Annotated in this window: 108 protein-coding genes, 1 tRNA gene and 4 pseudogenes; 57 read left to right on the top strand and 56 right to left on the bottom strand. The window is 57.5% G+C overall.

Annotated features, from left to right (window positions below):
• Positions 1–229: pseudogene (locus GBC55_RS12460) on the top strand (collagen-like protein); the annotation flags it as partial.
• A 60-nt stretch (positions 230–289) separates the two neighbouring features.
• Here the strand turns inward: GBC55_RS12460 and GBC55_RS12455 are convergent.
• A complete protein-coding gene (locus GBC55_RS12455; protein ID WP_162438572.1) occupies positions 290–754 on the bottom strand; it encodes a DUF2269 family protein in 465 nt (154 codons plus the stop codon).
• A 99-nt stretch (positions 755–853) separates the two neighbouring features.
• On the opposite strand from GBC55_RS12455, the gene dinG reads away from it, so the two are divergent.
• From dinG to pdxH, 5 genes are all read left to right on the top strand, one after another.
• Positions 854–2998: an ATP-dependent DNA helicase DinG gene (gene dinG / locus GBC55_RS12450; protein ID WP_162438573.1), complete on the top strand. Its 2145-nt coding sequence runs from the start codon at positions 854–856 to the stop codon at positions 2996–2998.
• A 96-nt stretch (positions 2999–3094) separates the two neighbouring features.
• Entirely contained in the window at positions 3095–5617 is a 2523-nt protein-coding gene (locus tag GBC55_RS12445) for a beta-galactosidase (protein WP_162438574.1), read from the top strand.
• 115 nt (positions 5618–5732) lie between these two features.
• Positions 5733–6878 (top strand): serine hydrolase domain-containing protein, encoded by a 1146-nt coding sequence (locus GBC55_RS12440; RefSeq protein ID WP_162438575.1) that lies wholly within the window; start codon positions 5733–5735, stop codon positions 6876–6878.
• 114 nt (positions 6879–6992) lie between these two features.
• A complete protein-coding gene (locus GBC55_RS12435) occupies positions 6993–8120 on the top strand; it encodes an OmpA family protein (protein ID WP_162438576.1) in 1128 nt (375 codons plus the stop codon).
• A 25-nt stretch (positions 8121–8145) separates the two neighbouring features.
• A complete protein-coding gene (gene pdxH / locus GBC55_RS12430) occupies positions 8146–8793 on the top strand; it encodes a pyridoxamine 5'-phosphate oxidase (protein WP_162438577.1) in 648 nt (215 codons plus the stop codon).
• A gap of 5 nt (positions 8794–8798) precedes the next feature.
• Here pdxH and GBC55_RS12425 read toward each other — a convergent pair whose 3' ends face one another.
• Positions 8799–9035: a hypothetical protein gene (locus GBC55_RS12425; RefSeq protein ID WP_162438578.1), complete on the bottom strand. Its 237-nt coding sequence runs from the start codon at positions 9033–9035 to the stop codon at positions 8799–8801.
• Positions 9036–9202: 167 nt separating this feature from the next.
• Between GBC55_RS12425 and GBC55_RS12420 the strand changes: the two genes are divergently transcribed.
• The gene (locus GBC55_RS12420; RefSeq protein ID WP_020798113.1) at positions 9203–9667 is read left to right on the top strand and encodes a glycine zipper 2TM domain-containing protein; all 465 of its coding nucleotides are present in this window, start codon (positions 9203–9205) and stop codon (positions 9665–9667) included.
• Positions 9668–9809: 142 nt separating this feature from the next.
• Here the strand turns inward: GBC55_RS12420 and nhaA are convergent, their stop codons facing one another.
• Positions 9810–10997, bottom strand: coding sequence for a Na+/H+ antiporter NhaA (gene nhaA / locus GBC55_RS12415; RefSeq protein ID WP_162438579.1), 1188 nt, complete (start codon positions 10995–10997; stop codon positions 9810–9812).
• Between the two features lie 250 nt (positions 10998–11247).
• Here nhaA and GBC55_RS12410 point away from each other — a divergent pair, with 250 nt between their 5' ends.
• Positions 11248–12342 (top strand): PLP-dependent cysteine synthase family protein, encoded by a 1095-nt coding sequence (locus GBC55_RS12410; RefSeq protein ID WP_162438580.1) that lies wholly within the window; start codon positions 11248–11250, stop codon positions 12340–12342.
• A 198-nt stretch (positions 12343–12540) separates the two neighbouring features.
• Here GBC55_RS12410 and GBC55_RS12405 read toward each other — a convergent pair whose 3' ends face one another.
• The 3 genes from GBC55_RS12405 to GBC55_RS12395 all read right to left on the bottom strand — a co-directional run bounded on the left by GBC55_RS12405 (position 12541) and on the right by GBC55_RS12395 (position 15576).
• The gene (locus GBC55_RS12405) at positions 12541–14154 is read right to left on the bottom strand and encodes an NAD(P)/FAD-dependent oxidoreductase (protein WP_162438581.1); all 1614 of its coding nucleotides are present in this window, start codon (positions 14152–14154) and stop codon (positions 12541–12543) included.
• 94 nt (positions 14155–14248) lie between these two features.
• Entirely contained in the window at positions 14249–14902 is a 654-nt protein-coding gene (locus tag GBC55_RS12400) for a hypothetical protein (RefSeq protein WP_162438582.1), read from the bottom strand.
• A gap of 74 nt (positions 14903–14976) precedes the next feature.
• Positions 14977–15576, bottom strand: coding sequence for a short chain dehydrogenase (locus tag GBC55_RS12395; protein ID WP_162438583.1), 600 nt, complete (start codon positions 15574–15576; stop codon positions 14977–14979).
• Positions 15577–15681: 105 nt separating this feature from the next.
• On the opposite strand from GBC55_RS12395, the gene GBC55_RS12390 reads away from it, so the two are divergent.
• On the top strand, positions 15682–16590 hold the full coding sequence (locus GBC55_RS12390; RefSeq protein ID WP_162438584.1) for a LysR family transcriptional regulator: 909 nt from the start codon (positions 15682–15684) through the stop codon (positions 16588–16590).
• A 56-nt stretch (positions 16591–16646) separates the two neighbouring features.
• Here the strand turns inward: GBC55_RS12390 and GBC55_RS12385 are convergent, their stop codons facing one another.
• The 5 genes from GBC55_RS12385 to GBC55_RS12365 form a co-directional block, all read right to left on the bottom strand.
• A complete protein-coding gene (locus tag GBC55_RS12385) occupies positions 16647–17348 on the bottom strand; it encodes an ABC transporter ATP-binding protein (protein ID WP_162438585.1) in 702 nt (233 codons plus the stop codon).
• Positions 17349–18116 (bottom strand): high-affinity branched-chain amino acid ABC transporter ATP-binding protein LivG, encoded by a 768-nt coding sequence (gene livG, locus GBC55_RS12380; RefSeq protein WP_162438586.1) that lies wholly within the window; start codon positions 18114–18116, stop codon positions 17349–17351.
• The gene (locus GBC55_RS12375) at positions 18113–19369 is read right to left on the bottom strand and encodes a high-affinity branched-chain amino acid ABC transporter permease LivM (protein ID WP_162438587.1); all 1257 of its coding nucleotides are present in this window, start codon (positions 19367–19369) and stop codon (positions 18113–18115) included. Before GBC55_RS12375 ends, livG begins: the two co-directional genes overlap by 4 nt.
• The gene (gene livH, locus GBC55_RS12370) at positions 19366–20289 is read right to left on the bottom strand and encodes a high-affinity branched-chain amino acid ABC transporter permease LivH (RefSeq protein ID WP_162438588.1); all 924 of its coding nucleotides are present in this window, start codon (positions 20287–20289) and stop codon (positions 19366–19368) included. Before livH ends, GBC55_RS12375 begins: the two co-directional genes overlap by 4 nt.
• A 229-nt stretch (positions 20290–20518) precedes the next feature.
• Complete coding sequence (locus GBC55_RS12365; protein ID WP_162438589.1) at positions 20519–21646, bottom strand: branched-chain amino acid ABC transporter substrate-binding protein; 1128 nt, start codon at positions 21644–21646, stop codon at positions 20519–20521.
• Positions 21647–21997: 351 nt separating this feature from the next.
• Here GBC55_RS12365 and GBC55_RS12360 point away from each other — a divergent pair, with 351 nt between their 5' ends.
• Both GBC55_RS12360 and GBC55_RS12355 read left to right on the top strand, forming a co-directional pair.
• Complete coding sequence (locus GBC55_RS12360; RefSeq protein ID WP_162438642.1) at positions 21998–22303, top strand: DUF2288 domain-containing protein; 306 nt, start codon at positions 21998–22000, stop codon at positions 22301–22303.
• 297 nt (positions 22304–22600) lie between these two features.
• Positions 22601–23494 (top strand): NAD(P)-dependent oxidoreductase, encoded by an 894-nt coding sequence (locus tag GBC55_RS12355; protein ID WP_162438590.1) that lies wholly within the window; start codon positions 22601–22603, stop codon positions 23492–23494.
• On the opposite strand, the gene GBC55_RS12350 is transcribed toward GBC55_RS12355, so the two are convergent.
• Positions 23385–25667 (bottom strand): bifunctional diguanylate cyclase/phosphodiesterase, encoded by a 2283-nt coding sequence (locus GBC55_RS12350; protein ID WP_162438591.1) that lies wholly within the window; start codon positions 25665–25667, stop codon positions 23385–23387. The two genes, GBC55_RS12355 and GBC55_RS12350, sit on opposite strands and share 110 nt — an antisense overlap.
• A gap of 280 nt (positions 25668–25947) precedes the next feature.
• Here GBC55_RS12350 and GBC55_RS12345 point away from each other — a divergent pair, with 280 nt between their 5' ends.
• Entirely contained in the window at positions 25948–27297 is a 1350-nt protein-coding gene (locus tag GBC55_RS12345) for an MFS transporter (protein ID WP_162438592.1), read from the top strand.
• Positions 27298–27502: 205 nt separating this feature from the next.
• Here GBC55_RS12345 and rapA read toward each other — a convergent pair whose 3' ends face one another.
• Positions 27503–30349: an RNA polymerase-associated protein RapA gene (rapA, locus tag GBC55_RS12340; RefSeq protein WP_162438593.1), complete on the bottom strand. Its 2847-nt coding sequence runs from the start codon at positions 30347–30349 to the stop codon at positions 27503–27505.
• A gap of 218 nt (positions 30350–30567) precedes the next feature.
• Here rapA and GBC55_RS12335 point away from each other — a divergent pair, with 218 nt between their 5' ends.
• From GBC55_RS12335 to ccoM, 3 genes are all read left to right on the top strand, one after another.
• Entirely contained in the window at positions 30568–30909 is a 342-nt protein-coding gene (locus GBC55_RS12335) for an aspartate-semialdehyde dehydrogenase (protein ID WP_162438594.1), read from the top strand.
• Between the two features lie 100 nt (positions 30910–31009).
• Entirely contained in the window at positions 31010–31171 is a 162-nt protein-coding gene (locus GBC55_RS12330; RefSeq protein ID WP_007959203.1) for a hypothetical protein, read from the top strand.
• 144 nt (positions 31172–31315) lie between these two features.
• On the top strand, positions 31316–31432 hold the full coding sequence (gene ccoM / locus GBC55_RS29815; protein WP_281508184.1) for a cytochrome c oxidase subunit CcoM: 117 nt from the start codon (positions 31316–31318) through the stop codon (positions 31430–31432).
• Positions 31433–31634: 202 nt separating this feature from the next.
• Here the strand turns inward: ccoM and GBC55_RS12325 are convergent, their stop codons facing one another.
• Both GBC55_RS12325 and GBC55_RS12320 read right to left on the bottom strand, forming a co-directional pair.
• A complete protein-coding gene (locus GBC55_RS12325) occupies positions 31635–33110 on the bottom strand; it encodes an inorganic phosphate transporter (RefSeq protein ID WP_162438595.1) in 1476 nt (491 codons plus the stop codon).
• Between the two features lie 377 nt (positions 33111–33487).
• A complete protein-coding gene (locus GBC55_RS12320; RefSeq protein ID WP_007935837.1) occupies positions 33488–33688 on the bottom strand; it encodes a hypothetical protein in 201 nt (66 codons plus the stop codon).
• A gap of 658 nt (positions 33689–34346) precedes the next feature.
• Between GBC55_RS12320 and pcaR the strand changes: the two genes are divergently transcribed.
• The 11 genes from pcaR to pcaC all read left to right on the top strand — a co-directional run bounded on the left by pcaR (position 34347) and on the right by pcaC (position 45211).
• Entirely contained in the window at positions 34347–35189 is an 843-nt protein-coding gene (gene pcaR, locus GBC55_RS12315) for a pca regulon transcriptional regulator PcaR (RefSeq protein WP_008074568.1), read from the top strand.
• A gap of 137 nt (positions 35190–35326) precedes the next feature.
• Complete coding sequence (locus GBC55_RS12310; protein ID WP_162438596.1) at positions 35327–36673, top strand: MFS transporter; 1347 nt, start codon at positions 35327–35329, stop codon at positions 36671–36673.
• Between the two features lie 276 nt (positions 36674–36949).
• On the top strand, positions 36950–37807 hold the full coding sequence (locus tag GBC55_RS12305; RefSeq protein ID WP_074874180.1) for a CoA transferase subunit A: 858 nt from the start codon (positions 36950–36952) through the stop codon (positions 37805–37807).
• Positions 37807–38586: a CoA-transferase subunit beta gene (locus GBC55_RS12300; protein ID WP_162438597.1), complete on the top strand. Its 780-nt coding sequence runs from the start codon at positions 37807–37809 to the stop codon at positions 38584–38586. The genes GBC55_RS12305 and GBC55_RS12300 overlap by 1 nt, the downstream gene beginning before the upstream one ends.
• Entirely contained in the window at positions 38583–39788 is a 1206-nt protein-coding gene (gene pcaF, locus GBC55_RS12295) for a 3-oxoadipyl-CoA thiolase (protein WP_178114312.1), read from the top strand. Before GBC55_RS12300 ends, pcaF begins: the two co-directional genes overlap by 4 nt.
• Positions 39789–39825: 37 nt before the next feature.
• Positions 39826–40530 (top strand): protocatechuate 3,4-dioxygenase subunit beta, encoded by a 705-nt coding sequence (pcaH, locus tag GBC55_RS12290; RefSeq protein ID WP_162438599.1) that lies wholly within the window; start codon positions 39826–39828, stop codon positions 40528–40530.
• A gap of 1 nt (position 40531) precedes the next feature.
• Positions 40532–41098, top strand: a complete 567-nt coding sequence (gene pcaG / locus GBC55_RS12285; RefSeq protein WP_162438600.1) for a protocatechuate 3,4-dioxygenase subunit alpha — start codon at positions 40532–40534, stop codon at positions 41096–41098.
• A gap of 192 nt (positions 41099–41290) precedes the next feature.
• Positions 41291–42595 (top strand): MFS family transporter, encoded by a 1305-nt coding sequence (locus GBC55_RS12280; protein WP_162438601.1) that lies wholly within the window; start codon positions 41291–41293, stop codon positions 42593–42595.
• Positions 42596–42640: 45 nt separating this feature from the next.
• The gene (locus GBC55_RS12275) at positions 42641–44005 is read left to right on the top strand and encodes a 3-carboxy-cis,cis-muconate cycloisomerase (RefSeq protein WP_162438602.1); all 1365 of its coding nucleotides are present in this window, start codon (positions 42641–42643) and stop codon (positions 44003–44005) included.
• Between the two features lie 11 nt (positions 44006–44016).
• Complete coding sequence (gene pcaD, locus GBC55_RS12270; protein WP_162438603.1) at positions 44017–44808, top strand: 3-oxoadipate enol-lactonase; 792 nt, start codon at positions 44017–44019, stop codon at positions 44806–44808.
• 10 nt (positions 44809–44818) lie between these two features.
• Positions 44819–45211 carry a 4-carboxymuconolactone decarboxylase gene (gene pcaC, locus GBC55_RS12265; protein WP_008147336.1) on the top strand — a complete coding sequence of 131 codons (393 nt, stop codon included), beginning with the start codon at positions 44819–44821 and terminating at the stop codon, positions 45209–45211.
• Positions 45212–45366: 155 nt separating this feature from the next.
• Here the strand turns inward: pcaC and GBC55_RS12260 are convergent, their stop codons facing one another.
• From GBC55_RS12260 to emhA, 4 genes are all read right to left on the bottom strand, one after another.
• Positions 45367–46626 carry an OprD family porin gene (locus tag GBC55_RS12260; RefSeq protein ID WP_162438604.1) on the bottom strand — a complete coding sequence of 420 codons (1260 nt, stop codon included), beginning with the start codon at positions 46624–46626 and terminating at the stop codon, positions 45367–45369.
• Positions 46627–47057: 431 nt separating this feature from the next.
• Positions 47058–48518, bottom strand: coding sequence for an efflux RND transporter outer membrane subunit EmhC (gene emhC / locus GBC55_RS12255; RefSeq protein WP_162438605.1), 1461 nt, complete (start codon positions 48516–48518; stop codon positions 47058–47060).
• Positions 48515–51664 (bottom strand): efflux RND transporter permease subunit EmhB, encoded by a 3150-nt coding sequence (gene emhB / locus GBC55_RS12250; RefSeq protein WP_162438606.1) that lies wholly within the window; start codon positions 51662–51664, stop codon positions 48515–48517. The genes emhC and emhB overlap by 4 nt, the downstream gene beginning before the upstream one ends.
• Before the next feature lie 3 nt (positions 51665–51667).
• A complete protein-coding gene (gene emhA, locus GBC55_RS12245; protein WP_162438607.1) occupies positions 51668–52825 on the bottom strand; it encodes an efflux RND transporter periplasmic adaptor subunit EmhA in 1158 nt (385 codons plus the stop codon).
• A gap of 265 nt (positions 52826–53090) precedes the next feature.
• Here emhA and emhR point away from each other — a divergent pair, with 265 nt between their 5' ends.
• Complete coding sequence (emhR, locus tag GBC55_RS12240) at positions 53091–53723, top strand: efflux system transcriptional repressor EmhR (protein ID WP_162438608.1); 633 nt, start codon at positions 53091–53093, stop codon at positions 53721–53723.
• Positions 53724–54020: 297 nt separating this feature from the next.
• Here the strand turns inward: emhR and GBC55_RS12235 are convergent, their stop codons facing one another.
• Genes GBC55_RS12235 through GBC55_RS12225 form a run of 3 tightly spaced genes read right to left on the bottom strand, consistent with a single transcriptional unit; the run spans position 54021 to position 56596 of the window.
• Positions 54021–55070 (bottom strand): alkene reductase, encoded by a 1050-nt coding sequence (locus GBC55_RS12235; protein WP_162438609.1) that lies wholly within the window; start codon positions 55068–55070, stop codon positions 54021–54023.
• A 22-nt stretch (positions 55071–55092) separates the two neighbouring features.
• Positions 55093–56259: an MFS transporter gene (locus GBC55_RS12230; RefSeq protein WP_162438610.1), complete on the bottom strand. Its 1167-nt coding sequence runs from the start codon at positions 56257–56259 to the stop codon at positions 55093–55095.
• A gap of 34 nt (positions 56260–56293) precedes the next feature.
• Positions 56294–56596: a metalloregulator ArsR/SmtB family transcription factor gene (locus tag GBC55_RS12225; RefSeq protein ID WP_162438611.1), complete on the bottom strand. Its 303-nt coding sequence runs from the start codon at positions 56594–56596 to the stop codon at positions 56294–56296.
• Positions 56597–56767: 171 nt separating this feature from the next.
• Between GBC55_RS12225 and GBC55_RS12220 the strand changes: the two genes are divergently transcribed.
• Positions 56768–57352, top strand: coding sequence for an ACP phosphodiesterase (locus tag GBC55_RS12220; protein ID WP_162438612.1), 585 nt, complete (start codon positions 56768–56770; stop codon positions 57350–57352).
• A 31-nt stretch (positions 57353–57383) separates the two neighbouring features.
• Here GBC55_RS12220 and GBC55_RS12215 read toward each other — a convergent pair whose 3' ends face one another.
• On the bottom strand, positions 57384–58178 hold the full coding sequence (locus GBC55_RS12215; protein ID WP_162438613.1) for a lysophospholipid acyltransferase family protein: 795 nt from the start codon (positions 58176–58178) through the stop codon (positions 57384–57386).
• The gene (olsB, locus tag GBC55_RS12210) at positions 58178–58933 is read right to left on the bottom strand and encodes an L-ornithine N(alpha)-acyltransferase (protein WP_162438614.1); all 756 of its coding nucleotides are present in this window, start codon (positions 58931–58933) and stop codon (positions 58178–58180) included. The genes GBC55_RS12215 and olsB overlap by 1 nt, the downstream gene beginning before the upstream one ends.
• Positions 58934–59087: 154 nt before the next feature.
• Between olsB and GBC55_RS12205 the strand changes: the two genes are divergently transcribed.
• The 5 genes from GBC55_RS12205 (at position 59088) to GBC55_RS12185 (ending at position 63407) form a co-directional block, all read left to right on the top strand.
• Positions 59088–59969: an acyl-CoA dehydrogenase family protein gene (locus GBC55_RS12205; RefSeq protein WP_162438615.1), complete on the top strand. Its 882-nt coding sequence runs from the start codon at positions 59088–59090 to the stop codon at positions 59967–59969.
• A 70-nt stretch (positions 59970–60039) separates the two neighbouring features.
• Positions 60040–61134: a serine hydrolase gene (locus tag GBC55_RS12200; protein WP_162438616.1), complete on the top strand. Its 1095-nt coding sequence runs from the start codon at positions 60040–60042 to the stop codon at positions 61132–61134.
• Entirely contained in the window at positions 61131–61451 is a 321-nt protein-coding gene (locus tag GBC55_RS12195; RefSeq protein ID WP_162438617.1) for an amidase, read from the top strand. Before GBC55_RS12200 ends, GBC55_RS12195 begins: the two co-directional genes overlap by 4 nt.
• A 206-nt stretch (positions 61452–61657) precedes the next feature.
• Positions 61658–62248 carry a YceI family protein gene (locus GBC55_RS12190; RefSeq protein WP_162438618.1) on the top strand — a complete coding sequence of 197 codons (591 nt, stop codon included), beginning with the start codon at positions 61658–61660 and terminating at the stop codon, positions 62246–62248.
• 1 nt (position 62249) lies between these two features.
• Positions 62250–63407, top strand: a complete 1158-nt coding sequence (locus GBC55_RS12185) for a phosphatidylserine/phosphatidylglycerophosphate/cardiolipin synthase family protein (RefSeq protein WP_162438619.1) — start codon at positions 62250–62252, stop codon at positions 63405–63407.
• A gap of 132 nt (positions 63408–63539) precedes the next feature.
• Here the strand turns inward: GBC55_RS12185 and bglX are convergent, their stop codons facing one another.
• A complete protein-coding gene (gene bglX / locus GBC55_RS12180) occupies positions 63540–65831 on the bottom strand; it encodes a beta-glucosidase BglX (RefSeq protein WP_162438620.1) in 2292 nt (763 codons plus the stop codon).
• 237 nt (positions 65832–66068) lie between these two features.
• Between bglX and GBC55_RS12175 the strand changes: the two genes are divergently transcribed.
• From GBC55_RS12175 to GBC55_RS12150, 5 genes are all read left to right on the top strand, one after another.
• Positions 66069–66677: a LemA family protein gene (locus GBC55_RS12175; protein WP_162438621.1), complete on the top strand. Its 609-nt coding sequence runs from the start codon at positions 66069–66071 to the stop codon at positions 66675–66677.
• A gap of 76 nt (positions 66678–66753) precedes the next feature.
• Positions 66754–67503 (top strand): TPM domain-containing protein, encoded by a 750-nt coding sequence (locus tag GBC55_RS29810; protein ID WP_162438622.1) that lies wholly within the window; start codon positions 66754–66756, stop codon positions 67501–67503.
• A gap of 27 nt (positions 67504–67530) precedes the next feature.
• Complete coding sequence (locus GBC55_RS12160; RefSeq protein ID WP_162438623.1) at positions 67531–68148, top strand: TPM domain-containing protein; 618 nt, start codon at positions 67531–67533, stop codon at positions 68146–68148.
• Positions 68149–68280: 132 nt separating this feature from the next.
• On the top strand, positions 68281–68580 hold the full coding sequence (locus GBC55_RS12155; RefSeq protein WP_162438624.1) for a helix-turn-helix domain-containing protein: 300 nt from the start codon (positions 68281–68283) through the stop codon (positions 68578–68580).
• A complete protein-coding gene (locus tag GBC55_RS12150; RefSeq protein ID WP_162438625.1) occupies positions 68567–68923 on the top strand; it encodes a putative holin in 357 nt (118 codons plus the stop codon). The genes GBC55_RS12155 and GBC55_RS12150 overlap by 14 nt, the downstream gene beginning before the upstream one ends.
• 302 nt (positions 68924–69225) lie before the next feature.
• Here GBC55_RS12150 and GBC55_RS12145 read toward each other — a convergent pair whose 3' ends face one another.
• Positions 69226–69651 carry a helix-turn-helix domain-containing protein gene (locus tag GBC55_RS12145; protein ID WP_162438626.1) on the bottom strand — a complete coding sequence of 142 codons (426 nt, stop codon included), beginning with the start codon at positions 69649–69651 and terminating at the stop codon, positions 69226–69228.
• Between the two features lie 300 nt (positions 69652–69951).
• Between GBC55_RS12145 and GBC55_RS12140 the strand changes: the two genes are divergently transcribed.
• From GBC55_RS12140 to GBC55_RS12130, 3 genes are all read left to right on the top strand, one after another.
• Positions 69952–70230, top strand: a complete 279-nt coding sequence (locus GBC55_RS12140; RefSeq protein ID WP_162438627.1) for an ogr/Delta-like zinc finger family protein — start codon at positions 69952–69954, stop codon at positions 70228–70230.
• A 2-nt stretch (positions 70231–70232) separates the two neighbouring features.
• Positions 70233–70595, top strand: a complete 363-nt coding sequence (locus GBC55_RS12135; RefSeq protein WP_162438628.1) for a hypothetical protein — start codon at positions 70233–70235, stop codon at positions 70593–70595.
• Between the two features lie 132 nt (positions 70596–70727).
• Complete coding sequence (locus tag GBC55_RS12130; RefSeq protein WP_162438629.1) at positions 70728–71942, top strand: SAM-dependent methyltransferase; 1215 nt, start codon at positions 70728–70730, stop codon at positions 71940–71942.
• Between the two features lie 45 nt (positions 71943–71987).
• Here GBC55_RS12130 and GBC55_RS12125 read toward each other — a convergent pair whose 3' ends face one another.
• Positions 71988–72905 (bottom strand): DMT family transporter, encoded by a 918-nt coding sequence (locus GBC55_RS12125; RefSeq protein ID WP_162438630.1) that lies wholly within the window; start codon positions 72903–72905, stop codon positions 71988–71990.
• Positions 72906–73191: 286 nt separating this feature from the next.
• On the opposite strand from GBC55_RS12125, the gene GBC55_RS12120 reads away from it, so the two are divergent.
• From GBC55_RS12120 to GBC55_RS12110, 3 genes are all read left to right on the top strand, one after another.
• Positions 73192–73773: a DJ-1/PfpI family protein gene (locus tag GBC55_RS12120; protein ID WP_162438631.1), complete on the top strand. Its 582-nt coding sequence runs from the start codon at positions 73192–73194 to the stop codon at positions 73771–73773.
• A gap of 13 nt (positions 73774–73786) precedes the next feature.
• Positions 73787–74092: a ribbon-helix-helix domain-containing protein gene (locus tag GBC55_RS12115; protein WP_162438632.1), complete on the top strand. Its 306-nt coding sequence runs from the start codon at positions 73787–73789 to the stop codon at positions 74090–74092.
• 179 nt (positions 74093–74271) lie between these two features.
• Positions 74272–74616, top strand: a complete 345-nt coding sequence (locus tag GBC55_RS12110; protein WP_162438633.1) for a YegP family protein — start codon at positions 74272–74274, stop codon at positions 74614–74616.
• 130 nt (positions 74617–74746) lie between these two features.
• On the opposite strand, the gene GBC55_RS12105 is transcribed toward GBC55_RS12110, so the two are convergent.
• Together GBC55_RS12105 and GBC55_RS12100 are read right to left on the bottom strand one after the other, a co-directional pair.
• The gene (locus GBC55_RS12105; protein ID WP_162438634.1) at positions 74747–75634 is read right to left on the bottom strand and encodes a dihydrodipicolinate synthase family protein; all 888 of its coding nucleotides are present in this window, start codon (positions 75632–75634) and stop codon (positions 74747–74749) included.
• A 29-nt stretch (positions 75635–75663) separates the two neighbouring features.
• On the bottom strand, positions 75664–76446 hold the full coding sequence (locus GBC55_RS12100; protein ID WP_162438635.1) for an aldolase: 783 nt from the start codon (positions 76444–76446) through the stop codon (positions 75664–75666).
• Positions 76447–76555: 109 nt separating this feature from the next.
• On the opposite strand from GBC55_RS12100, the gene GBC55_RS12095 reads away from it, so the two are divergent.
• A complete protein-coding gene (locus tag GBC55_RS12095) occupies positions 76556–77098 on the top strand; it encodes an XRE family transcriptional regulator (protein WP_162438636.1) in 543 nt (180 codons plus the stop codon).
• A gap of 88 nt (positions 77099–77186) precedes the next feature.
• On the opposite strand, the gene GBC55_RS12090 is transcribed toward GBC55_RS12095, so the two are convergent.
• Positions 77187–78206, bottom strand: coding sequence for a DUF4917 family protein (locus GBC55_RS12090; RefSeq protein ID WP_162438637.1), 1020 nt, complete (start codon positions 78204–78206; stop codon positions 77187–77189).
• Positions 78207–78363: 157 nt separating this feature from the next.
• Here GBC55_RS12090 and yiaY point away from each other — a divergent pair, with 157 nt between their 5' ends.
• The gene (gene yiaY / locus GBC55_RS12085; protein WP_162438638.1) at positions 78364–79512 is read left to right on the top strand and encodes an L-threonine dehydrogenase; all 1149 of its coding nucleotides are present in this window, start codon (positions 78364–78366) and stop codon (positions 79510–79512) included.
• 16 nt (positions 79513–79528) lie between these two features.
• Here yiaY and GBC55_RS12080 read toward each other — a convergent pair whose 3' ends face one another.
• Positions 79529–80725 carry a multidrug effflux MFS transporter gene (locus GBC55_RS12080; protein WP_162438639.1) on the bottom strand — a complete coding sequence of 399 codons (1197 nt, stop codon included), beginning with the start codon at positions 80723–80725 and terminating at the stop codon, positions 79529–79531.
• Positions 80726–80816: 91 nt separating this feature from the next.
• Positions 80817–81305: a DMT family transporter gene (locus tag GBC55_RS12075; protein ID WP_162438640.1), complete on the bottom strand. Its 489-nt coding sequence runs from the start codon at positions 81303–81305 to the stop codon at positions 80817–80819.
• 77 nt (positions 81306–81382) lie between these two features.
• On the opposite strand from GBC55_RS12075, the gene GBC55_RS12070 reads away from it, so the two are divergent.
• The 5 genes from GBC55_RS12070 to GBC55_RS12050 all read left to right on the top strand — a co-directional run bounded on the left by GBC55_RS12070 (position 81383) and on the right by GBC55_RS12050 (position 85229).
• Entirely contained in the window at positions 81383–82312 is a 930-nt protein-coding gene (locus tag GBC55_RS12070; protein WP_247266901.1) for a LysR family transcriptional regulator, read from the top strand.
• 55 nt (positions 82313–82367) lie between these two features.
• Positions 82368–83006 (top strand): LysE family translocator, encoded by a 639-nt coding sequence (locus GBC55_RS12065; protein WP_162440503.1) that lies wholly within the window; start codon positions 82368–82370, stop codon positions 83004–83006.
• Between the two features lie 18 nt (positions 83007–83024).
• Positions 83025–84374: a GGDEF domain-containing protein gene (locus GBC55_RS12060; RefSeq protein WP_162440504.1), complete on the top strand. Its 1350-nt coding sequence runs from the start codon at positions 83025–83027 to the stop codon at positions 84372–84374.
• Positions 84375–84490: 116 nt separating this feature from the next.
• Entirely contained in the window at positions 84491–84649 is a 159-nt protein-coding gene (locus GBC55_RS12055) for a KGG domain-containing protein (protein ID WP_010462447.1), read from the top strand.
• 76 nt (positions 84650–84725) lie between these two features.
• Positions 84726–85229, top strand: a complete 504-nt coding sequence (locus GBC55_RS12050) for a DUF4142 domain-containing protein (protein WP_162440505.1) — start codon at positions 84726–84728, stop codon at positions 85227–85229.
• 50 nt (positions 85230–85279) lie between these two features.
• Here the strand turns inward: GBC55_RS12050 and GBC55_RS12045 are convergent, their stop codons facing one another.
• Positions 85280–85690, bottom strand: coding sequence for a low affinity iron permease family protein (locus GBC55_RS12045; RefSeq protein WP_162440506.1), 411 nt, complete (start codon positions 85688–85690; stop codon positions 85280–85282).
• A gap of 148 nt (positions 85691–85838) precedes the next feature.
• Here GBC55_RS12045 and GBC55_RS12040 point away from each other — a divergent pair, with 148 nt between their 5' ends.
• Positions 85839–85985, top strand: coding sequence for a hypothetical protein (locus GBC55_RS12040; protein WP_178114344.1), 147 nt, complete (start codon positions 85839–85841; stop codon positions 85983–85985).
• 100 nt (positions 85986–86085) lie between these two features.
• Complete coding sequence (tam, locus tag GBC55_RS12035) at positions 86086–86856, top strand: trans-aconitate 2-methyltransferase (protein WP_162440507.1); 771 nt, start codon at positions 86086–86088, stop codon at positions 86854–86856.
• Positions 86857–87135: 279 nt separating this feature from the next.
• Here the strand turns inward: tam and GBC55_RS12030 are convergent.
• Positions 87136–87201, bottom strand: a pseudogene (locus tag GBC55_RS12030) (type II toxin-antitoxin system HicB family antitoxin); the annotation flags it as partial.
• Between the two features lie 628 nt (positions 87202–87829).
• Between GBC55_RS12030 and GBC55_RS12025 the strand changes: the two are divergent.
• Positions 87830–89047, top strand: a complete 1218-nt coding sequence (locus tag GBC55_RS12025) for an integrase family protein (RefSeq protein ID WP_162440529.1) — start codon at positions 87830–87832, stop codon at positions 89045–89047.
• Between the two features lie 822 nt (positions 89048–89869).
• On the opposite strand, the gene GBC55_RS12020 is transcribed toward GBC55_RS12025, so the two are convergent.
• The 5 genes and pseudogenes from GBC55_RS12020 to GBC55_RS12000 all read right to left on the bottom strand — a co-directional run.
• Positions 89870–91039 carry an AAA family ATPase gene (locus tag GBC55_RS12020; RefSeq protein ID WP_162440508.1) on the bottom strand — a complete coding sequence of 390 codons (1170 nt, stop codon included), beginning with the start codon at positions 91037–91039 and terminating at the stop codon, positions 89870–89872.
• A 184-nt stretch (positions 91040–91223) separates the two neighbouring features.
• Entirely contained in the window at positions 91224–91406 is a 183-nt protein-coding gene (locus tag GBC55_RS12015) for an AlpA family phage regulatory protein (protein ID WP_247266902.1), read from the bottom strand.
• A gap of 206 nt (positions 91407–91612) precedes the next feature.
• On the bottom strand, positions 91613–91750 hold the full coding sequence (locus GBC55_RS12010) for a hypothetical protein (RefSeq protein ID WP_162440510.1): 138 nt from the start codon (positions 91748–91750) through the stop codon (positions 91613–91615).
• Positions 91751–91802: 52 nt separating this feature from the next.
• Entirely contained in the window at positions 91803–92111 is a 309-nt protein-coding gene (locus tag GBC55_RS12005) for a hypothetical protein (protein WP_162440511.1), read from the bottom strand.
• A 40-nt stretch (positions 92112–92151) separates the two neighbouring features.
• A pseudogene (locus tag GBC55_RS12000) lies at positions 92152–92673 on the bottom strand (bifunctional DNA primase/helicase); the annotation flags it as partial.
• A gap of 6 nt (positions 92674–92679) precedes the next feature.
• Here GBC55_RS12000 and GBC55_RS11995 point away from each other — a divergent pair.
• Positions 92680–93180 (top strand): annotated as a pseudogene (locus GBC55_RS11995) (Presumed portal vertex protein); the annotation flags it as partial.
• A 62-nt stretch (positions 93181–93242) separates the two neighbouring features.
• On the top strand, positions 93243–94004 hold the full coding sequence (locus GBC55_RS11990) for a DNA adenine methylase (RefSeq protein ID WP_162440512.1): 762 nt from the start codon (positions 93243–93245) through the stop codon (positions 94002–94004).
• 68 nt (positions 94005–94072) lie between these two features.
• On the opposite strand, the gene GBC55_RS11985 is transcribed toward GBC55_RS11990, so the two are convergent.
• The 4 genes from GBC55_RS11985 to GBC55_RS11970 form a co-directional block, all read right to left on the bottom strand.
• On the bottom strand, positions 94073–94720 hold the full coding sequence (locus GBC55_RS11985) for a DUF4145 domain-containing protein (RefSeq protein ID WP_162440513.1): 648 nt from the start codon (positions 94718–94720) through the stop codon (positions 94073–94075).
• Between the two features lie 248 nt (positions 94721–94968).
• Positions 94969–95226 (bottom strand): hypothetical protein, encoded by a 258-nt coding sequence (locus tag GBC55_RS11980; protein WP_162440514.1) that lies wholly within the window; start codon positions 95224–95226, stop codon positions 94969–94971.
• On the bottom strand, positions 95223–95540 hold the full coding sequence (locus tag GBC55_RS11975; RefSeq protein WP_162440515.1) for a hypothetical protein: 318 nt from the start codon (positions 95538–95540) through the stop codon (positions 95223–95225). The genes GBC55_RS11980 and GBC55_RS11975 overlap by 4 nt, the downstream gene beginning before the upstream one ends.
• Before the next feature lie 168 nt (positions 95541–95708).
• A complete protein-coding gene (locus tag GBC55_RS11970; protein WP_162440516.1) occupies positions 95709–95921 on the bottom strand; it encodes a hypothetical protein in 213 nt (70 codons plus the stop codon).
• A gap of 341 nt (positions 95922–96262) precedes the next feature.
• Between GBC55_RS11970 and GBC55_RS11965 the strand changes: the two genes are divergently transcribed.
• Positions 96263–97099, top strand: coding sequence for a DUF5677 domain-containing protein (locus tag GBC55_RS11965; protein WP_162440517.1), 837 nt, complete (start codon positions 96263–96265; stop codon positions 97097–97099).
• 49 nt (positions 97100–97148) lie between these two features.
• On the opposite strand, the gene GBC55_RS11960 is transcribed toward GBC55_RS11965, so the two are convergent.
• From GBC55_RS11960 to GBC55_RS11895, 13 genes are all read right to left on the bottom strand, one after another.
• A complete protein-coding gene (locus GBC55_RS11960) occupies positions 97149–97916 on the bottom strand; it encodes a hypothetical protein (protein ID WP_162440518.1) in 768 nt (255 codons plus the stop codon).
• 156 nt (positions 97917–98072) lie between these two features.
• Positions 98073–99506: a P-loop NTPase fold protein gene (locus tag GBC55_RS11955; protein WP_162440519.1), complete on the bottom strand. Its 1434-nt coding sequence runs from the start codon at positions 99504–99506 to the stop codon at positions 98073–98075.
• 58 nt (positions 99507–99564) lie between these two features.
• Positions 99565–100221: a GNAT family N-acetyltransferase gene (locus GBC55_RS11950; RefSeq protein WP_162440520.1), complete on the bottom strand. Its 657-nt coding sequence runs from the start codon at positions 100219–100221 to the stop codon at positions 99565–99567.
• Between the two features lie 351 nt (positions 100222–100572).
• Positions 100573–100908, bottom strand: a complete 336-nt coding sequence (locus tag GBC55_RS11945) for a GrlR family regulatory protein (RefSeq protein ID WP_162440521.1) — start codon at positions 100906–100908, stop codon at positions 100573–100575.
• Positions 100909–101197: 289 nt separating this feature from the next.
• A complete protein-coding gene (locus GBC55_RS11940; RefSeq protein ID WP_162440522.1) occupies positions 101198–101479 on the bottom strand; it encodes an STAS-like domain-containing protein in 282 nt (93 codons plus the stop codon).
• Between the two features lie 3 nt (positions 101480–101482).
• Positions 101483–102475 (bottom strand): hypothetical protein, encoded by a 993-nt coding sequence (locus GBC55_RS11935; protein WP_162440523.1) that lies wholly within the window; start codon positions 102473–102475, stop codon positions 101483–101485.
• A 273-nt stretch (positions 102476–102748) separates the two neighbouring features.
• Positions 102749–102822 (bottom strand) — tRNA-Gly (locus tag GBC55_RS11930).
• A gap of 179 nt (positions 102823–103001) precedes the next feature.
• On the bottom strand, positions 103002–103886 hold the full coding sequence (locus tag GBC55_RS11925; RefSeq protein WP_162440524.1) for an alpha/beta hydrolase: 885 nt from the start codon (positions 103884–103886) through the stop codon (positions 103002–103004).
• A gap of 314 nt (positions 103887–104200) precedes the next feature.
• On the bottom strand, positions 104201–104893 hold the full coding sequence (locus tag GBC55_RS11920) for a pseudouridine synthase (protein WP_162440525.1): 693 nt from the start codon (positions 104891–104893) through the stop codon (positions 104201–104203).
• Between the two features lie 33 nt (positions 104894–104926).
• The gene (locus GBC55_RS11915) at positions 104927–105145 is read right to left on the bottom strand and encodes a cysteine-rich CWC family protein (RefSeq protein WP_162440526.1); all 219 of its coding nucleotides are present in this window, start codon (positions 105143–105145) and stop codon (positions 104927–104929) included.
• Complete coding sequence (locus GBC55_RS11910; RefSeq protein ID WP_162440527.1) at positions 105138–106625, bottom strand: diguanylate cyclase; 1488 nt, start codon at positions 106623–106625, stop codon at positions 105138–105140. The genes GBC55_RS11915 and GBC55_RS11910 overlap by 8 nt, the downstream gene beginning before the upstream one ends.
• Before the next feature lie 149 nt (positions 106626–106774).
• On the bottom strand, positions 106775–107104 hold the full coding sequence (locus GBC55_RS11905) for a hypothetical protein (protein WP_162440528.1): 330 nt from the start codon (positions 107102–107104) through the stop codon (positions 106775–106777).
• A 767-nt stretch (positions 107105–107871) separates the two neighbouring features.
• Positions 107872–108842: RHS repeat-associated core domain-containing protein (locus tag GBC55_RS11895; protein WP_178114345.1), on the bottom strand; the 971-nt coding region annotated here is incomplete at its 5' end.

The raw sequence follows: 108842 nt of genomic DNA, 5'->3' as shown, positions 1-108842 counted from the left end.
AATGGTCCGGTTGGAAGTGCCGCGTGATTACCCGGTTGAGCAGATCAAGGTCCAGGTAGCCGGCGGTGCAGGTGGCTTGGCAGGGCCTGGCGGAAAACCGGGTGCGGGAGGCAAGTCAAAAGGTTGCATCGTCTATCGCGCCGATGGCGGCAAGAGCGGTCGTCCAGGCGCCGACGGCCAGCCCGGGCCTGAGGGCGCCGCAGGTACAGTGACTGTTCAGCGTCTGTAAGAAAGACAAATCCCCTGTGGTGAGGGAGCGAGCTGCCTCGCCACAGTGACCGGATCTGCTTTAGAACATCGGGCGAGCCGAAGCGATCGCCACCAGCACCAACCCGACGATCAGGTTGATCCCCACCAATCGACGAATTCTCCCCAGCACTGCAGCCCCTGCCGGCCAATCCTGAGCCGTCACGGCGGTGCGCAGTTCAGGCAACATCAGCGCCTGAATCCTGATAAACAGCGCCGTCATGACCACGTAGAGTCCCATCATCACCTGAACATAACGCGGCGCGGCTTCAAATCCGGCGTACTGCAGATGAATCATGCCCACGCCGCTGATCGGCAACAGAATCACCGCGATCCAGACCCAGCGAAAAAACCCCTGGAACACTTCTACCCACAGCTTCAACCGGGCAGGGCCTTCCAGCGCTTTCACGGCGGCGGGGCGCAAGACCATCCAGGCGAAAAACATGCCGCCGACCCACACCAGGGCGGACAGGACATGCAGGGTGTAAACGATGCCAAAAGGTGTCATTGAGGTACTCCGTTCTGCGCGGGATTAATTAGCGGGGTATGATAGCCGCCGAACCAAACCACTGAAAATTTATCCAGCGTTTATTGCGCCCGACAATCCATGATCAGCACCGAACTCAAAACCACGATTCAGGGCGCCTACTCGCGTTTTCTCGAGGCCAAGAGCCTCAAGCCGCGCTACGGCCAACGCCTGATGATCGCCGAAATTGCCAAAGTCCTCGGTGACATCGACACCGACGACGAAGGCCGGCGCAGTGGCGACCCCGCGATTGTCGCGGTGGAAGCCGGCACCGGTACCGGTAAAACCGTGGCCTACAGCCTGGCGGCGATCCCGACTGCGAAAGCGGCTGGCAAGCGTCTGGTCATTGCCACGGCCACGGTGGCCCTGCAGGAACAGATCGTCTACAAGGACTTGCCCGACCTCATGCGTAACAGCGGGCTGAATTTCAGCTTCGCTCTGGCCAAGGGGCGCGGACGCTACATGTGCCTGTCCAAGCTCGACATGCTGCTGCAGGAAGGTCATGCGCAAACCGCCACGGCGCAGTTATTCGAGGAAGAAGGCTTCAAGATCGAGGTCGACGAGGCCAGTCAGAAGCTGTTCACCAGCATGATCGAAAAGCTCGCCGGCAATAAATGGGACGGTGACCGTGACAGTTGGTCCACCGCCCTGGAAGACGCCGACTGGGCGCGTCTGACGACCGATCACAGCCAGTGCACCAACCGCCATTGCCCTAACTTCGGCCAGTGCGCCTTCTACAAGGCCCGCGAAGGCATGGGCAAGGTCGACGTGATCGTCACCAACCACGATATGGTCCTGGCAGACCTCGCCTTGGGCGGCGGTGCGGTACTACCGGACCCGCGCGACACCATCTATGTATTCGACGAAGGTCATCACCTGCCAGACAAGGCCATCGGTCACTTCGCCCATTACACACGCCTGCGTTCCACCGCCGACTGGCTGGAAACCACAGCCAAGAACCTCACCAAGCTGCTCGCCCAACACCCGCTGCCGGGTGACCTGGGCAAGCTGATCGAGCAGGTGCCGGAGCTGGCGCGGGAGATCAAGACTCAACAGCAGTTCATGTTCACCGCCTGCGAACAGGTTGCCGATTTCAAACCCGGTGAAGACGTTGAAGGCCGCGAGCGGCCGCGTCATCGCTTCGTGGGCGGGGTGATTCCCGAGCACATGCGTGAAATGGGTGTCGAGCTGAAAAAGGGGTTCGCCCGGCTGACCGACGTGTTCACCCGGCTCACTGAACTGTTGAAAGAAGGCATGGATGGCGAGGTCAACATCGGCATCGCCAGCAACCAGGCTGAAGAGTGGTATCCGCTGTTCGGCAGCTTGTTGTCCCGTTGTTCCGGCAATTGGGAGTTGTGGACGGCCTTCACTGCCGAAGACCCGGAAGACAACCCGCCCATGGCCCGTTGGCTGACCCTGGCTGAAAGCGGTTCGCTGTTCGACATCGAGGTCAACGCCAGTCCGATCCTCGCCGCGGAGATGCTGCGTCGTAACCTGTGGAACGTGGCTTATGGCGCGCTGGTTACTTCGGCGACCCTGACCGCGCTCGGCACATTCGACCGATTCCGCATGCGCGCCGGCCTGCCGAAAAAAGCCGTCACTGCCGTCGTCCCGAGCCCGTTTCATCATGCCGACGCTGGCGTGCTGCGGGTGCCGGACCTGAAAGCCGATCCACGGGACGCGCCCGCGCATACCGCCGCGATCATCCGTGATTTGCCACAACTGGTCGAAGGTTCGCGCGGCACCTTGGTGCTGTTCTCGTCGCGCAAACAGATGCAGGACGTTTTCGATGGTCTCGACCGCGACTGGCGCAAACAAGTGTTCATTCAAGGCAACCTGTCAAAACAGGAAACCCTGAACAAGCACAAGGCGCGGGTCGATGGTGGGGATTCGAGCGTGCTGTTCGGCCTGGCAAGTTTCGCCGAGGGCGTGGATTTGCCTGGGGCTTATTGCGAACACGTGGTCATCGCCAAGATTCCTTTTTCGGTGCCTGATGACCCGGTCGAAGCAGCCCTGGCCGAATGGATCGAAGCCCGTGGCGGTAATCCCTTCATGGAAATCTCGGTTCCGGATGCCTCGCTCAAACTGGTCCAGGCCTGTGGTCGGTTGCTGCGTACCGAAGAAGATCGCGGCACCATTACCCTGCTGGATCGACGCCTGGTCACTCAGCGTTACGGCAAGGCGATCCTCAATGCGTTGCCTCCTTTCCGTCGTGAAATTTCCTGATACACCGGTGGGCATTTATGCCCGCCGCGTTGTCTATCTCTCTGCCATCGCTTTTCCACTGGCCTATTGAAGGTCGCTAGGGAGAACTACGTTCCTATGATTCGCCGTTCGCTGCGCCATTCTTTACCAGCGGTTTTTACCCTGATGTTCGCAGCCCCTTTGCTGGCGGCTACTGCCGGCCAGCAGACGCTGTTTAACTTTGTGCGTCCCGCTGACGTGGTGCAGGTGGCGACTCAGGACGCCAGCCTGCCGCAATCCAATGCTGAGCAAACGGCCGAAGGCGAAGTGTTGCGCCGGGTAACGTTCAATCCCGTCGCGCAACCGACGTTGCGACTGACGCCGCAAAGTGGCGCTTGGGACTGGTCGCAGTCGGGCGTCATGAGTTTGCGGATTCAGAGCGCGATGAATTGGGCCCTGACCCTCTACGTCAAAATCCAGAGTAACGATGGCAAGACCCTGATCAGCCGCGTCGATTTGCCGGCCGGTCCTGCCCAAACGCTGCTGGTGCCGTTGCAACCGGGTTCTTCGCTGAGTCTTGGCATGAAGGCCGGACCTCCGATGCCGATAACGGTCGACGGTCAGCGGGTGTTGCTGGCCAGCAGTGCCGGTGAGCTGGATCGCAGCCAGGTGGTGTCGGTGACGTTGTCGATGGATCAGCCGAAAGTCGCCCAGAGCATCCTGCTGGAACGCTTCGGTGTTCAGGACGTTGAGCCGGTCATTCAAGCGGCTTATGGCAATCTCGTGGACGCTTACGGCCAATCGACCCGAACCAAATGGCCGGAAAAAGTCAGCAGCGATGAGCAATTGAAAAGCGCTGCCGGCAAGGAACAGCAACAGCTCAAAACCTGGCTGGCGGAACGCGAAAAGACGTCACTGGACACTTATGGCGGCTCGACCAAAGGGCCGGCGTTCAAGGCCAGCGGTTTCTTCCGTACCGAAAAGCGCGACGGCCGTTGGTATCTGGTAACGCCTGAAGGGCATCCGTTTTATTCGCTGGGGGTCAACACCGTCACCCCGGACGTCAATCAGACGTACATCGCCGGTCGTGAGTGGATGTTCGAGGCCCTGCCAAAACCCGATGAGCCGCTGGCCAGCCATTACGGCGAAGGCGACAACCGCGGTGGTAATGGCGCGGATCAGGGACGCAGCTACAACTCGGGTCGCTGGTACGATTTCTATGGCGCTAACCTGCAGCGTTTATACGGCGACCCTTGCGCGCTCGGCAGCACCACCAAGGCCGGTATCGCCGAAGCGGCCAAAGCCGACGCTGTCGAGGCGACGGTCGAGAAGGCCGCAGAGCAACCGGCAGCACCTTCAGTGGGTGAATCAGGTATCGCCGAAGCCGCCAAATCCGATGCGGTGGAGGCGACTGCCGCCAAAGTGGTTGAACAATCCCCGGCGGCGCCTTGCAAAGCCGACCTTGATGAAAACCGCTGGATCAGCCACACCCTGGACCGGCTGCAAGCCTGGGGCTTCAACACGGTTGGCAACTGGAGCGCTCCGGCCCTGGCTAATTCTGAGCGTGTGCCCTACACCTTGCCGCTGTCGATCGTTGGTGATTACACCAGCATCAGTACGGGAAGCGACTGGTGGGGCGGTATGCCCGATCCGTTTGATCCTCGTTTTGCCATGGCCACGGAACGAGCGGTTGCCATTGCCGCCCGGGATCACCGTGATGATCCGTGGCTGATCGGTTACTTCGCCGACAATGAACTGGCCTGGGCCGGTCCGGGTGACGATCCGAAGGCCCGCTACGCGCTGGCGTATGGCACCTTGAAAATGACCACCGACGTGCCCGCCAAGCGTGCGTTCCTCAAGCAACTGCGGGACAAATATCGCAACCAGGCAGGCTTGTCCAAGGCTTGGGGTATTGATCTGCCGGCTTGGGAATTGATGGAAGATCCGGGCTTTGTTCCGCCGATACCAAGCGCCGAACATCCGGAAATCGAAGCCGACTTCAAATATTTCCAGAAAGTCTTCGCTGATACCTACTTCAAGACGATCTCCGATTCGCTGAAATGGCACGCGCCCAATCAGCTTCTACTCGGTGGCCGATTTGCCATCAGCACCCCGGAAGCGGTGGAGTCCTGCGCCCAGTATTGCGACGTGGTGAGCTTCAACATGTACACCCTGCAACCGCAGGACGGTTATGACTTCGAGAAGTTGCGCAGTCTGGACAAGCCGGTATTGATCACCGAATTCAATTTTGGCTCGGCCGATCGTGGCCCGTTCTGGGGCGGTGTGACGCAATTGGCAAAAGAAGAGGACCGTGGCCCGGCTTATGCGAACTTCCTTAAACAGGCGATGAGCGAGCCGTCAATTGTCGGGGTCCACTGGTTCCAGTACCTGGATCAGCCGGTTACCGGTCGTCTGCTGGACGGCGAAAACGGTCACTTCGGGCTGGTAGGCATTACCGATGTGCCTTTCCAGGGCTTTGTCGACAGTGTGCGCAAAAGCAACCTGGCGACCGTCGATCAACTGGGTAAGGAAGCACAGAAGGCCAAGGTCGCAGCCGATAAAGCCAGTAACGATACAGACGGCGGCCGCAAAGGCGATGCTGGCAAAGGTGCCGGGCAGGGCGCTGGTCATGCGGGTGGGCATTCCGGGAATGGCCATTGAGGCGTTCACAACAGTAGACGACAGTCGACCGCCTGGCCCGCACCTGTTCCCAAAACCATCAATGGCTGGAACAATGCGGGCCACTTTGTAGAGCGTTGATGCGGGGGAGTTGCGGGTGCAGATTCAGGGTCATTACGAGCTTAAGTTCGAAGCTGTGCGCGAGGCATTCGCTGCACTGTTCGACGATCCCCAGGAACGCGGCGCGGCGCTATGCATCCAGATCGGCGGAGAAACCGTCATCGACCTGTGGGCCGGTAGCGCCGACAAGGATGGCACCGAAGCCTGGCACAGCGACACCATCGCCAATCTGTTCTCCTGCACCAAGACGTTCACCGCGGTGACTGCCCTGCAGCTGGTCGCCGAAGGCAAGTTGCAACTGGATGCTCCCGTCGCTCGCTATTGGCCCGAGTTCGCTGCGGCCGGCAAAGAATCAGTCACCCTGCGCCAGTTGCTCTGCCATCAGGCCGGCTTGCCAGCGTTGCGTGAACTGCTCGCACCGGAGGCTCTCTACGACTGGCAAACCATGGTAGATGCCCTGGCCGCCGAAAGTCCGTGGTGGACGCCGGGCACCGGTCACGGCTACGCCGCCATCACCTATGGCTGGCTGGTGGGCGAGTTACTGCGTCGCGCCGACGGTCGGGGTCCTGGTGAATCCATCGTTGCGCGGATCGCAAAGCCATTAGGGCTGGATTTTCACGTCGGTCTGGCCGACGAGGAATTCCACCGCGTGGCGCACATCGCTCGCGGTAAGGGCAACGTTGGCGATGCGGCGGCCCAGCGCTTGCTGCAAGTGACGATGCGCGAACCGACGGCGATGACCACGCGAGCCTTCACCAATCCACCGTCCGTGCTGACCAGCACCAATAAACCCGAGTGGCGCAGAATGCAGCAGCCGGCCGCCAATGGTCACGGTAATGCTCGCAGTCTGGCCGGGTTCTACGCCGGTTTGCTCGACGGCAGCCTGCTGGAAAGCGAGATGCTCGATGAGCTGACCCGCGAGCACAGCCTGGGCGAAGACAAGACTTTGTTGACCCGTACCCGTTTCGGTCTGGGTTGCATGCTCGATCAACCGGATGTTCCCAACGCGACCTACGGCCTCGGCCCGCGCGCGTTCGGGCATCCAGGCGCCGGCGGTTCCATCGGTTTTGCTGACCCGGAACATGATGTGGCCTTCGGTTTTGTGACAAATACACTGGGGCCGTACGTCTTGATGGATCCACGCGCACAAAAGCTTGTGCGAGTACTGGCCACTTGTCTGTAAAACCCGCTCAAGGGGTCCGATATCGGAACCTGACAGCCTTTTCGGTTTCAAAGCGTCTGTTTATGCGGGCCAGCTTGGCCTGATTTTTTTATTACTTCATTTTGTGGATATCCAATGTCATCCAATAAAACCTTCGCCCTGGCCCTGTGCTTCGCTATCACCGGTTGCGCACAGACTCCACAAAATGATGCAGATGGCGGCAGTTGGTGGCCGTTTGGTTCGTCCGATAAAGTCGCGGCAAAAGAACCCGCTGCGGCACCAGCCCCTCTGAAGCCTGCCGCAACGGCTCCGGTCGCCAAGGCAGATAGCGCTAATCCGGTCGCCAAAACTGAAAGCGCTAACCCTTGGTACTGGCCATTCGGCTCCGAAGAAGTCCTCGACAAGAAGCCTGAAGCAAAACCTGAAGCCAAACCTGTTGAAGTGGCCAAGGCGGAAGCCGAGGCAGGTGGCAAATGGTGGTGGCCGTTTGGAGGCAAGGAGCAGAACACCGCCAAGGTCGTACCGATGCCTGATCCTAAAGTCACTCAGGCCTGGCTTGACGACTATGAACCGCGCCTGCGCACGGCCATCAAGGACAGCAACCTGCAACTCGAGCGTCGGGAAAACGTTTTGGTAGTCACTGCGCCGGTAGAGGGTTCGTTCAATCCGGATCGTCCCGCCATGCTGCTGCCCGTCACGCTCGGTCCGTTCACCCGGGTGGCAAAAATTCTCGAAGTCGACCCTAAGACAGCCGTCCTTGTGCTCGGGCACAGTGATACCTCCGGTGCCGCACCAGCCAACGTGAAACTGAGCCAGGAACGTGCTCAGGCCGTCGCGGCGATCTTCCGCCTCAGTGGTCTGCAGCGTGATCGCCTGATGCTTCGCGGGATGGGCAGCGAAGCGCCGCGTGCTGCCAACGACAGCACTGAAGGTCGTGCCTTGAACCGTCGCGTCGAATTGTTGGTAACGCCGCAGAACACCATGGTGGCGTTATTGAGCAAGTACAACATGCCTGCTCCGGCCCCCGTTCGCATGGTTGCCGCTCAAGACGTCAAGCCAGCGGTCGCGCTAGTGACTCCGGCCCCTGCGGCGAAGAAAGCCGATGTGCCGGCCGCGAAAAAAGCCCCGGCCAAGAAAGCCGCTGCCAAAGCGCCTGCAAAGAAAGCCCCGGCTAAAACCAAGACCCCGGCGAAAAAGACCGCTCCCGCCAAAGCCGCAGCCACTGACAAGAAAGTCGCCGCCGCTGATGCTACAAAGAAGTAATTCGTTAATTTAAAAGGAATGCACCATGACCCAGGGCCTGGCTGATATGCGTCGCGATTACACCCGGGACGGCCTGACCGAGGCGCAAGCCCCGGCCGAGCCGTTCGGGCTGTTCCATCAGTGGTTTGCCGACGCGGTGAAAACCGAACAGGCGCCAGTGGAGGCTAACGCCATGACCCTGGCGACCGTCGATGCTGATGGTCGACCGCATTGCCGAATCCTGCTGCTCAAGGGGTTGGACGAACAGGGCTTCACGTTCTTCACCAACTACGAGAGTGCCAAGGGTCAGCACCTGGCAGCGAACCCGTTCGCTGCCATGACCTTTTTCTGGCCAGCCCTGGAGCGTCAGGTGCGCATCGAAGGGCGAGTGGTGAAGGTCACGCCCGAAGACTCCGATGCCTACTATCAGGTCCGGCCGCTCGGCAGTCGCCTGGGTGCCTGGGCGTCGCCGCAAAGCCGGGTGATCGCCGACCGTGCCGAGCTGGAAGCACTTCTCAAGAACACCGAGCAGCGCTTCAGCGATACTCAGCCTCATTGCCCTGAACACTGGGGTGGTTATCGTCTGTTACCGGAGCGCATCGAATTCTGGCAGGGCCGTCCGAGCCGTCTGCACGATCGCCTCAACTACCGTCAGCAGGGCGCCGACTGGATTCTTGAACGTCTGGCACCCTAAGCAGTCTACCGAGCGGGATACCCTGCCGCAGCGGCCTCCAGCCATTGCGGCAAGTCCCGGCGCTTGATCTTCTTGGCTTGAGCGTTCGCCAGTTGCTGGAGCATGTAGGCTTTCTTGTCTTCATCCCCACCGGCCAGGGCTAACGCCAGATCACGGTCCATCCAGCGTTTGATCCGCACGTACAACCACCAGTGGAAGTACAAACCGGCGACAGTGGTGACGACAATGATGAAGTAATCCATGAAAATCCTTGGGTCAGTGGCGCAGATCTCGTAATTTGTCGCTACTGTGTGGTGAATTCGAGGGGTGCCTGTACATGCCCTGAATCAAACCACTTTTATCCGGGCGATGCCGTGACAGGCGTCATGCTGCGGAGTTTAATGAATACCTGTCCTTTGGAGTTGATGCTATGCGTAAGTCTGTTCTGTTGGTTGCTTCCTTTTCCACGATGGCGATGTTGCTCACCGGCTGCCAATCGAGCCTGACCGGTGACTCCTACTCCCGTGACGAAGCGCGTCGCGTGCAGACGATTCGCATGGGCACCATCGAAGCACTGCGCCCGGTGAAAATCGAAGGGACCAAAACCCCAATCGGTGGCGCCGCAGGTGCCGTGGTCGGTGGTGTAGGCGGTAGTGCAATCGGTGGCGGTCGCGGCAGCATCGTCGCAGCGGTCATCGGCGCAGTGGCCGGCGGCCTGCTGGGTTCGGCCACTGAAGAAGGCCTGACCCGCACCCAGGGCGTGGAAATCACCGTTCGCGAAGACGACGGCAGCATGCGCGCCTACGTGCAACAGGTTCAGGAAAACGAAGTGTTCCGTGTTGGCGAGCGTGTGCGCATCGCCACGGTTGATGGCACGAGCCGCGTTTCGCACTAAGCGGAAGACGGCAAAAGAAAACCCCGATCAGGCGACTGGTCGGGGTTTTTCTTTTTCAGGGATTGGCGACGGCTAACTTGCAGTAACGCATACCAATTGGACGATATGATTTGCGTTCGTCAGTGTTGTCCGTTCATTCCTTTCAAGGCTGCAACACAGCGCTTTTACGGCTTGCCGCCGCAGTCACCGCATAGCCAATCAATGCCGCCAGTATCGATCCGGTCAGAATCCCCATCCGGTCCATCCCCGCGTATTCACTCACGCCCGGTTCAAATGCCAGGGAGCCAACGAACAGACTCATGGTGAAGCCGATGCCGCAGAGAATCGCCACGCCGAGCACCTGGCCCCAGTTTGCCCCTTGGGGCAGGGCGGCAATACCGGTTTTGACCGCCAGCCAAGTCAGGCCGTAGACGCCGAGGGTCTTGCCCAGCAGCAGGCCGATTGCGATGCCCATGGGGACATGGTGGGTGAAGCTTTCGGCGGTCACGCCACTCAGGGACAAGCCCGCGTTGGCGAAGGCGAACAATGGCAGGATGCCGTAGGCCACCCACGGGTGCAGGGCGTGTTCCAGGCTCAGCAGTGGTGACGGTTCGGCATTTTTTGTGCGCAACGGAATGCAGAACGCGAGGGTTACGCCGGCCAGGGTGGCGTGAACGCCACTCTTGAGTACACACACCCAGAGGATCAGACCAATGATCATGTATGGCCCAAGCTTGACCACGCCAAGCCGGTTCATTGCGATGAGCGCCGCGATGCACGCGCCCGCCAGGGCCAGCGACAAGGTCGACAACGTCCCTGAGTAGAAAATCGCGATGACGATGATTGCCCCCAGGTCGTCGATGATCGCCAAGGTCATCAGGAACAGTTTCAGCGACACAGGCACGCGCTTGCCGAGCAAGGCGAGTACGCCGAGGGCGAAGGCGATGTCGGTGGCCATGGGGATGGCCCAACCATCGAGGGCTGCGGCGTTGTCACGGTTGAAGAACCAGTAGACCAACGCCGGGACAACCATGCCGCCAATCGCTGCGGCGCCTGGCAGGACGATCTGCGACGGTTTTGACAACTGGCCGTCGAGGACTTCGCGCTTCACTTCCAGGCCAATCAGCAGGAAGAACAGCGCCATGAGGCCGTCGTTGATCCACAGCAGAGCCGGTTTGGCGATTTGCAGCGCACCAATCTGTGCAACGACAGGGGTCTCCAGAAAGCTGGTGTAAAGCCACGACAGCGGGGAATTATTGATGATCAGCGCCAGCGCTGCGGCGGCGATCAACAACAGGCCGCTGGCAGCTTCCAACTGAAAGAAGCGTGTGAATGTGCTACGCAGAGGCAAAGTCACTCTCCAAGGTAAGGTTCGAAAGGTGGCACACCGTAACCCGTGCCGTTAGTTGTTAAAACAAAAGTTATATTCTTTTTTGTTATATACCGTTACAGCTAGGATGCTTGGCGAAAAAACTGAGCCTAGCAGTTGCCGGGTGTATTGAACCTCAGCTGTACCTGTGCGCGATGTAGGTTTTTTTCCTAAGCTTGTCGCTGAACCTTGCAAAAGGACCGACTCTTGCCGATCCAACGAGACAATCACCATGAGCGACAACCGACAGTGGGCTCGTGAAGCCATTCGGATCATTGAAGCGGACTTCCAGCGCAGCGCCGACACCCACCTGATCCCTCTGCCGCTGCCGGGGTTTTCGGGCATCGAGTTGTATTTCAAGGATGAGTCCAGCCATCCCACGGGCAGCCTGAAACATCGGTTGGCGCGTTCGTTGTTCCTCTATGCGCTGTGTAACGGCTGGCTGAAACCGGGTGCTCCGGTGATCGAGGCGTCCAGCGGCTCGACGGCGATTTCCGAAGCGTACTTCGCCCGCATGCTGGGCCTGCCATTTATTGCCGTGATGCCGGCGACGACGTCTAAAGAGAAAATTGCGCAAATTGCGTTCTACGGTGGCAAGAGCCACCTGGTCGACGACCCAACGCAGATTTATGCCGAATCCGAGCGCTTGGCGCGTGAACACGATGGGCATTTCATTGACCAGTTCACCTATGCCGAGCGAGCCACCGACTGGCGCGCGAACAACAATATCGCCGAGTCGATCTTCCATCAGATGCGTTTCGAATCTCACCCGGAACCGAGCTGGCTGATCTCCAGTCCTGGCACCGGTGGCACCACCGCGACCCTTGGCCGTTATGTGCGTTATCGCCAGCATTGCACCCGGGTGCTTTGCGCCGACGCTGAGCGCTCGGTGTTCTTCGACTACTACCAGACTGGGGACGCGAGTCTGCGTCTGGACCACGGATCGCGGATTGAGGGTATTGGACGTCCCCGTGTCGAAGCGTCGTTTCTGCCCAAGGTGATCGATGCGATGGTCAAGGTGCCTGACGCCCTTTCACTGGCGGCCATGCATTACCTGGCGCAGCGTTTGGGGCGACATGTGGGTGGCTCAAGCGGGACCAACCTGATTGGCGCCTTGATGGCGGCTCAACAGATGGCGGCGGCGGGGGAGACGGGGTCGATCGTGGCGATTTTGTGTGATGGCGGCGAGCGCTACGCAGACACCTATTACGATCAGGATTGGCTCAAGGCGCAAGGGTACGCGTTGAGTAGTTTGATCGATGCCGTGGCCGCGAGTGCCGAGCGTGGTGAGGCGTTACCCACGACCGTGTTGCGCGCCAATATCTGAGAGTGTTCAGGCAATGAAACCAATGTGGGAGCGAGCTTTTGTGGCGAGGGGACTTGTCCCCGTTGGGTCGCGAAGCGGCCCCAAACTGTGAGTTCGGAATGTATCTGACACACCGAGAACTCAGGTTTTGGGCCTGCTGCGCAGTCCAACGGGGACAGGTCCCCTCGCCACAAAAGCTCGCTCCCACAAGGATACAGATCAGGCTTCGAGGCCGAGGATATCCCGCGCTACTGCTTCGGCAATCCGGATACCATCAACGCCGGCTGACAAAATCCCGCCCGCGTAACCTGCGCCTTCACCCGCTGGAAACAGACCCTTCACGTTCAGGCTCTGCATCGACTCATTCCGGGTAATGCGCAGTGGCGACGAGGTGCGGGTCTCGATCCCGGTCAACACCGCGTCGTGCAGCGAATAACCGCGAATCTGCTTCTCGAACGCCGGCAGTGCTTCGCGAATGGCTTCGATGGCGAACGCCGGTAAAGCCAATGCCAGATCACCCAGCGCAACGCCTGGTTTGTAGGACGGTTCCACACTGCCCAGCTCGGTGGACGGCTTACCGGCAATGAAGTCGCCCACCAGTTGTGCGGGCGCTTCATAGTTACTGCCGCCGAGCACAAAGGCGTGAGACTCCAGACGCTCCTGCAGCTCGATTCCAGCCAGCGGGCCACCCGGGTAATCGACTTCCGGGGTGATGCCCACGACGATTCCGGAGTTGGCGTTACGCTCGTTACGCGAGTACTGGCTCATGCCGTTGGTGACCACACGCCCCGGTTCGGACGTCGCCGCCACCACGGTGCCGCCCGGGCACATGCAGAAGCTGTAGACCGAGCGGCCGTTCTTGGCGTGGTGCACCAGCTTGTAGTCGGCGGCGCCAAGTTTTGGGTGACCGGCGTACTTGCCCAGGCGCGCACGGTCGATCAGCGATTGCGGATGCTCGATGCGGAAACCCACCGAAAACGGCTTGGCTTCCATGAACACGCCACGCCCGTGCAGCATGCGGAAGGTGTCCCGGGCACTGTGCCCGAGGGCGAGGATCACGTGTTTCGAATGAATCTGTTCGCCGCCACTGAGCTCGACACCGACCAGTTGACCGTCTTCGATCAACACGTCGGTGACCCGCTGCTGGAAGCGCACTTCACCGCCCAACGCGCGAATCTGCTCACGCATGTTTTCCACGACGCCGGTCAGACGGAACGTACCGATGTGCGGTTTGCTGACGTAGAGAATTTCTTCCGGAGCCCCCGCCTTGACGAACTCGTGCAGGACTTTGCGACCGATGAATTTCGGGTCCTTGATCTGGCTATAGAGCTTGCCGTCAGAGAACGTCCCCGCGCCGCCTTCGCCGAATTGCACGTTGGACTCGGGGTTGAGCACGCTTTTACGCCACAGGCCCCACGTATCCTTGGTGCGCTGGCGAACTTCAGTGCCGCGCTCGAGGATGATCGGCTTGAAGCCCATCTGCGCGAGCAGCAGCCCGGCGAAGATTCCGCACGGGCCGAAACCGACGACAACCGGGCGTTGTTCGAGATCGGCCGGTGCCTGACCCACCACCTTATAGCTGACATCCGGCGCTACGTTGACGTTGCGGTCATCGGCGAACGTGTGCAGCACCGCAGCCTCATCGCGAACGTTGAGATCGATGGTGTAGATGAAGCACAGTTCGGAAGACTTTTTGCGCGCATCGTAGCTGCGCTTGAACAAGGTGAAATCGAGCAGGTCATCACTGGCGATGCCCAGGCGCTGCACGATGGCAGGGCGCAGGTCTTCTTCGGGATGGTCGATTGGCAGCTTGAGTTCGGTAATTCGTAACATGACGGGATCCGGTTCGCGGGGCGCACAACTGCGCCAAGGCGTTTGAAGGCCGCGATTATAAGCCCCAAACGCCGGTCCCGTGAGGCAAAAACGATCAGTCGTTACGCGCCCCGCCGAAATACCCGCAGCCACGCTGCACTTGACCATCAATGCGCAACTCGGCACTCATGTGCTGGACGGCGCCGGTGGTAGCGTCGACGCAACGTTGCGGCGCGACCCAGAGCTCGATATGCTGGTTATTGGCTTCAGTGCTGAGGTTGAAACGGCCATCGCCCAATTGTTCTTCAACGTAGGGCAGGGCCAGAGGAGGTTGACCGGCGCGGTCGATGACCATGCCTTTACCGCTGACTTTGACGTTCCACTCCGGCGCATGACCGGCGGCTCGAAGGATCAGCAGCTTCAGATTAGGATCGTCGCACGCCGTGCCCGAGCGCTCGACGCGGTACAGCTGCTCAAGGTCGAGGCGGTTGCCATCGACCCGGCCGCGTACGTCGGCAAACAATTTGCCCTGGGCATCGGCCAGGGTCGCGGCTTCTTGCAGCACGCTGGTGCCGCCAGTGTCATTGACCACGAAACTGCGCGATTCATTGCACGGCTGGAACACCAGTTTGCCGTCCGCCGCCGTCAGTTGACCCTGCATGCGAGTCTGACCCACATGGGAGGCGCTCTGTCGCTCGCCATTGAACAACTGGCAAGCGGCAAACAGCGGAAGGAGGGCAACAAGGACTAAGGAACGGGCAACACGCATCTTTGGTTCTCCAGACAAGTGCCGCCACGTTACTCAGCCTGACCGCTCATCACAACCCTGCAGGACGTGCTATTTCAGCCTACGTGAAAGGTCTGACCGGTTTGCAGACCCTCCACACTTTTGGCGTAGGCCAATGCCACATCGGCGGCGGGAACCGGTTTGTAGCCGCGGAAATACGGCGCGTAGCTGCCCATAGCTTCGAGCAATACGGTGGGGCTGATCGAGTTGACGCGCAAGCCACGCGGCAGTTCGATGGCGGCGGCACGCACGAAGCTGTCGATGGCACCGTTGACGAGTGCAGCCGAGGCGCCACTGCGAATCGGATCGTGGCTGAGGACGCCTGTGGTGAAGGTGAACGAAGCCCCATCGTTGGCGAATTCCCGACCGATCAGCAGAAGATTGACCTGGCCCATCAGTTTGTCTTTCAGGCCCAAGGCAAAGCTGTCCGAGGTCATTTCGTCCAGCGGCGCGAAGGTGACGTTGCCGGCGGCGCAGACCAGTGCATCGAATTTTCCGGTTTGTTCGAACAGTTTGCGGATCGAGGCGCTGTCGCTGATATCTACATTGAAATCGCCGCTGTTACGGCCAATACGAATGACCTCGTGACGCTGGGACAACTCTTTGTCGACGGCCGAACCGATGGTGCCGCCTGCGCCAATCAAAAGAATTTTCATCGTGCTGTTCCTCGAAGTGTTTTAACGAGGCTTCAGTCTAGAGTGGATTTTCCTGTTGATAAGCGTGCTAATAGGCAACCTTTGGTTTTCAAATGGAAACAATCCATGAGTGAAATGGATGATCTGGCGGCGTTCGCCGTGTTGATTGAAGCTGGCAGTTTTACCCTGGCAGCGCAGCAATTGGGTTGCAGCAAGGGTCAGCTTTCCAAGCGGATCAGCCTGTTGGAAACGCGGTTTTCCGTGGTCCTGCTGCAACGCACTACGCGGCGTTTGAGCCTGACGGCTGCAGGCGCGGCGTTGTTGCCGCAAGCCCAGGCGCTTGTCATCCAGGTTGAGAGGGCACGTCAGGCATTGGCGCGATTGAAGGACGATATGGCCGGGCCGGTGCGTATGACGGTGCCAGTGTCGCTGGGGGAAACCTTCTTTGATGGCTTGCTGCTGGAGTTTTCCAGCAAATACCCCGAGGTGCAGATTGAACTCGATTTGAGTAACAACTTTCGTGATCTGTCCCGGGACGGTTTTGACCTGGCGGTTCGCTCCGAGGTGGGCAACGACGAACGCCTGGTTTCCCGGCCGCTGCTGGCCTGGAATGAAATGACCTGCGCCAGCCCGGCCTACCTTGAGCAATACGGCGAGCCGCAGACGCCCCAGTCCTTGGTTGAACACCGTTGCCTGCTTAACAGCCATTACAGTGGCCGCGAAGAGTGGCTCTATCACCAGCAACACGAGTTATTGCGGGTTCGGGTGTCCGGCCCGTTCGCCAGCAACCATTACAGCCTGCTGAAAAAAGCCGCACTGGCCGGCGCCGGCATTGCGCGCTTACCGTCCTACTTGCTGCAAGCGGAATTGGCTGACGGTCAATTGCGCTGGCTCCTGCGTGATTATCAGACCCGTCGGATGCCGATGTATCTGGTGCACCCGTATCAGGGTGGTTTGCCTAAGCGCACCCAGGTGCTCGCGGATTATCTGATTGGATGGTTCAAGCGCAGTGGCGAGGCGCTGGATCGACTTTAAAGGTGAACAGGTACAAAAAAACGGCCCGAAGGCCGTTTATTGTTTACCGCAACACCTCAACCCCCCAGATACGCTTCGCGCACTTTCGGGTCGGTCAGCAGCGCTTCACCGGTGCCTTGCATCACCACCCGACCGTTCTCAAGAACGTACGCGCGGTCAGCGATTTTCAGTGCCTGGTTGGCGTTCTGTTCCACCAGGAACACCGTCACACCGTCCTTGCGCAGCTGTTCGATGATGTCGAAGATCTGCTGGATGATGATCGGTGCCAGACCCAGCGAAGGCTCATCAAGCAGCAGCAGCTTGGGTTTGCTCATCAGCGCACGGCCAATGGCAAGCATCTGCTGTTCGCCGCCGGACATGGTGCCGCCGCGTTGGCTGAAACGCTCTTTCAGGCGTGGGAAAAGTCCGAGAACCTTGTCCATCTGTTCCTGATAATCGCCCTTGTCGGTGAAGAACCCGCCCATGGCAAGGTTCTCTTCCACGGTCAGACGGGCAAATACCCGACGACCTTCCGGAACCACGGCAATGCTCTTGCGCATGATCTGCGCCGAACTCTGACCCACAAGCTCCTCACCCATGTAACGGATGCTGCCGCTGTGCGCTTGCGGCGAACCGCACAGCGTCATCAGCAGAGTGGACTTGCCGGCACCGTTGGCGCCGATCAGGGTAACGATTTCGCCCTGGCGGATCTCCACGTTGACGCTGTGCAGGGCCTGGATCTTTCCGTAGAAAGTGGAAACGTTTTCGAACTGCAGCATTTACGCTTCCCCCAGATAGGCTTTGATCACTTCAGGATTACCGCGGATCTGTTCCGGCGTACCGTCGGCCAGAGGGGTGCCTTGGTTGATCACGACGATGTGGTCGGAAATGCTCATGACCAGTTTCATGTCGTGTTCGATCAACAGCACGGTGACGTTGTGCTCTTCGCGAAGCACGCTGATCAGCGCCTTGAGGTCTTCGGTTTCCTTCGGGTTCAGGCCTGCGGCCGGTTCGTCGAGCATGAGGATCCGTGGACGGGTCATCATGCAACGGGCGATTTCCAGACGACGCTGCTGACCGTAGGCCAGGGTGCCGGCGGTACGGTTGGCGAACTCTTTGAGGTTGACCTTATCCAGCCAGTACTCGGCAAACTCCATGGCCTCGCGTTCGCTTTTACGGAACGACGGGGTCTTGAACAGGCCTGCCAGGAAGTTGGTGTTCAGGTGACGGTGCTGGGCGATCAAGAGGTTCTCGACCGCTGTCATGTCCTTGAACAGACGCACGTTCTGGAAGGTCCGCACCACGCCCTTGCGGGCGATTTCGTGACCGGCCAGGCCTTCGATGGCTTGGCCGTCCAGCAGGATGCTGCCACCGCTCGGCTTGTAGAAACCGGTCAGGCAGTTGAACACCGTGGTCTTGCCGGCGCCGTTAGGACCGATCAGGGCAACGACCTGCTTTTCCTTCACGGTCAGGGCCACGCCGTTGACCGCCAGCAAACCGCCGAAGCGCATGCTCAGATTTTCGACTTTCAGGATCTCGCGGCTCATTTGCGCAGCTCCATGTGAGGACGTTGCATGGGCAGCAGACCTTGAGGGCGCCAGATCATCATCAGCACCATCAAGGCGCCGAACATCAACATGCGGTATTCGCTGAACTCACGCATCATTTCCGGCAGCAGGATCATGACGACGGCAGCCAGAATCACGCCGAGCTGGGAACCCATGCCACCCAATACGACGATGGCGAGAATGATCGCCGACTCGATAAAGGTGAAGGACTCCGGTGTCACCAACCCTTGGCGAGCCGCGAAGAAGCTACCGGCAAAACCGGCGAAACTCGCCCCCAGGGTGAAGGCCGACAGCTTGATGACCGTAGGATTGAGACCCAGCGCACGGCAGGCGATTTCGTCTTCACGCAATGCTTCCCACGCGCGGCCGATCGGCATGCGCAGCAAGCGGTTGATGACGAAGAGCGCTCCCAGGGCAAGCAGCAGGGCAACCAGGTAGAGGAAGATCACCTTGTTGATCGAGTTGTATTCCAGCCCGAAGTACTCGTGGAACGTCTGCATGCCTTCGGCTGCTTTACGTTCGAAAGTCAGGCCGAAGAACGTCGGTTTCTCGATGTTGCTGATGCCGTTCGGACCACCGGTGATGCTGGTCAGGTTGCGCAGGAACAGTCGGATGATTTCACCGAAGCCCAAGGTCACGATCGCCAGGTAGTCACCGCGCAGACGCAGCACGGGGAAGCCGAGCAGGAAGCCGAAAGTGGCCGCCATCAGACCGGCAACCGGCAGGCAAACCCAGAAGCTCCAGCCGAGGTAGTGCGACAACAGCGCATAGCTGTAGGCGCCCACAGCGTAGAAACCCACGTAGCCCAGGTCGAGCAGTCCGGCCAGCCCGACCACGATGTTCAGGCCCAGGCCGAGCATCACGTAGATCAGGATCAGGGTTGCGATGTCGACAGCGCCGCGAGAACCGAAGAACGGCCACACCAGAGCTCCGATGATCAATGCAATGATGATCCAGCGCTGGGTGGTCGGCAGGGTCAGGAAGTTGCTGGCCTTGGCCGGGATCAACGGCATGCTCGGCGAGGATTTCCAGGCCTTGCTGATGGTGTCGTTGAACAGCACCCGCAAAAACATCAGTACCGAGCAGATCGCAATGATCGCCAGGGTCATGTTGCTGGTGCCGTGAACTTCCAGGTTGATGCCGACGATGGTCAGTTTCAGACCCAGTACCGGGTAGGCCACAGCCCATACGAGCAGAGCGCTGAACAGCGCCTGTTTGAGATTCCTAGTCATACTTTTTCAACCTCCGGACGGCCCAAAATGCCGGTCGGCCGGAATAACAGGACCAGAACCAATAAGCCGAATGCCACGACGTCCTTGTACTGGTCGCCGAAGATATCGGCACCGAAGGCTTCCGCCACACCCAGCACCAGCCCGCCGAGCATCGCGCCGGGGATGCTGCCGATACCGCCAAGTACAGCTGCGGTGAAGGCCTTGAGGCCGACGAGGAAACCGGCGTTCGGGTTGATCACGCCATATTGCATGCTCAGCAGTACGGCCGCGACGGCTGCCAGCGCAGCACCAATGACGAAGGTCAGAGCGATGATGTTGTTGGTGTTGATACCCAGCAGGTTAGCCATCTTGATGTCTTCGGCGCAGGCGCGGCAGGCGCGACCCAGACGAGATCGGGAGATGAACATCGTCAAGCCGAGCATGGCGATCAGCGTCACCACGAACACCACGATTTGCATGTAGGAAATCAGCACTTCTTGTGCGCCACCTGGCCCGAAGGAAAGATTACCGGGGATCAGGTTGGGGATGGATTTGTCCTTGGAGTCTTGCGCCAGCAGAACGGTGTTCTGCAGGAAAATCGACATGCCGATGGCCGAAATCAGCGGAATCAGACGGTTACTGCCGCGTAAGGGGCGGTAGGCGATCCGTTCGATGCTGTAACCGTAGGCACTGCAGACGACGATGCTCGCGATAAAACCTGCGGTCATCAAGAGCGGGACACTGTCGAGTCCCATCATGGCAAGGCCCGCAATGGCGATGAACGCCACGTAAGAGCCGATCATGTACACCTCGCCGTGGGCGAAGTTGATCATTCCAATGATGCCGTAAACCATCGTATAGCCGATGGCGATCAGGGCATACGTGCTGCCAACGGTCAAACCGTTAACCAGCTGTTGGAAAAAGTGATAGATGTCAGGCATTACAGCGCTCCTAAAAACCTGATACGCATTTCACTGGTGGAGTCATTTTCCCGCTCGAGCCCCGTGGATCTGCATCCACTTCGAATTCGAGGTTTGCCAGCGAACCGCTGATGACGGTTTTGAGATTTTCAGGTGGGGAGACTTGCGGATCACGCAAGCGCGGCCCATACGTTCGTAAAACAAAGCCCACGGCACGCCGTGGGCTTTATTGGCAGTCAGTCAGGCAGCCTTACTGAGGCGAAACTTCAGTTTTAGGTTTGCCGAAATGCCACTCGTAAACCACGAATTTGAAGTCTTTCAGGTCGCCCTTGGCGTCGAAGCTCAGGTCGCCAGTCGGGGTCTTGAAAGTACCTGCGTGGATGGCAGCAGCCACTTTTGCAGTGTCTTCGCTCTTGGCAGCAGTGATGCCACCTGCGATGACTTCAACAGCGGAGTAGGAAGGGAACACGAACGGACCGCTTGGATCTTCTTTCTTCGCTTTGAAGGCGTCGGCCAAAGCGATGTTGGCTGGATCCTGGTCGAACGATTTCGGCAGGGTTACCAACAGGCCTTCGGAAGCATCCTTGGCAATCTGGGAGATCGAGTCGTTACCCACGCCTTCCGGACCCATGAACTTGGCTTTCAGGCCTTTTTCCTCGGATTGACGCAGGATCAGACCCAGTTCCGGGTGGTAGCCGCCGTAGTAGACGAAATCGACGTTGGCTTGCTTGAGCTTGGAAATCATCGAAGAGAAATCCTTGTCGCCGGCGTTGATGCCTTCGAACACGGCAACCTTGACGCCTTTGCTTTCCAGGGTCTTCTTCACGGCGGTGGCAATGCCTTCGCCGTATTGCTGTTTGTCGTGCAGAACAGCAACGATTTTCGGTTTCACGTGATCAGCGATGTAGTTACCGGCGGCAGGGCCTTGGGCGCTGTCCAGACCGATGGTGCGGAACACCATTTTGTAACCACGGGAGGTGATGTCCGGGCTGGTGGCAGCCGGGGTGATCATGATCACGCCTTCGTCTTCGTAGATGTCCGAAGCCGGTTGAGTGGAGCTGGAGCACAGGTGGCCAACCACGAATTTGACGCCGTCGTTAACGACTTTGTTCGCGACCGCTACCGCTTGTTTCGGATCACAGGCGTCATCGTATTCAACGGCTTCGAGTTTCTTGCCGTCTACGCCGCCTTTGGCATTGATCTGTTCGATGGCCATTTTGGCGCCACTGAACTGCATGTCGCCGTATTGGGCTACAGGGCCGGTTTTAGGGCCGGCGATGCCGATCTTGATGGTGTCAGCTGCGAACGAATGGCTGGCAACCCCGGCCAGAACCATAGCGGCAAACAGTTGGGAAATCTGCTTAGTAGCCTTAGTCATAGTGCTCCACTCTTACTGTTGTAGTTTTTATAGTCCTGGCGCCGTAGCAGCAGAACCGGGTCAGATATCTTCGATATCCTCCGGAAAATGCCCCCGGCAACTGTACCGGTACAGTGTAGAGCGCCAATTGTGAGCCTGGGAAGGCAGCGCCGGGGGGCAAAACCAGAGGGTGTCGCTTTATTGAAAGAAAAGTACAGAATCGCGGCGGGATGTTAGCTGGCTAATAGCTTGATTCACCTGCATTCCTTGGCGTTCCTGCTGTTTTCATTCGATGTCGCAAATTGCATCCGGGTTTTTCTGCCGGACCACCAACGTTATTATTCGCGTCGATTTCTTTTCCGGACAGAACCCATGAATCAAGAACCTAGCACCCTCTATGCCAAGCTGCTTGGTGAAACCGCATCTATTACCTGGAAAGAGCTGGAGCCGTTCTTCGCCAAGGGTGCCCTATTATGGGTCGACCCGACGCTGGATTTGGTCGCCGCCGCCGAAGCCGTAGCGACGGATGAAGACGAGAAAGTGGCTGCCTGGTTGGCTGCTGACACGCTCTCCAAGCTGTCTGAATCGCGGGCGCTGGATCTTTTCGAGCGTGATCCGGAGCTGTGGGCAGTCGTGGTTTCCCCCTGGATTTTGATCCAGGAAAGGGCGACGAACTGAAAGCGCGCGCCAAGTTGGTGCGCTACTGGAGCGATAAAAAGTGTGTAGCCGAGTAGCGTGATGGCATGTTGCCGTGGAGAAAGACCACAGAAGGGTTTGGGCGAGGGTGACGTATACGTAACGGGAACAGTTTATTGAGCTACCAGAAGGCCGATTAATTGTTTCTGAATGTAGGGCGATCGTGCTGTTGAGCCGACGTCGCGAAAAAGGTCTGCTCCTGCATCGAGTTGCCTCGGTCCCTTGAGTCATGATGAATCCGCCGATGATTGGCAATCTAATTAAAAAGGAGACCAGATAATGGCAACGCTACCGTCCCTCGGGTTCGCCGGGATCGGCTTGATGGGTTTACCGATGTGCCGGCGATTGCTGGCCGCGGGTTATCCGCTTACGGTCTGGAACCGCAATCGCGCCAAATGTGCGCCGTTGGTTGAGGCCGGGGCAAGACAAGTCGCCACGCCAGCCGAGTTATGCCAGCACGCGGACGTTGTGATGCTGTGTCTGGCGAACACTGCCGTGGTGCGGGAGGTGGTTTTCGGCGTTGCGGGCGTTGCCGAAGGCGCGAAAAGCGGCCAGCTATTGGTCGATTTTTCCAGCCTCGAACCTACGGCAACAAGGGAAATGGCGACAGCCCTTGCCGAAAAATGCGCTATGGGTTGGCTTGATGCACCAGTGTCAGGTGGAGTGGTCGGCGCCGAAGCGGGGAGCCTGGCAATCATGGTCGGCGGCGACGCGGCAGAGCTGGAGCGAGTCAAGCCAGTGATGTTGCACCTCGGTCAACGCGTGACGCACATGGGCGCCGTCGGGGCAGGGCAGGTGACCAAGGCCTGCAACCAGATGATTGTCGCCTGCAATGCTCTGGTGATTGCCGAAGTCGTGGCGTTGGCCGAACGCTCCGGTGTCGATGCCAGCCTCATCGCCGAGGCGCTGGCCGTTGGTTTTGCCGATTCGAAACCTTTGCAGATCCTCGCACCGCAGATGGCCGACAGCCGTTTCGAACCCGTGAAGTGGCACGTTCGCACGTTACTCAAGGATCTCGACACCGCCGTAAAGTTCTCCCACGAGCAGGGTTCGGCAACGCCGATCAGCGGACTGGCCGCGCAATTGATGCGACTGCACGGGAGTAAGGGTTTTCTGGAAAAAGATCCGTCGACGTTAGTGCAGATGTACCGCGAGCCAGACTCGAAGGACTGATCGTTTGCGTGTGCTTGCGCTGGTTGATTTCATTCAACACGGGAAGCAGTTCAGTCAGCGGCACGGGGCGACTGAGCAGATACCCCTGAACGAAATCACAATCGTAACGTTCCAGGAATTCGTACTGTTCGAGCGTCTCGACGCCTTCGGTGACGACCTGCAAGTGCAGGGTGTGGGCCATGACGATGATTGCCTGGACGATCTCCATGTCCTGGGTTGACTGGGGAATGTCCTGGATGAACGATCGATCGATCTTTAGCGTATTGAGCGGCAAGCGCTTCAGGTAGGCGAGGGATGAGTAACCGGTGCCAAAGTCGTCGATCGACAGCGACACACCCAATGCTCGAATCTGGCGCAGCAACACCAGCGTATTGGCGATGTTGCCCATCAGCGCGTTTTCGGTGACCTCCAGTTCCAGCCGCTGCGGCGCCACCCCGGCGGTCCGCAGCGCTCGTTCGATTTCATCGGCCAACTCTTCGCGAGCCAGATTGAGGGGAGAACAGTTAACGGCGATCTTGAGCTCTTCGCAGCCCTGACGCGACAACTCGCTCAAGTCCTCACAGGCTTTGTGCAGCACCCAGTTATCCAGTTCGGCGATCAAGCCGTTGGCTTCGGCGATGGCAATGAATCGATCCGGCGCAAGTAATCCGTGAACCGGATGCTGCCAGCGAACCAGCGCCTCAAGCTTGCTCACCTGGCCGGTTTTCAGGTCATAGATCGGTTGGTAAAAGAGCATCAGGCCGCTGTTTTCGCGCAGGGCATTGCGCATCTCTTCTTCCAGCTGCAACTCAAGCGTGGCTCGGGTTTTCAGATTGGCGCTGAAGAAGTTCAGGCTGTTGCGGCCATTGCCCTTGGATTGGTAGAGCGCCAGGTCGGCATTCTTCAACAGTTCTTCGCAGGTCCTGCCGTCCTCGGGAAATACGCTGATACCGATGCTGGTGGTCATGACCATTCGCCGCCCCGACAGCTCAATGGGCTCTTTCATCTTCAGCATGATGCGTTGCGCCATGTGCCGCGCTTCTTCATGGTCGTGCAGGCTAATGAGGATGCAGAACTCGTCGCCCCCAAAACGCGCCACCACGTCGTCATAGCCCCGTACCGAGCTTTTGATGTGGCTGGCCAGTACTTTAAGCAACTCGTCGCCGGCGTCATGGCCGAGGCTGTCGTTGATCCGCTTGAAATGGTCGATGTCCAGAAACATCACGGCGAGCATGCCGCCTTCGAGGGTTTTTTCGATGAGCTTTTCCGCGAAAATCTGATTGAAACCGCGACGATTGACCAGATTGGTCAACGCATCGTAATGCGCCACTTGCTGCAGCGACATGCGAGCCTGGTCCAGTTGCGTGAGCAGTGCATTGACCCGTTGCAAGTCGAGTTCTTTGTGCTGAAGTTTTTTATCTGCCAATGCAGCACTGATGCTGCTGGCGATAATCAGCAGCGTCATCACGGCCACTGTCAGGCCTAATTGCGCGTGATCGTTATCCCCGGGCGGGGTCAGGATGCTGCCAGCAGGCAGCACCAGATTGAACGCGGCCATGCCGGTGAAATGCATGCTTAAGAGGCCGGCTCCAAGCACCAGACTGGCACCGTATTTGAGCAATTTATGGGGCAGACCGGTGCCGCCGCGCAAACGGCTGGCGATCCAGAGCGTTGCCAGGCTGGCCCCCATAGCAATCACGATCGACAGGCTGAACAGTTTCGGTTCAAAGGACGCCAGCGCCTCTGAACGCATGGCACCCATACCCACGTAATGCATGGCAGCGATGCCCAATCCGATACAGATCGACGCCTTCAGGTACTGCCACAGGTTCTGGTGCGGTTGACTGAGTGTGTGCATCACCAGCCACGCGGCGAACAGGGCGATCAATAGAGAGACGAGGGTGATGGGCAAGGCGTAATGAATTTCGATCGGCGCCTCAAACGCCAGCATGCCGATGAAATGCATGGCCCAGATACCGCCTGCCAGGCACGCGGTCCCCACCAGGCGCCAGATCCTTTGAGACTCGGCTTTCTCGGCATGACTCGCCCGTTCGGCCATATCCAGTGTGGCAAAACAGCCTGCGCAGGCGACCAGATACGCCAGTAACACTAGAAACGGATTGTGCGTGCAACTGAGGATTACCTGCCCACTTTCTGGTAGCTCGGTAATGAAATGCAACCCAAGCCATCCCATAGCGTTTCCCGTTGTCGTCATCCCGGCGGGCGCCAGGGGTGCTGGCGAGTTGTCTTGGAGTATAGAAGCCGTGCATGAACCGCAAGAAGTAGTGGCAGTTTGGCCTCAATCGTTTTGGAATGAGACTTAGAGCGTTTGGAAATAATTCGAGACTTACGCTGCTCCTGCTTACATGGCGGCATATCAGCTTAACGAATAATTACAGACAGTCTTCGTGGGGCTGACTAGATTGCAGGTTCCGGGGGCAGTGACGCCCCATAACAATAAAAGAGACGGACCCATGCAGAACTCGACCCAAGCGGCGAATGCCTGGCGCATTCTGTTCCTGTTGTTTCTGGCCAATCTGTTCAACTTCTTCGACCGTACGATTCCGGCGATCATCATCGAGCCGATCCGGATGGAATGGCACCTCAGCGACTTCCAACTGGGGATAATCGGAACCGCGTTTACCATCGTCTATGCGATTGCCGGACTGCCGCTCGGGCGGATGGCCGATACGGGGTCGCGAGCGAAATTGATGGGCTGGGGGTTGGCGGTCTGGAGCGGGCTGACCGCTGTCAACGGGATGGTGGGCAGCTTCTGGAGCTTCCTGATCGTGCGCATGGGCATCGGTATCGGCGAAGCCAGTTATGCACCGGCCGCCAATTCGTTGATCGGCGATTTGTTTCCGGCTCACCGCCGTGCCCGGGCGATGGGCATCTTCATGCTGGGTTTGCCCCTTGGCTTGTTGTTGGCCTTTTTCACCATCGGCTGGATGGTCAAGGCGTTCGACAGTTGGCGGGCGCCGTTTTTCATCGCCGCAGTACCGGGTCTGGTTCTGGCGGTCTTCATGTTTTTCATCAAGGAACCTAAGCGGGGCGCCGCGGAAAGCGTGCAGGTCTCGCAAGAGCGTGTGGATCGGCCAATCCGCCGCGTCCTGGCGGTTCCCACTTTTCTCTGGCTGGTGATGGCGGGGCTCTGCTTCAACTTCGCGACCTATGCCTGCAACTCGTTTCTGGTGCCGATGCTGCAACGTTATTTCCTGATGCCCTTGCATGAAGCCGCGGTAGCAACCGGGATTATCGTTGGTGTGACGGGGCTGTTCGGACTGACATTGGGTGGTTGGGTGGCTGACAAGATCCACCAGCGTGTTGCCAATGGACGGCTGCTGTTTGCGGCGTTCAGTCTGATTATCTCGTCGGTGTGCACAGCCTGGGCGTTGCACGCTGGCAGAATCGAGATAGGTGTGTTTGTCGCGGTGTTCAGTGTGGGCTGGTTGTTCGCCTATAACTTCTATACCTGCGTCTACACGGCCATTCAGGACGTGGTCGAGCCGCGTTTACGGGCGACCGCAATGGCACTCTTCTTTGCCGGGCTGTACTTGCTGGGGGGTGGCCTTGGGCCGGTGGTGGTGGGCGGTTTGTCCGATCACTTTGCCCATACCGCCATGCTGGCATCGGGCGCCGAGCAAATGACCGAAGCGTTCAAGGCCGTTGGCCTGCATGACGCGATGTACCTGATCCCGGTGGCGCTGTTCTTCACGATGGTGTTTCTGTTCATGGCCTCGCGGTGTTTCGTGCGCGATGCCAAGCGGATGAAGGATGGGTTGGTCGCGGTGGTGGAGCCTGGAAGGGCTGTGGCGGCGGTCTGATCAACAGCGAATCGAGCCGTAGGACTCAGCTTGGTCCACGCGGCGATCCGACGATGACCTCGTTGGCATTCAACATTGATGTCGACAGTTCATCGCCATCGCGATCAAGCTGTGCTCCCACAGGTGCTCATTGCTCCGATTGAACCCCAAAAAAAAGGCCCGCATCGCTGCGGGCCTTCTTTTTTACAGGGTGGAACAGAGGAAATTATCCCGCCACCAACACCCGGATCGCTTCCAGTCGCAACGCAGCCTTGTCCAGCATGGCCAGGCCTTGTTCACGTTGTTTGCGCAGGGCGACCAGTTCGCTGTCGCGCACGGTCGGGTTGACCGCTTGCAAGGCGGTCAGGCGCGCCAGTTCTTCATCGGTGTCGGCGGCCAGTCGACGCTGGGCCTCGGCTACACGTTCAGCGTGGCGCGGGAAGATTTTCTCTTCACCGGCATTGATCCGTGGTGTCAGCTGGTCACGTTGGGCCTGGATGAACTTGTTGGCGCTGGCGCGAGGTACGCTTTCGAGCTGATCGTTGAGGGTCTCGAACGACACGCGGGCCGACAGGTCGTTGCCATTGGCATCGAGCAGGCAGCGCAGGGCGGCGGGTGGCAGGTAACGGCCCAGCTGCAGCGAACGCGGAGCAACCACTTCGCTGACGTAGAGCAGTTCCAGCAACACGGTGCCAGGTTTCAGCGCCTTGTTCTTGATCAATGCCACAGCGGTGTTGCCCATGGAGCCGGACAACACCAGGTCCATACCGCCTTGAACCATCGGGTGCTCCCAGGTGATGAACTGCATGTCTTCGCGAGACAGCGCCTGGTTGCGGTCATAGGTGATGGTCACGCCTTCGTCGTCGCCCAGCGGGAAGCTGGCGTCGAGCATTTTTTCGCTCGGCTTGAGGATCAGCGCGTTTTCCGAATGGTCTTCACTGTCGATACCGAATGCATCGAACAGGGTTTCCATATAGATCGGCAGGGTAAATTGGTCGTCTTGCTCGAGAATGGCCTCGACCAGTGCATCGCCTTCGCCTGAGCCACCCGAGTTGAGTTCCAGCAGGCGGTCACGACCGGTGTGCAGCTCGGCTTCCAGACGCTCACGCTCGGTACGGGCCTCGTCGATCAGCGCTTGCCACTCGCCATCGTCGGCATTTTCCAGCAGCGGCAGCAGGCGCGGGCCGAACTGGTGCTGCAGGGCGTTGCCGGTCGGGCAGGTGTTGAGGAATGCGTTCAATGCCTCGTGGTACCACTGGAACAGTCGCTCTTGCGGGCTGGTTTCCAGGTACGGCACGTGCAGTTCAATGATGTGCTTCTGGCCGATCCGGTCCAGACGACCGATACGTTGCTCCAGCAAGTCCGGGTGCGCAGGCAGGTCGAACAGCACAAGATGGTGCGAGAACTGGAAGTTGCGACCTTCACTGCCGATTTCCGAGCAGATCAGTACTTGTGCGCCAAATTCTTCGTCGGCGAAGTAAGCGGCTGCACGGTCACGTTCGAGAATGTTCATGCCTTCGTGGAAGACGGTCGCCGGGATGCCGGAACGCACGCGCAGGGCGTCTTCCAGGTCCATCGCGGTTTCGGCGTGGGCACAGATCACCAGCACCTTGGTGCGCTTGAGCATTTTCAGCTGGTCAATCAGCCACTCGACGCGCGGGTCAAACTTCCACCAGCGCTCTTCTTCATTAGCATCCGGTTGAGCCTGGAAACTGACTTCCGGGTACAGCTCGGCGTGATCACCCAGCGGCAGTTCGAGGTACTCGTCCGGGCACGGCAGCGGGTACGGATGCAGTTTACGTTCCGGGAAACCCTGCACGGCGGCGCGGGTGTTGCGGAACAGCACTCGACCGGTGCCATGGCGGTCCAGCAGTTCGCGAACCAGGCGAGCGCTGGCTTCAGTGTCGCCGTCGTTGACCGCAGTCAGCAGCGCTTCACCTTCGTTACCGAGGAAACCATGGATGGTCTTGTGCGCTTCAGGCGATAAGCGTCCTTTGTCCAGCAGCTCTTGAACGGCTTCGGCCACCGGGCGATAGTTTTCGCTCTCGGCGCGGAAGGCGTGCAGGTCGTGGAAACGGTTTGGATCGAGCAGACGCAGACGGGCGAAGTGACTGTCCTGACCCAGTTGCTCTGGGGTGGCGGTCAACAGCAGTACACCCGGAATGACTTCAGCCAGTTGCTCGACCAGCGAATACTCACGGCTGGCTTTTTCTTCATGCCAGACCAGGTGGTGAGCTTCGTCGACGACCAGCAGGTCCCATCCTGCAGCGAACAGCGCATCCTGGGCTTTTTCGTCTTCTACCAGCCATTCGAGGGCGACCAGTGCAAGCTGGGTGTCTTCGAACGGGTTGGCGGCATCGCTTTCGATAAAGCGTTCTTCGTCGAACAGCGCGACCTGAAGATTGAAGCGGCGGCGCATCTCGACCAGCCATTGGTGCTGCAGGTTCTCTGGAACCAGGATCAGCACTCGGTTGGCGCGACCCGACAGCAGTTGGCGATGGATCACCAGGCCGGCTTCGATGGTCTTGCCCAGGCCTACTTCGTCCGCCAGCAGAACCCGTGGCGCGATACGGTCAGCGACTTCGCGGGCAATGTGCAGCTGGTGCGCGATCGGTTGCGCACGTACGCCGCCCAGGCCCCACAGCGAAGATTGCAACTGGCGGCTGGTATGTTCCAGCGTGTGGTAGCGCAGCGAGAACCAGGACAATGGGTCGATCTGGCCCGCGAACAGACGGTCGCTGGCCAGACGGAACTGGATAAAGTTCGACAGTTGGGTTTCAGGCAGGGTGACGACTTCGTTTTGCGCGTTGAGCCCGTGGTAAACCAGCAGGCCATCGACATCGTCGACTTCGCGTACGGTCAGTTTCCAGCCTTCGAAGTGAGTGATCGAATCACCCGGCGAAAACCTCACGCGAGTGAGGGGCGCATTCCGTAGCGCGTACTGGCGAGTGTCGCCAGTGGCCGGGTAGAGCACGGTCAACAAGCGGCCGTCCTGTGCCAGAACGGTGCCTAAACCCAGCTCGGCTTCGCTGTCACTGATCCAGCGTTGCCCCGGTTGATACTGCTGCGCCATGCTGCCTGACTCCCACCTTGAAAAAGCGGGCTATCTTAACGGAATGAGGGCTTCAGGGCCAAAAGACTCTCATAAAAACTCAAGGTATTACGATAGTGCATCAAGGCAAAGGTGCAGGTCTGGGGCACCAATAGGTGTTAACCGGGTCACAGTTTGCGACCGATGGCTCAAGTCGCCATCCGCGCAGCCGACAGCCTGCTGACAGGAGACCAATAATTATGCTGCCACCGATGCTTCCCTTAAGTGCCGTGCCGATCACTTCACAGCAGGACCCGGTTCGCCAGCGCCCGGATATTGCGCCCGTCGCGCCGGTGCAGCAAACCTCCAGTGAAAGCACCATCGATCTGCAACAGCGCGATCCTGAAGAAGCGGCTTTCCAGTTGCGTGAAGAGCAACGTCGCCAGCAACAGCGGGAGAAACGTCGGCGTGAAGCAGATGGAGGCCCTGATCAGCATCTGCCGATTCCGGGGTACGAACTCAATGCCGACAATACCGTCCCGGTTGCACCCTTGATTGAGGACGAGCCTCGCCAAGGTTTGTGGGTGGATATCGAGATCTGAGGCCGCCGGCTGGTCAGCTCTCTCGTCAGGCCTCATTATTGGTACATCCTTGCCTGCAAACGCGGCACTTGTATTTCACCGACGCGATGTACTGAACGCCATGAGCCAAGACGACAAGCTGATCGACCTCAACACCGAACGTGCCAAGCGTGTGCATGACCTCAATGAAAAGCGCCTGAATGAAGTCCGTCAGGCTTTCGAGCAGGCCATGCCGCTGGGCAAACCGAAGAAAAAGCCGAAAAACAAACCGAAAAAGCGTTGAATCCCCCTGCATTGGTTGATGCAGGTCAGTTTTTATCCCTCCTTTTGCGCCCAGTCGCGGCGCTATTGACCCCGGTCAATTTTCACTCCTGCCTGATTGGTTAACTTAGCCCTATCGCAACAGGGCAAGTGCAGGGGGCCAGTCATGTTTTTCGACAACGTGGTGATCGCCGGAGTGCTGACAGTCGGCCTCATGGTTCTGTTTTTTGCAGGGTTTGGATTTTTTATCTGGAAGGATTCACAGAAGCGGAAAAAACCGTAGGTCTTTCTGGAAGCAATGAGCACGCAAGGCATTTTGGGCAACTTCGGTTGCCCTTTTTTTTGCCTGCGAAAATTGTCGGTTTATCAACATCCCTTCTGTAGGAGCAAGATTGCTTCTACAGAGTGGTGTTTCCGGGATTTATGGCAGGCATAAAAAAGGCGCGAACCTCACGGAACGCGCCTTTCTTTTGGTGCAGCTTTTATCAGCTACCCAGTGCCTTCGACGCCAGCCAGAACAGGCCAGCCGACAGGGCCACCGTGGCGGGCAGGGTCAGTACCCAGGCCAACAGGATGGTTTTAACCGTTCCGCCTTGCAGGCCGCTTTTGTTGGCGACCATGGTGCCCGCTACGCCCGAAGACAGGACGTGGGTGGTGGACACCGGCAGACTGAAGATGTTGGCCATGCCGATCAGGCTTGCGGTGGTGATCTGCGCAGACATGCCTTGAGAGTAGGTCATGCCTTGCTTGCCGATCTTCTCGCCGATGGTCAGTACCACACGTTTCCAGCCAACCATGGTGCCCAGGCCCAGTGCCAGGGCTACCGCCAGAATCACCCAGAACGGGGCGTATTCAGTGGTGGTTGTCAGGTCCTTACGCAGTTTGTCCAGGTCAGCCTTTTCACGGGCCTCCAGGCCTGGCAGCTTGCCGACTTTCTTCGCCGTGTCGTCCAGGCAGAGCAAGTAGCGACGCACTTCAATACGGCTGTCCGACGTCAGCGAGTGGTAGTCCGAAACGCCTTTGAGGGTGCCGAGCAGGGCGGTGATGGTCGGTTCGGTCTGTTGAGGGTTGCAACGGAATTTCTCCGGCAGATCGCCATCCACGCTTTTGCCCAGGGCCAGGTACTCGCCCAGCGTATCGGCATTGCGCTTGTAGAACTGGCTCAAGTGCAACGTCGCGTCACGGGTGCGCTCGATCTGGTAGGTGGTGCTGCCCAGGTCGAGTACGAACTGCGCCGGCACGATACCGATCAACACCAACATGATCAGGCCGATACCTTTCTGGCCGTCGTTGGACCCGTGCACGAAGCTCACGGCCATGGCCGAAATCACCAATACCAGGCGGTTCCAGAACGGTGGGTGCTTCTTGTCGTCGATCTTGCGGCGCTGTTCCGGCGTCTTGTGCATCTTCGACAGCGGACGCCACCATTTAAGGCCGATCAGAATCAAGGCCGCGACCAGGAAACCCGCCATCGGCGAGAACACCAGGGAGGCGCCGATATCGATCGCTTTCTGCCAGTTCACACCGTCAGCCAGCGGGATATCGTTGATCAGGGCGTTGGCGAGGCCGACACCGAGGATCGAACCGATCAGCGTATGAGAGCTGGAGGCCGGAATACCGAAGTACCAGGTGCCCAGGTTCCACGTGATGGCGGCGGCGAGCAGCGAGAACACCATGGCGAGTCCGTGACCGGTGTTCACATTGATCAGCAGTTCTACCGGCAACAGGTGGACGATGGCATACGCCACGCCAACACCGCCCAGCAACACGCCGAGAAAGTTGAACACACCGGAAAAGAACACCGCCAGATGGGGCGGCATGGCTTTGGTGTAGATAACGGTGGCCACCGCGTTAGCGGTGTCATGAAAGCCGTTGATGAACTCGAAGGCGAGGACAAAGGCCAGGGCGAGCAAGAGGCTCACAAGCACCCAAGCATCTAGTCCGCTGAATAAATCGATCATGAAGGTTTTCTGACCCGGTCATAAGGGGGCGCGATTATGCCAGAAAAGACTGCTAATCGATGCACTAGCTGCTCATCGGTAACATTCTTCAACGAATTAGTTTGTGACGATAGCCCATGCTCGAAACGTTTGCCGGATTTTTCAAGCCATTGAATTGACTGGGAAAGACCGCAGGCACGGGGGTTTCGCTCAAGAATGCGAGAGGCTCGATTGCGTGTATGAAATATCTGAGAAGAGGGTCAGAAATGAGCCCGCTGCCTCATCCGGTCAGTGAGGTTGCCGCTGCCCGCTTGTAACGGGCGCGAAAGGCATCATCGATACAGCCCGCTTTTAACGGGTGTAAACGCAGACCCTTGAAAGGATCAAAAACCTTGGAGTCATGGCTCTTCGGCTTTGAGTTCCTTTTCCATCTTCTGCAGTTCCTGGGTAAATGCCTGATCCTGAACGGTGGCGCGTTTACGCCAAGGCTTGCGTTCTGGTTCGGGCTGGGCGGCGTAGGTGGTAACTTCCCCGCCGTAAACTTCCTTGTAGCGTTGTTCCTGGCGCTCAAGTTCCGCGCGCAGTTCGTCTTTCGTCACAGTGCTACCTGTTTGAGTTGAGATAAATTCTGGTGAAACGCACTGCGCAAGTACAGTGGCCACGTCTTCAACACAAGCCTGCCAAGGCTTTGTTTACGTCGCGATCAAGACTTCCATTTTGCAGGCGGCCACGGCACCAGAGATAAACATCTGACGTAGCATCAGTCTCCTGTTTCAGCGAGCGCGTTGGCGAAGCATATGAAATGAGCGTCAGGCGCTTGCTGCTGGCAGCGGCGATGGAACATCGCACCACCGGGTGGCGGAATCGGCAGGTGAAAAGCCATTCGCCAGTGAATTGTATTATAGCGGTCGATTCGAAGAACACTATCGCCAACGAGTTAAATGTAGATTTTCCGGTGTGATTGTTTTGTGACGGGCAAGTTTGGAGCAACTAATGTGTCTGGGAGTGTCACTTTGTTGCGCTGACTTTCTGACGCCATTAAGTCGGGTAAGTTCGGCACCTCCATCGGGCATTAAGTTCTGCATCCCGATTCGTAAAATCCTGCAGGCATCGTTCCACATGGCGGGTGTTGCCCGGAGTGAAGCAATTGCGATTATCGGTTGATGGTTCGATAATCGCCCAATCTCGCTGCGTCAGGCTTGTGCGTCGACCCGCAGCCGCTTGTAATGCCTGTTGATTCGTGTGGAAAGGACCGATATGAACGATCAAATGCGCAATTCCTTCGCCTCGGTGGCGCCGCCCATTGTTGCCTCGCCCGCGAAGCGAATACAGGCCCTGACCGGCGATCCGGACTTCATGACGTCCCTGGCCCGCGGTCTGGCCGTGGTGCAGGCGTTCCAGGAACGCAAACGCCACCTGACCATCGCCCAAATCAGCCACCGCACGGAAATCCCCCGCGCCGCTGTGCGACGTTGTCTGCACACGCTGATCAAACTGGGCTACGCCACCACTGACGGCCGTACCTATTCGCTGCTACCTAAAGTGCTGACCCTCGGTCATGCCTACTTGTCCTCGACGCCGCTGGCAGTCTCGGCCCAACCGTATCTGGACCGCATGAGCGAGCAACTTCACGAGGCCTGCAACATGGCGACCCTGGAGGGCGATGACATTCTATACATCGCGCGTTCGGCGACGACCCAACGGTTGATTTCGGTGGACCTGTCGGTGGGCGGGCGTCTACCGGCCTATTGCACTTCCATGGGCAGGATTCTTCTCGCCGCGCTGGACGACACTTCGCTGCGCGAGTACCTCGATCACGCTGAACTGCAGGCCAAGACCAGCCGCACCTTGCACACACCGGAGGCGTTACTCGAATGCCTGCAGGAAGTACGACAACAAGGTTGGTGCATCGTCGATCAGGAGCTGGAGCAGGGTCTGCGCTCGATCGCCGTACCGGTGTACGACGCCTCCGGGCAAGTCGTCGCGGCCTTGAACGTCAGCACCCACGCCGGGCGGGTGAGTCGTAACGAGCTGGAGCAACGGTTCCTGCCCGGCCTCCTCAGCGCCAGCCGAGACCTCAGCGCACAACTTTTCGCATAGACCTGCCTAAGATGTTCGATAAACGCACAGACTCGCGTTTATCGAATTGACGCTCTTTCCCCGGGATCATTAATGTCGCGGCAGCGCCAGCCTCAGCTGGCACCTGTTCGACTGCGTTCTTGCGTGGAATAAAAATAATGAACCAGCCTCAGTCTGCTGTAGGAAACTGCCTCGACGTGCAGTCCTTCATCAATACTCAACCCATTTCGCGCTACCAGTGGCGAGTGGTGATCCTGTGTTTCCTGATTGTTTTCCTCGATGGCCTCGATACCGCGGCCATGGGATTTATCGCGCCAGCCCTGTCACAGGATTGGGGTATCGACCGCGCCAGCCTCGGCCCGGTGATGAGTGCCGCGTTGATCGGCATGGTGTTTGGCGCACTGGGTTCCGGCCCATTGGCTGACCGCTTTGGGCGAAAAGTCGTACTGGTGGGCGCGGTGCTGTTGTTTGGCGCCTTCAGCCTGGCGTCGGCTTACAGCACCAACGTCGATCAATTGCTGGTCTTGCGTTTCCTGACCGGTCTGGGACTGGGCGCGGGGATGCCGAACGCCACCACGCTGCTTTCCGAATACACCCCGGAGCGCAAGAAATCATTGCTGGTGACCAGCATGTTCTGCGGCTTTAACCTCGGCATGGCCGGCGGCGGGTTTATCTCGGCCAAACTGATTCCGATGTTTGGCTGGCACAGCTTGCTATTGATAGGCGGGATTCTGCCGCTGATCCTTGCCGTGGTCCTGTTGTTCTGGCTGCCGGAGTCGGCGCGCTACCTCGTCGTGCGCAATCGCGGTACGGACAAAGTACGCAAAACCCTGTCGCCCATTGATCCTGCCGTTGTGGCCTTGGCGTCCAGCTTCAGTGTGCCGGAGCAAAAAACCGTGAAAGCACGCAATGTGTTCGCGGTGATCTTCTCCGGCACCTACAGCACCGGCACGTTGTTGTTATGGCTGACCTACTTCATGGGCCTGGTGATCGTTTACCTGCTGACCAGCTGGTTGCCGACACTGATGCGAGACAGTGGCGCGAGCATGGAACAGGCCGCATTCATTGGCGCGCTGTTTCAGTTTGGCGGTGTGTTGAGTGCGGTGGGCGTGGGATGGGCCATGGATCGGTTCAATCCGCACAAAGTCATCGGCACTTTCTACCTGTTGGCCGGGGTGTTTGCCTACGCCGTGGGGCAGAGCCTGGGCAACATTACGATCCTGGCCACGCTGGTGCTGATTGCCGGCATGTGCGTCAACGGCGCGCAATCGGCGATGCCATCCCTGGCCGCGCGGTTTTACCCGACTCAAGGCCGGGCGACCGGTGTGTCGTGGATGCTCGGTATCGGCCGTTTCGGCGCGATTCTGGGCGCCTGGATGGGCGCGACGCTGCTCGGCCTGGGCTGGAATTTCGAGCAGGTGTTGACGGCGCTGGTGATTCCGGCGGCGGTGGCGACGGCGGCGGTGGTGATCAAGGGCATGGTCAGTCACGCGGATGCGACCTGACAGTCAGATCCATGATCGTTCCAACGCTCTGCGTGGGAATGCCTCAATGGACGCTCTGCGTCCGCTTTGGAGCGCGGAGCGTCCCGGGCTGCATTCCCACGCAGAGCAAGGGAACGATCATCGATAGGTAGACAACAATCTGTTCGATAAACGAACACTCAGTCGATTATCGGATTGTTTGGTGTTTTGCACAGGCTTACTCTTCAGTCATTCCGGCGCTGCGCATCGCGCCTTTTTCTTCCATTGTCGGTTCATAACAAAACGGGAGCTTGCCCCATGGCTGAAATCCTTTCGCTGCACGACGCGGTGAAGCAATTCGTAAATGACGGCGATACCGTCGCGCTCGAAGGCTTTACTCATCTGATTCCTACGGCGGCGGGTCACGAGATCATTCGCCAGGGCAAGAAAGATCTGACGCTGGTGCGGATGACGCCTGACTTGATCTATGACCAGTTGATCGGTGCCGGGTGTGCGCGCAAGTTGATTTTCTCCTGGGGCGGCAATCCGGGTGTCGGTTCGTTGCACCGTCTGCGCGACGCGGTCGAGAAGCAATGGCCTCACGCACTGGAAATTGAAGAACACAGCCACGCCGATTTGGCCAACGCCTACGTCGCCGGCGCTTCGGGCCTGCCTTTCGCCGTGCTTCGCGCGTATGCCGGCTCCGACCTGCCGAAGGTCAACCCGCTGATCAAAACCGTCACCTGCCCCTTCACCGGTGAAGTGCTGGCCGCAGTACCTTCGGTACGCCCTGACATCACCGTGATTCATGCGCAGAAAGCCGACCGCAAGGGCAACGTGTTGCTCTGGGGCATTCTCGGCGTGCAGAAAGAAGCCGCGTTGGCCGCCAAGCGTTGCATCGTCACCGTCGAAGAAATCGTCGATGACCTGAATGCGCCGATGAACGCCTGCGTGTTGCCAACCTGGGCGTTGAGCGCGGTCTGCCATGTACCTGGCGGGGCGCACCCGTCCTACGCACACGGCTACAACGAGCGTGACAACCGTTTCTACCAGGCCTGGGACCCGATTGCCCGCGACCGTGAAACCTTCACTGCGTGGATCAACGAATACATCCATGGCTGCGCTGACTTCAGCGAGTTCCAGGCCAAACTGGCCGCTGCTTCGGAGGCGAAGTAATGACTTACACCACCAATGAAATGATGACCGTTGCCGCCGCTCGCCGCCTGAAAAACGGTTCGGTGTGCTTCGTCGGCATCGGCCTGCCATCGAAAGCGGCCAACCTGGCCCGCCTGACGTCTTCGCCTGACGTCGTCCTTATCTATGAATCGGGTCCGATTGGCGCCAAGCCGAGCGTATTGCCTTTGTCGATTGGTGATGGCGAACTGGCAGAAACGGCCGACACCGTCGTCCCGACCGGTGAGATTTTTCGCTACTGGCTGCAGGGCGGTCGTATCGACGTCGGCTTCCTCGGCGCTGCGCAAGTCGATCGCTTTGGCAACATCAACACCACGGTCGTTGGCGATTACCACGCGCCGAAAGTCCGCCTGCCGGGTGCCGGCGGTGCTCCAGAAATCGCCGGTTCCGCCAAAAGCGTGTTGATCATCCTCAAGCAATCGGCACGCTCCTTCGTCGATAAACTCGACTTCATTACCTCCGTCGGCCATGGCGAGGGGGGCGACTCGCGCAAGCGTCTGGGCCTGCCGGGCGCCGGTCCGGTCGGCATCATCACCGACCTGTGCATCATGGAACCGGAAGCGGATACCCATGAATTTGTGGTCACCGCGCTGCACCCTGGCGTGACCCGCGAGCAAGTCGTCGCGGCCACCGGTTGGGCGGTCCGCTTCGCTGATACGGTAGAAAACACCGCCGAGCCGACCGAGGTTGAACTCAAAGCACTCAGGGATCTGGAAGCCCGCACCGCCGCCGCCCACGGCCAAGCCCCCGGAGAAGCCTGATGCGTGACGTTTATATCTGCGACGCGATTCGCACCCCCATCGGCCGGTTCGGCGGTGGCCTGTCCTCGGTGCGTGCCGACGACCTGGCCGCCGTGCCGATCAAGGCACTGGTGGCGCGTAATCCATCGGTGGACTGGAGCGCGGTGGACGAGGTGTTCCTCGGCTGTGCCAACCAGGCCGGCGAAGACAACCGCAACGTGGCGCGCATGGCGCTGCTGCTGGCAGGTCTTCCGGAGAGCATTCCGGGTGTGACCCTCAATCGTCTCTGCGCCTCCGGCATGGACGCTATTGGCACTGCTTTTCGGGCCATCGCCAGCGGCGAGATGGAGCTGGCGATTGCCGGTGGCGTCGAATCGATGTCCCGCGCGCCGTTCGTGATGGGCAAGGCTGACGCCGCGTTCTCGCGCAACATGAAGCTGGAAGACACCACCATCGGCTGGCGCTTCATCAATCCGTTGATGAAAGCGCAATACGGCGTTGATGCGATGCCACAGACCGCTGACAACGTGGCAGACGATTACGAAGTATCCCGCGAGGATCAGGACGCTTTCGCACTGCGCAGTCAGCAGCGGACAGCCGCCGCGCAAGCTGCAGGATTCTTCGCTGAAGAAATCATCGAAGTGCGCATTGCCCACAAGAAGGGCGAAACCGTTGTCAGCCAGGATGAGCATCCGCGCGCCGACACCACTCTGGAAACACTGGCGAAACTCAAACCGGTGAATGGTCCTGACAAAACCGTGACTGCTGGCAATGCGTCCGGGGTCAACGACGGTGCGGCGGCGCTGATTCTGGCGTCTGCCGAGGCCGTGAAGAAACACGGGCTGACCGCTCGCGCCAGGGTGCTGGGTATGTCGAGCGCCGGTGTCGCGCCTCGGGTCATGGGCATCGGCCCTGTACCGGCGGTGCGCAAACTGACTGAGCGCCTCGGCCTGGCCGTCAGCGATTTCGACGTCATCGAACTCAACGAAGCGTTCGCCAGCCAAGGCTTGGCGGTATTGCGTGAACTGGGTCTGGCGGACGACGCCGCTCAGGTCAACCCGAATGGTGGCGCGATTGCCTTGGGCCACCCCCTGGGCATGAGCGGCGCGCGACTGGTATTGACGGCGTTGCACCAGCTGGAGAAGACCGGTGGCAAAAAAGCACTGGCGACCATGTGCGTCGGTGTGGGCCAGGGTCTGGCCTTGGCAATCGAACGCGTCTGACGTGCAGCCGTGACTAACAAGAACAGAGGAAAGCGTAATGTCTGACAAGCCTGGTTACCGTCGCCCACAAGAGGGCACTCAGCCGGACTACCTGCACCCGGCCTATCAATCCACCAACCTTCGCTCGCCGTCCAAGCCGTTGGTGTTTTTGCCGCATTCGCTGTCGGAGATCACCGGCCCGACCATCGGTGCCGAGCGTATCAAAGAGCAGGACAATGACCTGACCGCACAGCATTCAGGTGAACCGCAGGGCGAGCGCATCATCATTCATGGCCGTGTGCTGGACGAAAACGGATTGCCGGTGCCCGGAATCCTGGTGGAGATCTGGCAGGCCAACGCGGCGGGTCGCTACAACCACGCCCGCGACGTGCACGACGCACCACTGGACCCGAACTTCACGGGCACCGGACGCACCGTGACCGACGCTGATGGCTGGTACCAGTTCCAGACCATCAAGCCTGGCGCATACCCATGGGGCAACCACCACAATGCGTGGCGCCCGGCGCATATCCACTTCTCGCTGTTTGGGCCCAGCATCCTGACGCGCCTGGTCACCCAGATGTATTTCCCCGGCGATCCGCTGCTGGCATACGACCCGATCTATAACTGCGTGCCCGATACGAGTGCCAAAGAGCGCCTGATCGCCAGTTTCGACCTGGAAAAAACCGTTCCTTCCTACGCCCTCGGTTATCGCTGGGACATCGTCTTGCGCGGCCGCGAAGCCACGCCGATGGAGAAATAAGATGACGCTGAACGCGACCACGTCCCACACCGTCGGACCGTACTACCACATCGGCCTGACCTGGCTGAACCGCGAAGACCTGACCGTCGAGCAAACCCTTGGCGAGCGCGTGGCGATCACCGGGCAAGTGGTGGATGGCAATGGCGATGTCGTTAACGACGCCATGCTGGAAGTGTGGCAGGCCAATGCGGCCGGCAAATATGCCCACCCTGAAGACGATCAAGAGAAACCGCAGGACCCGAACTTCGAAGGCTTTGGCCGTGTGCCGGTGGATGCAGAAGGGCGCTTTCGTTTCACCACCATCAAGCCAGGTACCGTGGAAGGCTTGAAGGGCACGACCCAGGCGCCGCATCTGGTGGTGCTGGTATTTGCTCGAGGGCTGGTGAAGCACTTGCTGACGCGGATCTACTTTGATGGCGAGCCGGCTAACGTCGGTGATCCGTTACTGGAATGCGTTCCTGCGGATCGCCGCCAGACATTGCTGGCCAAGCAGGATGCTTCGGGTGTTTATCAGTGGAATGTGATTTTGCAAGGGACTGACGCCGAGACGGTGTTTTTCGATTATTGAGAAATCCCCAATCCCTGTGGGAGCGGGCTTGCCCGAGATGGGGCCGGATCATCCAACATACATGTTGACTGACCCACCGCCATCGCGGGCAAGCCCGCTCCCACAAGGGATTTGCGTCGTAACTTGCATCTGTGGAACGGGACTGTTACGAAGTGTGTCTAGACTGTCACTGTCCCCAAAGAGTGAAAAACAATGACAACCCCCACCGCTACTCCAGCGCACTACACCGGTGAAGAGCGCAGCAAAAGGATCTTTGCGATCGTCGGTGCCTCGTCCGGCAACCTCGTCGAATGGTTCGACTTCTACGTCTACGCCTTTTGCGCAATCTATTTCGCCCCGGCCTTTTTTCCTTCCGATAACCCGACCGTGCAGTTGGTGAACACCGCTGGCGTGTTCGCGGCCGGGTTCCTGATGAGGCCGATTGGCGGCTGGATTTTCGGTCGTGTTGCAGATAAGCACGGGCGCAAGAATTCGATGCTGATTTCGATTCTGATGATGTGCTTCGGCTCGCTGCTGATCGCGTGTCTGCCGACCTATAAGGACATCGGCGTCTGGGCGCCAATCCTGTTGTTGTTCGCGCGCTTGCTCCAGGGTTTGTCCGTGGGCGGGGAGTACGGCACCACCGCGACCTACATGAGCGAAGTCGCGCTCAAGGGCCAGCGCGGTTTCTTCGCCTCGTTCCAGTACGTGACACTGATTGGCGGTCAGTTGCTGGCGGTGTCGCTGGTGGTGATCCTGCAACAATTTCTCACCGAAGATGACCTGCGTGCCTACGGCTGGCGGATCCCGTTCGTGGTCGGCGCCGTGGCTGCGTTGATCTCGCTGTTCCTGCGTCGTTCGCTCAAGGAAACCTCGAGCAAGGAAATGCGCGAAAACAAAGACGCCGGCAGTATCCGCGCATTGTTTCGTGATCATAAAGCTGCGTTCATCACCGTGCTGGGTTACACCGCCGGTGGTTCGTTGATTTTCTACACCTTCACGACCTACATGCAGAAGTACCTGGTGAACACGGCCGGGATGCACGCCAAGACCGCCAGCTACATCATGACCGGCGCGTTGTTCCTTTATATGTGCATGCAACCGCTGTTCGGCATGCTCGCGGACAAGATTGGCCGACGCAGTTCGATGCTCTGGTTCGGTGCTCTGGGGACCCTGTTCACCGTGCCTATCCTCCTGAGCCTGAAAAGTGTCAGCAGTCCGTTTCTGGCCTTCGTTCTGATCACCGTGGCCCTGGCAATCGTCAGCTTCTACACCTCCATCAGCGGGCTGGTGAAAGCGGAAATGTTCCCGCCTGAAGTACGTGCCCTGGGTGTCGGCCTGGCGTATGCGGTGGCGAATGCGATCTTCGGCGGGTCGGCAGAGTACGTCGCCCTGAGCCTTAAAGCCGTGGGCATGGAAAACTCGTTTTATTGGTACGTGACGGTGATGATGGCGGTGGCGTTCCTGTTCAGCTTGCGCCTGCCGAAACAGGCGAAATACCTGCACCACGACCTCTGATCTTTACGCGTGGGCCACGACGGCCCACGCCCTCAGGAACTGTTTATGAACGAGCGACCGGGCAATCAATTGTTCGATACCTATTTCACTGCCCGCGATATGCGTGAGGTGTTCTGCGATCAGGGTCGGGTCCAGGCCATGCTCGATTTCGAATCGGCACTGGCACGGGCTGAGGCTCGTGTCGGGTTAATCCCGCAGTCAGCTGTTGCCCCGATTGAAGCGGCATGTCAGGCAGGTCTTTACGACTTTTCAGTGCTCGGCGAGGCGATCGCCACGGCGGGCAATTCGGCGATTCCTTTGGTGAAAGCGCTGGGCAAGCAGGTTGCGGCACAGGATGCCGAGGCCGAGCGTTATGTGCATCTGGGCGCGACGAGTCAAGACGTGATGGACAGTGGCCTGGTGCTGCAACTTCGCCATGCGCTGGCGTTGATCGAACAGGATCTGGCGCAACTGGCGCAAACGCTGGCGACTCAGGCCCGGCGCTATGTCGCCACGCCATTGGCCGGTCGCACCTGGCTGCAACACGCGACCCCGGTCACCCTCGGCATGAAAATCGCCGGTTGGCTGGGCGCGGTAACCCGTAGCCGTCAGCGCCTGCAGGAACTCAAACCGCGGTTGCTGGTGCTGCAATTTGGTGGCGCATCCGGAACCCTTGCCGCCCTCGGCGAACAGGCAATGCCGGTTGCCCAGGCACTGGCCGATGAACTGCATCTGACGATGCCCGAACAACCCTGGCACACCCAGCGTGATCGCCTTGTGGAATTTGGTTCGGTGCTGGGATTGATCGCGGGCAGCCTCGGCAAACTGGGGCGCGACATCAGCCTGTTGATGCAAACCGAGGCCGGCGAAGTGTTCGAGCCTTCGGCGCCGGGCAAGGGTGGTTCGTCGACCATGCCGCACAAGCGCAACCCGGTCGGCGCGGCAGTGCTGATTGGTGCAGCAACCCGGGTTCCCGGTCTGCTCTCGACCCTGTTCAGCGCCATGCCCCAGGAACACGAACGCAGCCTGGGCCTGTGGCATGCCGAGTGGGAAACGTTGCCGGAGATTTGCTGCCTGGTCTCGGGCAGCCTGAAGCAGGCACTGCTGGTAGTGGACGGACTGGAAGTCGATGCCGACCGCATGGCCCGCAACCTTAATCTGACGCAGGGGCTGGTACTCGCCGAAGCGGTCAGCATCGTCCTCGCCCAACGGGTCGGCCGCGACACGGCGCATCACTTGCTTGAGCAGTGCTGCAAGCGCGCCGTCGCCGAGCAGCGTCATTTGCGCGCGGTCCTGGGCGATGAGCCGCAAGTGACCGCCGAGCTGTCTGCAACTGAACTCGATCATCTGTTGAACCCGGCCCATTACCTCGGTCAGGCCCATACCTGGGTCGAACGAGCGGTGGCTGAACATGTTGCGTTTTCTGCCTGAAGGAGATTGCTGTGGCTTTCGTACAACTCGCCGATGGCGAACTGCATTACCAACTCGATGGACCGGTCGATGCACCGGTGCTGGTGCTGTCCAACTCGCTGGGCACTGACCTGCACATGTGGGATGCGCAAATTCCGGCGTTCACCGAGCATTTCCGTGTGTTGCGTTTCGATACCCGTGGTCACGGCCAGTCTCTGGTGACTCCAGGGCCTTACACCATCGAACAACTGGGTCACGACGTGCTGGCACTGCTGGATGCGTTGCACATCGAGCGGGCGCATTTCTGCGGTTTGTCCATGGGCGGGTTGATTGGCCAGTGGCTGGGAATCAACGCCGGTCATCGTCTGCTCAAGCTGGTGGTGTGCAATACCGCGGCGAAAATCGGCGATCCGTCGATCTGGAATCCGCGCATCGAAATGGTGTTGCGTGATGGCCAGGCGGCCATGGTCGCGCTACGCGACGCATCGATTGCGCGCTGGTTTACGCCGGACTTTGCCGAGGCCAATCCGGCGGTGGCCAGCAGAATCACCGACATGCTGGCGGCCACCTCACCTGAAGGTTACGCGGCCAATTGCGCGGCTGTACGCGATGCCGATTTCCGTGAGCAGTTGTCGTCGATCAAGGTCCCGCTGCTGGTGATTGCCGGCACTGAAGACGCGGTCACGCCGCCGTCCGGTGGGCACTTCATTCAACAGCATGTGCTCGGCGCCGAGTATGCGGAGTTCTACGCGGCGCACCTGTCCAACGTTCAGGCCGGCGCTGCGTTCAGCGAGCAGGTCGTGGCGTTTTTGTCAGCGGATTAAGGGGATGGGTGTGGACGAGAAACAACGTTACGACGAAGGCCTGAAGGTCCGCCGCGCGGTACTGGGCGACGCTCATGTCGATCGCAGCCTGAACGCCCTGACCGAGTTCAACTCGGAGTTTCAGGAAATGATCACCCGCCACGCCTGGGGGGACATCTGGACCCGTCCGGGCCTGCCGCGTCACACCCGCAGCCTGATCACCATCGCCATGCTGATCGGCATGAACCGCAATGAAGAGCTGAAGCTGCACCTGCGTGCCGCCGCCAACAACGGCGTGACCCGTGGCGAGATCAAGGAAGTCATCATGCAGAGCGCGATCTATTGCGGTATCCCGGCGGCGAATGCGACGTTCCATTTGGCGGAGTCAGTGTGGGACGAGTTGGGGGTTGAATCGCGGGAGTGATCATCAGGGTTTTTGTTGAATGAACTGACGCCATCGCGGGCAAGCCCGGCTCCCACAGAGGGCTGGTGTGAGCGCAGAATATACGTTCACTGAAGATCCCCTGTGGGAGCCGGCGGTGCGACGATTCGACTTGCCCGCGATGGCGTCCTTGAGGTTTACAACAGACTGATCGGGTAGCTGACGATCACGCGGTTCTCATCAAACTCGTTGTTGCTGTAATCCCGGCGCATGGTCGAGTTGCGCCATTTCACGTTTAAATCCTTCAATGCGCCGCTCTGTACGGTGTAGCCCAATTCGCTTTCGCGTCCCCATTCCTTGCCATCGGTCACCGTGCCGGTGTGCACATTGTCGCCGCTGATGTAGCGATTCATCAGGGTCAGGCCGGGAATTCCAAGGGCGACAAAGTTGTAGTCATGGCGCAGCTGCCAGGATTTTTCCCGGGCGTTGTCGTAGCTGGCGTTGTAGCTGTCGTTGGCCAATGTACCGCCGCTGGTGCCGTTGACGCGCATCCAGGCGCTGTCGCCGGTCAGCTTCTGCAAACCGACGTAGAAGGTGTGGCCGCCGTACTTGGCCGAGAACAGGCCCGACCAGGTCTTGTTGTCCAGATCGCCGGCCCGGGCGCTGCCGTCTTCCTTGCCGTAGAAGAACCCCAGATTGGCGCCCAAGGTCCAGTCGCCGAAGGGCTGGCTATGGATCAGGTTGACGAATTGCTGGCTGTAGATGTCCTTGAGTTCGGCGTTCCACAGCGCGATCTGCGTGCGCTTCTCGTTGAAAACGTACTCGCCGCCCTGAAAGTTGAAGCGGTCGGAGGTGAAGGCCGCTTTTCCGGTCATCGACATGTCGCTCATGCTGCTGTCATCCCGCGGGCTGTTGGCGCGGAACTGACCACCGTACAGCGTCAGTCCGTTGATTTCCTTGGAGGTGATCTGGCCCCCACGAAAGGTTTGCGGCAGGGAACGTCCGTCGTCCGAGCGCAGGATCGGCAGCACTGGCATCCACTCGCCGACCTTCACTTCGGTCTGGGACAGCTTCGCCTTGAACGCGACATTGGTGCGGCCGAAATTGTTCGCCGGACGACCGTCTTGGTCCAGCGGCAACAACTGCGTTCCACCGGTGCCCTGGCCTCCGTCGAGCTTCACCGCGTACAGCCCCAACACATCCAGACCAAACCCGACTGTGCCTTGAGTGAAACCGGATTTAGCGTCGAGGATGAAACTCTGTGTCCATTCCTCAGCCTTGCCCTGCGCCTTGGTCGGGTTGGTGAAGTTGCGATTGATGTAGAAGTTGCGCAGGTTCAGGTTGACCTTGGCGTCTTCGACAAAACCTGCCTCCTCAGCCTGGGCGGGAAGGGCTGTGCTGGCCAGGGCGACGGCGATCAGGCTGGGAACGAAGTACTGCGCGGGGGAAGGCGTCATGGGCTCGGTCTCTCTAATTCTTGGGGATGAAGCGGGTAATGCCGCGACCTTTGGGGTTGCAGACAACCATCGGAAATCGGGACAAAAACGAACGGGATCAGCCGGACAGGGCAGGGCGCGGGGGCATGAGGTCGAACCTGATGTTATTGGTCTTGTGCGGAGAATGGTGCGGGGAATGTACTGGATGGTTCAATTGTTAAAAGCAGGTTTTGGGCGATTATCGAACGCAACATGGTTCCGGTTTTTTTGTGTAGGGGCTGGCCTCATCGCTAGCAGGCTAGCTCCCACATTGGACTCCTTTCTTCCTGCAGAAACCCGGTTCCCTGTGGGAGCCAGCCTGCTGGCGATGGGGCCACGACGAACAACAGACCTTTTGCGCTGCCAACAAAAAGCCCACCAGGAGGTGGGCTTCAAGTTGACTCACAGCGCTATCAGAACAACTTCATCTTCGGCGCTTCTTCTTTCAAAGGCTCGTTCCTGGCCGTTTGCTCATTCCAGCCACCGCCCAGTGCCTTGTACAGATTGACTGCACTGACCAGTTGCGCCAGACGGTCGGTGATCAATACCTGTTGGGCACTGAACAGCTGACGCTGGGCATCGAGGAAGGTCAGGTTGCTGTCGACACCAATGCGATATCGACGCTCGGCCAGACGGTAGTAGTCCTGGTTGGCGGTGACGAAATCACGCTGGGCCTGCAGTTGCTCGGTGTAGGTCTGGCGGGCGGCCAGGCCGTCGGCGACTTCCTGGAAGGCCGTTTGAATGGACTTCTCGTAGTTCGCCACGCCAATGTCTTTCTGGATTTTCGAGTAGTCCAGGCTGGCGCGCAGGCTGCCGGCATTGAAGATCGGCAGATTGATTTGCGGCTGGAACAACCAGGTGCCCGAGCCACCCTTGAACAGACCCGAAAGGTCCGGGCTCAGGGAACCGGCGTTGGCTGTCAGGCTGATGCTCGGGAAGAACGCAGCCCGTGCCGCGCCGATGTTGGCGTTGGCAGCCTTGAGGTTGTATTCGGCCTGCAGGATGTCCGGACGACGTTGCAGCAAGTCCGACGGCAAGCCGGGCGGAACGTCGCTCAACAAGTCATCAGACAGCGGCTTGGCGGCTTGCAGGTTGGCCGGGATACCGGTGCCGAGCAGCAGCACCAGGCTGTTTTCGTCCTGAGCGACCTGACGGGTGTACTTCGCCAGTTGGGCACGGGCGTTTTCCACCGAGGTGCGCGACTGAGCGAGGTCCAGTGCCGAGGCCACACCTACTTCGTTGCTGCGTGCGGTGAGCTTGTAGCTCTCCTGGAACGCCCCGAGGGTGTCCTGGGTCAGCTTGAGCAGTTCTTTGTCCGCCTGCCAGGTCAGGTAGGCATTGGCTACGCTGCCCACAAGGCTGATCTGAGTGCTGCGGCGGCCTTCTTCGGTCGCGAAGTATTGTTGCAGGGCTTGTTCGCTCAGGCTGCGAACCCGACCGAACAGGTCGAGTTCATAGGCGCTGATGCCGACTGTGGCCGAATACGAGCTGACAATACCCGCTTCACCGGTTTGCGAAGCGTTCGCCGGGACACGCTGACGGCTGCCCGTGCCATTGGCCGAAACAGCCGGGAACAGGTCCGCGCGCTGAATGCGGTACTGGGCCGCGAAGGCGTCGATGTTCAGGGCTGCGACACGCAGGTCCCGGTTGTTTTCCAGAGCAACCTGGATCAGCTGTTGCAGCGCCGGATCATGGAAAAACTGCTTCCAGCCTTGTTCGGCAGCGGCCTGATTCGGTGCCTGGGCCGGCGAGTACGCCGGGCCCTGCGGGAATTCGCTCGGAACCGGTGCCGCGGGCTGCTGATAATCAGGTATCAGCGAGCAGCCACTGAGCACAAACGCGGCAACGGCTAGGGAGAGTAGCGACTTGCTCATTGGCCAGCCTCTTTAGGAGTTTCGATTGCGTCATCTTCATCGGTTTTTTTGCGCTGACCGATGGACGACACGGTGACGAAGAACAGGGGTACCCAGAAGATTGCCAGGACCGTGGCCGTGATCATACCGCCAATAACCCCGGTACCGATGGCGTGTTGGCTACCTGAACCTGCACCCGTGGAAATCGCCAGTGGCACCACGCCCAGAACGAAGGCGAGGGAGGTCATGATGATCGGGCGCAAACGCATGCGGCAGGCTTCAATCGCGGCATCGCGCAGACTCATTCCCTGTTCATTCAGTTCTTTGGCGAATTCGACGATCAGAATGGCGTTTTTCGCGGCCAGACCGATGGTTGTCAACAGGCCCACCTGGAAGTAAACGTCGTTGGACAGGCCGCGCAAACTGGTCGCCAGCAGCGCGCCGATGACCCCCAGTGGCACCACCAGCATCACCGCGATCGGAATCGACCAGCTTTCGTACAGCGCCGCCAGACACAGGAACACCATCAGCAGCGACAACGCGTACAACGCGGGAGCCTGGGAACCGGACAGCCGTTCTTCGTACGACAGGCCGGTCCAGGAAATACCCACACCCGCCGGCAGTTTCTTCGCCAGCGCTTCGACTTCGGCCATGGCTTCACCGGTGGAGTAGCCTGGAGCCGGGGCGCCGAGGATTTCCATCGCTTCTACACCGTTGTAACGCGACAGTTTCGGAGCACCGTAGATCCACTGTCCCTTGGCGAAAGCCGAGAAGGGCACCATGGTTCCTTCAGCGTTGCGTACGTACCATTTCTTGATGTCTTCCGGGCTCATCCGCGAGTTTGGCTGACCTTGTATGTACACTTTCTTCACGCGACCACGGTCGATGAAGTCGTTGACGTAGCTACTGCCCAAGGCAATCGACAGGGTGCTGTTGATGTCGGTGAGGGTAATGCCCAGGGCACTGGCCTTCTCGTCATCGATTTCCAACTGGTATTGCGGTTCGTCGTTCAGTCCGTTCGGGCGCACCTGATAGAGCACTTTGCTCTGGGCCGCCATGCCAAGGAACTGGTTGCGCGCCTCCATCAGCTTCTCGTGACCGATACCGGCACGGTCTTGCAGGAACACGTCGAAACCGGTGGCGTTACCCAGCTCCAGTACCGCTGGCGGTGCGAAGGCAAACACCATGGCATCGCGGAAACTGAAGAAGTGCGTCTGTGCGCGTTCGGCGAGCTTGAACACGCTGTTGTCCGCATCCCGCTGATCCCACGGCTTGAGCATGATGAACGCAAGGCCCGAGCTCTGGCCGCGACCGGCAAAGTTGAAGCCGTTAACGGTAAACACCGAGGCGACTGCGCTGGACTCTTTATCCAGCAGGTAGGAACGCATCTCGTCGATCACCACCTGAGTCCGTTCGGCACTGGAGCCGGCTGGAGTCTGCACCTGGGCAAACAGTACACCCTGGTCTTCTTCCGGCAGGAACGCCGTTGGAATACGGGTGAACAGCCAGATCATGCCGACCAGAATAATTACGTACGCCAGCAGGTACGGCGCCTTGTGCGTGAGCATGTTGCCCACGCCGCGTTCGTAGCTTTTCACGCCGCGATCGAAGCTGCGGTTGAACCAGCCGAAGAAGCCGCGTTTCGGGGTGCCGTGCTCGCCTTTCGGAATTGCCTTGAGCATGGTGGCGCACAGCGCCGGGGTGAAGATCAGGGCAACCAGCACCGACAAGGCCATGGCCGATACGATGGTGATCGAGAACTGTTTGTAGATCACGCCCGTGGAGCCGCTGAAGAACGCCATCGGCAGCAGTACCGCCGACAGAACCAGGGCGATACCGACCAGTGCACCCTGGATCTGCCCCATGGATTTCTTGGTGGCCTCCTTGGGTGAAAGACCTTCTTCGCTCATGACCCGTTCGACGTTCTCCACCACGACGATGGCGTCATCCACCAGCAAGCCGATGGCGAGAACCATACCGAACATGGTCAGGGTGTTGATGCTGAAACCAAAGGCCGCAAGGATGCCGAACGTACCGAGCAATACGACCGGTACAGTCATCGTGGTGATGACGGTGGCGCGGAAGTTTTGCAGGAACAGGAACATCACCAGGAACACCAGCACGATCGCTTCGACCAGGGTTTCAACTACACCCTTGATCGACTCGGTCACGACCGGCGTCGTGTCATACGGGAACACCACTTCCATGCCTTCCGGGAAGAATGGCTTGAGGGTGTCGATGGTGTTGCGCAGTGCTTTTGCGGTGTCGAGGGCGTTGGCACCGTTGGCCAGTTTCACTGCGAGACCGGAAGCCGGTGCGCCGTTGAACTGGGCATTGATGCTGTAGTTCTCACCGCCCAGGCCGACATCGGCGACGTCTGACAGGCGCACTTGCGAACCGTCTTTGTTGACCTTCAGCAGAATCTTGTTGAACTGCTCGGCGGTCTGCAGGCGGGTCTTGCCGATGATGGTGGCGTTCAATTGCTGGCCAGGCGCCGCAGGCAGGCCGCCCAGTTGCCCGGAGGACACCTGGATGTTCTGTGCAGCAATGGCGGCTTTGACGTCCACCGGGGTCAGGTTGAAGTTGTTCAACTTGGCCGGGTCGAGCCAGACCCGCATCGCGTACTGCGAACCGAAGACCTGGAAGTCACCGACACCGGCGGTCCGGGAGATCGGGTCCTGCATGTTCGACACGATGTAGTTGGACAGGTCGTCCTTGGTCATGCTGCCGTCGCGCGACACCACGCCGATGACCAACAGGAAGTTTTTCACTGCCTTGGTCACGCGGATCCCCTGTTGCTGCACTTCTTGCGGCAGCAGCGGGGTGGCCAGGTTCAGTTTGTTCTGGACCTGAACCTGCGCGGTATCGGAGTTGGTGCCCTGCTCGAAGGTCGCGGTAATGGTCATGCTGCCGTCGGAGTTACTTTCCGAGGAGACATAACGCAGGTTATCGATACCGTTGAGCTGTTGCTCGATCACTTGCACCACGGTGTCCTGCACGGTTTGTGCAGACGCGCCCGGGTACGTTACCTGGATTGCAATGGCCGGTGGCGCAATGCTCGGGTATTGGTTGATGGGCAGTTTGAGGATCGATAGTGCCCCGACCAGCATGATCACCAGGGCAATTACCCAGGCGAAAATCGGACGGTCGATAAAAAATTTCGACATGGGTTACTCCCCTTTGCCGCTGGAAGCCTTATCAGCTGCCTGTGCGGGGACCGGGTTCTTGTTGCCTACGTTAGTCGCTTCAGTCGGCTTGACTTCAACGCCTGGCTTGACGAATTGCAGCCCTTCGGTGATCAGGCGATCGCCGGCCTTGAGGCCGTCTTCGATCAGCCATTGGCTACCCACGGTGCGACTGGCCTTGAGTTGGCGCAGCTCAACCTTGTTGTCCGGTCCGACAACCAGGGCGGTTGGCGTGCCTTTGAGGTCACGGGTCACGCCTTGTTGCGGGGCCAGAATGGCGGCGCTGTTCACACCAGCCTGCAGCTGTGCGTGCACGAACATACCGGGCAGCAGCGTGTGATCAGGGTTCGGGAATACCGCGCGCAGGGTGACGGAACCGGTGGTCTGGTCAACCGAGACTTCGGAGAACTCGAGTTTACCTTCCTGTTTGTACTGGCTGCCGTCTTCCAGGGTCAGTTTGACCGCGGCGGCGGTATCACCAGCCTTTTGCAGGCGACCGCTTTCCAGCTCGCGGCGCAGCTCGAGCAACTCGACGGAAGACTGCGTCACGTCGACATAGATCGGATCAAGTTGCTGGATCACCGCCATGGCGTCGACCTGGCCACTGGTGACCAAGGCACCTTCGGTGACGTTGGAGCGACCGATGCGGCCTGTCAGAGGTGCATACACTTTGGTGTAGCGCACATTGATCTGCGCGGTTTGCAGCGACGCTTCCGATTGCATCCGGTTGGCGACGGCGGTGTCGTATTCCTGACGGCTCACGGCCTGCTCGTTGACCAGTTGCTTGTAACGGTCAGAGATCGACTTGGTTTGTTGCAGGTTGGCTTCTGCGCTTTTCAGCGTTGCGTCATAGACTGCCGGATCGATCTGATACAGCTGCTGACCGGCCTTGACGTCGCCGCCTTCCTTGAACAGTCGCTTGAGAATGATGCCGTTGACCTGAGGGCGAACTTCGGCAATTCGGTACGCACTGGTGCGGCCTGGAAGCTCGGAGGTCAGGGTGAAAGCTTGCGGTTGCAGAGTCACGACGCCGACCTGAGGAGGTGGTGCGGCCGGTGGAGCCTCTTCCTTTTTACATCCGCTGAGCAGCGATGCGAGGGCGACGGCAGTGACCAGAGCGGTAACAGCTGGCTTGAATTGCATGAAAATCCTCGGGTCAGGCGCGCAAATTGCGCACAAGAAAGTGTGGAAAGTAAAAAATGTGCGCTGAGTGGATAAGTAGCTTGCTAAGTAATATACTTACGTTCATGGTTGTTTGTAAATACCCTGGCTGTGTACTCATCCAGTTACAAATGCCGCCAGAAGGTTCGAATTGTAGGCCGCAGACGAGTCCCAAGAGCGCTCGCTGCACTTTTATTCAGCGGATATTCAGACACCGCTGAAGCATCCTGATTGAGGTTGTACTGCCATGGTCCGTCGTACCAAAGAGGAAGCTCAGGAAACCCGTAGCCAGATACTCGAAGCGGCAGAGAAAGCCTTTTTCGAGCGAGGCGTGGCGCGCACGACCCTGGCCGACATCGCAACCCTGGCCGGCGTCACGCGCGGGGCCATTTACTGGCATTTCAGCAATAAGGCCGATCTGGTGCAGGCCATGCTCGATACCTTGCATGAGCCGCTGGATGAAATGGCCAAAGCCAGTGAAAGCGAGGACGAACTCGACCCGCTGGGCTGCATGCGGAAGCTGCTGATTCATTTGTTTCATCAAGTTGCTCTGGACCCGAAAACCCGACGCATCAATGAAATCCTGTTTCATAAATGCGAATTCACCGATGAAATGTGCGACCTGCGCCAGCAGCGCCAGGCCGCCAGCCTGGACTGCAACGTGCGGATCGGACTCGCCTTGCGTAATGCAGTGAATCGCGGGCAATTGCCGGAAAACCTCGACACGGCCCGTGCCGCCATCTGCCTGCATGCATACATCGATGGCATCCTGTATCAGTGGTTGCTTACACCGGACAGTTTTGAACTGCACGTCGAAGCCGAGCGGTGGGCCGATACAGGGTTGGAAATGCTGCGCTTGAGTCCCAGTCTGCGCAAATGAAACAAAATGCGTAATTGCTGCTGGTTGTGTCAAGGCAGAGCCGGGCAAAGCCCCCGTTTTTCCGCGCTTTATGGAATGGTTGGCTTTTATATACGTACGCGGGGCAAGTTTACAGGCGGCACATTACGTATTTTGTAGGCATTTTGTATCGCGCTGGCCAACAGGCGCAGGCCACCTGTAATGGCTGGGACCGCTGCACTTCCTTGTGGTGTAAAACGTTTTAGCCCGGCGCCTGGATATCAAATACAAAAAAAGCCCCACCTGTTTCCAGGTGGGGCTTTTTTATACTCGGCGGATTTACATCACTGGGTAGTCAATGTAACCCACTGCCCCTTTGGCATAGAACAGTTCCGGACGGGCATCATTGAGCGGCGCATCCGCTTTCAGGCGCGCCGGCAAGTCCGGGTTGGCAATGAACGGAACACCAAATGCAACGGCGTCAGCCTTGCCGCTGGCCAGCCAGGCGTTTGCGCTTTCCTTGGTGAAGCTTTCGTTGACGATGTAAGGACCGCCGAAGGCTTCTTTCAATTGTGGGCCCAGGCTGTCGGCGCCTTCTTTCTCGCGGGAGCAGATAAAGGCGATGCCACGCTTGCCCAGTTCACGGGCGACGTAGGTGAACGTCTCGGCGAGGTTGTCGTCACCCATGTCATGCAGGTCGGCGCGAGGTGACAGATGCACGCCCACGCGGCCAGCGCCCCAGACATCGATGGCCGCGTCGGTGACTTCCAGCAGCAGGCGAGCACGGTTTTCCAGGGAGCCACCGTAATGGTCGGTGCGCTGGTTGGTGCTGCTTTGCAGGAACTGGTCGAGCAGGTAGCCGTTGGCGCCGTGAATTTCCACGCCGTCGAAACCAGCGGCCTTGGCGTTTTCAGCACCGGTGCGGTAGGCATCGACGATGTCGGCGATTTCAGCAGTTTCCAGCGCACGCGGTGTCGGGTAATCAGCCATTGGGCGAACCAGGCTGACGTGACCTTTGGGCTGGATCGCGCTCGGTGCGACCGGGGTTTCGCCGTTCAAATACATCTCATGGGAGATCCGGCCAACGTGCCACAGCTGCAGGAAGATTTTGCCACCGGCACCGTGGATCGCTTTGGTGACATTGCTCCAGCCACGTACCTGATCGTTGGACCAGATGCCCGGTGTATCCGGGTAACCGACGCCGATTGGCGTGACCGAAGTGGCCTCGCTGAGGATCAGGCCAGCCGAGGCGCGTTGGACGTAGTACTCAGCCATCAGCGCGTTGGGTACTCGGCCTTCGTCGGCGCGGCAGCGAGTCAGCGGAGCCATGATGATGCGGTTGGCCAACTCGATGTCGCCCAGTTTGATCGGATCGAAAATAGTCGTCATGCAGTACAACCTCGTAGAAAAATTAGTGGGTAGCAGGGGCCAGCTCGGCATTGCCGCTCTGACGGAAAGTAATCAGGGTCACCAGCAGGGCGAGTACTGCCAATGCGGCGGCCGCCAGTGGCACACTGGTCAGGCCGAAACCGTTGGCGATGACGCTGCCACCGACCCAGGCGCCGAGGGCGTTGCCGACGTTGAAGGCACCGATGTTCAGGGTCGAGACCAGGTTTGGCGCGGCCTTGCCGAAGGTCACTACGTTGATTTGCAGCGCCGGTACGGCGGCAAACGAAGCGGTGGCCCAGAGGAACAAGGTGATTTCGGTCGGGATTACCGCAACGCTGGTCCAGGTCAATACGGTCGAAATGACAGCCATCGAAATGAAGACACCGATCAAGGTGGCAGCCAGGCGTTTGTCGGCCAGTTTGCCGCCGATGATGTTGCCGACGGTCAGGCCCAGGCCAATCAGCAGCAGGGTCCAGGTCACGCCTTTTGGCGAGATGCCGGTGACATCGCCGAGCAGCGGAGCGATGTAAGTGAAGAGGGTGAACATCGAGGCGGCGAACAACGCGGTCATGCTCAAGGACAGCCAGATGCCGGCGCCTTTGAGGGCGCGCAGCTCGGCGCGCATGTCGAGTTTCTCTTCATCGCGCTTGGCTGGCAGGAAGCGGATCAGACCGATCAAGGCAATGACCCCGATGACCGTGACGGCCCAGAAGGTCGAGCGCCAGCCGGCTTCCTGACCGAGCGCGGTGCCCAGTGGAACGCCCAGCACGTTGGCCAGCGTCAGGCCGGTAAACATCAAGGCCACGGCGGACGCGCGCTTGTTGGCAGGTACCAGGTTGGCCGCCACGACCGAACCGATGCCGAAGAATGCACCGTGGCAGAGGGCCGTCACCACACGGGCAAACATCAGGACGTTGTAGTCACTGGCCAATGCACACAGCAGATTGCCGATGATGAAAATGCCCATCAACGCCACCAGGGCGGCCTTGCGCGGTAATTTCGCGGTGGCCAGTGCCATGAACGGTGCACCGATGGCCACGCCGAGGGCGTAACCGGTCACCAGCCAGCCTGCGCCGGGGATCGACACGCCGAGGTCAGCCGCCACATCGGGCAGCAGGCCCATGATGACGAACTCGGTCGTGCCGATGGCGAAGGCGCTCAAGGCCAGAATGAGGAGCGAGAGGGGCATCGTTGATTCCTTGTCGGCTTGCTGACGTAAAGGGTCAGAGCTCTTTGCTGAAGGTGCTGAGGAACGCCTGAATGGTTTCCTCGTTACGTTTGAAGAAGTGCCATTGGCCCACTTTTCGGCTGCTGATCAGGCCGGCGCGTTGCAAAACTGCGAGGTGGGCAGACACGGTTGATTGCGACAAGCCGCACCGTTGATCGATCTGACCGGCGCAGACGCCGTGCTCGTTGCTGTGGGACTGGTCGGGAAATTCGACGGCAGGGTCTTTGAGCCAGTGCAGGATTTCTCGCCGTACTGGGTGTGCCAGGGCTTTTATTATTTCGTCGAGATTGAGGGTCATGGTGTGGGCTCGTGATGAGTAAAACGCTATATCGCGATGAGGCGAACTTTAAATCGCTATTTCGCGATACACAAATATGATTTTGGTCTGAAGACCGCATAATTCGCTATATCGGGTTATAACGATACGTAGGGTGAAACGACACAAGTGCGCAGTGCTAAGCTGCTCATCATGAATTATCTCGCACATCTACATCTCGGTGGCCAGCGCCCCGGTCAATTGCTCGGCAGCCTGTATGGCGATTTCGTCAAAGGTCGGCTGCAAGGGCAGTTTGAGCCCGAGGTTGAAGCGGCTATCCAGCTGCATCGCAGCATCGACGTTTATACCGATCGCCATCCGCTGGTGGATGTCTCGTTGTCGCGGTTTTCCGTGACACGCAGGCGCTACGCCGGGATCGTCCTCGACGTGTTTTTTGACCATTGCCTGGCGCGGGACTGGACGCTGTATGCCGACCGACCGCTGACGCAATTCACCTCCAATGTGTATCGCGTGCTATCCGCCGAGTCGCAATTACCGGAGCGACTGGCAAAAATTGCCCCGCACATGATGGCGCACGACTGGTTGGGTTCTTACCGGGAATTTGAGGTGCTGGAGCAGGTGTTGCGAGGGATCTCGCGCCGGTTGACCCGGCCCGAGGAGCTGGCGGGCGCGATGCAGGAGTTGCGGGTGTTGTATGAGCCGTTGAGCGAGGATTTCCGCTTGTTCTATCCGCAGCTGCAAGATTTTGCCAGATACCGCAGACACCCACCTCTGTAGGAGCAAGCTTTGCTCCTACAGGAAAGCCGGGTTATGCGGCGACGAGTTCGCCGGTACGACGCGGTTCTGCCGGTTTCATCACTTCACCAAACAACGCCTTCTGCACCGCTTGCTGGGCTTCAAACGCCAGCGCTGCGCGTTCCCGTCCTTCGCAGGCGATCGGCTTGAGCAGATGAATTTCCACATCCCCCCGATCATTGGCAAACAAGCGCATCAGGTGCGAGAGCAAATCATCATCACCAATGAACGGCGCCAAGGTGTCGAGTTCGCCATCTCGCAAATACCGGATCGCTATTGGTTGCAGCATCACTTCGGAATCAATCGCCGCTGACAGCAAGCGACCGTGGAAGGTGCGCAACGAACGGCCATCGGTGGTGGTGCCTTCCGGGAACATCAGCAGGGGATGGGCGTGCTGCAAGTGTCGGGTCATCTGTTTGCGGATCAATTGACTGTCGCCCGATCCACGACGGATAAACAGGCTCCCGGCCTTCGCTGCCAACCAGCCTGCCACCGGCCAGGTACGCACTTCGGCTTTGGACAGGAACGACATCGGCGTGAGCATTCCCAGCAGCGGAATATCGGTCCAGGAAACGTGGTTGCTGACCCACAGCATCGGTGCTTCAGGCAGCTCGCCGTGGACGGTCACGCGAAAGGGCAGGGCATTGCTCAACCGAGCCATGAAAAAACGCGACCAGCGTTGCCGGCGGACCATCGAATGAGCGATCCCCAGCCGCTCGAACAGACCGAACACGCCGGCCATGGTCAAGCCCAGTGTCACCACGATCAGCACTCGCGCGATCCGCGCGTACACCCGCAACCGACTCATCACATGGCCGCCTTGAAGTGCTTGGCATAACGCGGGCACAGCTCATCGCGCTTGAGCAGGATAAACACGTCGGCGACCTGGAAATCTTCATCCCAGCACGGTTCGCCGCAGATCTTCGCGCCCAGGCGCATGTAGGCCTTGAGCAGCGGTGGCATTTCGGCGATGACGTTGGACGGGAGGTCCAGAACCGGCAGCGGTTTCTTCGGCTCGGCCCGCAAGTGTTCGGTGCACAGGTAGCGTTCGCGCAGGCGCTGCATGATGGCGTGGGCCTGAATGCCACCGTCCTGCATCGGGATGCTGGCGCAGCCCATCAGATAGCTGTAACCGCCCTGGTTCAGCACTTCGGCCAATTCACCCCAGAGTACGGCGATGGTGCCGCCGTTGCGGTAGGCCGGGTCGACGCAAGTACGACCGATTTCCAGAATCGGTCCCTGCAAGTGAACCAGGCCGTGCAGGCTGAATTCTTCTTCGCTGTAAAACTTGCCCAGGCTGCTGGCGGCCTGGTGATCAAGCAGCCGCGTGGTCGCCACCAGACGACCGGTGTTCAGGTCGCGCACGCCGATGTGAGCGCAGTGAACGTCGTAGTCATCCATGTCCAGACCCCGCTCGGCGCCCTTCAATTTGGCGTTGAATTCGCCGCTGAAGACGTTGAAGCGCAAAGCCTGGGCTTCCAGCAACGCCTCGGCGCCCACCAGGCGTTCGGCTTGCAGGCGGCGTTCGTTGCCGGTGTCGCGGATACGGGCGATCTGAGTCATTGCGAATCTCCGTGCGGGCTGTGCACCCGTCTTGGGTGGCAGTCGATCGACTTTCTTTATGCAGCCGTGTTGTGCAAAGTCAGGCTATGTAGCCCCGGTGTCATCGCCATTAAGCTTTGGTGATGCTTATATGACAGCCCATGAGGAGCCCTCCATGCCCTGGCAAAACCTGTTGAACCGCCGTGACCGCGTGCCCGCCAATCCGGATCTGGCGGAAGGTTTCGCGACCTTGCTGCATCAGCTGGGTGCGGTCACACCCTTTGAATTGGCGGTGGCAGGCGGGCGGTTGATGACGTCACCGGGACTGGCGTTTCTGGTGGGCTATCAAGCTGCGTTGCGCATGCTCTGGCCGAGCGCGCCGCTGAGCCTGGGGGCGTTGTGTGCGACCGAGCAGCGCAGCCTTCGCGCGGCAGATATGCAAACTCGATTGACCGACTTGCGCGTGAGCGGGCGCAAGGATTTCGTCACTGCGGGCGATGCCGCTGACTGGCTGTTGATCGCTGCGCGCAGCGAGCAGCCTGGCGAGGAGCCGCGCTTGAGCCTGGTGGTGGTCTATCCCGGTGAACCAGGGGTGCGGCTGGAAAAACTCCCGGCGATCCCGTTGATGCCGGACATCAGTCACGGCCGGTTGTTTCTCGATAACGCCCAGTGTGAATTGCTGGCGGGGGATGGCTGGGACGCCTACGTGAAACCCTTCCGCACTTTGGAAGATGTCTACGTGCTGAGTGCCATGACGGCATGGCTGTTGGGTATTGGTCAGGACAGTGACTGGCCGCAAACACTGCAACTGCGTTTGCTGGCGTTGCTGGCCGGGTGCGCGGAAGTCAGCCGCCAGGCACCGAACAACACCGCTGGGCATGTGTTGCTGGGTGGGCTGTTTGCGCAGTTCGACGGGCTCAAGGCCGAGGTGCATCAGGCCCTGGCCGATGGGCCGCAGCACTGGGCGGCAATGTGGCAGAGGGATCAGGCGGTAATGGACTTGGCAGCGGGGGCTCGGGAGAAGCGGTTGGCCAAGGCTCTGAACATGCATCTGTAGGTGGAGCGAATTGAATTAATGTCATTTATCTCGACTAGGCTCACCAGGCCTCTCAGCCGAGCCATCACCCATGTCCAAAGGTTTGTCCCTGTGCTTGATGTTCATGTTCAGCCTCGCAGCTCATGCCGAAAATTGGCCGGCTGAACAATGGCAAACCGGCCCGACCACCTCCGGTCCGGCACTTCAAGCCTTCGAGGCCTACGCCTTTCCACCGCGCGATGACGTCACTCGAAAAGGTATCCGCACCGACGCCTTGCTGGTGATCCGCGACGGTCAATTGATCTACGAGCGCTACGCCGCGCCGACCACCGCCGAGACCCCGCACCTGACCTGGTCCATCAGCAAAAGCCTGATGGCCACGGTCTTTGGTGTGGCCTATGGCGAGGGCCTGTTCCGGCTTCAGGACCCGGCGCTCAAATTTTATCCCGCGCTGAACAAGCACCCGGACCTGACCCTGGCCGACCTGCTGCACTGGGCTTCAGGCCTGGACTGGCAGGAAGACTATGAATATGCCCCGCTGAAGTCTTCGGTGGTGGCGATGCTCTATACCCGTGGTCACGCTGACATGGCCGCGTTCACCGCCAACCATGACGCGTATGCCAAACCCGGTCAGGCGTTTCGTTACTCCAGTGGCGACAGCAACCTGTTGTCCGCCGCACTGAAAAACATCGTCGGCCCGGCACGTTACCCGGACTATCCGTGGACAGCGTTGTTCGACCCGCTGGGCATTCGTCACGCCGTGTGGGAAACCGATGCAGCCGGCACCTTCGTCGCCTCGTCCTACGCCTACCTCACGGCTAGGGATCTGGCGCGCGTGGGTTTATTGATGGCGCGGGACGGACGATGGGGCGACCGGCAATTGCTGCCCAAGGACTGGGTCGCCTTCAACCGTGAACCCTTCTCCCACGTTCAAGCCAATCAGGACGAAGCGGTGCCCGGCGGGCAATGGTGGCTCAATCGAGCCGTGGATGGCGCGCCGACACCCTGGCCAGACGCGCCCGCTGACACGTTCGCCGCGCTGGGTCATTGGGGGCAGGCGATGTATGTGATCCCCGGCGAGCGCCTGGTGATCGTGCGCTACGGTGATGATCGCGACGGCAGCTATCGGCATAACGAATTGCTCAAACTGGCACGTCAGGCCTTTGCCTTGAAGGTGCAGCCATGAGCTTCGTTCGCCGCCGACCGTTTGGCACATTATCACTGCTGCTTTTTATCGCCTTGCTCGGCTGGATCTGGCAGGAACGAACAGCACTGTGGGCGTTTCCCGACATCATCAGTGGCTACACCGCCAAAGAGTATTGTTCGTGCCGGTATGTGATGAACAACCCCGCTGACGACTGTTACAGCTACGTCAAACAGTGGCTGCCTACCAGCGGGTTTACCGATGACGCCGTGAGCAAGCGCGTGACCGTCAGCGGTATGGGGCGCAGCAACAGTGCGGTGTGGATCAGCGACCGCCAAGGCTGCGGACTCAACCCCTGATCACCACCCTCTGTGTAGCAGCTGGCGAAGCCTGCGTTCGGCGGCGAAGCCTTCGCCAATCCGGCCATACAGGTCTACCTGAAACTCCCCAGTGCCTGGTTTGCGACGGCTTCGCCGCCGAACGCAGCCTTCGCCAGCGGCAACAAGTTTGCAATTGTTTCGCGGGCGGTTAAGGTTCGCTCAGGTTTATCTGCCCACGAGTCCCTATGTTCACGCGGTCCCTCTGTAAAAGCCTCGCTTTTGTTCTGCTGGCCGGCACCACGCTGTCGGCCCAGGCCAACTGGTACCTCGATGGCGAGTCCTCGCGGTTGTCGTTCATCAGCACCAAAAATGCCCACATTTCCGAAGTGCAGCGCTTTCTGGTGCTGCACGGCAAGGTCGATCCCAAAGGCCTGGCCGAGGTGGAAGTCGAGCTGGAGTCGGTGAACAGCGGCATCCCGTTGCGTGATGAGCGCATGCGCAAGGACCTGTTCGAGATCCAGACGTTTCCCAATGCGTTGATCACTGCGCAAATTGATCTACGCCCGATCAACGATCTCGCGCCCGGTGCTCAACTTGAATTGCGCTTGCCAGTCACGGTCAATCTTCACGGTAAAACCCACCAATACAACGCCGAGCTGCTGGCGACCCGTCTCGATGATCGACGTTTCCAGGTGGTGACGCTCGAGCCTTTGGTGATCAATGCCGAAGACTTCGACCTGGCGCCCGGTCTGGAACGGTTGCGCAACGTCGCCGGACTGTCGGCGATCAGTCTGTCGGTGCCGGTGGGTGCGGTACTGATTTTCACGGCGCGCTGACATGGCCGGTGCGATCTTTCCCTGGCGTGAAGGCAACAGCTTCGAACTGCTGATCGACGGTCCGCAGTTCTTTCCGCGAATGCTGGTGGCGATTGCCCGCGCCGAGGAACAGGTCGAACTCGAGCTGTACCTGGTCGAGGCGGGCGCGTGCGCCGAGGCCATGGTGCAAGCGTTGATCCAGGCAGCCGAGCGTGGTGTGCGCGTGCGTTGTCTGTTCGATGACTACGGCAGCCTTGCCTTCACCCTGACCCTGCGGCAGCGATTGATGGCGGCGGGTGTGGAGCTGCGTTTCTACAATCGTTTGAGCTGGCGGCGCTGGGTGGGCAACTTCTATCGCGATCACCGCAAACTGTTGCTGGTCGATCAGAGCCTGGCGGTGGTCGGGGGCACGGGGGTCACCGATGAGTTCTGGACGCCGGGCGAAGATGTCAGCGAGTGGCACGAAGTAATGGTGGAAATCACCGGCCCCCTGGTAATCGACTGGCAACTGCTGTTCGACCGCCAGTGGATCGCCAACCGCCATCGCCGAGCCTGGAAGCCCGCCTCGCATTTCGGTTTGCCGCGACTGCCGCGCATACCGTCCACGGGCGAGGGCATGGGCCGGGTGGCGTACGCCGACGCCCGCCAGCACCGCGACATCCTGCAGTCGCTGGTTCGCGCGCTGAACAGCGGGCAGAAACGGATCTGGCTGGCCACGCCGTATTTCCTGCCGACCTGGAAAGTCCGTCGCTCACTGCGCCGCGCCGCATCACGGGGGATTGATGTGCGCCTGTTGCTCACCGGGCCGCGTACCGATCATCCATCGGTCCGTTACGCCGGCCATCGTTATTACCCGCGCCTGCTCAAGGCGGGGGTGAAAATCTTCGAATACCAGCCGTGTTTCCTGCACCTGAAAATGGTCTTGATCGATGATTGGGTCAGCATCGGCTCGTGCAATTTCGATCACTGGAACCTGCGTTTCAATCTGGAAGCCAACCTTGAGGCCCTTGATCCTGGACTGACCCGGGCAGTGGCGGCGAGTTTCGAGAAGGATTTTGCGTTGAGCCAGGAGGTGAGCCTGGAGGCATGGCAACGCCGGCCGCTGTGGCGGCGTGTGAAGCAAAGGATCTGGGGCTGGGTGGATCGGCTGGTGGTCAATCTGCTGGATCGTAGGGGGTAGTCGTCACACACTCAAAATATTGTGGGAGCGGGCTTGCCCGCGATGGCGGCCTGACAGACAACGTAGATGTTGGATGTTATGGCCTCATCGCGGGCAAGCCCGCTCCCACAGTGATTCGCAGTGTCCGAAGGGTTACAGCAACTCAAAACTCTGCTGCGTCACGTCCTGAGAATCCAGGCCGATCTGCACGTTGAACTTGCCCGGTTCCGCCACGTACTTGAGCTGAGCGTTAAAGAACTTCAGGTCATCCTCGGTGATGGTGAAGTGCACGACTTTCTGTTCGCCGGCCTTGAGCATGATTTTCTGGAAGTTCTTCAGCTCCTTCACCGGGCGAATCATCGAACCGGTCACGTCCTGCAGGTACAACTGCACCACGGTTTCGCCGTCACGCTTGCCCGTGTTTTTCACCATGACGCTGGCGTCGAGCTTCCCGGTCTTGTTCAGCGTGGTCGACGACAACGCCATGTCGGTCAGGCTGAAACTGGTGTAGCTCAAGCCGAAACCGAACGGGAACAGGGGGCCGGTGGTGTCATCGAAATACTGCGAGGTGTAGTTGCCCGGTTTGCCAGGCGTAAACGGCCGGCCGATGCTCAGGTGGTTGTAGTAAGTCGGAATCTGACCCACTGAGCGCGGGAAGGTGATTGGCAGTTTGCCCGACGGGTTGTAGTCGCCGAACAGCACATCGGCGATGGCGTTGCCGCCTTCGGTGCCGCTGAACCAGGTTTCCAGAATTGCGTCAGCCTGCTCCTTCTCCTGCAGAATCGACAGCGGACGACCGTTCATCAGTACCAGCACCAGTGGTTTGCCCGTGGCTTTCAGGGCCTTGATCAGCTCGCGCTGGTTGACCGGGATGTCCAGGTCGGTGCGGCTGGAGGATTCGTGGGACATGCCACGGGATTCACCCACGGCGGCGACCACCACGTCCGCGTCCTTGGCGGCTTTCACCGCTTCATCGATCAGCACTTGAGCCGAGCGTGGATCGTCTACCACTTCCGGTGCATCGAAATTAAGGAAGTTCAGGTAATCGAGGACCTTCTTGTCGCTGGTGATGTTGGCGCCACGGGCATAAATCAGCGTCGATTGCCCGCCCAGCGCGGTGGTCATGCCGTCGAACAGGGTGACGGACTGCGCAGGCCTGCCGGCGGCTGCCCAGCTGCCCATCATGTCGATCGGCGCCTTGGCCAACGGACCGACCAGGGCAATCTTCGCGGTTTTCTTCAGCGGCAGGGTTTCGCCCTGGTTTTTCAACAAGACCAGGCTGCGGCGAGCAACGTCGCGAGCCTCGGCGCGATGCAGGCGGCTGTCGGCGTTGGTGTCGGCCGGATCATCCTCGGCCTTGCCGATACGCAGGTACGGATCCTTGAACAGGCCCATGTCGTACTTGGCGTCGAGCACTGCGCGCACGGCGTTGTCGATATCGCTTTGCTTGATCTCGCCAGCTTTCAGCAGGCCTGGCAGTTCCTTGCCGTAGAGCGTGTCGTTCATGCTCATGTGGATGCCAGCCTTGATCGCCAGCTTTGCAGCCTCGCGACCATCAGCGGCAACGCCGTGCTTGATCAGCTCGAAAATCGCCCCGTGGTCGCTGACTGCCAGGCCGTTGAAGCCCCAGTCCTTGCGCAGCAGGTCATTCATCAGCCAGGTATCGGCAGTAGCCGGCACGCCGTTGATCGAGTTCAACGCCACCATGACTCCGCCGGCACCGGCATCGATCGCGGCGCGGTAGGGCGGCAGATAGTCCTGATACATCTTCACCGGGCTCATGTCGACGACGTTGTAGTCGCGACCACCCTCGACGGCGCCGTACAAGGCAAAGTGTTTTACGCTGGCCATGATGCTGTCGGCGGCGTTCGCGCCGGTGCCCTGAAAGGCCCTGACCATTACCCCGGCGATGCGCGACACCAGGTAGGTGTCCTCGCCGAAACCTTCAGAGGTGCGACCCCAGCGTGGATCGCGGGAGATGTCGACCATCGGCGCAAATGTCAGGTCGATGCTGTCCGACGCGGCTTCCTTGGCGGCAATGCGTCCGGACAGGCCGATGGCGTCCATGTCCCAGCTCGAAGCCAGGGCGATGGGAATCGGGAAAATGGTGCGATGGCCGTGGATCACGTCATAGGCGAAAAACATCGGGATCTTCAAACGGCTGCGCATCGCCGCGTCCTGCATCGGACGGTTTTCCGGGCGGGTGATCGAGTTGAACGTGCCGCCGATGTTGCCGGCGGCGATTTCCTTGCGGATCATCTCGCGTGGCATTTCCGGGCCGATGCTGATCAGGCGTAGCTGGCCGATTTTTTCATCGAGGGTCATTTGCTTCATCAGGTTATTGATGAAGGCGTCCTTGTTTTCCAGAGGTGCGGGCGTCGTGGCGGCCAGTACGGTATGACTGGCCAGACTGACGAACAGGCCCAGCAAACACAGCTTCTTCATGAATAGTTTTCTCGAAAGCCTAAACGGCAGTGACGACGCGCCGGTCAGCCAAAATTTAGGGAGCGACTATTGTTGTTCAGGTAAATGCAGCAAACTTCTGAACTGTTTTAATCCTGGAGCATCTTTTAGCCCATCGGCTGGATGCAATCCAGTGGCGGCGCCGATTATGCCCCAAGAGCCGTGTTCAAAGTTCGCAGGTTGTTTTTTCAACGGAATGTGCAAGGGAGCGTCAACCGAATGAACGTACGACACCATTATCGATCGAGCCTGCAAGTGGCAGCGATGCTGTTGCTGACCACACTGCTGGCGGGTTGCGGCATCAACAACATTCCCACCCTCGATGAGCAGGCCAAAGCCGCCTGGGGCCAGGTGCAGAACCAGTACCAGCGCCGCGCCGACCTGATCCCCAATCTGGTGGAGACCGTGAAGGGCTATGCCAAGCACGAGGAAGAAACCCTGACCGCAGTGATCGAAGCCCGGGCCAAGGCCACTTCGATCCAGGTGGACGCCAGCACCCTCGATAATCCGGAAAAGCTCAAGCAGTTCCAGCAGGCGCAGGATCAACTGACCGGTGCGCTGAGTCGCTTGATGGTGGTGTCGGAGCGTTATCCGGACCTCAAGGCCAATCAGAATTTCCTGGCGTTGCAGTCGCAGCTCGAAGGCACCGAGAACCGTATCGCGGTCGCTCGTCGTGATTTCATTCTGGCGGTGCAGAAGTACAACACCGAGATCCGAACCTTCCCGGGTCGCCTCTGGCATAGCGTGATGTACAGCGATTTGCCGATCCGCGAAACCTTCGAGGCAACCAGCCCCGATGCGGACAAAGCACCTCAAGTGAAATTTTGAAATATCACCACCAACAGTGATGGCAGGTGAATAACCCTGTAGAAGCCGGTCTGCTGGTGCACGGATGAGGTTGCCAATGCGCGTGTTGAAAGTTGGCCTGGTGCTGCTGCTTTGGGTGTTCACCCTGGCGGCACAGGCCGAGTTGAAATTTCCCCAGCTGACCGGGCGGGTGGTCGATAACGCCGGGATGATTGATCCCTCCGTGCGCGACCAGCTGACCCAGCAGCTCCAGGCCCATGAGAAAGCCACTGGCGAGCAATTGGTAGTGGTCACGGTGCCGGATCTGCAGGGCACTGATATCGCGGACTTCGGTTATCAGCTAGGTCGCTACTGGGGCATTGGCCAGAAGGACAAGAACAACGGCGCGCTGTTGATCGTTGCGCGTGATGATCGCAAGCTGCGCATCGAAGTCGGTTATGGGCTGGAAGATCGCCTGACTGACGCGCAGAGCTCGGTGATCATCAATCAGGTGATCACGCCATCGTTCAAGAGCGGCAACTTCAGCAAAGGCATCAGCGACGGTGTCGCCGCGATGCTGGTGGTACTGGGTGGCAATCCGCTCGATGAACCGTCCACGGTGTACGAATCCAGAGGCGATCCGGGGGCTGACTTCGTGTCGCGGCATCCCGGGGTATTCGTGTTTCTGGTGATGCTGTTCATTCTGGTGGTGTTCGTCTACCAAATGCTCGGCATCATGCCCAGCGGTGGTGGTCGAGGCGGTTCGGGAGGCGGTTTCGGCGGCGGCGGATTTGGTGGCGGTGGCGGCGGGGGCTTCAGCGGTGGCGGGGGCAGTTTCGGGGGCGGCGGTTCGTCGGGTGGCTGGTGAGAAAAATAATGAGCGAGCGTCTTTGAAATGGCATTACTGAATGAACACGAACAACGCAAAGTCGCCGAAGCGATTGCCCGTGTCGAGCGCGAGACGGACGCCGAGCTGGTGACCGTGCTCGCTGCTCGCGCCGACGACTACGCGTATATCCCTTTGTTATGGGCCAGCCTGCTGGCGCTGGTGGTGCCGGGTGTCGTGCATTATCTGACCGGCTGGCTGACCTTGCACAGTCTGCTGCTGGTGCAATGGGCCAGTTTTATCGTGCTGTGCCTGGTGTTCCGAATTCCAAAAATCACCACCCGCTTGATCCCGCGTTCAGTGCGTCATTGGCGGGCTTCGAACCTGGCGCGTCGGCAGTTCCTCGAACAGAACCTGCATCACACTGCGGGTGGCACCGGCATGCTGATCTTTGTTTGCGAAGCCGAGCGTTATGTCGAGATTCTGGTGGATCAAGGCATCTCCAGCCGTCTCGACAACAAGAGCTGGGATGACATTGTGTCGGCGTTCACTTTGCAGGTTAAGCAGGGGCAGACGTTGCAGGGTTTCGTAACGTGCGTCGAAGCTTGCGGCGAGTTGCTGAAAGTGCATGTGCCGGTGACGCACGTGAGGAACGAATTGCCGAATCGGCTGGTGGTGTTGGGCTGAGCATCACCGGTCACTTGTGCCTCTGCTTATTACAAACCCGTCCCGTTGTTTGAGTTCCTGCTTGTCTTCAACATCTCCTTCCATTAACGAACGCCCTGCATCGGGCGTTCTGACCTGGAGGGAGGTTTTGTCATGTCTGCGAATCAACCGCTCGACCCTTTTTTATGTGCCTCGCTCAGTGGCGAAGAGCGTCCGCCCGCACAACTGACGGCGAAAGAAACCGAAGCCTTGCTGTGGTGCTTTCAAGGTAAAACGTCCTGGGAAATAGCCAGAATCCAGAACTGCTCGGAGTCGACGGTCAACTTTCATTTCACCAATATCCGCCGCAAGTTCGCCGTCAATTCACGCAGTGCGGCCTTGCTCAAGGCGATTGAGTTGGGCTTCATCAACGTCGAAAAGAGTGAATCGGGAGGCTCTGATGAGCGTCACTGATTCGGCCTATAACAGTGTCGGCGGACTGCTGCTGGGACTGGGTATCGGCACACTGCCCTCTATCGACGGTGAGGCACTCTTCGGTGCCGCGCTCGGCGCATGGCTCGTTACCACGACTCGCAGTAACTTCAAGGCCTGGCAGCGTATCGGCTCGTTATTGTTGTCGGCGGGCGTCGGCTACCTGTTCACACCTGTCGCGTTGCCGCTGGCACCTTTTCTGACCGGGGGCGTGACGGCATTTCTCTGCGCACTGATCGTCATCCCCCTCAGCATCAAGGTCATGCAATGGATTGATGGCGTCGGTATTGGCGAAATCATCCGGCACCTGAGAGGGCGAGGGTGATGAGTGGTGCAATGACGCTCCTTGTGTACATAACGGGTATTGCTCATTTGCTGAGCGCATTCAGGCTGGCCTGTTATCGGCGAGACGAAGCACGTCGTTGTTGGCGAGATGGTCTGTTGATCAGTTTGTGTGGAAGCCTGTTTTGCCTGGCGGGCATGGACGTACTGCTAACGTTTACGCCCGTCAGCCCATGGCATGCAGGAATCAGTGTCCTGGCGTGCGCGCTGATTTTCCGTAGCGGCGGAAACATCATGGTGTTGTGGTATGCATTGAAGTAACGCGTGCGGGGGGCTTCTATTACGTTATGTGTCGTTAACGTGTTGAAGCGCCGACAGGATAGAGGACATTTCCGCCAGCTTGAGTTCCAGATCGCGCAAGCGCGTCTTTTCTTCAAGTGCGCGTTGTATGACACAGCGATCATCGTCGTCGAGCAAGCGCCACAGCGCGAGCACTGTATTTTCACGCAGGGTGTTTTCCCGGCTGGTTTCGAGGGTGTTTACGTGTGTTTGCCGCAGCATCGGCCCTACACCCAGCAATAACCAGTCGAGAGAGATGCCCCGTGCTTGCGCCAATTCTACGCATAATGAGTATGGCGTGCTGTCGCGACCTTTCCAGCTGCTAAGGGTCTGCGGGCTAATTTTTAGCGCTGATGACAAAGAAGCATCGGTAGTTGTGCCGGTAATATGCTTCAGGCGAGCCAGGACGCCTTGTGATTTTTTGCTACGCAATTTGAGCGTTTTCCTTTTGACATATGCTTTTTGAATACCTAACGTATGCACAATGAGTTGTTTTTATCTTGTGAGTAATCAATCTTCCACTATGAGTCAGAAGAACACGATGTCGAAACTTCCTAATGGTATCAGGGTAATTTCCTACGAGCTTGGCTTGTACCCACTCAGCGACTGCCCGATGCACTTTCTTGCGTCTGGCAGACGTTATTCGCATGGCCGGACCGTGCCGATCAGTACGTCAAGCAGTATTGCGTTTGATCAGGTTGATTACCACCAGATGACCTCCGGGATTCAAGCATGAGCACCTACAAAATGGTTTGTCCGCACTGCCTGAGCCGGATGCGCATTCGAACCAGCGAAGGGCGTCATATATTCCTGCGAGTGGCTTATCTGCAATGCACGTCCGAAGCCTGCGGCTGGTCGGTGCGGGCCGAGTTCGAAATGACCCATGAATTGTCTCCGAGTGGTATGCCCAATCCCGCTGTGCGTTTGCCGTTCGCCGGGCCGGATTTGCGTAGCGCCGCCCGGCCCGTTGTGGTCAGCCCCGCGTCGTCAGAATTGCACCCGGAGTCCTGAGCATGACGGAAGTTGACGAGTATTTTGAACTGCATGAGGATTTGCTGGATATTGCTCGCTTGTTCCTGGCTCGACATCAGACCGATACATTGATCGATGACCAGGTATTGTTCTGTCGCGCCGTCAAGCACTTGCAGGATCTCGATGTGCCGATGCATTTGGCTGAAAGGCTGGTCAGTCATGCCTATGGCCTCCTCAAATCCAGCAACGACCGCCGCCGTCTGGATATGGACGCAAGCACGGAAACCATCGCGGTAATCACTGATCCGGCCAATGGCCTGACCTGGGCGGTACCGGTGGGATTGATCGTCAAATACATTATTAATTCGCCGAATAATCGCAAACTTCGCTTGGTTGAGCCCTGAAGTCAGTGATCAAACATTCAGGTCTTGGGACGGAGCGACCAGGGCCTGGAAAAATAACACCGTGCCCTAAGACTCCATCCCCCCTAAAATAACGGTCATTCCCGATCCGCATCGCCCGAGGCCGTTACTTTCATGTCTATCACCGCTACTCCTGCCAGTCTCGCGCCGGATCACCACGCTCAATTCGTTGATCTGCTGCAATCGAGTCTCGATCAGAACGCCTTCATCAAATTGGTGCTGGCCAAGTACGTGGGCCCCGAAGCGGACTTGCAGCGACTCATCGTCAAGCAGCTGACAGTCAAGGATCAGCCTTGCCTGTCCTTCGTTTATCGCTACAAAACCCGCGACATCACCAAAAACCTGCCCCTTGCCGAGGGCGTCGAGGTACTCGCCTCGCTGTTACCTGCCTCGTTCAAAAATGCACACTTGCTGTCGTTGACCGATGAAGTTCAGCTCGAATACAGCAAAAAGGGCAAAAGTTCGCTGTTCAAGAGTAAACCTCAGCAATTGCGTGAGGTGCCGTCCGCTGAGCACAACCGCGAGAAAAACCGCTTCCTTGACCTGAGTCGGCCATTCCTCGCCGATCTGGGCGTGACCAACAAGCAACATGAACTGATCCCGGCAATGTCGCGGAAATGGAAGCAGATCAACAAGTTCATCGAAGTGTTCAGCCATGCGCTGACCACCTCGCCGCTGGCATTGGACAAGCCGGTCCAAGTGGCTGATTTCGGCTCGGGCAAGGGCTATCTGACGTTCGCCATCCATGATTACCTGCGCAACACCTTGAAAGCCGAAGGCGTGGTGACTGGCGTCGAACTGCGTGAAGACATGGTCACGCTGTGCAACGCCGCTGCCGAAAAACTCGAACATCCGGGGTTGGTGTTCAAGTGCGGGGATGTGCGCAGCGTCGCGCCGAGCGAGCTGGATGTGATGATTGCGCTGCATGCGTGCGACATTGCCACCGATTACGCGATCCATACCGGTATCCGCTCCGGCGCCTCGATCATCATGTGTTCGCCGTGCTGCCACAAACAGATCCGCCTGCAAATCCAGAGCCCGGCGCTGCTCAAGCCGATGCTTCAATACGGTCTGCATTTGGGCCAGCAGGCCGAGATGGTCACCGACAGTTTGCGGGCGTTGTTTCTTGAGGCCTGTGGATACGAGACCAAGGTGTTCGAGTTCATCTCCCTGGACCACACCAACAAGAACAAGATGATCCTGGCGGTCAAACGTGCCGAGCCGGTGGACCCGGCTCAGCTGCTGGTGAAGATTCAGGAGCTGAAGGATTTCTACCACATCAGCGAACATTGTCTGGAAACCCTGTTGCGGGCTGACGGGTACCTCTGATCCTGTGGGACGAGCCCGCTCGTAATGGCGGGCTGACTTCAACGGTTATGTTGTACGCGATGTCCCCTTCGGGATCAGGCGTGCTTCCGCCGTTGACTGGACGGCGGTCCTGCGCCCCAGCATCACCGTCACGATCACCCCGGCGGCAAACAGCCAGGTGATCGGCTCGATGTGTTCACCAAAGAACAGCGCTGAAAAGGCGATGGTGAAGAAGATCTGCAGCAACTGGATCTGGCTCACGCGAGCAATGCCGCCCATCGCCAATCCGGCGTACCAGGCAAAAAAACCGATGAACTGCGAAAACAGCGAGACGTAGCCAAACGCCCACCAGGTCCTGGCTGATATTGCACCCTGGTGCTGAAACGCCAGGTACGTCACTGGCCCGATCAGCAGCGGTGTCGACAGCACCAGTGCCCAGCAAATCACTTGCCAGCCCCCCATCTCCTTGGCCAACCGGCCGCCTTCGGCGTAACCCAACCCGCCTACGGCAATCGCGCCGAGCATCAACAAGTCCCCCGCCTGGATACTGCCGGCACCGCTGATCAGCGCGTAACCGAGCACCAGCGCACTGCCCAGGGCGGCGCAGGCCCAGAAAGCTTTCGAGGGGCGTTCGTGGGACAACCAGGCGGCATACAGCGCGACGCAAAGGGGCTGCAACCCATTGACCAGCGCGCCATGGGACGCCGGCAAAGTTTGCATGGCCCAGGCTGACAGGACCGGAAAGCCGAGGATCACGCCGGCGATCACCAGCGTCAGCCCCTTGAACTGTTTCCACGTCGGCCATTTCTCGCGGTGCCACAACAACAGCAGCGCCGCCGGAACCGCGGCGACCAGCGCTCGGCCCAGACCGTTAAGCAGCGGATGCATTTCCTGCACGACGATGCGCGTGAAGGGCAGGGTGAGGCTGAAGATCACAACGCCGAGCAGACCGAGGGCCATGCCGGTGTTTTCGCGTGAGGACATGATGGCAACCAGAATCGAAGGTGACGGGAGTCGCCTTATCTAGCCATAAACCCGTGGTTTTGGCGCTTACAGTCAGGCGCAGAAATATCCGTACAGTTGAGGGTAATCCCCTCAACGTAGGAGCTGCCGCAGGCTGCGATCTTTTGATCTTGCTTAAAAAAATCCCCCCCAAAAAAGCTGCCACCTATCCATAACAACAGCCCAACCGTAATAACCGGTTATTACCCACCCCCACAGATAAAGACTACTTTGAATACTCCACGCATTCCCCAAAGGAGCCCTCCCCATGGCCGCTAAAAAAATTCTGATGCTGGTCGGCGATTACGTCGAGGATTACGAAGTAATGGTGCCGTTCCAGGCGCTGCTGATGGTCGGCCATACGGTGCACGCCGTTTGCCCGGACAAGACTGCAGGCCAGACGGTACGTACCGCGATCCATGACTTCGAAGGCGACCAGACCTACAGCGAAAAACCGGGTCATTTGTTTGCGCTTAACTTCGACTTCGCCAAAGTCGCGGAAGCCGACTATGACGCGCTCCTCATCCCCGGCGGTCGTGCGCCTGAGTACCTGCGCTTGAACGACAAAGTCCTTGAACTGGTACAAGCCTTCGATAAGGCCGGCAAACCGATCGCCGCCGTATGCCACGGCGCGCAACTGCTGGCGGCGGCGGGAATTCTCGAAGGTCGCGAGTGCAGCGCTTACCCGGCCTGCGCGCCGGAAGTTCGTCTGGCGGGCGGTACGTTCATCGATATCCCGGTGACGCAAGGTCACGTCCAGGGCAATCTGGCCACGGCGCCAGCCTGGCCAGCGCATCCTAACTGGCTGGCCGGCTTCCTCGGATTGCTGGGCACCCAAATCACGCTGTAACGGGGGACATTTCATGTGCGAGCTCTACGTCAAAGCCGATCCGATTCTTTACGAATCGCGCTCCCGCTCGCTGCGCATCTGCGGGGTGGTCACCACCCTGCGCCTGGAAAACCAGTTCTGGGACATCCTCAGCGAGATCGCCGAGGCGGATGGCATGACCACCAATCACCTGATCGCCAAGCTGTATGAAGAGGTGATGGATTACCGCGGCGAAGTGGTGAATTTCGCTTCGTTCCTGCGGGTGAGTTGCACGCGGTATTTGAGCCAGCGACGGGTGCAGGCGCCGGAGTTGTCGGTGGTGCGGGCGGGGGTGAAGTAGGCTGGTTTGTCGGTGATTGTGTCGGCCTCGTCGCGAGCAGGCTCGCTCCTACCTTCAGTTTGCGTACACCGACTGTAGGAGTGTGCCTGCTCGCGATGAGGCCGGTACAGGCGACAAAAATCCCGGCCTGGTCTTTACTCTGAAGCGCGAACCCTCTTATTTGCCAAGGAGAAAAGAGCATGTCTGGATGGTACGAATTGAGCAAAACCAGCAACGGTCAGTTCCGGTTTGTGCTGAAGGCGGCCAACGCTGAAACCATTCTTACCAGCGAGCACTACACCAGCCGCAGCGCCGCCGATGGAGGCATTGCTTCGGTCCAGAAGAACAGCCCGCTGGATGAGCGCTACGAGAGAAAGAGCACCAAGGACGGCCATCCCTATTTCAATCTGAAGGCCGGCAACCACGAGATCATTGGCAGCAGCGAGGCTTACTCCTCCGCCGCTGCGCTGGAGAAAGGCATCGCCAGCGTCAAGTCCTACGGACCGACGACAGTGATCAAGGACAAGACTCTGCCGGTACTTTGAGTCAGACACAACGCACCAATAGGCGCGAGCCTGTTCGCGATGACGGCGGGGCATTCAACAGAGATGTTGAATGTTATGGCCTCATCGCCAGCGGGCTCGCTCCTGCATCGGTTGTGTATTTGCCTTTGGATCAGCGCAACGCCTTCAACAACTCCTGCAACTGACCACAGCCCGCATCGCTCAGCGGGAACACCGGCAATCGCGGGTCGCCCACTTCCAGCCCTGTCGCGCTCAATCCGGCCTTGATCGTCGCGGGCAGCCCACCCTTGAGTATGAAATCCAGCAGCGGCAACTGGCGGTAGAACAGGTCCCGCGCCTTGGCCAGATCGTTGGCCAGTACCGCTTCATACAGATCAAGATTGAGCTGCGGGATCACGTTCGGCGCAGCAGTACACCAGCCTTTCGCACCCGCCGCAAAAGCCTCCAGCGCCAGTGGATTGCAGCCGTTGTAGAAGGGCACCTGGCCTTCGCCCAACAACTGCAGTTTGTGCATACGCTGAATATCGCCGGTGCTTTCCTTGACCATGGTCACGTTATCCACGGCATTGAAAATCCGCAGGATCAAGTCCACCGACATGTCGGTCCCGCTGGTGGCCGGGTTGTTGTAGAGCATGATCGGCAAGTCGATGCTGTCGCCGATGGCGCGATAGTGCGCAAGGATTTCCGCTTCGCTAAGTTTCCAGTAAGACGCCGGCAGCACCATCACCACATCGGCGCCGTGGGTTTGTGCATAGCGGGCACGGCGGACGGCTTTCGCAGTCGTCAGGTCGGAGACGCTAACGATGGTCGGCACGCGCTTGGCCACGTGCTTGATGCTGAACTCGCTGACTTCATCCCATTCCGCATCGCTCAGATAAGCGCCTTCGCCGGTGCTGCCCAGTGGTGCGATGGCGTGAACGCCAGCGTCGATCAGGCGATCGATGGATTGCCCGAGCGCGTCGAGATCAACGCTTTCGCCGTTGGCGGTGAATGGAGTGATGGTGTAGCCGATGATGCCGTGAATGGTGGGGGTCGACATGGTGTCTCTCCTGCAGAAAATCGGTAGGTTCAGTTCAGGCAATCGGCGTGTTGACGCAGGTTCTGCCGAGCGTAGTAGTTGAACGCGGCGCCGTGGCGCTTGGGTTTGGAAATCCAGTCGTGCGCTTCGCGTCCCAGTTCCGGAATGATCGGTTTGATTGTTCCCGCGCTCATCGCCAGCAGTTGCAGCCTGGCGGCGCGCTCGATCAATTGCGCAATGACACATGCTTCCTCAATGGTCGTGCCCGTGGACAACTGGCCATGGTGCGATAGCAGGATCGCCCGCTTGTCGCCAAGAGCACCGGCAATCAGCTCGCCTTCTTCATTCCCCACTGGCACACCCGGCCACCCTTCGAGAAAGGCACAGTCGTCGTAGAGCGGGCAGAGGTCCATGTGGGAAATCTGCAGCGGCACTTCGAGCATCGACAGCGCCGCAACGTGGGTCGGATGGGTGTGAATGATGCAGTTAACGTCCGGCCGTGCGCGGTATACCCAGCTGTGAAACCGGTTGGCCGGATTGGGCATGCCGTGGCCTTCCAGTACTTCCAGGTCTTCGTTGACCAGCAGCAGGTTGCTCGCGGTGATCTCGTCGAAACCCAGGCCCAGTTGCTGGGTGTAGTAGGTGCCTGGCTGTGGGCCGCGGGCAGTGATCTGGCCAGCGAGGCCGGAATCGTGGCCATTTTCGAACAGAATACGGCAGGTCAGTGCCAGCTTTTGCCGGTCGGTCCACGTATTATCCGCCAGGGTATTTTGCATCTGCGTCAGCGCTTGCTTGACCAGTTGGTCTTTGGGTAGTGCTAATGTCCGGGCCATATCGGTGTCCTTCGTGCGGTTCATGCAAATGACACTAAATAGGCTATATGACACAAAGTGTCATAAGCAAGGACAATACGTCGCTCCCTTGATGGATTAATCGCTCTACATGTCTATCCGTTTGAAATTATTGAGAAAAAAACTTGGTGTGACGCTGGAGGCTTTGGCCGAGAAGTCCGGCATGACCAAGAGTTATCTGTCGAAGGTCGAGCGGGGCTTGAACACGCCGTCGATTGCGGCTGCGTTGAAACTGGCCAAGGCGCTGAACGTGAAGGTCGAGGAGCTGTTCTCCGAAGACAACGTCAGCCTCGACAGCTACAGCCTGGTGCGCAGCGATGAGCGCCAGTCCCTGGCCGCCAATGACCAGAGTCCCGGTTACGCCGTGCTGGCTCATCAGGTGAGTGAGCGCAGTCTGCTGCCGTTCATCATTTATCCGCCCACCGAATTCGTCGACAAGGCGTTCAAGGAGCACATCGGGGAGGAGTTTTTGTTCGTCCACGAAGGGCAGGTGGAAGTGGATTTCATGAATGAGCGGGTGCTGCTCAACCGTGGGGATGCGCTGCACTTCAATGCGCAGAAGCCTCATCGGATCCGGTCAGTGGGTGAGGTTCTGGCGCAGTTGCTGGTGGTGGTGCATAGCAGCGAAGAGTGAAGGTGATCCCTGTAGCCGCTGGCGCAGCCTGCGTTCAACTGCGAAGCAGTCGTGATTTATCGGCAGAATCGGTGCTACAAGGATCGCTTCAGACCTCAACCGGGACCGTCAGCCTGGAACTCCCCAGCGGGTGCGTCTTGGAATCAAAAAACCGCAACTCGCTGCCCGTGCCCTCGAACACCTTCGCGTAATGCCGTTTCTGGTGCTGAACGAACGCCTTGCTGCGCGGCTTGATCGAGATGGCGACCACCTTCGGTTTCGCCTGACGCAGTGCATGAATGATGTGACTGTCCTGTTCGCCCAGGGCATGACCGAAGAGGCACAGCCCCTCGTCATGACCGAGTAACTGGTCGTAGCAGAACGACAGATAGTCCGAGCTGCGAATAGTCTTGAGCTTGTCCTGCGACGGGCCTTCGTTGACGAACAGCGGTACATCGTCCAGCGTCTTGATCGTATTGTTGATCGCGAAACTGCCCAGCAAGGTGCCCTCGGTCGACATCAGCTTGCGCGCTGTGCCGTCCTGATTGCGTACCAGGTGCAACCCGCCATGCAGGTACAGCAAACGGGTTTTCTCGGTGGCTGTGCGGCTCAAATCAAAACCCGGTTCGGCGCCCTGGAACAGGTCGGTGATGGAGTCCGGCTGGTGCTGAATGGCCCAATAGTTGAGCAAGTCGTAATTGGTGGTGAACACCGTCCGGTAGCGGGCCAGTTCCTCACTGATGGTCGCCAGGGTCGCCGGCACCACCAGTCGCCAGGGGATATGCACCGCATGCACGGTGTTGATCAGCGCTTCCTTGATCGCGTAGTAGCGATTGCGCGGCGCGGCGGAGCTGACGGCCAGGGCCTTGTTCACGCGACTGGTGGTTTTCAGTGCGCTGAGGACTTGCTCGAAGCTGCGCGTCTGCATCGCCTCGAACACGCTGAGCTCGGACTGGCTCAGGGGTTTTTCTTCGACGGTGCGGGCGTTTTCGAACAGCGAGTCGTAGCCGAAATCGTCCCACACCGCGCGGCTGGCGCCGTTGCCCAGCAGCAAGCCGCTGAACGTAGCGGTGGTGCGCAAGGCGTTCCAGTCTTCAAGTTGGGCATCAACATCCTGGAAATCGGTCATTGCGTTGGTCGTCTCGAAAGCAAAAGGTCTGATGGGCGGCGACTTTATCACGACCCGACGTTGAGCCAGATCAAGTTACCGCACCCTGGATGAGTTGATCCTGTCGGTATCCGCTGGTTCGTCTTCGCCGATCCGGCTCCCGTCAGGAGATTCGCTCATGAGCAGCACCTTTTTCATTCCCGCCGTCAACATCATGGGCATCGGTTGCCTCGACGAAGCCATGGTCGCCATTGGCAAATACGGCTTTCGCAAGGCGCTGATCGTCACTGATACCGGGCTGGCCAAGGCCGGCGTGGCGGCGATGATCGCCGGGAAGCTGGCGGAACTGGACATCGACTCGGTGATCTTCGACGGCGCCAAGCCTAATCCGAGCATCGCCAACGTCGAGCTTGGCCTCGGTCTGCTCAAGGAAAGCCAGTGTGATTTCGTAGTGTCCCTGGGAGGTGGTTCGCCCCATGACTGCGCTAAAGGCATTGCCCTGTGCGCGACCAACGGCGGGCAGATTCGCGACTATGAAGGGGTCGATCAATCCGCCAAGGCGCAACTGCCGCTGATCGCCATCAACACCACCGCCGGCACCGCCAGCGAGATGACCCGCTTCTGCATCATCACCGACGAATCGCGCCACGTGAAAATGGCTATCGTCGACCGCAATGTCACGCCGCTGCTGTCGGTCAACGACCCCGCGCTGATGGTTGCCATGCCCAAAAGCCTGACGGCCGCCACCGGTATGGACGCGCTGACCCACGCTATCGAAGCCTATGTGTCCACCGCTGCCAATCCGATCACCGATGCCTGCGCGTTGAAGGCCATCACCTTGATCAGCAACAACCTGCGCCTGGCCGTGCGCGACGGCCGCGACCTGGCGGCACGGGAAAACATGGCCTACGCGCAGTTCCTCGCGGGCATGGCGTTCAACAATGCATCACTGGGTTTCGTGCATGCCATGGCGCACCAGTTGGGTGGTTATTACGACTTGCCACACGGTGTTTGCAACGCCGTGCTGCTGCCGCACGTGCAGAGCTTCAACGCGCTGGTCTGCGCAGATCGCCTGACCGACGTGGCCCACGCAATGGGTGCAGACACGCGCGGCTGCAGTCCGGAAGAGGGCGCTCAAGCGGCCATTACGGCCATTCGCACCCTGGCCCATGACGTGGAAATTCCCGCCGGTTTGCGCGAACTCGGCGCCAAGCTCAACGACATCCCGATCCTCGCCACTAACGCCCTCAAGGACGCTTGCGGCCTGACCAATCCCCGGACGGCGGATCAGCGTCAGATCGAAGAGATTTTCCGCAGCGCGTTTTAAGTTGTTTGTGAACCCCTCAATCACTGTGGGAGCCAGCCTGCTGGCGATGGCGGCAGGACAGACTGGGCGCGAGCTTTACGCAGAGCATCGCGCCCAGCGCGAGCAAGGTACACAGCAAGGAAAGTGGCCAGGCTTGTTCGCTCGCGATCAGGCTGGCAATCGCGCCGATCACAGCGGCCATCAACTGGTGGATGAAAACGCTGAGCGCCATCGCATATGCACCGCCAACCGGCGAGCCGTCGTTGGCCAGTGACAGGCTGATCGGGTAGTTCAACGATTGACCGAACACCGCAACGCAGTAGGGCAGCCAGAACAGCAGAGCGATTGAAGTACCCAGGAAACTGCCCAGCAACATCACCGCACTCCCGGCCAGTACCAGCCCTACACCGGCCGCCATCATGCGTCGCTGGCCTGTGCGAAGCACGAAGCCATTGACTGCCAATGCCCCCAAAAAATACGCCGCGCTGATGGGCCAACCCAACAGTCCGTAATCCACCGCGGACCAGTTGAAGGGGCCTTGCAGAATCAGCGGCGCTGCCGTGTTGAACGCGATGATCACCCCATAACCGAGACCACCGGCGAGGGCCGGCAACACAAAGGCCCGGTCACACACGATTCGCCCGTAACTCCGCCAGGCGGATGACTGGGCGCTCTCGTCGTCTCGAATGGGAAACGGCACACGCGCCACCCCCATCGCCATCAAAAGACTCACACTGCCCAGCAGATAAAAAATGGCGGACCAACCCAACGTCACCTGGATGATCGACCCCAGATACTGGCCTATGCCTAGCGCGACGACGAAAGAGATCGAAATCCAGGACAGCGCTTTGGCCAGCAGGTCACCGCGAAAACTGTCGCGAATCAGCACCCGGGCCATCACCGAAATGCCGCTCGCGCCAATGCCTTGAACCAGTCTTAACGCCAGGAATGATTCAAGCGTCTGGCCCAGAGGCAGGGCGAGGTTTGCCACCCCGTAGATACCCAGTGCCGCGAGCAACACCGGTTTTCGCCCGATGCGTTGGCTGAGACTGCCCCAGAACAACATCGGCAGCGCCATACCAATGAGATAAACCGCCAGCCCCCACGAAACCTGCGAGGCATCGGCAGACAGATACCGGGCCATCTCCGGCAATGCCGGCAGGTAAATGCTCATGCCCAGTTGGGCGAGGAAAACAGTGCTGCAGGTGACGAGGAGGGTGGTGCTGCTTTTCATGTAAAACCTTGGCACTGATCGGCAGGGATTTTGATTGCGGCAAGACTATACCCGGCGGGCGGCCCGACGCCGATAAGTCCATGAGTTTCCCTCAACCCGCCGTCACCAGCGCTTTACCCGGACTGTCACTGAACTGAATCAGCACCACCCCGGCAATCAACAACACCGCCCCTAGCACGCGCGGCAAGGTCATTTGCCGCTCGACCAATCCGAACAACCCAAAGTGGTCGAGCACTAGCGATGCAACCACTTGTCCTGCCAGCGCCAATGCAATAAACCCCGACGCCCCCAACTTGGGCAATAGCATCAGCGCCAGCGAAATAAAGCACACCCCAAACGCACCGCCGGCCCACATCCACAACGGCGCTTTGGTGATGAATGCCAACGTTGGCAACGGCAAGCGCATCGCCACAATCACCGGCAACAACACCACGATGCTGACCAGTAACGAGGCGAGCGTTGCCCATAACGGATGTCCGAGACCTCTGCCGAGATTGGCGTTGATCGCACTCTGAAAAGGCACCACCGCCCCGGCTATCACGGCCAACAGCAGCAGACCGGCCCAATGCAACGTCGTCATGATGAAACTCCAACAGGTTTTGCTGGACTCTAGAGTATTCGTCGCGCAGATTTAAATTCCAAATTGCTATGCAGAACATGCATCAGATGAATGATCTAAGGCGTATTGACCTTAACTTGCTGGTGATCCTTGACGCTTTGCTCATGGAGCAACACGTCACCCGCGCAGCCGAGCGCCTGCACCTCAGTCAACCGGCGGTCAGCCATGCGCTGGCGCGGCTGCGCGATCTGCTCGGCGATCCGTTACTGGTGCGCGCGGGCGCCACGCTGGTGCCAACGCCGCGGGCGCTGGAGTTGGTCACGCCCTTGGCCGAAGTGCTTGCTCAGGTGCAATCGCTGCTGGCGCCGAATACGTTCGATCCGGCCACCGCCAAACGCACCTTTCGCCTGGCGATGTCCGATTACGGGGCTGCGATCGTCTTGCCGGGGCTGTTTCGAACCTTGCGGCGTGATGCACCGGGTATCGATCTGCAGATCAGCCACGCCAGTCGCGAAGGGATGCTTGATGCCGTACTGAATGGCGACATCGACATGGCCGCCGGGGTCTTTCCGGAGATACCGAATGAACTGCGCAGCACGGCGTTATTCGATGAGCATTACGTGTGCCTGGTCGACCGTAACAGCCTGCCAACCGGTGGTGAGCTGGACCTGCCGACATACCTGTCACGGCCCCACGTTCTGCTGGAAATGCGCGGCAGTGGCACACCGGAAATCGAACGGACCCTGACGGCACTGCGTGCTCGCCGGCGTGTGTCGATCAGTCTGCCACACTGGAGCGTGGCCCCCGCGTTCATCAGCGGTACGGATCTGATTCTCACGGTGGCCTCTCGCGCGGTGAGCAACGTTGATGAGCGGTCATTGATCGTGGTGCCGCCGCCGTTCAAGATTTCCGCGTTTACCTTTGTCCTGGCGTGGCATAAACGGCGGAGCGGAGATCAGGCGTTGAATTGGTTAAAGAACGAAATCGAGCGATTAATGGTCTGTGACGTCCCGCCGGTACCCTGCTAGCTCAACAAACGCAGTAGACTCGCGAGCATTCAGCGCACCTCGAACAGGAGTTCCCATGACCCCCACTCTGCTACTGGCCGTTCTCGCTTCGGGCTTTATCTATGCCATTACACCGGGGCCTGGCGTGCTGGCAGTATTGGGCATTGGTGCTGCACGTGGAAGGCGGGCCGGGGCGGGGTTTCTCTGCGGGCATTTACTGGGCGATGTGATCTGGTGCAGTACGGCGCTGATAGCGATTGTCGGCGCGCGGGAAATTGGCAGCACGGCGTTCGACGTGTTGGGTGTGATCAGCGGCCTTTACCTGTTTTGGCTCGGATTGCGCGCAGTACGTGCCAAGCGCAGCAGCGCCGAAGTGCCTCAAGGGCCAGCACGGCAGCCGTTCTGGCATGGCATCCTGTTCGGGCTGACCAATCCTAAAGCCTATCCGGTGGCGGTGGCGACGTTCACCGCACTGCTGTCCAGTCGTGCAGAGTTGCTGCACTGGTCGATGTTGCCCTGGCTGATCGCGCTGAGTTTCATCGGAGGCCTAATCGCCTACGCTATCCTCATTGGCATCGTCGGCGCCCGGCAGGTACGCACTGTGTACCAGCGTCATGAACTGTTGATCACCCGGTTGTGCGGGGTAATGTTTATCGGTTTCGCCATCAATGCTCTGGTGCATGCAGTGCCGGGATTGGTGGCGAGCAAGACTTGAATCTGATCGCAGGGCACCATGGAAAGCAGAAATTCCGCGCCGCTGGCGAGCTACATCGATCTACTGCTGGACGCCGTGTGTGCGGTCGATAAACAAGGTCGTTTCGTGTTTATCAGCGCTGCCTGCGAACAGGTTTTTGGCTACACCCCCGATGAGTTGATCGGCAAGGCGATGATTGATCTGGTGCATCCGGCCGATCGACAGCGGACCCTCGACGCTGCGCGGGAGATCATGGGCGGCGAGCCCAAGCTGAATTTCGAGAACCGCTACCTGCGCAAGGACGGTCGGGTGGTGCATATCCTCTGGTCGGCCCGCTGGTCGGAAGTCGATCAGCTGCGCATTGCGGTGGCCCGCGATATCACCGGGCGCAAGCAGGCCGAATCCCGGCAGGCGGCGTTGTACGCGATCTCCGAAGCGGCCCATGCCGCAGAAGATTTGCTGGCATTATTCAAGCGTATCCATTTGCTGATCGGTGAATGGTTGCCGGCGATGAATTTCTCCGTGGCCTTGTATGACGAGCACTGTTCACAGCTGAATTTCCCCTATCACGTCGATGAACTTGAACCGCAACCCGAACAGCCGGGAACGGTCACCGGGCGCTTGTGCGCAGAGGTTATTCGCAGCGGGCAACCAATTCTGCTGACCCCGGATCAAGGCAACGCTCCTGCGGGGTTCGAGGCGTTGGTGGCGGGCCAGGAATCTCCCTGCTGGTTGGGCGTACCACTGAACTCGCAAAACGGCACCATTGGTGCTCTGATCGTCAAAAGTGTTGCGGGCGGCGAGCGCTACACCGAACAGGACAAGGAATTGCTGCAGTTTGTGTGTGCCCAGGTGGCCACCGCGATCGAGCGCAAGCAACTGCATGCCCGCCTCGAACGCATGGCGCAGTACGACGCGCTGACGCAACTGCCCAATCGCGCGTTACTCCGTGACCGTCTGAAAAGTTCGCTGACATTGGCTCAGATGGACGGCGGCCGCATGGCGCTGCTGTACGTCGATCTCGACCGCTTCAAGGAGGTCAACGACAACCATGGCCATTCGGTGGGCGATATGTTGCTGCAAGCGGTGGCCAGTCGGCTCAAGGGCTGCGTGCGCGAAACCGATACGGTAGCCCGCATCGGCGGCGACGAGTTCGTGGTTTTGCTGCACAGCATTCATGCTGCGGAAGACGCCGACAAAGTCGCGCAGAAAATCCGTCAGGTATTGGCGCAGCCACTGCGCCTGGACGGCCACAGCTTGACCATTCGGACCAGCATTGGCGTCGCGCTGTACCCTGAACACGGCACTGAGGAGAAGCAGTTGTTCAGACACGCCGATGAAGCGATGTACACCGCCAAGCGCCAGTATCACTTACGCCTCGACGCCTGAAAAACGGCCACCGTTCGTCGCAGCGTTTGTAGCTTTTCTAAACCTTTTGGGGCTGTGAAATTCTGATCCTATGCGGGCTCCTGCTCGCCGCGATCATTACCAAGAGGTAGAGAATCATGCCTAACTCAAGAAACTCGAACTCGGGAAACTTCGCCAACGATCGAACGAAGGCGTCTGAAGCCGGTCGCAAAGGTGGGAAAACAACTACCACGACTGTCGATAAAGACCCTGCGAAACCCGATATGGGCCGCAAAGGTGGTCAGAAATCCAAGTAGTCGGTGAAGGTTGTTTTGATTGAGAGGCGGGGGCGAAAGCTCCCGCTTGAATTTTTTGTCAGAGGAGGGCGCGACCATGAGCCGGATGGCCACCCGTTTACGCAATGCCAGTTTAGTCACGATATTGGGGCTCTTTGCCAGCAGTGCTTTTGCACAATCGCCCGCTGAATTCATTAACGATGCTTCCGCCAAAGGCATGGCCGACATCGAGGCCAGCCGCCTGGCGCATCAGAAATCCGAATCCAAAGAAGTAAAGGATTACACCATTGTGGTCATCAATGACCGCACTACTGCCAATCAGCATTTGGCGAAGATCGCCAAGCAACTGGATTTGCCAGTGGCCCCGCGCGATGAAGTGGTGAGTGAAGCCCAAAGCCTGATGCCGGAGTTGCAGGACGGCGCATCCTTTGACAAGGCATACGCAAGCAGCCAGGTGAAAACTACCGAAGAGGCCATCGAGCAACTGCAGCAGCAAGCGCAAACGACCGATGTGCCGGAAATCAAAGCCTTTGCCGAAGAAACACTGCCGAAACTGCAAAATCATCTGCAGATGGCAAAGGCTCTTCAAGCCAGTCGCTAATGGCTCTTATACAAACGGCGCGGGATTCCCAGCGCCGTTTTTGTTTTGGATCAGCAGTCGTTCAGATCCGTTTTTCGCTTGCTTGAAGCGGCCAGACCTTCCAGCGCATGAACGTCTTTCTCGCCCATGGCGCGATAGTGTTTGCGCAGCGCTTCCAGTTGCTTGAGATCGAGTAATTCAAGCCCGAGCATGGCGTTTTGCGCTTCCTTGTTCACCCGCAGCAACTCATCGATCTTCAAGTGCAGGATGTCGGTGTCACGGTTCTGAGTGTTCTGGATCAGGAAGACCATCAGGAACGTAATGATCGTGGTCGAGGTATTGATGATCAGTTGCCAGGTGTCGTTGTAACTGAAAATCGGTCCACTCAATCCCCAGAGAAAAATCAGAATCAATGCACCCATGAACGTCTTGGGACTACCGGCCCACAAGGCGAGTTTCTGTGAGATTTTTGCGAATTTCATTGCCGTCTTCCTTATAGGGATGCGCCTGAAATTTGAGACAGCGCCGGCATATGGAAAATTCTGCTTACATTTGTGGGTCGTGAAAAAGACGCAACAAAACAGCCCTCGAGACAGTCACTACTCCAGTCACTCGAATTTGGAGAATCACATGAACGTCGCTCGCCTGTTTTGCCTTTCCTGCTGCCTGTTCGTCTTGCAAGGCTGCTTTGATAACTCGGATAACGAAACCAAAGACAACACGGATGGCACCAAATCTTCGGTGCAGATGCAGGACAAGGACGCGGCGGATAAATAGCGTTCGCCTGAGGTCGGGATTGGGGTCAGTGCACGGGCGAGGTATCGTAGCCAACCGGTGTCCGCACCTGGCCGCTATTACGCACCGACAGGAGAACGCAATGAGTTGGTCCGCCAAACAATACGTCGCTTTTGAAGATGAACGCACACGCCCCGCGCGAGACTTGCTCGCTGCCGTCCCGTCCGTGGACGCGCGCTCGGCCATCGACATCGGCTGCGGCCCCGGCAATTCGACCGAATTGCTGGTGGAGCGCTTTGCCAACGCCACAGTGCGTGGCGTCGACAGGTCGACCGACATGATCGAAGCCGCGCGCAAGCGCCTGCCTCAGGTGCAATTCGATACAGTCGATATCGGCACCTGGGACGAAAGCGGCCCATTCGATGTGATTTTTGCCAACGCTGTGCTGCAGTGGTTGCCCGATCACGCAACGTTGCTGCCTGCGTTGGTGAACAAGCTTGCATCGGGCGGCAGCCTGGCGATTCAGATGCCCGACAATCTCAATGAGCCGTCGCACCGTTTGATGCGCGAAGTTGCCGCAGATGGCCCATGGGCCAGCAAATTGGCGGACGCCGCCGGGCAGCGCACGGAAATGGCCAGTGCCAGCGATTACTACTCCATGCTGCGACCGCATTGCGCACGCGTCGATGTGTGGCGCACCACCTACCATCATCCCCTGGCGGGCGGTGCGTCGGGTGTGGTCGAGTGGTTCAAGGGCAGCGGGTTGCGGCCATTTCTCGAACCGCTGGATGAAGCGGAAAAGGCGCAGTACCTCAAGCAGTACCTGGCCGCGATCGAGCAGGCTTACCCGACGCTGAGCGACGGTTCGGTGCTGTTGCCGTTCCCGCGTTTGTTTCTGGTGGCGACTCGCTGACCCTGAGGGACGAATAACGCTGGAGGTTATTTGTCCCTTCGTTTGACGCTCAGGTAATCAAAGAGAAACGAAGCGAAGCCGAACAACCCAATCATCGAAATGATCATGATCCCCAACTCTGAATTGTCCATGCTGATCTCAAATGGAAAGATGAGCTGGCAGGTTAAGGCATCTCCGGTCGCGCTAAATGTCGCGCTACGCTTTCTTTACTGGCCCTCTGCAATCCATACGCAAAAATTACGCGTATGGGGCGGATTGACCCGCCTCCTCATAGCCAGCTCATCCCTGCTGCAACACCTTGAGTGCCGCCGAGGCCAGAAACCCTGAGCGGCTTTTCTCCTCTGGGGACGGGCCCGGGTTTCTGTAATTCAGGATTTTGCCGCACATGAAAAGCGGCTAAGGTCTGTAAAGAGATTCAGAAACGAAGTCCGCTTTATGTAGCAGCTGGCGAAGCCTGCGTCGGCTCCGGGGTCGCGCTCGACCGAAGCAGTCGTGAAACCTGAGTACGAGGCCTTCCTGAAACACGGCGCCGGATGATCTGACGACTGCTTCGGTCGAGCGCGACCCCGGAGCCGACGCAGGCTTCGCCAGCTGCTACAAAAAAGCGTGTTTCGGCTAGAGCGTTCCGTCGTTGGTCATTGTCTGATTGCCGAATTTGATGTCGTTGATCTCCAGGCGATCACCAAATCCCGGGCACAAAAAAAACGGCCATCGAGGCCGGTTTTTTTCTTTGCCTGCATCCCACGTTGAAAAACAACCTGGGATCAAAATTCGATTGGAGCGGGTGAAGGGAATCGAACCCTCGTTATCAGCTTGGGAAGCTTTTACTAGTGCAGTCTCAGCGCGTCACAGGGGATATCAATTTCTGTCTGTAGCCCCGTAGAATCGTGGCTCTCAGGGGGTGGTGTTCAATCGTGTTGTATCAAGCGATATCACCTTAGATCTGGCCGACTGTCACCAGAAACTGTCACCAATGCTCACGGAAAAGCAGATTCAGGCTCTGAAGCCTCGCGAGCGGGACTACGTCATGTCCGACGGCCGCACCGCCAAAGGCGAAGGCGTGCTGGTACTCAAGGTCCGCCCCAGCGGGACAAAGGAGTTTTATTTCCAGCGGCATGTCGCTGGAAAAAAGAAGATGGCCAAGCTCGGTACATGGCCGGAGATGAAACTCACGGTCGCTCGGGACAAGTGCCGTGAGGAAAAGGGAGTGCAAGCTTCACCAGGTACATTTCAGGATTTGCTTGATCTGTATGTGAAAAAGCTCGAAACCGAGGAAGCCGCATCGGCTGGTGATGTTAAGTGGTCGCTCAAGCATTACGTGAGCGACTCATTTCCAGACTTGGTGTGCAAACCCGCCTCACTCATTGGCCCGGTCCAGATCCGCAACATCATTGTGAAAATGATCGATGCCGGCATTACCACTTATTGCAATCGCGTCCGCTCTCAACTCCATACAGCATTTCAGGTTGGGCTGGAACAGGAGTACAACCCTCGCAGTTACCTGGACGTGCAAGTGCGCTTCGGCCTGGTGAGCAACCCGGTAGCAAGTGTGCCGGTCCAGGATGACTGGGAACAACCTGGTGATCGCGCTCTTTCAACGGAGGAACTGGCGATACTTTGGCAGCTGCTACCTGAGCATTTGAGTCTGGTGACATCCGAGCTGCTGAAATTTCTCATTGCGTCTGGCGGCCAGCGACCGGAGCAGGTTTTGGCAACCGAGCGGCGCCAATATCTGAACGACCACTTGATAATCAGAAACAGGAAGGGAAAGAGCGGGGGGAAGAGTATTGAGGGGGAGCGGTCACTGCACGTAGTCCCGTTCAACAAGCTGATGCGCCAAAGTCTGAAAGTGATGGATGAAATCAGTGAGTCAAGCGCTTATCCCTTTGTGGGGAAGGCTGATGATAAATCGCTGCACACACAGTCATTGTCCCGGGCCGTTACAAAGCTCTACGGCCGACATGCCAAGAAATTTAATGGGCCTTTTACACTGCGTGATATTCGGCGAACCTGTAAGACGTTGATGGGAGTAGCTGGGCTTGATAAAGAAACCAAGGACCGAATTCAAGGGCATGCATTTAGTGATGTTGGATCAAAACACTTCGATCGATATAGTTATTTTAAAGAGAAGCAGGTGGGGCTTCAACGATGGGGAAGCTGGTTGGAGAGTAATGTTTTAAGACTGCAATAATGAGTTGTATTACGGTCGTAGCTAAAGAGCGGCGTTTGTACGCCGCCCTATTTTACTTTTACGGTAAATTATAATTATAGGATTAACATAGGTCTAATTTTAGCATTAATGAAGCACCATTCAGCTCAATTAGCTCTTGATCCCATAAGCCGAGTCTTTGTAATTCGCTTTTAATGTGAGCATACTGCGTGTCGGAATGCAAAACTGTCGCGGACGTCGCGGCATACTCAGACACTGACTGGCATTCCCGAAGAATTCCTTTGATACTGCCCAGAACTAGGTTTCTCGACCGGGTCGACATGTTTGAAAGATAAGTTTCGAGTCTTTCTCGAGCTTTAATTAATGAGTCATGCAGCCGCTCACCTATCTCGAATCGCACCATGACGGCACGTGCTGAGTTATTTAAATCAAGTACGTCTAAACTTTCTGTCGCTATTTTTGTTTTAGGGCGAAACCGGTATAGTCGGAATTGAAAGTGATCTCGCGGATCCGTCAAGTACGGATTTACTATAGGGTCATCAACAACATTGTGTCCGCTTTTTGACCCGTTACATCTCTTGCACGACGGAAGAAGATTTGGCCATGTCACGACCTGATCGGGAAAAGTGTCCTTATCCAGAAAGTGCTCTACCTCCATGTACTTGCTTTCTTTAGTAAGATTGCACTCACAGTATGCGCATTTTCCAGAGCTTGTTTTAAGTAGCGCTTCCTTCAATTCGCTGAAATTCCAAACTGAGGTTTTCTTGTCTTTGTAAATTTCAGTCAATCGCGCTACTTCGGCTGGATTCAAGCAGACGGGATGAAAATCACGTTCCAATTTAATCATTGTTCGTCGCTCACAATTGACGTCAACTGGAGCCTTAGTAGCTTGCGAACGTTGCTTAGTGGATGAAGCGAGCTGTCCAATTTTTCAAATGCGGTTTCTGCTGCGGCTTGGTCCTCCCGATCAATTGCGTTTGTGAACTCGTTCATTAATTCGTTAAACAACTGCGTCCGCGTATCGTGCATTCCCATAACATCAGTAAGTACTTCGTCTACTGTCCATCCCTTGAATCCGTAAGTGGATTGAGGCAAAGGGCGGAAATCGACGCGGCCATCACGTGATTCCAAAGCCAATATTTGATCACGTTCTGCAGATTGGATAACGTGAGGGCTATGCGTTGTAACTACAAACTGAATCATCGGAAATATTTGATTTAATAAGTTTGCTATTTTGTACTGCCACTCAGGATGAAGGTGAAGTTCAACTTCATCAATCAATACTATGCCCTCAAAGTCAACCGCTCTCACGCCAGCGAACCTGAATTCAATTTCTTTAATGATTCCAAAGAAAATCGCGAGACATGACTTGAATCCCGACGATAAGAACTCGTAATAAATTGTGCCGCTAGGTGAGTTTACTAAAATTTCGTTCGTGGACGCGATGACCCTATTGAAGGAGAAATCTGAATTCAACGCTGAAAAGCACATTTTTGCTAATTCAAAATTGTCCATTTGCGCATCTGAAAGCGCTCCTGCATGAGCCGAATATAAGTAACGGTTGACGAACCAATTTTTTATATCGTTTACGTTTACACCCGTTCGACTCTCTTGCCAGATCGCGTATATGGGCTTGTCTGCATCCCTTGCTATTGATTGCAGTGGCGTATAAACGAATGTTCTTGTTGTTTTTAAAGAAAGCAGATAGCCCGATAGGACTGCGTTGCCATGTATCTGTGCGCCTTCATTCGGCTCGTATTGTGAAAAGGCAATATTTACTGGAATATTTTCTGCGTTGTGAATCAGTGTCGCATTAATTTCGCTGTTTACAGCGTTTACATTTCGCCGCAAGACCAGAGTTTCGCCGTTAGAGAAACAGTGGGCGATGCATTCTAGAATTGTTGTTTTTCCTATGCCGTTTGGGCCGCAAAGAATATTCATTTTTGGATTTAGAGGGAGTGTAAGTTGATTGATTCCCCCTACGTCCTTTATTGTAAGCTGTTCTATTCTCACCGCGACCTTCCTTAGGTTTGTGCCGGGACATGAAGAAAACTGGCGATCTGAATACTACACGGTCATTGAAATTACTCTAGTCTTTTTACTGAGCAGCGCTTGCCGAGCCATTGTGCGTTATTTGGATGGATTGATAGAAACGCATGTGAAAAAAAGCCTACACGTATAGAAATGAATGAGGCCGCTAAGCGGCCTCGGTTGGTTTCCATTTGGCTGGGTTCTGTTGCCATGCGACAATTGCAGACTCCCGCCAGCCGACTCGGCCAGGTGAAATAGAAACCGGGAGTGGAAAACGTCCGCTTTTCATTGCTCGCCACAAAGTTGCATGTGACAGTGACGTCGCGGCGATAACGTCCCGTTCCCTCATAAAACGATCAAGCTTATTCACCTATAAATCGCTCCACTGCATCGCTTGTACGGCTCTTAACGCTCATTACGGCTCCCCTTCAACCTTGCGGTGGTGGTAGCTTTGACGACGCTTTCGTTATGGGTTTGAGTTTGCATGGTTCTCTCCTGTCGGGGGTGGCAGGTGCCATGGGGTTGCAGCCAGTGTCACCGACTTTTTTCAAATTCTTAACTCAGGATCCAAATCATCAGATCCGGTACCTGGACCGCGACGATGCCAATCAACGCCACCGTTACGACTGCGCCGATCAACTGCCCAAGCAGTGCTCCGCGTTCGGTTTGTTCAACTTGCTCTGTATTGCGCATGGTTCTTTCCTTTCAAAAGTGCCGGTTGCACGGCGTTATTGGTTGCACGGCGTTATTGGTTGCTGTCTGGCAATCGCACCAGGTGCAGCACCAGGTCTTCAAATTCGTTCGTGTCTTCGCTGCATGACTGCCAGTCCAAAACCGCTTGGATCTGCAGCCGGGAGCAATTGAGCACCAGGACCTCGCGCTGACCATCCGTAGCGCGTACCTCCAAAATGTCGACCAGACCGTTGGCGTCGTAGGCCTCCGCGTGCACGGTTTTTCGATGATCGTTTCCGAGCTCTCTGAGAAGCTGGGTGACTCGGTCTTGCAGGCTTTTCGCATCACTGCGATCACTGCAGGCAACGACTTGAATCTGCATGGTTATCTCCTTTCAGGGCTGTTCAAAGTGCGTTTCAGCCCTACGCCTGGAACATCCAGCACTTGACGGTTGGCGACTTGGTGATCGTGTTGTTATTCCGCGTGGCCTGATAAGCACGCACCGCGCTGTCCACGGCTTTGTTGGATTCCAGGAATTTGCGGCAGCGCGATTCCTTCAAGCGATCACGCAGCTCGCTGACGTCGGCCAGCTTTTGCCGGTGTTCTGCGGCTCGTTCGACGAACTCATTGAGATTGATGGCGATGACGTTGTCTTTTTTGCTGTGGTTGACCACTGGACCGCCTGCATCGAGGCCCTGCAGGTAGTCGTAGACTTCCCAGAATTCAGCGACGACAGGGTGGTCTGCGCTGATTGAGCTTTGGCGCTCGATCGCCATTGAAACGATGCAACGCTGAGTGGCGCTGATCTGGGCATCGCTCAGCGGTACGAGTGTGCGAATGCAGTCGACTAGGCCGAGCAGTTGGGCATGGTTTTTTACGATTCGCTCGACGCGGATATAGCCTCTCAGCTGATTGCCGCAGTGTTGGCATGCAGCCTTTTCGTTGTTGGCTGGGTACCGGCATTGCAAAGCGCGCTGCTCAACGAGTCCGCCACCTTGTTCCGGCGTAAGTACTACAACAACGGCAGCCACGCCGGTTTCATCATGTACATGACGGAAACCGCGCAGAACGAGACGGATGTTGCCGCGTTGCGCAGTGCGCTGAAGTCCGCCAAAGGACCAGGAAATTTCCGGAACCTGTTCATGTACGCCCCGGGCGGCAAGAAGGATGGCATTCAGCTGATTCCCGTCAGTGAGGTCGCGGCAAAGGACGAATTCGGCTCGATCAAGAACATCAGCCGTGACGACATGCTCGCGGCGTTACGTATCCCCCCTCAGTTGATGGGCATCGTGCCGCAAAACGCAGGCGGTTTCGGCTCGATCAAAGAGGCCGCGCAAATCTGGGCAATGAACGAGCTCGAGCCCATTCAGGCACGCCTGCAGCAGGTCAACGAATGGCTGGGCGAAGAGGTAATTCGCTGGAGGCCGCTAGAGCCAGTTTCCGACAAATGATCAGCCCCGGACGGCTGCTTATCAGCGTTCCGCCCTTTATTAATCCGAAGTAAGGACGACCAATGCCTGCACCGATTTTCCCTTGGATGGGCGGCAAGCGCCGCATGGCGAAACACATCCTGCCGGAGTTTCCAGACCATGATTGCTACGTCGAACCGTTCTGTGGCGGGGCGGCTCTGTTCTTCATGAAGGAGCCCAGCCGGGTGGAAGTAATCAACGACTACGATGGTGAGGTGGTCAACCTTTACCGAGTGGTGGCGCATCACCTGGAGGAGCTGGTCCGGCAATTTCGCTGGTCTCTGGTCAGCCGTAAGATGTTCGAGTGGACCAACATGCAGATCCCGGAAACGCTGACTGATATTCAGCGGGCGGCGCGCTTTTTCTACCTGCAGCAGCAATGCTTTGGCGCCAAGCCCACTGGTCGTACCTTCGGTACCGCGACCACCTCGCCGCCAAGGCTCAATCTGTTGCGTATCGAGGAGAAGCTCAGCGAGGCGCACCTGCGGCTGGCTCGGACCACCATCGAGCTCTTGGACTGGAAACAATGCATCCGCCGGTACGATCGCCCGCACACCCTTTTCTATCTTGATCCGCCTTACTGGGAAACGGCAGGGTACGCACCCGGTGGCTTCAACTTCGAGCAATACCAGTTCATGGCTGAACTGGCTGCATCGATCAAAGGCCGCATGATCATTTCAATCAACGATCACCCGCAAATCCGGGTGGTGTTCTCGGGGCTCCGTCTTAAGGAAGTGCCTTTCCGGCATATGGTTGGTGGGCAGGGTGGTAAGCAGACCAATGAATTGATCTACTTCAACTGGTAAACAGTTTGCTGTGATTGACTTTGACTAAGGCCATTATCCTGCGGCCCTAGTCATCTTATATTGGCAGTTTATTTTGAAGGGGTATGTCTTGATGTAAGTTTAGCGGCAAGTTGAGCGACACGCGCTGATCGCTCATTTATAATTTCGTCTAGGGCGTGTTCGAGAATTTCGAATGCGTCAAGCAGATCATGTAAGACAACATCTCCGTCATGACTACCTGCATTACCTAGCCATTTTAGTGCCATCAATTGCGCCCCAACAGCGGGGTTCGCATCAGTGAAAATCTCGACGCGTCGGTGGAGCTTTAGATCGTATCGTTTGCCGTCTTTGGTATCGGCTTGTTTAGGGACTTTTACATGGTCCATCAGTAACTCTAAAGCAACCCTGATCCGCCCCGCACACGACTCGCGGCTGGTCCATAATAAAGAAAATGCTGAGGTAAGTTCTTTTTTTACTAACTCTGGGCACTTTGCGGGTAGATCAAAAATTTCTGGCATTGGAATGCACATTTTCGGGTAGTAGCGCTCGTCCCAATCGCGGCCTTCCTCATCATCCCAAAATTCCTCCAAACCACCTGTTCCCGAAATAGCAAAGTCCTGGCCGCAACTTTCGTTTGAACATTTTCCCCATGCAATAAAATGCAATTCGATCCAGTCAGGATCCCATGCTTCGGCATCTCGCGAGTTTTTTGAGGTTGTTGACTCGTGAGAAACCAAGCTGTCTCGTACTAAAACTGTGTGGCCTGACTTACATATTGGGCATTTCCACGCTGGCATCCAGTGACTAGACATCGAGCGATTCCAAAGTGATCGATCCATTTTTTGACCCTAGTTATTTTTCCGCCATTATTCGTCAAATCTCGACGTCAAGACCGGCCCGCCGGTGATCTTGGCAAAGAGGAATTCGCGCACGATGTTTTCTTACATCAGGGCGCGAAACATCTTTTCCTGAATGCCTTCGCCGATCACTGCTCGAGCACCACCATGCGCACCGTTGCCGCCTGCTCAAATACCAGATATAGCGCTTCCAGGCTAGCCGCGTTCAGCGCCCGGACCGTTTCCAAGCCAAGGGCAAAGCCTTCGGCGCAGTCCGCCGCACGCGTGCAGTCGGCCACCGTGCGCGCCTGGGCGATAGCGCTCATCAGTTTCAGCGCCCGGGCGCGCACCGCTGACGGCAGATTCAGCGCTGCCAGCGGGTCGCTGATTGGATTGTCGTTGCTCATGCGTAGATCGCTTCGGCTTGCGCCGTAAATGCCGCCGCCTGCTCGGCGCTCAAGGCGCCGTCTTTGACAAACTGACTCAGCCAGCCATTCAGGCTGGGCAAACCGCCCGCCGCTTTATGCGACAGCTTATAGCCCAGCGCAATGACCATGCCGCGTACCTGCAATTCGTTACGGATAGCAGTTTTCTGGTAGTCCAGCACCTGCAAGATGTCCGCTGTAAGTGCCGCCTCGCCTGGATGGGTTTGGTGCAAATCGGCTACGCGCTGCTTGAGGAAATTGGCTTCGAAGCCGGGATCAATGTTGTCGACAGTCACGGCGCATACCTTTTTCGAGTGAGTGGCCAACTGTGCGTAAAACTAGTAGGCCGGAGTCTGGCCCTCTAGTCTAGGAGGCGCTGGTTTCCTCGGCCAGAAAAAAGGCCCCCACGCTTCTCTCAAGTGTGAGGGCCAATGTTACATAAACGCCGTAACGCGTAACGCGGTTTATCTTCTGTTCGCGCCGAGCAATGCCGCCGCGCTGACAGTAGCTTTCTTAAAGCCCGGCAGCGGGTCAGCCCCCTTCGCGCGGCCAAAGACAAAGTCAGGGCCTTTTTCCCCAGCGACCACGGCCAACAGCGTCCAACCCTGATCCAACAGCTGATTAGCAGCCGTGGTGGTCCCTGCCTTGATTACTTCCGCCACATCTTTGAATTCCATATTTGCTCCTTGTGATTTCGCCGTGATGGCCAGGGCAGTGTATCGCCATCGCCCCGCGCGGGGTTCCTTTCTACTCGGCTTGGTGACGATAAAGGGTCACAAGAATGCGGTTGCGGCCCCCCGCCACGCGCGCGGCCTAAGTATGTCGTTTTTTCTGCACTCCCTGCAGTGCTTGGCCGCGAGCTTGGCTGGGCTTGATGTGGCGTAGATGGACGGTTGCCACGTTACAGCCGCTCGTAGTTGAAAGAGTTAACTAAAAGCTTCAAGCTCAAAGCAGGAATATCATCGGGGCGTTATCGCATGGGCCGGGAAATTAGCTACGTGGGAATCAAGGGGCAGGAATGAGTTTTAGTAGTGATGAATATAATGAATTATTAAATCTTGTTTTCGATATTGTGCAGGCGAAAGCGGGCGAGCCTCTTACAGAGAGTAACGAGTGGCAGAACCATGCGCAGGTGCTTTCCGGGAAATTTTTTAAACACATGCTCTCCGCACGACATTTATACGAAGGAGACAGATTTTTCAGCTCTTCTGGGTTCGATCTAGAATATGTGGATTATTCGTCTGTTTCCGCGATAGTCAGGGCAGCGCTAGAAAATTATTTGGCGCTCCACTGGCTGTATCTCGCGACTGATGAGGAGACCTGCAAGTACCGAGTGAAAACTTGGGAGTTTTGTGGATTGATCGATCGAAGCAAGATGTTTGTAAGTGATCCAGCTTCAAAGCTTAAATTAGAGGCGGAATCCAAGCTAATGGATGAGTACAAAAAAGAACTGTCGCAGGATAAAAATTTCAATGAGGAAACAATTCATAATCAAAAGAAAATTCTAAAGGGAGACTGGCGTGCAGGGCGTAAGTGGGGAGATTTTGCGGTGTCTGCGGGAATACACAGAATCTATTTTAACGACATATATAAGCATTTGTGTGGCCACTCGCATGCTAATTATATTAGTGCTCTTCAGGTGCGTGATGCCAGCAGGCTTGAAGTACAATCTGCGCTTTCCGCATCCACACTGCAAATTGGCTGTTTGATTATGGCTCACTATGCATTCGAGTATTCGGCGGCGTTTCTTAAGTCTGATGTGATTATCAAAAGCAAACGTGACAGGTATGAGATCGCAGACAAGTGGAGAGTGGGGGTTGAAGATCAAAATCGCTTATACGGTGAGGCGCCCTGAAATTACTTGGTCAACAAGCTGCTATGCTGCAGCTTGTTGCCGTCTGTCATTATATCTGCGTAACTGTGGTATATCCTAGATTTATCCGATATGTACTCCTGCAGTTCATGCAAGAGAAGCGCTTCCATATATCCTCCACTGGTACATGCATAAAAGAATCGCATGAACATTTGAAAATGATTGTTTTCGCGGATTGTAAAACTTGTTCGCCGTCTGGTAATGTAACTTTATTCCAGTATCGACCGCATTTCTTATTAGCGCATCGCGCGAGCTCACCGTCTTCAAATTCTTTTTGGCCGATAAATATCATTTGTCCGCAGTCGCAGGTTGCATCTATTGTTAGGTGCAAAGCTAGTATTACAGTGGCGGACATTATATTTTCAATGTCAGATATCATTGCATACAAGCTGCTTCTATTTACAGGTTTCGCCTGTTTTCTATTCATTGGAGCGTGTAAATAGGAGCCCAATGTCTGATAATACTTTCTGAAATTTTTCCAAGGAATGGCCTTGGATTCGCCTACAGTTGTCCACTCTTTGGGCACGATGTCGGGACTAATTTCAGACGAAATGCTAAGTGTTCCGCCTTGGTCGCTAGTTGGGTCGAAGGATGCAAGTAATTTGATGATTTGATCTGGTTTCCATTTTCCAACAATAGATCCTGGGATTTTCTCTCCGTACTGCTGAAGCTGTCTGTATGCGATAATCTCGAAACAGAAACGTAATTCTAAACACGCATATCGCACGCAGTTTTCGTCAGATTCACCTATAAGTTTCTTTGCTCGATCTAAATATTGCTTAACGCCATACAGGTCCATGATTGCTCCTTGCTTTTTTGGTCAATAGAATAAAAATCTTATAAAGCCTGCTGGCGCTGTGGGCATGTACTGGGTAGAAATAAGATTCGATTCAGACCCCAGTGCCAGGTTAGGCAAAAACTGAGGTAAACCTAGATTTCTGTTAATAGTTAAAGCTTAAGAAACATCAAATTTATTGACAAGCTCGATCCGTGAGAAAGCAAGCTTCTGCATTTCTCTGCGACGTCGAAATTCCCTAGAATCAGACGCAAATTCTACAACGGTTCGTACTACTGCTCTTTGCGAGTCTTTATCTGTCATTTGTTCGTACCAGTCTCTCCAAGGTGTAATTAAATGCTCGATGGAAACTTGCTCATAAGGGTCTCGGGCCGCGGCTATCAGATAGCCTATAGTGACAGCCATTGAGTGGTCAAAAATTAAGTTGCCTATTGATCCGCCAAGAATGTATTCGGCCACTTCGTTTGCGCATAACGCATCTGCCGTATATCTACGATAAAGCTCCGGATTCTCTTGTCGCAATACCATCAAAGGGATTAGTAGAGGAAAATCCAAAAAGTGATCTTTTGGAATGCTGCGTAGTATTAATCTTAATCTGACAATAAGTTGATCTATGTCGCGGGGGGTGAACTTAAAACGTGCTGCAAGAAAGCTTAGTACTTTTGCCCCGTACTCATAATCATCGCGTTCCGAGTTTCTCGATTTGAAATATTCCAATATGTCGGGCTGCCTGATTTTGGCATTGATGTACGATTCCACATCCACTAAATTTAGATGATAGTCCAAATCTATAAACCTTCTCAAATAATGAAGGCCATCGAATGCTGCTCCATAAACCCCCTGGAAGCTTTTGCTGAGCTGGTCGCGATTTACCGCAAGAACGAAGACCAGGCGATCCACGTCGAACAAATGCTTGATTCGCTCCAGCACTTCTATTGCGTAAGTGGGCTTGCATCTATCCAGCTCGTCAATAAAAACAACTAGATTTTCTTGCCCTTCTGGCAATGCGTCGAGTGCCTTGCTCAACTGAAACTTAAAGCGCTCTAAGGACTTTTGCTTTATATTGAAACTATCTACTAAGCTTCCTGCAGTGCCACCGGCCAGTTCTGAAGCGAGTTTTTCGAATTCCTTATCGAGATCCAAAGCTCCAAAGGTGGCGGCCTTCGCGGCAGCAACTGCGGTGGACTTGATAATGCTTGGCGCATATGTCTTGGCTTTTTCCCAAGCCTTTCTGACGGCAGGCGTATTGCTCTGGTCGCTAAGCCAGCGATCCAGTACTGATAACATTGGTAGTAAGGGATCCTCAGCGAAATCGCTTTCCCAAGCATTCAGATACAGGCTCACCTTGTTTTCGTGGGTGAAATAATGTTGCCAAAGCCGAATAAAAGTGGTTTTTCCTCCGCCCCACGGGGCGTCTATAGCGAAAACCAATGGCGACTGCGCATTCAGCAAAACTGGAGACAGATTCTCAATCTCTGTGTGCCGTCCTAATAAGTCTTGAGGGGACGGCCAGGTGTCCGTATCAAGTTGGATGCCTTTGAAACGTAGTTGGATTAAATTTTTCTCAGATGGAGTTTTAGCATTTGTATTCAAAGTTTTTCTCCTTAACGCTATGTTACGAATTCCAAACGCTTTTGCGCGTGCCCTCTTGTCAGCCGTTCACTTTCACAAAATTTCGAACTTTGACTTTGCGTGCCATCAAGTCTGCCTTCATTGTCCTATCGGCACGACGTATATCGTTCATGTTGGATCTTTGAATCGCCCGGCTAAATGCAGTATCCACTACCTCTAGTTTTCCAAGATCTGTTGGATCAATTACGGGAGTGATGCCAGTGGGATTGCCTATGAACATAACAACCTGAGTTTCCCTGCCTGTTACTACCCGAAATCCAAACCGCTTATAGATGGGCACCATTACTATGTCACAAGACAATCCTATGGACGGAGAGATTCCCAAAATTACCTGCATCATATTGTTCATGATGCCGTGACGACGGTATTTTTTCTGCACAGCAGAGTAGTAAATATTGCACTCCTGCACGTCATTTTGGACCAGCGCGAACAGTAAGAAACCTACGATTCTCCCATCGTCCGTCGAGGCTGTGAGCAACTCAATCTGAGGTAGGTCGCGTCGCGTCATGTAGATCCGAACCTCTTCCACCAACATCGTCTTGTAGCCGTCAAAGAGAGGATGAGTGATAGGCGGGCTCGACATGCTCAACGCGGTGACGTTTTCCTCAACCAAGTCAAGAACAGCGCTGCAAGTGGAAGTATCTACAGGAGTGGCATGGCGGGTGATGGTATACATGCGGTTCCTCGTGATCTCCATTTTGAAGTCGTGAGGCTATTATTTTGACATCACCCTGTCTACTCCATGGAAGGACATGTAACAGGACAATAGATTGAGGGAGGGGCGCCCCTGGCCGATTGCTGCCTGACAGAGGGCTTTTGTTTTCCCTGCGGTAGGGTTTCTTTGCGGGACTTTAAATCAGAGGTTGGGTAGCGAGGGTTGGGGCAAAAATGGGGCAAACCGTACGCCAATCAATGCCACTTAATGCCTTCTAAGCATCGTATTCGTTTTGTCAAATGTGCCCTGCATGCCTTGGTATTCAAGGTGTGCAGGGCTTTTTTGCTTCAGTACTCCAGCACAATCGGCGTGTTACTCAGCGTCGGCAATCTTTTGGCCGACGATGGTCATTGTTAATTGTGGTTGTCCGACCACCGCGCCGTCTAGCTGCAGCTTCCCTCCTTCGTAGTCAACTACGCCTTTGGCCTCCAGTACGTAGTTGTCAATGCCTACGACATTGGTGTTGCCTGACTTCCATTTCGAAATCGTGAACTGAGATTGAAATTCACCTGAATGAGTAGGCACTTTGCCACGGTACAAATAGTGAGCATCTCCACCATTCGCTGAGCCATCCTTCACAACCACGATCCCCTCACCGTAGTCGCCAGTGTTGGCGTTGAACTTGACGTAAAAAATGCCTTGAGACATCACGTGCTCCAGATTCAGATTGAAAGATCAGCATAGGATCCAATCGCCATTTAGCAAGGACCAGCTCGTAACACATTGCGTTAGGAGGTTGTGAGTGGTCTTCACCGGGAAGCCGCCGAGATCAGCGGAGAGCTGGTGATCATGAACTGGTAGCCAGCAGCATTGGGAGGTTTGTTCTGAGAGATCAAGAGGTGTTGCTTATACCGGCAGCATGGTTTCACTGGGATCAGCGGCGTGCATGCGTCGGATAATTCGATAAAAAAAACCCGGCTATTAAAGCCGGGTTTTTTTATGCAGCAGCTGTTCGTCGTTTCATTGCCACTGCGATGGGCCGTAACACGCTGTCGGCAGCGTTAACGATACGGAGGTGCTTCGTCACGTACTCCAGCCCACGCTGAAGTACCAGAACCCCAAACAGCTCGTCGGCGTAGGATTCAGAAATCGAAGACACTTGAGCTAGGTCAACCTTCACGGTGTCGTTGGTCGAGAGCAAGCTTTCGATGGTGGCTCTTTCCTGAGCCGCCAACGACCGAGACGCAAGGTCAGTACGTTGGAAAGTATACGCTTCCATGATTTAGCCTCGTAGTACATTCATTAATTCAAAAATATCAACCGAATCAACATCCTGCATGGGCTGTCCACCAGCGACAAAACTCGACTCCTTGATCGCCAAGGAAATTGCTACCCCTTGCCAAGAATGGGACAGCTCGTGGTACGAGAGGTTTCCATTCTGAAGCTCCAAGTAGTGATCTCCTGAAGCTAAATATAGAAGGCCATCGTACTGTTTAGCAAGGCTGAAGAGTTTTGCTAACCCCAAGCCTTGGTGGTGGTTTCCGGTATTCTGGTATGTGGCAACGCCAGCTTGAAAAGGAGACTCGCCAAGAAAGTCATCAGGGACACTTTGAGCCCATGGGTCCAGCTTAGCTGCCAGTTTGCTACTATTGCCTTTCTGAAGGCACCACTCTATAGCTTCCCGATGAGTGGTAACGCCTTGTATGCGCGCCCTCTGTAGTTCATTCCGAAATCCCATCCCGCAGTCTGCAAGAGAAAATTCGATCAGAACTCCGTCTTTTGGGCACTTGCGCCGCTGGGCGGTGGAAAACCCGCTGCTCATACCATGTGACCAGACGTTGTCATGGAGCTCGCCGACTACAGCTTGCAGCTCTGCAAATACAGGGCTCTGGGCATAGTTAACTGAGGCAGAATTAGCCATCGCACGTAGGCAGCTGTTTATTTGTCCGGTGCCTGAGTCGACCGCATCCCTCGAGTCAAGATGCGTCAGCGGTGCGTAGGTTGCGCCAGCATTGATTCGTTTTTGTTTGTAATCATCGATGCCCCAGACCGACTTGGACAGCCCGATTGCTTTCAGGTATCCAGCGTTATACTCGTGATGGCAAGAAAACTGTTCAGGGCCGAGGTTTTTGCTGCGTAAAAACGCGGCGAGAACTGCGACGAAACCGGAGCTGTAGTCCTGCTTGGGCAAAGCTAGACTACTGCCACCACTGAATGCCAAGCGGCCAGGCAACATATTGAGCGCTGCGATAAGTCCGGCCAACGGTACCTCCATGTCATGCAAATCCAGTCGAGGCCAGATTTTGAGTCACACGGTTGCAAAATGCCAGCACTGCTTACGAACGTTCACTGGCATCGTTACGACAGCTTGCTTCTGACCGATTGCAATCATCATCGCGGGCCGGGCAGGGGAATTGGTGAAGTGGTTTATTGCCGAGAGGGAGCGCTGGTATCTGTTCTATTCGTTGTGGAGTCTTAGAAAAATCAGAAACAGACACCTGAACAGACACCTAATTGAAGCGGGGAAGGCTGAAGGCCTTGAAAACAATGGAGCGGGTGAAGGGAATCGAACCCTCGTTATCAGCTTGGGAAGCTGGAGTAATGCCATTATACGACACCCGCTCAGAGCGGCTGACTTTGTACCAGATGTGCGCCGGGAAATGAAGTTTTTCTTTAGCCGTGATCACTTGATTACGGGTGAGGACAACGCACAAACCACGTGGCGGTCTATCGCGGGCAAGCCTTGCTCCCACAGAAGCGGTAGCGTCCAGGCAAGCAGGCTTGCTCGCGATGACTCTGTTTCAGATGGCCAGTGCATGTTGGTCCTGGACGTAGTGGTAACGCGGTCGGCCTTCATGTGGCGAAGGCTTCAGGAAACCCAACAGTGCGTTACGGCTGTCACGGCAGGCGGCTTTGTGTTCCATGTCGAGGAAGTGACCGGTCGCCTCAAGCGTGGTGAAGGTGCTGTGTTGAACGTGATTGGCGAACAATCGCGCGCCATCGGCGGCGGTGTATTCGTCCCATTCACCGTTCAGGAACAACACGGGGACGTTGATTTTTTCCGATGCTTTGAGAAAGCACTGGCGGTCGCTGTGCAGCAGGTCGCTGATGTGAAAGTGCATCTGCCCGTATTCATGATCGGCCAGGCTGCTGACGTGGCGGTAGTTGAAGCGCTTGAACAGCGATGGCAAGTGCTTGCCGATGGTGCTGTTGACCAGGTTGCCGACGCGGTCGCCATCGCGGCTGCCGAGGTAATCAACGCCGCGCTCAAGGTAGTCGAGCATGTGCGCGTTGATCTCCGGGGAGAACGAGCTGATTACGGCTTTTTCGATGCGTCGTGGCCGTTGGGCGAGGGCGACCAGGGTCGCGGCGCCACCCCAGGAAAACGACAGCACGTGCTCGGCGGCGAAGTGGTCGATCAGCTCCAGGAGGATCTGTCCTTCGACGTCCTTGGTCAGCAGTTTCTCGTGCAGGTTGTGTGCTTTCGACTTGCCCGCGTAGGGCTGGTCGTAGCAGACCACGTTGAATTGCGGATGAAGATTTTTCACGGTTTGTGCAAACGACGCAGTCGTGGCCATCGAGCCGTTGACCAAGATGATGGTCTTCTCTGCGGCGTCTGCGCGATAGAACTCCGTGTAAACCCGATACTGACCCTGTATATCCAGCACAGCGATTTCTGGCCTCATGTCATATGACTCCTGGCAAGCGGGTATGCGCGCAAATGAGATTGCACGAGCTTTGTGACAGGTAGGCATACGCCTGGAATTTTGAGAGGCCCATGTCGATCCGTTAAAGCAGGTCGACGGGTATTATTATTGGCGGGCAGTCTGCCGGTCTGAGGCGGAACCTGAGGGTTCTCTAACCGGCAAAAAGTTTCTTAGAAGTATGTTGTGACTCGTCAGTCACATTTCGGCTGACGTCCTGATTCAAGCAGGGCGGAAAGGTTCGCGCAAGTGCCTTTGGTAAATTGTTCGACAACTTCTGCTGAGCGGTAGGCTGCTTAGATCAATTGGATCTCTTCGTCGCTCAGCGGGCGGTATTCGCCCGGTTTGAGTGACGGGTCGAGCACGAGGGGGCCCATTTTTTCGCGGTGCAGGCGCAGTACTTTGTTGTTGAAGTGGCCGAACATGCGCTTCACCTGGTGGTAGCGGCCTTCGACGATGCTCAGGCGAGCAGACGTTGTGCCGAGTACGAGCAGATCGGCGGGCAGGGTGGTGAGGTCTTCGAAAGCGAAGTACATGCCCTCGGCAAATTTCAGCGCGTATTCCGGTCCAATCGCTTGCTCTGTCTCGACCCAGTACACCTTGGGCAGTTTGGTCTGCGGCTGGGTCAAGCGGCGCGACCAACTGCCGTCGTTGGTGATCAGCATCAAGCCGGTAGTGTTGAAGTCCAGGCGGCCGGCGATGTGCAGTTCATCCTTGTCCGGTTCGTGGATCAGGTCGAGAACTGTCGGGTGCCGTGGGTCACGGGTGGCGCTGACGCATCCGGGCGGTTTGTGCAGCATGAAATGACGCACAGGCTTGCCGACTTGCAATACCTCGTTATCCACCTCGACACGGCTGAACTCCCGGACTTCGGCATGCGGATCGCTGACGATTTTTCCGTCAAGCCGCACGCGTTTTTCCACCAGCAACAGGCGCACCTGCTTGCGGTTGAAGCACGGCAGGTTGCTGAGGAAACGGTCTACACGCATGACGGGGGATCGGCAGGAAAGGGGCCGCGTATCTTACGGGATCGGCCGGGCGGCTGCTTGCAGTTGCGCCTCGACCTGCGCGCAGCGTGGGCAAAGACAGGATTTGTCGCGCAACTCGGCGGGCAAGGCCTGGAGAACGGCCGGATCGATGCTGACGCCGTAGCACCAGCAGGCCCGATCGGCGGTTCGCGGGTCGGCCAGGGTGCAATCGTTGGAGGCACCGCAGGCCGGGCAGGTATCTGGTTTATTCATAAACGGAGTGAGATTTTTCCACGCAGGTGCGGTTACGGCCGGTTTGCTTGGCCCGGTACATCGCATGATCCGCCCGGGACAGCAGCGTGTGCAAGGTGTCTTCGGGCTGCAAGGTGGTGAGGCCAATGCTCACGGTCAGCTTCAATGCTTGATCGTTGTACGCATACTGCTGTTGCTCGACGTGCTGACGAATTTTCTCGGCAATCATCAGGCCGGTTTCACCGTCGGTGTCCTTGAGCAACACGATGAATTCTTCACCGCCCCAACGACAGACAATGTCGGAGTGGCGCAGGCAACTTTCCAGGTCCCGTGCGAAGCCGATCAGCACCTGATCGCCGGCGAGGTGACCGTAGGTATCGTTCAAGGCTTTGAAGTGGTCCAGGTCGAGCAGTAACGCGGTCAGCGGTTTGGGTTCACGCTGGGCTTCGTGCATGGCTTGTGCGGCCAGCAGGTCGAAGCCTCGGCGATTGGGTAACTCGGTCAGGCTGTCGAGGGTGGCCTGGGCGTGGATTCGCGCCTGATAGCGCTTGATCACCCGGTTCAACAGGGCCAATACGATCAGCGTGATAAACAGGCAGATCAGCAAATTGAGGTACAGCGACTGGCGGATTTCATTGAGCGCGCCATCTTCGCGTTTGTCGACGAACAGGTACCAGTTGAGCTCCGGAATAAACCGCACGTTGAGGAAATGACCCTGGCCATGGACGGAATATTCATAGGTGCCGCTGTGGGGTTTGGGCAGCTGGCTGACCAGGCTTTTCATGCTGTCGAGTTCGCCAAGGGTCTTGCCGATGTGCGCGCCCTCGGGGCCACCCTCGGCACCGGTCAGCACCAGGCGTCCGAAGGTGTCGACGAAATACACGCTGCGTTGATAGCGCTGCTGGTATTTGTCGATCAGCTTGATCACCGCATCAACCGTCAAACCGACGCCCGCCGCGCCGATGAACCGGTTGTTGTAGTCGTAGACCTTGTAGTTGATGAAGAACGTCAGGTTGTCCTTGTTGGCCAGGTCCGGATCGACGTTGATCTCGTAAGGGTCGGCCATATCACGCACGCGAAAGTACCAGGCGTCCCGGGGCTCGGTGACTTTGATCTGCTTGAGAACGCCTTTGGCGTGGTAGTAGGTCAGGCTGGTGTTGGAGACAAAAAACGCGGTGTAGGCGCCGTAATGCGTCATGACCTCGTTGAGATATCGAGTCATCTGATCAGGGTTCTGCTCCCCGTTGACCACCCAGTCGCGCATGAAGGTGTCGCGCGACATCATCGAGGAGATGAGGATGGGACGGACGAGGTCTTTCTGGATTTCCGAGTAGACCGTGTCTGACGTCAACGGCAGTTCGGTGTTGACGATGCTGTCCCGGATCGACGCTCGCGAGGCGTAATAGCTGAGAAAGGACGTCGCCAGAAAGCCCGCACCCAGCAGCGCAATCAGCGTAAGAACCAACGAACGTTGCGAATACAGCGGCGAGCGAAGCGGCATGACAGTTCCATTGGCAGTGATCCGGGTGGGAGGCATTCTAATGGGACTGCGGGGAAATAACTGCTGGATTTGTGGGGTGAATCGGTTTGTATCAGGGGCCGTTCCGCCAACCTAAACACCCCACTTATCTACATCGATTCTATTCGCAGCTATACCCCACTTGAACCTCGCGGCCGTAACCTTTGGCCAACCACATTCAGTACATCACACCCATCCCGCAGCGGAAGGGCGCAGAGCAAGGCGAAGTCGCTGAGAATGAAAGATTGGCATTCGATTGATCCGCGCATGGAGAGGTTTTCCAGCACTTGGGTGACGGCGTGAATTCGGTAATTGGCGGCATCGACCAGGACGTCGAGCGGGGCTTGGGTATCGATGAAGAGGGTGGGCATGTCGTCGCAGTTGCTGGTGAGGGGTTTGAAGCGGTTTTCGGGGTGGGGGGGTGGTTTTGTGTAGGGTGCGTCGGTAGTTGGTTTTGTCATTTGCTTAACACCTGGGATATGAATTAAAGCTACCAACAGCCTTCCTACGGGCTAGGGTGGCAGCCGTACGCGGGAGTAGGAGACCGAGTACCCAGAAAACTCAGCCAAGCCGAAGCGTGTCCCGCGCAAAGCTGCCGCGAACGATATTGCGGACACTGAGTAAAGTGCCGCAATCAAACGACAGCGCTGATGCGCGAAGAGCAAACAAGGGTTCCTACACCCTGTCGCTGCAATTGCAGCGACCATCGAAGACTATCGATGGAACCCATCTCGCACCAGTTCATGAACACCCCTAGAAATTGAAGGAAATTTCCGACGAGATTGTCCGGAAAAATCGCTGGTCGTAGGATCGATTTCGCGGAAGTCACGAAAATTTAATATTGGTAACGTGAGTTTAATTAAGCCGCACTCTAGTTAATTATGATTGTTTTCTTGGTATCGTCGTAGGCAGCGAAGAAGTACTTCCATAAATGCCTTTCGGTTGACAACTTCGTCGTCGAAATAGGTTGTCATTTTCTCGAATACCCGATCAAAAGTATCACTCTCGCGTAGAAAATACTCGATTGTGCATATTAGAGAGTCTCTTTCTTTAGAGGTGTAAGCAAGAAATTCTGGTTCCATTAAGATGTCAAACATCTCGGTGAGCTCTCGCTCATTGTTTACGTTTTTTGAAGCTATAATAGTTTCTCTTTCTGCGTCGTAGGTGTTTTCTATGTCGAAAACAAAAAGAAGGCTGCGTATATCTGCGATGTTAAAGTTATTTTTCACTAGTCGAAATCCGTGAAAGAAGTTTTAGGGTGGCCGCTATTATTCAATATGACAATGGCTTTGGTCTGCTGACCATACTCCAGACCGTCGCGCTTATACCCCTCTCCAATTATTTTTCCCATGTCTATAGGTCTACGTGATGTTTGTAGATCGGTTTGTCGGAAAATTAATTTCGCTCTATATATGGCATTTAATTGATCGCGGTGGCTCAAAAAGTGTGTGGCGGCAGGGGGGATCATCGGCTCGCCTGCCTTATTTCCATTCTGATACCTTTCAATTTCTCCCGTTGTTGGATTTCGACCAGAAGTTACACGCTCACGCTGAGATTCCAACGTGGTTTGCTTGCCATGTTTTTCCACGAAGTGGGCACCTATTATGGAATCTTCCATTTTTTTCAATTCTCGATATGCATTAGCCTCAGCCAACTCATCAATCCGCGCCCGTCGTTCCTCACGAGTCAGCTTCGGCAGTCCAGGCGCGCCTTCATCAACCGTTACGCCAGTGACGTCATCCGGCGCACCACACCCAATCTTCCCCGGCGGCGGACAACTCAACCCCAGCGGATCCACCCACCCTGTCGGATTCGGCGTGTACTGGTACTGATTCAGCCCACCCGCCAGCTTGATCGGGTCAGGCGTCAAATACCGGCCAACATCCGGATTGTAGTAGCGATGCCGGTTGTAGTGCAGGCCGCTTTCGGCGTCGAAGTATTGCCCCTGAAACCGTAGCGGCTGCTCAAGTTGTTCACCGCCGCCGTGTTGTAGACGACTGACTTTGCCGTAGGCGTTGTACTTCGCCGACCAGACGATCTCGCCGCTGAAATCCGTCAGTTCCTGCGGCGTACCGAGGTGGTCGAGTTGGTAGTAGAACGGGCAAGCCTTGCGCGGGCCTTTGCCGTCGAGCATGGCCAGTGGGCGGAAGCTGCCGGGTTCGTAGAGGTAGCTGCGGTAGTGGTTTTTGCTGCTTTCGG

The sequence above is a fragment of the Pseudomonas sp. TNT3 genome (assembly GCF_010095445.2).
In the GTDB taxonomy this organism is placed as follows: domain Bacteria; phylum Pseudomonadota; class Gammaproteobacteria; order Pseudomonadales; family Pseudomonadaceae; genus Aquipseudomonas.
The sequence above is the reverse complement of the archived record's forward strand: the minus strand, read 5'-3'. Positions and strand labels throughout refer to the sequence as shown.

Coding starts and splice junctions, on each gene's coding strand:
- GBC55_RS12455 (WP_162438572.1), bottom strand. CDS start 754: ATGACACCTTTTGGCATCGTTTACACCCTGCATGTCCTGTCCGCCCTG.
- dinG (WP_162438573.1), top strand. CDS start 854: ATGATCAGCACCGAACTCAAAACCACGATTCAGGGCGCCTACTCGCGT.
- GBC55_RS12445 (WP_162438574.1), top strand. CDS start 3,095: ATGATTCGCCGTTCGCTGCGCCATTCTTTACCAGCGGTTTTTACCCTG.
- GBC55_RS12435 (WP_162438576.1), top strand. CDS start 6,993: ATGTCATCCAATAAAACCTTCGCCCTGGCCCTGTGCTTCGCTATCACC.
- pdxH (WP_162438577.1), top strand. CDS start 8,146: ATGACCCAGGGCCTGGCTGATATGCGTCGCGATTACACCCGGGACGGC.
- GBC55_RS12425 (WP_162438578.1), bottom strand. CDS start 9,035: ATGGATTACTTCATCATTGTCGTCACCACTGTCGCCGGTTTGTACTTC.
- GBC55_RS12420 (WP_020798113.1), top strand. CDS start 9,203: ATGCGTAAGTCTGTTCTGTTGGTTGCTTCCTTTTCCACGATGGCGATG.
- GBC55_RS12410 (WP_162438580.1), top strand. CDS start 11,248: ATGAGCGACAACCGACAGTGGGCTCGTGAAGCCATTCGGATCATTGAA.
- GBC55_RS12405 (WP_162438581.1), bottom strand. CDS start 14,154: ATGTTACGAATTACCGAACTCAAGCTGCCAATCGACCATCCCGAAGAA.
- GBC55_RS12400 (WP_162438582.1), bottom strand. CDS start 14,902: ATGCGTGTTGCCCGTTCCTTAGTCCTTGTTGCCCTCCTTCCGCTGTTT.
- GBC55_RS12395 (WP_162438583.1), bottom strand. CDS start 15,576: ATGAAAATTCTTTTGATTGGCGCAGGCGGCACCATCGGTTCGGCCGTC.
- GBC55_RS12390 (WP_162438584.1), top strand. CDS start 15,682: ATGAGTGAAATGGATGATCTGGCGGCGTTCGCCGTGTTGATTGAAGCT.
- GBC55_RS12385 (WP_162438585.1), bottom strand. CDS start 17,348: ATGCTGCAGTTCGAAAACGTTTCCACTTTCTACGGAAAGATCCAGGCC.
- livG (WP_162438586.1), bottom strand. CDS start 18,116: ATGAGCCGCGAGATCCTGAAAGTCGAAAATCTGAGCATGCGCTTCGGC.
- GBC55_RS12375 (WP_162438587.1), bottom strand. CDS start 19,369: ATGACTAGGAATCTCAAACAGGCGCTGTTCAGCGCTCTGCTCGTATGG.
- livH (WP_162438588.1), bottom strand. CDS start 20,289: ATGCCTGACATCTATCACTTTTTCCAACAGCTGGTTAACGGTTTGACC.
- GBC55_RS12365 (WP_162438589.1), bottom strand. CDS start 21,646: ATGACTAAGGCTACTAAGCAGATTTCCCAACTGTTTGCCGCTATGGTT.
- GBC55_RS12360 (WP_162438642.1), top strand. CDS start 21,998: ATGAATCAAGAACCTAGCACCCTCTATGCCAAGCTGCTTGGTGAAACC.
- GBC55_RS12355 (WP_162438590.1), top strand. CDS start 22,601: ATGGCAACGCTACCGTCCCTCGGGTTCGCCGGGATCGGCTTGATGGGT.
- GBC55_RS12350 (WP_162438591.1), bottom strand. CDS start 25,667: ATGGGATGGCTTGGGTTGCATTTCATTACCGAGCTACCAGAAAGTGGG.
- GBC55_RS12345 (WP_162438592.1), top strand. CDS start 25,948: ATGCAGAACTCGACCCAAGCGGCGAATGCCTGGCGCATTCTGTTCCTG.
- rapA (WP_162438593.1), bottom strand. CDS start 30,349: ATGGCGCAGCAGTATCAACCGGGGCAACGCTGGATCAGTGACAGCGAA.
- GBC55_RS12335 (WP_162438594.1), top strand. CDS start 30,568: ATGCTGCCACCGATGCTTCCCTTAAGTGCCGTGCCGATCACTTCACAG.
- GBC55_RS12330 (WP_007959203.1), top strand. CDS start 31,010: ATGAGCCAAGACGACAAGCTGATCGACCTCAACACCGAACGTGCCAAG.
- ccoM (WP_281508184.1), top strand. CDS start 31,316: ATGTTTTTCGACAACGTGGTGATCGCCGGAGTGCTGACAGTCGGCCTC.
- GBC55_RS12325 (WP_162438595.1), bottom strand. CDS start 33,110: ATGATCGATTTATTCAGCGGACTAGATGCTTGGGTGCTTGTGAGCCTC.
- pcaR (WP_008074568.1), top strand. CDS start 34,347: ATGAACGATCAAATGCGCAATTCCTTCGCCTCGGTGGCGCCGCCCATT.
- GBC55_RS12310 (WP_162438596.1), top strand. CDS start 35,327: ATGAACCAGCCTCAGTCTGCTGTAGGAAACTGCCTCGACGTGCAGTCC.
- GBC55_RS12305 (WP_074874180.1), top strand. CDS start 36,950: ATGGCTGAAATCCTTTCGCTGCACGACGCGGTGAAGCAATTCGTAAAT.
- GBC55_RS12300 (WP_162438597.1), top strand. CDS start 37,807: ATGACTTACACCACCAATGAAATGATGACCGTTGCCGCCGCTCGCCGC.
- pcaH (WP_162438599.1), top strand. CDS start 39,826: ATGTCTGACAAGCCTGGTTACCGTCGCCCACAAGAGGGCACTCAGCCG.
- pcaG (WP_162438600.1), top strand. CDS start 40,532: ATGACGCTGAACGCGACCACGTCCCACACCGTCGGACCGTACTACCAC.
- GBC55_RS12280 (WP_162438601.1), top strand. CDS start 41,291: ATGACAACCCCCACCGCTACTCCAGCGCACTACACCGGTGAAGAGCGC.
- GBC55_RS12275 (WP_162438602.1), top strand. CDS start 42,641: ATGAACGAGCGACCGGGCAATCAATTGTTCGATACCTATTTCACTGCC.
- GBC55_RS12260 (WP_162438604.1), bottom strand. CDS start 46,626: ATGACGCCTTCCCCCGCGCAGTACTTCGTTCCCAGCCTGATCGCCGTC.
- emhC (WP_162438605.1), bottom strand. CDS start 48,518: ATGAGCAAGTCGCTACTCTCCCTAGCCGTTGCCGCGTTTGTGCTCAGT.
- emhB (WP_162438606.1), bottom strand. CDS start 51,664: ATGTCGAAATTTTTTATCGACCGTCCGATTTTCGCCTGGGTAATTGCC.
- emhA (WP_162438607.1), bottom strand. CDS start 52,825: ATGCAATTCAAGCCAGCTGTTACCGCTCTGGTCACTGCCGTCGCCCTC.
- emhR (WP_162438608.1), top strand. CDS start 53,091: ATGGTCCGTCGTACCAAAGAGGAAGCTCAGGAAACCCGTAGCCAGATA.
- GBC55_RS12235 (WP_162438609.1), bottom strand. CDS start 55,070: ATGACGACTATTTTCGATCCGATCAAACTGGGCGACATCGAGTTGGCC.
- GBC55_RS12230 (WP_162438610.1), bottom strand. CDS start 56,259: ATGCCCCTCTCGCTCCTCATTCTGGCCTTGAGCGCCTTCGCCATCGGC.
- GBC55_RS12225 (WP_162438611.1), bottom strand. CDS start 56,596: ATGACCCTCAATCTCGACGAAATAATAAAAGCCCTGGCACACCCAGTA.
- GBC55_RS12220 (WP_162438612.1), top strand. CDS start 56,768: ATGAATTATCTCGCACATCTACATCTCGGTGGCCAGCGCCCCGGTCAA.
- GBC55_RS12215 (WP_162438613.1), bottom strand. CDS start 58,178: ATGAGTCGGTTGCGGGTGTACGCGCGGATCGCGCGAGTGCTGATCGTG.
- olsB (WP_162438614.1), bottom strand. CDS start 58,933: ATGACTCAGATCGCCCGTATCCGCGACACCGGCAACGAACGCCGCCTG.
- GBC55_RS12205 (WP_162438615.1), top strand. CDS start 59,088: ATGCCCTGGCAAAACCTGTTGAACCGCCGTGACCGCGTGCCCGCCAAT.
- GBC55_RS12200 (WP_162438616.1), top strand. CDS start 60,040: ATGTCCAAAGGTTTGTCCCTGTGCTTGATGTTCATGTTCAGCCTCGCA.
- GBC55_RS12195 (WP_162438617.1), top strand. CDS start 61,131: ATGAGCTTCGTTCGCCGCCGACCGTTTGGCACATTATCACTGCTGCTT.
- GBC55_RS12190 (WP_162438618.1), top strand. CDS start 61,658: ATGTTCACGCGGTCCCTCTGTAAAAGCCTCGCTTTTGTTCTGCTGGCC.
- GBC55_RS12185 (WP_162438619.1), top strand. CDS start 62,250: ATGGCCGGTGCGATCTTTCCCTGGCGTGAAGGCAACAGCTTCGAACTG.
- bglX (WP_162438620.1), bottom strand. CDS start 65,831: ATGAAGAAGCTGTGTTTGCTGGGCCTGTTCGTCAGTCTGGCCAGTCAT.
- GBC55_RS12175 (WP_162438621.1), top strand. CDS start 66,069: ATGAACGTACGACACCATTATCGATCGAGCCTGCAAGTGGCAGCGATG.
- GBC55_RS29810 (WP_162438622.1), top strand. CDS start 66,754: ATGCGCGTGTTGAAAGTTGGCCTGGTGCTGCTGCTTTGGGTGTTCACC.
- GBC55_RS12160 (WP_162438623.1), top strand. CDS start 67,531: ATGGCATTACTGAATGAACACGAACAACGCAAAGTCGCCGAAGCGATT.
- GBC55_RS12155 (WP_162438624.1), top strand. CDS start 68,281: ATGTCTGCGAATCAACCGCTCGACCCTTTTTTATGTGCCTCGCTCAGT.
- GBC55_RS12150 (WP_162438625.1), top strand. CDS start 68,567: ATGAGCGTCACTGATTCGGCCTATAACAGTGTCGGCGGACTGCTGCTG.
- GBC55_RS12140 (WP_162438627.1), top strand. CDS start 69,952: ATGAGCACCTACAAAATGGTTTGTCCGCACTGCCTGAGCCGGATGCGC.
- GBC55_RS12135 (WP_162438628.1), top strand. CDS start 70,233: ATGACGGAAGTTGACGAGTATTTTGAACTGCATGAGGATTTGCTGGAT.
- GBC55_RS12130 (WP_162438629.1), top strand. CDS start 70,728: ATGTCTATCACCGCTACTCCTGCCAGTCTCGCGCCGGATCACCACGCT.
- GBC55_RS12125 (WP_162438630.1), bottom strand. CDS start 72,905: ATGTCCTCACGCGAAAACACCGGCATGGCCCTCGGTCTGCTCGGCGTT.
- GBC55_RS12120 (WP_162438631.1), top strand. CDS start 73,192: ATGGCCGCTAAAAAAATTCTGATGCTGGTCGGCGATTACGTCGAGGAT.
- GBC55_RS12115 (WP_162438632.1), top strand. CDS start 73,787: ATGTGCGAGCTCTACGTCAAAGCCGATCCGATTCTTTACGAATCGCGC.
- GBC55_RS12110 (WP_162438633.1), top strand. CDS start 74,272: ATGTCTGGATGGTACGAATTGAGCAAAACCAGCAACGGTCAGTTCCGG.
- GBC55_RS12105 (WP_162438634.1), bottom strand. CDS start 75,634: ATGTCGACCCCCACCATTCACGGCATCATCGGCTACACCATCACTCCA.
- GBC55_RS12100 (WP_162438635.1), bottom strand. CDS start 76,446: ATGGCCCGGACATTAGCACTACCCAAAGACCAACTGGTCAAGCAAGCG.
- GBC55_RS12095 (WP_162438636.1), top strand. CDS start 76,556: ATGTCTATCCGTTTGAAATTATTGAGAAAAAAACTTGGTGTGACGCTG.
- GBC55_RS12090 (WP_162438637.1), bottom strand. CDS start 78,206: ATGACCGATTTCCAGGATGTTGATGCCCAACTTGAAGACTGGAACGCC.
- yiaY (WP_162438638.1), top strand. CDS start 78,364: ATGAGCAGCACCTTTTTCATTCCCGCCGTCAACATCATGGGCATCGGT.
- GBC55_RS12080 (WP_162438639.1), bottom strand. CDS start 80,725: ATGAAAAGCAGCACCACCCTCCTCGTCACCTGCAGCACTGTTTTCCTC.
- GBC55_RS12075 (WP_162438640.1), bottom strand. CDS start 81,305: ATGACGACGTTGCATTGGGCCGGTCTGCTGCTGTTGGCCGTGATAGCC.
- GBC55_RS12070 (WP_247266901.1), top strand. CDS start 81,383: ATGCATCAGATGAATGATCTAAGGCGTATTGACCTTAACTTGCTGGTG.
- GBC55_RS12065 (WP_162440503.1), top strand. CDS start 82,368: ATGACCCCCACTCTGCTACTGGCCGTTCTCGCTTCGGGCTTTATCTAT.
- GBC55_RS12060 (WP_162440504.1), top strand. CDS start 83,025: ATGGAAAGCAGAAATTCCGCGCCGCTGGCGAGCTACATCGATCTACTG.
- GBC55_RS12055 (WP_010462447.1), top strand. CDS start 84,491: ATGCCTAACTCAAGAAACTCGAACTCGGGAAACTTCGCCAACGATCGA.
- GBC55_RS12050 (WP_162440505.1), top strand. CDS start 84,726: ATGAGCCGGATGGCCACCCGTTTACGCAATGCCAGTTTAGTCACGATA.
- GBC55_RS12045 (WP_162440506.1), bottom strand. CDS start 85,690: ATGAAATTCGCAAAAATCTCACAGAAACTCGCCTTGTGGGCCGGTAGT.
- GBC55_RS12040 (WP_178114344.1), top strand. CDS start 85,839: ATGAACGTCGCTCGCCTGTTTTGCCTTTCCTGCTGCCTGTTCGTCTTG.
- tam (WP_162440507.1), top strand. CDS start 86,086: ATGAGTTGGTCCGCCAAACAATACGTCGCTTTTGAAGATGAACGCACA.
- GBC55_RS12025 (WP_162440529.1), top strand. CDS start 87,830: ATGCTCACGGAAAAGCAGATTCAGGCTCTGAAGCCTCGCGAGCGGGAC.
- GBC55_RS12015 (WP_247266902.1), bottom strand. CDS start 91,406: ATGAGGGAACGGGACGTTATCGCCGCGACGTCACTGTCACATGCAACT.
- GBC55_RS12010 (WP_162440510.1), bottom strand. CDS start 91,750: ATGCGCAATACAGAGCAAGTTGAACAAACCGAACGCGGAGCACTGCTT.
- GBC55_RS12005 (WP_162440511.1), bottom strand. CDS start 92,111: ATGCAGATTCAAGTCGTTGCCTGCAGTGATCGCAGTGATGCGAAAAGC.
- GBC55_RS11990 (WP_162440512.1), top strand. CDS start 93,243: ATGCCTGCACCGATTTTCCCTTGGATGGGCGGCAAGCGCCGCATGGCG.
- GBC55_RS11980 (WP_162440514.1), bottom strand. CDS start 95,226: ATGAGCAACGACAATCCAATCAGCGACCCGCTGGCAGCGCTGAATCTG.
- GBC55_RS11970 (WP_162440516.1), bottom strand. CDS start 95,921: ATGGAATTCAAAGATGTGGCGGAAGTAATCAAGGCAGGGACCACCACG.
- GBC55_RS11965 (WP_162440517.1), top strand. CDS start 96,263: ATGAGTTTTAGTAGTGATGAATATAATGAATTATTAAATCTTGTTTTC.
- GBC55_RS11960 (WP_162440518.1), bottom strand. CDS start 97,916: ATGGACCTGTATGGCGTTAAGCAATATTTAGATCGAGCAAAGAAACTT.
- GBC55_RS11950 (WP_162440520.1), bottom strand. CDS start 100,221: ATGTATACCATCACCCGCCATGCCACTCCTGTAGATACTTCCACTTGC.
- GBC55_RS11945 (WP_162440521.1), bottom strand. CDS start 100,908: ATGTCTCAAGGCATTTTTTACGTCAAGTTCAACGCCAACACTGGCGAC.
- GBC55_RS11940 (WP_162440522.1), bottom strand. CDS start 101,479: ATGGAAGCGTATACTTTCCAACGTACTGACCTTGCGTCTCGGTCGTTG.
- GBC55_RS11935 (WP_162440523.1), bottom strand. CDS start 102,475: ATGGAGGTACCGTTGGCCGGACTTATCGCAGCGCTCAATATGTTGCCT.
- GBC55_RS11925 (WP_162440524.1), bottom strand. CDS start 103,886: ATGAGGCCAGAAATCGCTGTGCTGGATATACAGGGTCAGTATCGGGTT.
- GBC55_RS11920 (WP_162440525.1), bottom strand. CDS start 104,893: ATGCGTGTAGACCGTTTCCTCAGCAACCTGCCGTGCTTCAACCGCAAG.
- GBC55_RS11915 (WP_162440526.1), bottom strand. CDS start 105,145: ATGAATAAACCAGATACCTGCCCGGCCTGCGGTGCCTCCAACGATTGC.
- GBC55_RS11910 (WP_162440527.1), bottom strand. CDS start 106,625: ATGCCGCTTCGCTCGCCGCTGTATTCGCAACGTTCGTTGGTTCTTACG.
- GBC55_RS11905 (WP_162440528.1), bottom strand. CDS start 107,104: ATGACAAAACCAACTACCGACGCACCCTACACAAAACCACCCCCCCAC.